The following is a 115343-nucleotide window of genomic DNA, read 5'->3' as shown; positions in this document are numbered from 1 at the left end:
GCACATCGCCGATCGCGCGATCGGCGGCCTTGCGGATGTCGTTCGCGCCGGCGGTGCTCAGCGCCTCGGCCGCCTGTTCCGGCGTGGCGCCGAGGTTGTCGACGCAGCGCCGGGCGAAGATCCGCGCCGCCTCGGCCGTCAGCGACCAGTCCGCCGGCGCGCTCTGCGCGATGCCGCGGTGGAACAGCCCGGCCGCGGCCGGGGTGGCGAGCAGGCTGACCACCGCATGCGCGCCGGCCGATTCGCCGAAGATGGTGACATTGTTCGGATCGCCGCCGAAGGCCGCGATATTGCGCTGCACCCACCGCAGCGCCGCCACCTGGTCGCGCAGACCCAGATTCGATTCGAACGGCCGTGTCTCCGTGGCGAATTCACCGAAGTCGACGTAGCCGAAGGCGCCCAGCCGATAGTTGAACGATACGACGATCACATCGCCGCGCAATGCCAGCCGGGCGCCGGAGTACAACCGCAGCGCCGAGGTGCCCAGCACGTAACCGCCACCGTGGATGAACACCATGACCGGCCGGGGTGTGGTGGCCGGTTCCGCGGGCGCGGTGACATTCAGGGTCAGGCAGTCTTCACTCGTCGGCTGCGGGTTGCGTGGTCCGATGCGGGCGCCGTCACGATGTTGCATCGCGGCGAATCCGTATTCGGTGGCCATGCGCACCCCGGACCAGCTCTCGACGGGCTGCGGCGCGCGGAAACGAAGATCGCCGACCGGCGGCGCGGCGAAGGGAATCGAACGCCACTGCACGATGCGACGACGCCTGAGACCGCGGACAACGCCGTCGGCGGTCGTGATTTCAACCATTACCCGATGCTAACCGTTACTGCAGATAACCTTCGACCTGCTTCACGGGGTTGGCCTGGGCCTCGTCCGGGTTGCCGCCCTGATCGATGCGGGCCCGCCGCTGCCGCAGCAGATCCCAGCACTGATCCAGCATCACCTCGAGATCGGCCAGCTTCGCCCGCTCGGTCTCGGGATCGAGTTCCCCGCTGGTGGCCTTGGACCGCAGCTGATGCTCCTGCTTCACCAGGTCCTGGATATGGGCAAGGATGTCCTGTTCGGTCATGAGGCCATGGTACGGCGCGGGTGCGGGGGGTAGTGCGGCCCTGCCTCAGGTTGTGGATCCCTGGTGCGGTGGCGCCACATTGATCACGTGTGCCTACTCGATGGGGCCGAGAGTACTGCTCGCTTCGGTCACGCCTGGCTTCCGGATTCCGGGCCGAATGCCTCGACCCAGGCCATGTGGGATTCCGCGTCATGACGCACGGATTGCGCGGCGGCCTCCACGTCGGCCAAACGGACTGCGAGACCATCCAGGTAGACCTCGGTCAGCGTTTGTCCGACGGTGTCGCTGTCCGGGTCGATGACCCAGTTGTCGTCGAGCGCATCGGGGGTGACCTGCCGCATCTGCGCGTGCAAGAGCAACTTGGTCAACTTGTCGAGGGTGTCGAGATCGCGAGCCGTCCGGTCGGCCGGGAAGCCCATTTCACGGAATCGGCGAAGGCTCTCGTACTTCGACGCGATCACCGTCCGCCAGTCGCTCGGAGTCAATTCGTCGTACGGGTGCGGAAGGTTGCGGGCGCCTGGAAGGTTGAGTCTTTCGGCCAGTACGTCCCGCAGGTTGGTGAGTGTCAACACCGCCTCGGCATTGTCGGCTGGTGTGTTGTACCAGGCGCTCGCTTCGATTCGGACGAGGTTGTCGATCACGTCCTGGTACCACTCGGCTCGGTCGCGCCGATCGTATGCCGCTTTCGACGTGAGTGTTCGTTCCCGGACCGCCTCGAGCTCCGCACGCGGAGTGTAGTGCTTCCGCCACTCGATCTTTCCGTTCACGACTGTGGCGTAGTGAAGGGTGAATCCCCCTGGCGGTAGTGCGTCCTGGTACGCGTTCCCGTTGTCGATCGGCCGAACGATGAAACCGAGCTGGAGTCGCCAGTTCTTGCTCCCGCGCTCGTGCCTGTCCCAGGGGTGGACAAGCGTATCGCCTCGACCGAGACGCTGCCCGGTCGGAGTGTGGAAGAAATCTCGCCAAGCGTCTTCGAAATCCCCGAATATGTCGCTCGCGTCGAATCCGGGCACATACTCGATGAGCAGCACCAGTTCGCTGCCGCCAGGCAGGATTTCATCCGCGCCCAGTACCTCGGCAGGCCGCGAGCCGGCGTCCGCGAGGGTGATGGCCGCCAGCTTCTCGGCGTCGCGCTGATCGATATCGCGTACCTTCTTCTCGATGTGACGAAATCCGTTGCGGTAGTGAACAATGCTTACTCCCGCGGACATCGTCGCATCTCCGGTATCGCCTTTCAGGTGCTCGCGAGCGATCTCACCCGAGACAAGGGCCTCTGCGCATTTCTCGGCGAACGTCCTTTCGTCGGCCAGGTCCTTACGCCACCAGACGTAGTCGCGGTCGCGGTAGTAGTACGCGGTGCGCTCCGGGTCTGGATGTGCTCCGGATGTCGTTTCCACGACGAGGCGTCCCTGGTCGTCGATACGAACGTGCCAGTACTCGATCGACACGCCGTTTTTCGGAGCCTGTCGGCGGAACCCAGGCACCTGCAGGTCCAGCAGCGCATGTTGATCGCGCAGTGGCGATGCGACGATCACTCGGCCGTCCGAGGTGTATCCGATCGCCTCCACAATCTGCCCGTCGTCATCGATGAGCGGGCTCACTCCGGCAGCTGCGAACAGCTCCGGTACGGCCATGATCGCGAGCGCTGTGCGAACCTCGTCCAGGTATGTTTCCGCGGCTTCGAGATGCCGGGGCAGCGAGCGGACGCGCTCATCCAGTTCGGAAATCGCGTCTTGATGGTCGAGCAGCTCGGTCAACGCGTCGTCGGCTACGAGCCGGCGTAGAACCGATTCGAATCGCCGGCGCTGTCGAATCCGCACCGCTTGGACCGTGCGCGCGATTGCCTCGGGGTCGCGCTGCTGCAGCTTCGTCGCATCCAGGCCGAGCGCCTCCGCCGGTTGCAGCGCATAGGTGACCACGTCCTCGGCGTCCGCCTCAGCAGCACGAAGCGCACGACCGAGAACGGGGGAAAGCTCGATGGCGTCCGGAGTCGAGTCGTCACGGCCGAAGCGATGCCACACACTCGGGACGTCACCTCGACGTCCCCGTCTGTTCCCCCGATCGACGCCCGGATCGACGAATTCGATCTCGCTCCGACCATCGAATACTCCATCGAGCGACGGCGGCCTGGCGCCACGGCCGCGACGTTGCCCCGGAGGCGTCAGTAGCGGATCAGGTTGCGGCACTACCGGATCCCATGGCATGCCGTCGTCCGGGCGGTGGTGATAAGCGTTCGGATCGGGGGCTCGTCTCCGGTTCTTTTTCCGCGGCAGGTCGAGCGCCTCTTCGGGGGACAGCGGGTTCCCCGAAGAGGCGGGTGCTGCAGCGGGTCGATCACGGCGCCACGGTGTTTCCGAAGCTGGACGAGCCGATTCCGTCGACAATCCAAGCCCGGCGCTCGCTTGTTCGCTTCCCTGTTCCGCGGCGTCCTGGCCGACATGCGTGTCCCGAGCGTGCGCGATTACCTTGTCCAGTAGAGCCATGGCTCCCATATGCCAGCCGAGGCAGTCGTAATCCTCGCACAGTGATTGCAGCGCCTGGATGTTGCGTTTATACCCTTCGAGTTCGGACTTGCTTCGTCCGTTGGCTACCCACTCATATGGGTCGGGCGCACGATGGTAATCCACGGCGGACACGTAGCTTTGGGAGAACGGACTCGAGCTCGGGTCGATGGGGCGTTGGAAGGCAAAAGCATGGTCGAGGCCGACCAAGTGATCACCGTCGCGCAAAACGTTTTCTATCCGGTCCCAGTTGCTGATCACCAGGTCGAGCAGACCCAGTTGCTCCGCGTCGGGGTGACCCCGCAATGCCTCCAATGCATGGATTCCGTTGGGATCGTCGGCGGTGCACTCGATCACTTCACCCGGCAGCCATGGCATTCGCACGGTCCGGTCGTCACCGTCTACCGGTATGACCGGTGGCACCGGCGCATCCATAGCGTAGGCGAACGCGGAAGCCACAATCTCGGCGGTGCGCTGTTTCCGTGACGACAAATTCTTTTCGACAACCCATAGGCCGTCCGGATACACGAGGAGCTCGGTGAAGCTGTTCTGGGTGAACCACTTGTCGGGGGTTATTCGCACAGGTGGCCCAAAGCGTTCGGCCTGGGCCAGTCGCGCGGCGAATTCCGCAGCGGACATCATTCGTCGCCGTGTCCTGGGCAGTGACGATTCACGGCCGTGATCGCTATGGTGCCCGGCCGCATGCTGAGCGTCGTCGGCGGTGCTCGATGTCGGCGCGGACCGAGTGGTCGCCGATTCCTGATTCGCGCTGCCCTCATCGAACGATTCGGAGATTGTCGAACCCGGCGTGGGCGTGGATTCGCCGGCCGAACGGTGCGAATTTCCAGGACTCGATGGCTGCATCGTGGGGTGACCGTCACCCGCCCGCTGGCGGCTGGTCCAGGGCAGCGTGCGCGGATCCACGGCCTTCGGAGACTCGGTGGGCGTCGGTGAACTCCACGGTGACGACGCCGCTGCGGACGGTAAGGATGCGGCCCGGTCCGGGCGGTCAACTCCGGCGATCAACACGACGGTGACGTTGTCGCGAGTGCCGGCCTCGACGGCGGCCTCGGCGAATCCCCGTGCCGCGCCGAGAAGATTCCCCGACGTCCGGGCCAGCTGGGCGCGGACCTGGTCCGCGATCGCATCCGGCGAGCCGATCTTCTTGATCGGACCGTCGGAAACGAGCGCGACAACGCCGCGGCCGGTCACGTGGTGGGCGGTCGGATTCGGTTCGCGCCATTCGTATTTCACGCCGAGGCCACGGGTGAGCGTGGACGCGTGCGGCATGCGCGCGGCCTGTTCCGCACTGACACCCATCAGGTCCATATAGCGCTGCAGGGCCGAGTCGTCGGTGGTCAGCTGGACTGCGGGACCGCCGTCCAGCGGAATCCAGTAGGCGCGAGAGTCGCCGACGCACTCGGTGAATACCTGGGCGGGGGTGACCAGTGACAGCACGATCGTGCTCACCGGTGGCAGATCGCAGCCGGGGAACTCCTGCGAGATCAGGTCAAGCACCGCGTCCTGGGCCGCCTGGGTCGCCTTTGCCAGCACGGCCGCCGGATCCCAGATCCCGCCCGCGGCGACGGCAGCGGCCTCCTGCTCGAGGATCGCGCACGCCGCGGCGGAGCCGACGGCAGCGGCACGGTCACTGCGGATCGCTTCTCCGGAGGTGCCGTCGCACACCGCGGCAAGAGTCACCTGTTCCCCATTGATTGTCGCGGTCGCGATGGCGAAGTCGTCCTGATTCGTATTCCGGCGGCCGACATCGGTGACACCGGCGGCGTGGCCGAGGTCTACTTCCTTGTGCGGCGCCGGAGGTGGCAGGTCGCGCCACGGCTCCCGACGCTCGGCCGATGCGGGTGCGGCAGGTGTCTGCGCTTCGGACGGTCCCGTCGGCGGCAGCTCATCCGGTCCAGGCGTCGCCGCCTCCGATGCGGCGACCGGCTGCGCCTCCAGCGTTCGCAGTAACTCGCGGATACGGTGATCCGCCTCCCGATAGTCGTTGACAGCGCGAGCAGTTCGCTGTTCTTGTGCCAACAGGTTCGCCCCGTTGTTCCGATCCAGCAGGGCGATCAGCCAGTGCCGTGTCGCATCGGCGTAGGAGATCAGTGCTTCGACGCGAGGGCCGGCGGCCGGTGATCGCGTATCTTGCGCGAGATTCCACAGCTCGTAGGCCGCGGTCCAGGCGTGCCGTATCTGCTGGAGCTCGGCGGCTCGCGCCGAATCAGCCTCCAGCCGAGCGGATTCCGCGGCGAGTCCCTCGATGGTCTGTGTCAGCTCGGTGATGTCGACGCCGTCCAGCAGTCCCACGTTCCGGCCCCACGGCGACGTATTCGCCGGTGCGGCATCGAGGTTCGCCGCATGGTAGGCGAGGGCCTCGGCGGCGGCACGGTACCTGTTCGTTGCTTCGGCGAGGTGGCTCTGTCGTGCCGAGACACTGTGGGCGACCTCTCCGGCGGACAGATCGACGCCGAGTTCGGTGTGCGCGATATGCAGCCAGCGGCCGACCGCCCGGGCCAATGTCTCCAACCTGGCGCGCTGGTCCGCCGTGACGGGCGGGGCGTCCGGCATCAGCTTGTTCAGGTGGGCCAGGATGCGGCCGAGGTGCGCGCGCCGGGATCCGTCGGCATCGAGCTGTTCCTCGGTGATCGCGGCGTGGACTCTCCGCAGCCATGCCGGGGAGAGCGCTTCTTCGACGTGACCGGCGGGTTGCCGCCCCGATGGCCGGCCCTCGCGTTGTGCGCGCACGGCACTGACATTGTCGCCGCCGCGCGGGTCGTCGGCGAAGAGGAGCCAGGGGTTGTCCAACTGTCCGGGAAGTACGGCGGGGGCGCGGTCGTCCGCAACGCCCCCGAACGGGTCGAAACTTTCCTCGCCCCGCGCAGTGGCGCCGCGTCGTTGCCGACGAGCACCGCCTTGCTTGCGACGGGGGGTCCGGTCGTTCGGTTGCACGCCTTCGCTCGCGGTCGATGCCGGTTTGCCTGCCGAACCTTCGGTTCGGCCGTCACCACGCCCGGGGGCCGGAATGTGCGTACGTACGGCGAGGCCCGGATTCAGCGCGACCGACAGTTCGAGCGTGGCGCGGCAGGACGAGCAGCCCCGCAAATGCGTATTCACCCGGTTTTCGGCTCGCTTGCGCAGCGGCCCGCGCAACCACGCTCCGAGTTGTTCCACTGTGTCGCGGCAGGATTCGTCGGGTTCATGCGGAATCTGCGCTTGAAGATATGCCGCGCGCAATTCCTCCACTGCTCGGTGTCGTGCCACGTTTGCGGCGTTGGCGGAGGGCGCATCGATGAAGCGTGCCAGCTCTGCCGCCGGCAGAGTGAAGTTGGTCAATATCAGACGAGCGCGTTCGGACAAGGTGCCCGCCGCCAGCGCCTGTGCGAGGAGAGCATGCTCGCGTCTTCCGAACTCCGTATCGACCGGCTCTTCGGGCACGTCGTAACGAGTCATGTCGTCGCTCAACGTGATTCGATCGGTGTAGCTGAGTTTCTGAGACAGGGCGTGGTTGCGCAAGACGGTCAGGACATAGGCCCGGAACGCGGATTCCGGTCCCGACCCCTTCCGCAGCGCGCCGAGTGTCGCGTGAAACGCGTGCGACACCAGATCGTCCGCGTCCGAGGGCCGGAAGCGAGCGCGCGCGTAACTCCGAACCGGGCCGATATGCCGTTCGAACAGCGTTCCGAACGCTTCTGTGTCCCCGCTGCGCACCGCGGCCATCAGCTCGACATCGTCGCGCGGGTCCGACTCCGTAGACATGGCGGCGCGCTGTCGCGGTCCCGGAATCAGGGTTCGGCCGATGGATGGTGAATCTGTCGGTTGTTGCGGCGGGCGCACGCCGGTCGAGCCCTCGGTGGCGGTGTCGTGATCGGTTTCCGCGGATTCCGATTCCTGTGACGGCTGGGACGGAATCAGCGGTTTCCCCTGAGCCGAGCCGGCGATGCCCGGCATATTCGCGTCGGAGTCGTCGCCCTGTTCCGCCCGCCCCAGGCGCGTGGCGGGCGCGGGCGCGCGATGCCAGTCCGTGGTGGCCCTGTGATCCTTCGAGTCGATGCGGTTTTCGGGTATGCCGTCGGCTTTGTAGGTGATCGCGTGGAAGGTGGCGCCCTGCAGCTGTTGTTGTAGAAGTTGTTCATGGCGTCGGCGTGCTTGCTCGCCGTGCAGGTCGTGTTCGGTAACCGTGCCGTCGGGGCCCGGGACGAGCTCGTGTAGCCGGAGTCCGCCGTCGCGGTCGGTGGTGAGCGAGACGACGTGCCCGTCGATGTGGTCGTCGCGGGCGCCGGGGTATTGGATGCTGATCAGTGCCAGATGGGCGGCATCGTCAGGGTCGGTGATGCGGGAGGTGATCTGGCCGAGCGTGGTCTCGGCCCACTGTCCGCCGGCGTATTGGGCGAGTTCGTGAGGGTGGAAGCCGGTGTATTCGATGATGACGGCGGTGTCGGCATCCGGAATCTCGGCCGGTGTGTTGTCGAAATAGTCGCGGATGAAGGTGAGCTCGGCGATCCCGCAGCGGCCCGGCGTGGAACCGTCTCGTACGGAACCGGATTCGAGTGCGGACCGGACTGCGGAATCCACCGCGGCATTCGCGTGTGCCTCCACCGGCGGCAATTCCGCAACGGGGCTCGCGCCCGACTCCGCCTCGATCTCGAAGAGCAGCCGATCGAGCTCCACGCGCATCCGCTCGTGCCGGTGGGCCAGGCCGGATGCGCGCAATGGGGGACCCAAGGCGGCGAGCCGTTCCCGCAGCTGCCGCAATGCCGGCACCGAGAGGTCCCGGAGCGGGGACTGTGCACGGGTTGTCGCGGTTAGTTCCTGCACTGCATGTGCCTGCCACGGTTCGAATTCCGACCGCAGGATGGTTCCGGTCTGTTCGGCTCGGTGACGCTCCAATTCCTCGACGGTCGGCAGTTCGGAGATATGGGCCACTGCCGCGGCTGTCGGCAATTCCGGTGCGGGGGCCGACGTGAGCACGATGGGGGCGGTGTACGCCATCAGCCCTGGCAGGCGTCCGGTTCCGGCCAAAGTCTTCTCGAGCATCCGTTTGAGTTGCGCGATGGACCGGAAAGTCGAGCGCAGTTTGCGTTCAGGCGGTCTGAACAGGGTGAAATCGCCGGCTATCACGTCGGCCATGTCGCTGCCGTGCGGCCGAGCGACTCGCCAGCCGGCCTTGGATTCCCACTCGCTCGCTTCCCGGTATTCAACGGGAACGACGACGGTCTCCAGCCAGCCGGCCCGGATCGGAATCAGCTGTTGGGTGCCCGGCGACTCGGCCGCTGGTCTCGCATCCTCCCAGCCGGGGATTCCTGCTCGCATCAACTCGACCGCAACCTGGATCGACATCGGTGAGGTGGTGGTGTTCCCATCGTCCGGCACGGTCGACAGGTCCGACTTCAGCGGCTTCAACCACGCGGTGAAACCTTCGGGCGATTCGGCCTTGCGTCGGTACTTCAGATAGGCGGCCATCAGGTGCTTCTCCAGTTCCCGACGGAACGATGCCCGGTATGCGCGTTCCACGTCGGCGGCATCCAGGGCGGTATCTTCGAGCCCGGACGGTCCGGCGGTGAGCTGGATGTATCGAATGCGCCAGCCACGCCACAGTGCGGGAGCCAGACTCGGATCGGCCTGGATGGCGGCTTCGAACGCCCGCATATGTCCGCCCTCGTTGGCCACGACCCACACTTCCTGCGGCTCACCGGGTTCAGGTGTGAAGCGCGCTACGTGCGGTGTGATGACCGTACCGGGGCGTCGTTCCAACTCTCGTGCGAACAATTCCTCGCAGGCCGGAACCAGCAGGCGCGCCGCTGCTCGGTCGTAGCGCACGGCCAGAGAATCCAGCTCGGCCAAATCGTCCAGCCGATCCGTCGCCACCCCACGCCGGATCAGCAGAGGTTCTGCCAATGCGGCCTGCGTGGCGGGCTCATCCGAATGCAATGCGGCGAGCGAGGCGTCGATCTCGGCGACTTCTACCTCGGCGACCTCGCGGTGCATCCGCACGAGTCGCCGCCACGCGGCGCGGGAGTCGTCGTCCGGAGAGTCGAGGCCGAGCCGTTCCCACAGCGCCGTGCGCCGCTGCCGCAGTTCGCGGACGTAGTCGGCGACCGGATGGAGCGGCTCGCCCGCGCTGTCGAAGGAAATCGCCTGCCAGCCGGACGTATTCGCGGATTCATAGTCCGAGAGTCGTTGTCTCGCGCCCGTCCGGGGGTCGACCAGCACGGGTAAACCCTCATCCTGATGGACCTCGTATTCGACCGGACCGTCGGCACGCTCCTCGACTACCCGAAACCAGGACCCGCGTGTTCGCCACAGCTCGGCATTCAATGCTTCGCCATCGGGATATCGGATCGTTCGGCCCGCGCGGGCATCGCCCGGTCCGATCGGACCGGCTGTCGGGTTCGCGAACTTCGCCGCGACGGCGGTCGCCAGGGCGAACTTCTCCCGGGCCGTGAATTCGTAGCTTCGTCCGGTCACGGCGTCGGTTGCCGTCAGGTGTACGACGCGAGAGCCCGGCGCGCCGGATGTGGTGGCGGTCAGATGCATCGAACGCGAGATGTAGGCGCTCGACGAGTCGGCCTGCGTGCGATGGCTGCCGGCGATCTCGACCAGCCAGGCGGCCGCCGTTTCGGCAGGCTTGTGCGGTCCCGTCCAGCTCCTCGTTCCTTCCCACAACAGACGGTCGACGAGATGGGAGACCCGATGCACATCCGTGCCGGTTCGAAGCGGGATATCGGTGCGGATCGTCGGATGGAGCGTGTCGCCATAACTCAGCTCCATGCCTGCCCGAAGCCCGGACCCCTCGACCATCGCCCGCACATACGGTCCGAACCGGCCGGATGTCACCTCCAAGACGACCGGTACGTCGGTGTGTATGTCGAACCGGACATCGGTCAGCGACCCGCGGCGGGCACGCTGTTGCGTCAACTCCGTATCGAATATCAAGGTGCCGAGGACGTCTGCCCCTGGTACCGGCTCGGAACTGCGGGTGAGATTGCGGAGAAGTTCTGCGAACGCGAAGCTGTGGTTGAGATTTCGTCCCCGGTCGCTTTCGCGCAGCACCATCGAGATCGTGATCCGGCGACCGGGGTGCAGTTCGACCTGAACGAGTCGGCCGGAATCGAGCGGTACGTGGAAAACCGGTTGCCCATCGCTCGTCGTCCGGCCCTCGACGCGGCCACCGCTGTCGCGAGCTGCGCGCCTGATTTCCGCCGCGAACCGACGCACCGCCTCGATCTGCTGGCGTGCCCACCACCGATCTTCCATCGGCCACGACTCGGTTTCGCGCGCAACCGAGTCGTCTCTGTGGGACCCGAACGAATCGGAGCCGGTGGCGTCGGCCCCCATTACCGCGTTCTTCCCGGCCGGCACCTCATGCTCGGCAGGCCGATCGGCCTCGAGCTTGTGTACGGCGCGTTTTCGGAGCGCCTGCACATCTGCCACCGGAAGTTCGGTGACGGTGGCGATGTCGTTGTCGGTCAGGCCTGCCTTGACCAACGCGACAATTTCGATCTCGAGGTCGGTCAGACGGCGTGGATTCGGTACCGCCGGAACATCGTCCGGACTTACGCCGCCCTGGGGCTCGTCGGGGAGATTGTGGAAGAAGACGCCGTCGTGTTGGAAGAGGGCGAAGCGCTGTCGCCTTCTGGGGGCGGGTTTGTTGTCCATGGCGTCATCGAGTTGTGCCATGGCGGTGCGGTGTTCGGCGAGGATGGTGTCGGCGATGTGGAGTAGGTGTTGTGTGGCGGTGTCGGGTTCGGTGGGTTGGTGTTCTCGCTCGGCGCGGGCGTGGGTTTTGGCGGCGAGGTCGCGCGCTATGCGTGGGTTGCCGAGTTGGGCCATGAGGTGGTGGTAGACCCGGCTGTCCTCGGCCGGGTGCGCGGATTCGTCCGAAGTCTCGGTGGGCCGAGCCGGATTCGCTGCGGCGCGCTCCTCGTCGGTGCCTTCCGTCGCAGCCGCAATTGCTTCGGCATTATCGGGTCCGGCTGAACCCGGAACCCCCGTTTCTCGAGCAGGTTCGGCGTGGGGCGCGCGGGACAACCGTCCGAGCCAGCCGCGACCTCGTGTGATGACCCGGAGGGAGACGCGGCCCCGCCTGACGAGAAGAAGGGCGCTGTAACCCGTGGCGGTGAGCGCGGTGGTGGCCGCGGCTACTCCGGCGATGGCGTCGCCGCCCTGCCCTCCGTGCGCGTTCGCCACGGCTGCAGCGCCCAAGAAACCGAGGGCCGGTCCGCTTTTGAGGAACAGCCGACGCGCCGACATCGCTCGACCTTGAAGTTCATCAGGGAAGGCGCCCTGCGCGTATTTCGTCACCCGGTTGCCCGCCGCCGCCATCACCATCGCATCCAAGAGCGATGCGGACGCGATCACAGCGGGATCGGTCGTCGATGCCATGAGCGTGAAGAAGCCGGCCATGCTCGTGAGTGCGGCCGGATAGAAAGTGGTGGCGTCGATCCGGTCGAGCGCTTTCGGCAGGAAGCCGCTGAGTATCCCGCCTACGGCAGGTGCGGTAACCACCGCGCTCTTTGCCCAACCCGGCAGGCCCGCGTCGGTCAGGACGGTGGCTGTGCGGAGGCCCATCATGGCCCACGCGGCATTGTTGATTGTGGCGAACGCGGTGTGTTGGGTGAGGAATTTCTCCTGCCACAGTGCCCGCACTCCTTCACCGACCTCCCGGAAAAGGTTGCGCGGATCTCTTCGAGCCCGAGGGGGGAATGCAAATCCCCGAATGTTCGCCAGGTTTCCCCAGTAGGTTAGGGCGTTCAGGCCCAACAGCGCTGCGGGGGCGACGTCAGCCAGTCCGGCGCCCAGTGCTGGGCCGGCGATCCCGGCAGCAGATCCGGTGCTGGTCATCAAGCGGTTTCCGGAATCGAGCTGCGGTTCGGTCAGAAGATTCCGCATTTCGTTGAGGAACGTGCTCGCATAGAAGGTGGCCGCGGTGGCTTCGACCAGTGTCGCCGCGGTCAAGGCGGTTCCGAGATGGGGCGCATCGGCCAGCAGCAATCCGGTGGCAGTGGTCGCGGCCGCCGAGCCGACCCACAGTGCGGAGGTCACTACCTTTTTCGGGTCCCAGAAGTCGGCGGCATAGCCGGCGAGCAGTTCGAATGCGCTCGGGACCCATAGAGCGGCAGACGCCATGGCGGTGGTAGTCGTCGATTCCCCTTGTCCGAGCAAGATATACGTGAGTCCCGAGGACGCTGCGTTGGTGCCGATTTGATTCACGAACTCACCCGGCAAGAACTTCTCACCGAACAACAACTTCGTGAATGGCTTGTTGACGACGAGCAGTTCGCGCTTCGAAACCGTCGCTTCCGTCCGGTCTTTTTGCGATGCCGGCTCGGTTGCCGTCCAGGGTCGGTCCCTGCGAATCCAGCGCAGGAAGTCTCGTCGCTTCGAAGCGGCAGCCTCGTCAGCGGTTGGAGCTGCCGTGGAAGTGTCGGCGCCCCGCGGGGCCGGAACCTCCGGTTCGTTCGGCTTGTCGGGGAGGTTGTGGAAGAAGGCGCCGCCGTGTTGGAGGGAGGTGAGGTGTTGCGTTGTGCGGGTGGGTTTGTTGTCCATGGCGTCATCGAGTTGTGCCATGGCGGTGCGGTGTTCGGCGAGGATGGTGTCGGCGATGTGGAGTAGGTGTTGTGTGGCGGTGTCGGGTTCGGTGGGTTGGTGTTCTCGCTCGGCGCGGGCGTGGGTTTTGGCGGCGAGGTCGCGCGCTATGCGTGGGTTGCCGAGTTGGGCCATGAGGTGGTGGTAGACCCGGCTGTCCTCGGCCGGGTGCGCGGATTCGTCCGACGTGTGGGCGCGAGTGTCGGAATCTGTTGCGGGATGTTCCTCGTCGGTGGCCGCCGCTGGAGCCGCGATTGCTTCGGCGGGGCCGGGCTTTCGGGCTGTCGTATCCGTGGACGCGGGGCCTGGGCGCTCGAGGTGAGCTGCTGCGACAGGGAGTTGCCCGGGCAGTTCCGGAATCGACTCTCGCGCTCCAGCGCTTTTCTCGAGTTGGTCGCCGGAGAGCCTATTTCGATGTTTCATCAACAGCGACGCGAGCACTCGCTGGCCATCTGTGAGTTCACGGTCGCCCGTATCTCCCAGGCCTGAGGTTATGGGGCCGCCGACGACCCTGAGAAATGATTCTGCGACGGCCGCCTTCTCATCGACCTGCAGTCGCTGCTCCGGCGACAGAGGCCCATAGGTTTTCGGACGAGCATGCATGGTGAACTGACGTCCCAGCCATCTTCCGAATTCCTCGTCGTACCGATACTCGCGGTTGGCCCTGCCACGGAGCCAGCGGGCGAGCAGAGCGGGGAAGACATCGTCCAGAAGGGCGGGGCCGGCCGCAGCCACCATGGCCAATGTGAAGCGGTATTGGGCCTCGTAGTAGTGGCTTGTGCCGCCGTACCTGAAATCGTTGACGTAGAACGTGGAATAATCACGCCCCGTGTAATGCGCGTTGAGTATTACTTCGGTTGCGCTATCGCCGCTGTTCTCGTCCGGAATAGCTTTTATCGATTCGTCCATCCGGCGCGCACCCGCCGCGCTGATCCGGACATCCGGAAACAGATTACACATGGCCTTGACGCCGCGAAGGAATGCGAGGACGTCGCGCTGCTCAATATCCGGGATATCGGCCCCTACTATGGGAATACCGTGCTGTCTCTCGAATGCTTCCGTCAGGCCTGGCAAATCATTCGGGATGCCATCGTTCCGGGGCCACGCATCCAGGTGGGTTTGCGGTTCGACGTAGTCGAGAACATCTCGCGACTCCGGATCGATGCGTACTTGGGCGAAGAGCAGCCGGTACAGCGTCCGCGCCGCCTCCGATGCGTTATCCCATCCGTTGACTTGCACGTCGGCTACCGCCGCGCGAGCTGCCCGCTCCGCGTCGAACCGCTTCGACAATTTCGTACGTCGAAATACCGTGCGCGGCCGGATCACTCCGTCGCCGAGTTGCTCGTCGATCCACCGTTCGAAGGCAGCCTCGGTATCGTCGACCGGTTCGGGTAGAGAGCCGAGGAAGTGTGCGAAGAGGTACTGGAATCCACGCGCCGCAACGATTCCGACGCCGACGTCGGCGGCGGCACCGATCGCGCCGGCCGTCGCCGCGTACAGGAGTTCGGGCGTGGTCGCGGCCGCGGCGGCGAGCAGCCGCCGGTCCACTGTGATGGATTCGATCAGAACACGCCCATGTTTGTCGCCACGTGCCACGACAGCGACGCCATTTCCGCCGGCCACCTTGCCGACGGTGATGGCGGCCCCATTCCGGATACCGATCGCGGGGTGCTCGATGAGCATGTCGTGCAGGGCGCGCGACACGTACCAAGCCGAGTCCGGGTCTGTGAAGCCGGCCATTTCGACATGCCACGTATGGTTCGTCCACCCCGTAACTTCCTCGACCGTGGAGCCGCGCAGCAGTTCCACCGGCCAGTCGTGAGATTCGTTCAGAACCTGCACCAGGGAAGCGGCGCGCGCATCGGACTCGGGCGTAGCGGCTGCCGGATCGATGGTGTATTCGAACCAAACCGTCTTGCCGCGCTGGTCCAGCGCCACGCCCCAGCGATCGGCGGTTCCGTAGATCGCGGCTAGCCCGTGGGTCGGAAACCGCGTGGCGTCGAGCGGCAGGAGGCGGCGGCTGCGGTCGGTGAGTTCGACCCGAAGGGTGCCCTCGTCCGATATCTCTGCGCGTACTCGTGCGTCCGCCTCGGTGGTCCGGAATATTGCGTCGAGCAGCCCCGAGAAGGCCAATTCCGGTAGCAGCGTCTGGCTCGGTCCTGCGCCCGCAAGCTGGACGATGGCAGCGCGGGTCGCCGCGATCAGCCCGGTTTGGCCTCGCCTGATGCGTACGCCGGTCGCCAGGTCTGCCGGTTCGTTCTCTTCGAAACCCTCGGTCTGGGGGACAACCCACATATCGGGCTTCGGCCGCGGCACCTCCTCGGCATCCCACAGCTTGAAACGGACTTCCCGGCTGGGTGGATTCTGATGCAATGTGAAGCTCCACGACACCGCCGCCCGGTTCACCTCCACGACCCAAGGATCCTGTGGCGCAGGCACACCCGGCAGCCGCCCTGCGGCGTCCGCGGCGGTGACCGTGCAGACCAGCGAGGCGAATTCCGACGACAGCGCGATCGTGGCCCGCGTGGCGCCACCGGTGTCGAATGCGTCGTCCAGCAATCCGGAAATCAACCGCAGTGCGAGCGGCTTACGTGCCGCGAGGGGCCAGTGTCCAGGCAGGAGGGCCTCGATATCGCACTGGCCGATGGCCCATTCTTCACGGGAGACCGTGGTCGACGGGCTTTCGTCCGGGTTCCAGCTCGGGGGCTGGTTTTCGTCGCGGCGCGCTGGTGTCGAACGATCCGGATCCGGAATGGCGGCGGGCAATCCACGGTCATGCGCCGGATCGGCAGGTTCGTTGTCGGGGCGGTTGTGGCCGAGGCGGGTTCGGGGGCTGTCCGCTTGTGCCCAATCGGCGTTGGTCCACTGGTTTTCGGGGCTGAGCGGGAGCTCCGGCCGGCCATGGATGTCGTAGGTGATGGCGTAGAACCTGGCGCCTTCGATCGTCTTCAGTGTGTCGAGGCGTTCTTGTGCATTGTGGCCGACGTGGTCGGGGTCTGTCCGTTCGCCGTCGGGTCCGTGGGCGAGTTCGTGGAGCCAGAGCTCGCCCTCGGGTGTTGTGGTCAGGCTGAAGACATGTCCGTGGATACCGTCGTCGGCGGCATCGCGATCTGCATGGGGGTATTCGATCGCGATGAAGGACAGTCCCGCCCCGTCGTCGGAGGTCTTTATGCGGTTCTCGAAGTGCTCGAGGGTGCCGGCGGTCCATTGCCCGTGGGCGTACTGCGCGAATTCGCGCGGGTCGAAGGCGGTGTATTCGAGGACCATGGCGGCGTCCTCGTCGGGTGTTCGGACCGGCGTGTCGGCGAAACGTTCTCGCGCGAAGGCGAGTTCGGAGAGGCCACAGCGTCCTCGAATCGTGGCGTCGCCGTGAGCGGATGCGAGTGCGGAGCGGATTTCGACGTCGACATCCGAGGTATCCCCGGGGCTACCGACGGTTTTCGACGAATCAGGGGCCGTCGATGCCGGATCAGGAACACCTGATTCATCGAGCCACGGCTGAACCACGCGGGCGTGGAAGGTCTCCATGGCGGCGGCGACCGATTCGGCATCCGCACCCAGATCACGCTGCGTGTATACCGCGGTACGCACACCGTTGCGGTGTTCGAGGAGGAGGGTGCAGCGCCCTTCCCCGCCGAGCACCCGGCCCACCGACATCGTGATCGCTACACCCGCATCGGTGACAACGATGTCGTCGACTTGCACCCAGAAGTCCTTGGTGGCACCACGGAACATCGACTCGGCGTTGGGGCCGGCCGTCGTGATCGGGGCGCCGTGGCTGTCCACCAACTGGTCGAAACTCGGTGTGCCGGGCGGCCGGTGCCTGCGCCAGAGTTCGCCCTGCATCCCGTCGTCGACATCGAGCTCCGGATCGTCGAGGTTGATGTGCCGCGCGAAATCGTGGAGAGTCTGGGCGAGGTGCCTTGCGCGCAGGTGTGTCCTGGCCAGATCGCTGCCGAAGATGATCGATTTCACATGCCCGCCGTGGACTACCCAGTGGCCGGCCGAATAGGCCCAGTGTCCGGGTTCGTCGAACGTGCTGTACAGCATGAAATGCTGGTGCGGATACGGCGTGGTTCGCCTGCTGTGCGGCGTGAACCAGAAATTGTCGCCTTGCGGGCCGGTCGTATATCCGACTCCAGACGGATCACAAACCAATCCTTCATGGTTGAACTGCACTTCCACCCAGTCGAGGACTTCGGCCATTCCGGGGACATACGGTGCATCCGGATTCATCGGCAAGAGTTCGTAATTCGCCTCCGGAGCCGATGGCGTCCGGTCCCCGGCCCGAGGGTCGACAGTCAGCATTGCCGCCGGTGCGGAACCGGTGAATTCCGGGAGTGTCGCGTCCGGCGGCGCGATCGACTCGCTGTCGATCGCGCCGTCCTTGTCGAACATGCCCCGTCGTTGTGCCGCCAGCGCCAGCCGAACCGGGTTGTCGACGCCGAATTTGCGATAGAGCCGGTTGATGAATCCCTGTACGTGATAGCGGTCCATCGCCAACTCGTCAGCGATGGCCTGGCGAGACATCCCCTCGACCAGGAGCAGGAGGACGTCCGCCTCCGAGTCGGCGCCCGACAGCACGACCGGGGCCGGCGGCTCCAGAGAACCGACCACAGTGTCGTCGAGCAGACCGGCGCGATCCGCCGCCAGCACTGTCGACATCGAGTCTGCGGTATGCAGCGCGCTCGCCGCGCGCTGGAGATCGGTTTCCACGAAGCCGACCGGGATCCGGAGTTCGGCAGCGATCTCCTCGGCCTGTAGTCCTCGTGTGAGCAGCGCGAGTATCCGGCGTTGTCGCGCGGTCAGCGTCGGCTGCTCCTGTCCGGAGGTAACCTCGCCGGACTCGTCCTCGCCGCCGAGGTCGATCGCCTTCGGGTCGACGGGATTGCGAGATCGGTCGTCAGCTTCGGTATTCGGTTCAGCGGGTCGATCGGTCCTGGAATCCTGTGGGCGGTCTTCGGAGGCACCTCCCGGGATGCCTGCTCGCAGTGGGCCGTCTGGATGGGCTGTCGACGGCCGGTACTCGGGGTTCGGCCGCCAGTACTGCGGCAATTGGTCGGCAAGGGCCGCGAAATCGCGCTGCCAGACTTCGGCGGGAATCTCGAAGCACCCTACGATGCGGTCGCTGCGCAAGCCCCCCGGCCAGTGCACGGAGACGACGTCGCCGTTTTCGTCCACCACTCCGAACCCACCGGGCGCATCGATGACGTAGATCAGATGGGCGACGCTCCACTGTGAGGTCCCCTCGTCCAGCACCACCGATTCGCCGTAATCGCCCGCTCGATTCACGCGCACCGTCGTGTAGACAACCTTGCCGTCGCGCTGCGACAACGGAACGAACCCGTCCGCCCACGGGACAGTGTGGGGACGCGTGTCGCCACGGAACACCAGCCCTCCGCCGTCGCGCCACCCCGATTCCGGATAGTCACGCTCGAGTGCTTCCCACCTCCGACGGATCTCATCGAGGTCGACATCCGTGTCGACGGCCGACGCGAGCAGGACATCATCCGGTAACTCCGCGGCCCGCCGCCATTGCACCGGCACCGATGGGCTGTCGAGGATCATGCGTACGACCTGAGCGGCGTCGAGCGGATCCAGAGGAGCGTGGGTAGGCGTGGAGGCCCGCCTGGTCGGCGACTGCCCTCCGTTTGCCTGCGCGCCGCGGTCCACGCGCGGATCATCGGCGAAGCTCACGCTCGGATCGTCCAGTTGGTCTGCGCGTGCCGCGTGCGGATCATGTTCGGCCGCTTCCGCTTTCCGGCCCGTCGGCAGATCCAGCGCCACGCTCGGGTCGGGAGGACCGGCGGTAGGTGTCCGATCGAGCGCTCGCACGGCCGCTGCATCATGTTCGCCGCTGAGTAAACGCCGGCCTTCCGGCGCCGGCCGATTGCCGGACTCGTCTTCGGAGTGAAGATCGTCGAGGGCCTGGATGACCATCGCCATGGTTTCGGCTTCGTTCTCAACACCGAGGGCGCTGAGAACCTGCGAGATCGTGGTGTCGATGGTCTTGCGAGTGACTCCCAACTCGCTCGCTACTTCATCCCGCGTCATGCCCAGCGACCGGAACCGTAACGTCGATATCTGTCTCGGGGTCAGGTGTCGAGCGAGATCGGTTATCCGGTTGTCCGGCGATGAAATCAGCCCTCGCCTGATGCCCTCGACCACCATGAGATAGCGCTCGACCCGGACTCCGAGTGCCTCGGCCAGGTTGGTCACCTGCGTGGAAACCTGGTCGCGGCTGACACTCCGCGCATGTTCGATCTCCGCATTCCGCTTCCCTTCGGCAAGCCAGCGGAGCAACTCGATCTGCTCGTCCGACAGCTGTTCAGCGAAATAGCCCGCGGTGAACCCACCATCGTGGAGGAAGCGCGGCGGATGGAACCGCTCGCGGGCGAATCGCGGGTCGATCGCGGCGGCAAGGGAATCCGGCAACGGGAAACCCAGCCATTGTGCGGCGGCGAGTACGCGTTGCGTGGCTTCGCTGTGGTGCGGTGAACGCTGGTCGAGGACCCTTGCCACGGTTGAACGCGGTACCCCGGCCAACCGAGCCACTGCCAGGCGGCTGGGCTGTCTACGGAGTTCGTCGGGGCTCAGCGCCAGAAATCGGTCGGCGAGCTCGAGGAATTCGCTTGTCGCGCCGGTCTGGGTCGCGCCGTGGATCCGGGCCCGTGCTGCCCGAACCAGTTCATGGTTCACCGAAACGGCATCGATCCCCAGGTGCTGGGCCAGCAACCACTGGAGGGCGTACAGATGCTCATACGGCAGTTGATAGGGGGTGACGTGCTGAGGGGCGTTCGTGAGGGGAGTTGCGGGTTGGGTGAAAAGCGCCCGGACCGACCCATCGTCGTGGTCGACTTCGACGGTGACCTCGGTGAAGCCGAGGCGGCGCGCCATCCTCCCGGTCCATGTGCCGAATGCGGCGTCCCGTGGCGAAAGGCCTTGTCCCAGTAGACGGTTGAAGGTGTCCAGGTTGTCTCGCAGGGCTTCCTTCGGCGCCCACTGGCCCGCGATCCGTCGCACATCGTGACCGATCGCCGCCCACATGTCGTCGAACATTCGGCTGCCGGAGGGTGTGTGTACCGAGGTTCGGACGGTGAGTCGCAGGGTGCCATCGGCTTCGACGACGCCACGAATGCCCACGGGCGGTCCGGGCAGTTGCTCGAACTCTGTCACTCGGGGCACGTCGTAGGAGTTGACGTACCGCGCCAGCGGCGCTTTCGCGAGCCTCTGTCGAATCCGCACGAGGGTTGCGGTGAACCACGCTTCTGCGCCCAGCTCTCTCAATTGTGGCTGCAGGGTGAGGAAGTGTCGGACGAAAGTCTCGAGTTCCGCCTGCACCATGCTGCCGCCCAGGAATTTGACCTGACCGTTCCTGCCGAAGCGGAAGTGCCTGGCGAGCGCGCCGAGCGCCGCGCGCACTTCAGCCGGGGCGACCAGAGCCGCATTCCGGAGAGGGCCGCTCTCTTCCGCGTTGCCTTCTGTGATCTCGAGGAGCTGGGCCAGCGCGCGCACCGCGCGGAACTGCAGCTGTTTGGTCGCCCCGACGCTGCGCGGCTCGTCCAGCGCTGTGGCGATCTCGGAAATTGTCTTGCCCTGCAGGAAACGAAATTTCAGGAACTGAAGGTGATGAGGATTGTCCATCCGGTCGACGATGGCGGTCAGGGTGGCGAGTGCGGTGTTGTCGCCGGCTTCCGCGCGGCTGCGGGCATGCTGGAACGCCGCGGTGACCTTCAACAAGGCCAGTGGGTCGGCGGTGCGGCTCCGCGGCCTCGCCGGTTCGTGTCCGGGTTCCTCGTCGGGAACGACTGATGCTCCTTCTGCCGGCACACCGGCAATCGCGAGCGCTGCACGGGATTCCAGCGCACGGGCGGCATCCACTCCGATCCCCATGGCCTGCGCGGTCGCTTTCATCGACATCCCTCGCAGATGTCGGAGTACCAGGCAGCGCCGCTGATCGGGTTCGGTTTGCGCGAGTCGGTCGAGCCGCTGCCCCAGCTCGGTCATGTCGAGCGTCACCACTTCCAGCCCACGCGGTCCGGATCGTGTCGCGCCGGGTAGAGCGGACCGTATGCCCTGCCGAAGGCGGGCAAACCGAAGATATTCGTTAATACTCCCGCTGCTGATCGCCGCGACCAGGTGCTCGTTCTCCCGCTGCTGGTCGGTGAGCACCCGTTCGAACACGGCCTGGGTGTGTTCGGTGATCTCGGTGATGAGCCGATGCTTCTCGTCGGCCGTGAGCGTCAGCTTCCCGAGGTTGACCTGCTTGTCGATTTCGGTGGTTATGCGACGTCGAATGCTGTCATCGCCGCGGTCCTGACCGATGCGGGTTCGTGGCCCAGGTGCCGTTTCCCAGTCGGCGTTTGCCCAGTTGTCGTCGGGGCCGAGGGGGTTTTCGGGCTCGCCGTCTTCGCGATAGGTGATGGCGAAGAACTTCGCACCTACTCGGTGCAGCTCTGCCAGGCGGTCGTGGGCCTGCTGACCGTGGAGAGTGTCTTCGATGGTGTTGCCCTCGGCGTCGAGGGCGAGGGTGTTGTCGGGGTTGCGGCGAAGTTCGTGTAGCCAGAGTTGGCCGGTGTCGTCGGCGCCGAGGGTGAGGACGTGGCCATCGATGCGGTCGCCGCTCGCGCCCGGGTACTCGACGGTGACGAGCGCGAGTGCTGTTGGGTGTCTGGGGTTTTCGATGTTGGAGGTGAGCGTTTCGAGGGGGGTGTTGCTGGTGGTCTCATCGCCGGGTGTGAGGTCGGTGTATTGCCCGTGGGCGTATTGGGCCAGTTCGCGGGGATGGATGCCGAAGTTCTCGATGATCGCGATGGTGTCCGCGTCGGGAACCTCGACGGGTGTGTTGTCGAAGTGGTCGTGGATGAAGGTGAGTTCGGCGACTGCGCAGCGGGGGTCGGTGATGGACCCGGCTCGCACGGGGGCTGTCCGGGCTGCGCGTCGTATTTCTGCATCGACTTGTGCATCCGGATCGGGCGCGTCGGCGCCGTCGGCCTCGGCGAGAAAGCGTTCGATCGTATCCAACAGCGCCCTGGCCTGTTCGGATCCGTGTGCCTCGGCCAGTCGGCGAAGTCCGTCGAAGCGGTCGCCGATATTCGGCGCGGCGGGCGCCGCGATCGGGGTGACATCGAAGAGCCGATCCAGCTGCCGAGCCAGCGCTTCGTTGCGTTCGGCGGTTACTCGGTGCAGGCGCCGTATGTCGTTCGTACCGGCAGCACGTCCGGTTTCCGTGGCGATGAACCGGTCCAGAACCAGCGAGGCCGTGATCCACTCGGTGAGGGCACGTGGATTCACCACGGCGAGTGCGTCGTCGGTGGTGGCGGCGACGTGTCGGCCGATGGCGGTGAGGGCAGCGTCGAGACTGAGTCGAACCGCGAAATCGGCTGGCGCCGAGAGCGTTTGCCTCAACGTGGTCAGTGCGTCATCCGTATCGGCTGTTGACTCCGAAGGGTGCGGTGTGGCTGCGGTGGTGGGACGGTCGTCGCCGGGATGAGCCGTCTGTTCCGGCGCGTCGGATCTGCGGCGCAGGCGCAGCAGGACTCGATGGCCCAGCGCCGCCGCTCCCATTCCGAGGAAGCCGGCCGCGGTGGCCCATGCCGTCTGCTGAGCCCCCATCGCGAGGATCATTGCTCCGCCGCCCGCCATACCGGCGGCAGCCGCCGCCCGGGAGGTCATGTCGTCGACCGAATTGATCCGGCTGAGCAGATCCTGGGGAGCTTTGGCGATTCTGTAGTGATTCAGGGGGGTCCGAGCGGCGCCGAGCATCCCCCACGATGCTGCGAGGGTCGCGCCCAGGACGGCGGGGTCGTTGGAAACAGCCTGGGCGACAGCGGCTCCCGTTACGGCTCCGACCCGGCCGATGAGCCACCCGCGGTAGTTGATCGGGGCTTTCCGTTCCACTCGCTTCAGCAACATGCGTCCGGAGATGGAGGAGCCGGCCATACTTCCCACCGATGCCGACACCACCATCGCTCCGGCCAGCCAGCCGTTGAGACCCGATTCCACGATGGTTGCGGACACGAACATCGACTGGATGCCGAGAAAGAGATTGCCGTAGCCGGACGTGGCTACATCGCCGCGCAGCACCGGGTCGGCAACCACGGCCCGAGCGGCCATGGCGTTGCCTTTGCGTATACGTTGCCACCGGGTAGCGGCGTCCGGCGGCGCAGGTGCGGTCCGGATATCTGCTGCGCGCAACTTCGACAGGGTCGCAAGATTCCAGGCATAGGTCGCGCTGTTGAGGGCAGTGGGAATGGCCCGCCCGAACTCAACCAGTGCGGGGGCGACGGAGTGACCCAGTACCCGCGGTGCCCGCGCCAGCAGCGTCGACAGTTGAGCGTGGGCCACCTTCTCTTCAGAAGTGATGATTTGGTTCATCGCACGACTGGCCGAAGCGCCGTAGATCGCCGCTGCCAAGGCTTCCAGCGCCGAGGTTGTCGCGAGTACGGGGCCCAGATGCTGTGCGCCACTGGCGATCCAGGCGGTCGCCGTTCCCGCGGCCACAAGACCGAGCGACTGGCTGAAGCCCTGCAAGCGCGCAGGATGAGCGGTGTCGGCCCAGTATCCGATGAAGGGCGATCCGATGATGCGGGGCAATTGGCTGGCGGGCCCGATAACGGGTGCCCAGCCGGGGTCGTAGGCCATCATCAATAGCGGCAAGGCCTGCGCCATGACCTCATCACCGAAATCGGTGGCGAAGGAGTTGATCGTCAGCATCCGGTAGAGCGAGTTCCCGCGCAGCAGATCTCGTCTCCGCTTGTTCTCGGGTGCGGGATTCGGCTCCGATTCACCCGGGCGGGCCGGTGCTTCGGGCCTGCGCAACCGCAGCCCGAGAAACCTGTCGGGCAGCCGCGGTCGGCGGTTGCGACCGGGCGGCCCGGTTACTTCTCGGTCGGCGTGCTCGGGGCGCACCTCCGAATCGTCCGGGGTGGTGCGGGCGACGAGCCTGCCGCCGACGTTCTCGAATTCGGCGACGTAGGCGTAGTCGACCTCCTGATATGTCGGTTCCCATGCGATCGCACCCCGGGACGTCACGGCCGGCCGGATGCGCGGGTGGTCGCCTTCGATCAGTGTGTCGCCGAGGAAGATGTCGCCACCGATCCTCGTCGCCAAGTACGCATGCGCCTTTTCACCTCGTCCGACGACAACGACGACGGTGTCGAGGGTGGGGTCTGCGGTGAGTTTGTCGATGGCCAGTCGCCTGGGGTCGACCGATCCGGTGGTGAGGTCGACATTGGTGAGACCAGCTGCGAGATTACGTTGCAGATCCGCCAATCGTCGGCGTTCGGGGTCCGCGCGGGCGTCGGCCTCGTCGGCGCCCAGCGCGTGCGTCATGCGTGAGATCCACGGAACGCAGTCGAGTACCGGCCGCGGCAGCTGCTCGGATTCCGCGGATCGATCCGCCGCAAGGGAACCCAGGTCCTCCTGGCGCAGATTCACTTCGATCGCATCGGCGGGTCCCTCGACCAGACCGTCGGTGCTCTGGGGCGCGGGGGCCGCATTGGGGTCGGGCAACTCGGTTCCGTGCACCGCGGCCAGTGCGAACTCGCTGAAAGCCGGTCCCGCCTCGTCGAATTCGAACCATGTCGTGGTGGTGCCGTCCGGGCGGCTATCCAGGCCGAACCGGTGGGCCAGGTGGTGGAGCAGCCACGTGGTCCTGCTTTCGGCATACGCGGTGACCGGGCTCGGTGTCACGGCGCCGACGTCGGACACTTCGAAGCGAAGTGTCCGAGCCCCCCGGGGGCCCGACTTAGTCGCCGAGATCTTTCCGCCGCGCCGCAGGTGCGTATAAATCGACGCCAGGTCCGAGCCGAGAATCGCGGCGGAACGCGCTTGGTCCGGGTTGGCCCAATCGGCGACGAAATGGCGGATATCCGCGCCAGCGGTGTCGATAGCGTGTTGCTTGCCGGTTCGGTCCTGATCGGCGGACGTGGTCAGTTGCAGCTGGTTCGTGGCGACCGGAGCGGTGCGGTCGGCGGGCGAGGACGGATCGTGCGGTTCCCGGTACCCGAGTTTCCGCAGCTGTGGCTGCCGACCGGGGTCGACTTGTTCCGAATAGGATTCCGGGGTGCCGAGGTGAAGCAGCACATCGGATTCCCACGAGCCGAATCCGCTGCCCGCGCGGTAAACCTCCTCCAGATCGGTGACGAAGGTCTCGTCCTCGAGGCCGAGGCGGCGCGCGACCTCGTCGACGACCTCCTGCTGACCCGGTTCGCCGCCCCATATCGCCACGGTCCTGGTGGCGAACCCGGCCTCGGTCAGTCGTTCCGTCAGTGAAATACCGTATGCGCCAGTGACATTCGACCACATCCGCTGTTGTCGCGTGAGGTGGGTCAGGCCGACCAGGATCGCCATTTTCGCGCCCGGCAGCCGCATGGCTTCGGTGACGACCCGCGCCATATGCGATTCGCGTACGTCACGCAGGGGCGACCCGCTGGGCGAGGAGGGTTTCTCCACATCGAACGGAACGATGGTGATCCCGGCGGCGGCCATGGCCTTGACGGTCTCGGCGTAGTCTTCGAAGCCCGGACCGCACAGGATCCCGGTCAGGTCGACCTGCTCTCCCGCATTCAGGGCGTCGAATGCCGGATGCGGGGGCGCTTCGATGCCGTAGTGGGTGACGCCGGCGGCGCGCAGGGCGGCCGCCTGTTGTTCGAGGAATGCCGGTCCCGCCGGGTTGGTATGGGTTTCGCCGAACAGCACGATCTGTGCGTCTTCGACCAACTGGGCGGCGTTCACCGGCTGCCGGTCGAGCATGGTGTGGGCCAGCAATCGGATGTGTGGGGGGTCCTCGGCGAACTGTTCGGCGAGCGTCGACTCTGCGGTGTCGGTGACTGTGGACCCGTGCGCATCCGTTGTGGCGGTGGCTTCTTCCACGTCGGCCGGTGCGGGTGGATCGGTGAAGACCAGCAGTCGGTCGAGATCACCGACTGCAGCCACGGCGGCTCGATGCCGTTGTTCGGCGGCTGCGGCCCGTGGTTCCAGCTCGGCCGATCTGTCGGCACTTCGAATCGCCTCCCGCACGAGCCAGGATTGCAGAGGTGACGGGTCCAGGGCGCGTGGGTCTGCGTCGTGGGGGATGCGGGCGATCAGCGATTCATATTGCTGGGCACGGTCTTTCGGTGAAGTGTGCTCCAACACGGTGATCAGCGAGTCGAGCCAGTCGGTCAGTTGCACCAGCGATTCGTACTGCCGGACCGCGCTTTCGAATTCGCTTTCGTCGGCTTCGTCCACATGCTGAGCCGCGTCACGCATGTGCTCGAACAACGCGGCGTACATCAGGTGTACCTGGGGGACGACCGCGGCGCCGAGACCGGCGAGCATCCGGACGGCATCATCGTGTCGTGCGGCGTCGCGGGCCGCGGCCTCCACCGTGGCCGCGATCGAGCTGACGGTGCCGAGGGCCGATTGCCGCTGGGCTTCGACGTCGGCCGCGGCGCGAGTGCGTGTGACCGCGGCGGCGGCATCCGACATCTCCTCGACCGCATTCGCGAATGCGATCAGTTGCCGCAACCGCTCGGTCGCGGGAGTATTCACTTGCTCGGCCGCCTGAAGTTCCGCGAAGCGAGCTCGGATACGGGCGCCCGGAACCGCGGCTGTCGGCGGGTCGTTCGCGGCCGATCGCGAAATGCCCGAACCGGCCGTCCCTTCCGGATCATGTGGTCTGCTGCCGATGCGGCCGTCGGCCCCGGGCTGATCCTTTGCGGCCGTTCCCGATTCCGCTCGGCCGGAAGGAAGATTCACCACCAGGTCCGGCGAGATCTCAGGCGGCCGCAGGGTGGTAACGAACTGATGGATCACCCATTGCGGGCTGCCGACGACGGGACCGTTGATCTCCACATCGACGAACCCGACCGCGATCGCCTCCACCGGCCTGAGCGTGCTTTTCGTTTCGTCTGTGAATGCCGCCTCCGGAAGGCGCTTCAGCCACTCTTCGTACGGTTCGACGATCAGGCCGGCGGTTCGCAGCGCCTCCCATGCGCGCCGCAGCACGGTCTCGACCTCCCGGCTGAGTCGATTGTCCGTGGCGTGGTCGATCGCGTGGCCGAATTCGTGGATGACATCGTCGCGGTAGGGCCGTCCGCTAGCCGGGTGAAATCCGATCGTGCGGTAATACACATCGTCGTCGAGCGCCTGAGCTCGATCGGCCACCCGGAACAGGTTCAGCTTCATCCACTCGGTCCGGGCGCTGCTGCGGCCCGGGTAGGAGGTCTCGGCGTTGACGCCCGGGTTCGCCAGGAAATCGATGCGAAGTTCGCGGATATTGGTCATGTGTGCAACCAGGTCCGGGGCGTACCGGTATCGGGCGAGCAGGTCGTCCAGCGTCTCGAGGATCTCCTGGACCGCGTCGACCGGAACATCCGGATGGTCGAAACCGGTGATGACGAAGTACGGATGGTGGAGATTGAACTCCTCGACCAACCGTGCCTTGGCCTGCGCCTCAGCGCTCAATCCGCCGACATGCGCGGTCTCTTCCGGCGTGTGTACCGCATGACGCTCGGCCTGGGCCAGCTCGGTCATCACCTGCAGGTGCATGTCGAACAGCATGTCCCTCTGCGCCCTCGGGACGTCCATCAACCGATCCTCGACGTAGGCCACCCGTTCCCGGATGTCGGTGATGTCGGAGCGGGGGAAGCGGTGGTCCTGCCACACCGGGCGGCCATCGGTATATCGGATGAACTTCGTGGCGAACGGGCTCGGCGCGGCGTCCTCGGAGTCGATTGCTGTCCGCCCGCCTGTTACCTTGCCGTCCGGGCCGATATTCCAATGCCATGTGCTGCGCCGGGTCCCGGTGACCGCATCCAGCAGACCGAGCAGCTCACTGGAAGCCGAATTCAGATACCGACGATCTCGCGGATCGAGCACCGCGAGTCCCTCGCTCGGCGGATCCTCGTCGATCAATCCCAGGTCGTATGCGCGGGACACGGCCTCTGTCAGAAGGGTATTCGCCTCCAGGCCGGGCATGATTTCCCGATACAGCACCCTATTGTCGTCGGGTGCGGGGTGGGTGGCGGCGACTGGTGCGCCCATGGCACCGCCGATCAGCGATACCAGCCATTGTTTCGCCGCATCGTCGGCATCGTCGTAGGTCTCCTGGCAGCTTTGGTACCCGTTACCGAAGGTGACTCGTTCGACCGTGACCCCCCGTGCTCCCGGCAGCGGTTCCCGGCGCACCACACCGGCGTCCAGGCCCTCGATGAGAAGCGCCGGGAACCCGGTCTCGCGCGGGCTGTGTGGTGCGCTCCCGATCAAGCCCTCCGGCCCGGAAGGTGGGTCCGGCGAGTCGTCGTCGAGGTCGGGGAACAGTTCGCTCAGAAGTTCCAGATCGTTGTCTTCAGAGCTGCCTCGATCGGACTCACCGCTGAGGCGCTCACCGCGGAGCTCGAACCACACGGTCTTGCCGTCGGCGTGCTCGACGACACCATGATCGGAGGCGAGCATGCTCAGCAGGGGGCCGCCCCGTCCCGACTCGGCATTACCGTCGGCGTTGCGCCAATCCGGAAGCGCGAGACTGTAGTCACGAACCCCGACACGGATGACCGGACCGCCAGGCCCTTCGGTCACCGTCGCAATAACGAACCCGCGAGTTCCGGCATGACGCGGAATATTGCCCGCCAACTCCGACACCAGCAGCTCGGCAGAGTCGACCTGATCGGCGTCGGGCCACCCCACCTCACCGGCGCCCGCCCAGTTCTCCATGATCCTGCGCACCAGCCGCCTGGTCCGCCAGCTATCCGAACCGTCCGGGGCGCTGACCCGCACCAAATAGTCACCGGCGTCGGGCGGTGCGGCCGGTGCAGCGCTCGGGATCGCACCCTGGAGCTGGATCTGAGTACACCGCGCCACCACCGCATCGATGGCCGCACGCGCAGCACCGAGATCGACAAGCATCGCTTCGAGATCGGCGGGATCCAAGCCGCGAACAGCCTCGATCACCGACGCTTCCACCCCCTCGCTCACCGCAGAGGCGACGAAGCCGGACGCCGCCCCGGCGACGTAGTCGAGGACCGCCAGCATGCCGCGCTCTAGCCGTGAGAAATCTTTCGCCGCAGGATCGGACGCCACGGCACCGGCGGATTCGATGGACGATCCCGGACCCCACAGCTTCGTCATCAGAGCAGTACGGAAACCTTCGGGCACGCTCTCGTCGGCAAGAACGGCATCACCCTCTGTCAGCGGCGTCTCGCCTTCTGCCGCAACGACGCCGTCTGCTCCGGTTGTCTCCGGGTCGTGCGGCCTGCTGCCGATCGGTCCCGCCGGATTCGAACCGCCCTCACCCGGTGCATCCGACAACGCCGGCAATTGCGGACTGCGCTCGTCGGCGACACCGGCGGCCGGAGCTTCGGTGTCGAGACGCACCTCGGCCGCTGGGAATTCCGAGCGTATGACGATCCAGTCTCCCGAGCCGACAAGGGCATTCGCTTCACGGCCGGGGTAAGTGGCGACGCTGACCCACCTGCCCTGGACTCGTTCCCAGTGTTGGACCCACGCTTGCAGTTGGGGCGCCACGCGACCGAGCAGGTACGGGCTGTACCAGTCACCTTTGGTGTATATGTCGACACCCTCGCGTCGGGCAAGGTCTTCGAAACGGTTTGCAAGAATATCGCTACAGAGCTGGAAGTCGTAGTCGCTCGGCCACTTATCCAGTCCGAGCTTGTATCGACTGTCGAAAAATGCCTTTTCCGGCTTGGGTTCATCATTGTCGTATCCAGCGTCTCGATAGCTTCGCACGGCGTTATCGACGTGTCGTCTTCGCGCTTCCGGGGTGAGATCGGACGCAAATTCGGCGGCCATCCGTTCCATCTCGTCGACGGTCTGGGGAAAAGTCTTTCCAGGAGTCGCCGAATAGAATTTCGAAGATGTTCCGAACAAGCGGACATCGGCATCCGTAATTCCGTCGATCCTCAATGCCCTACGCATGTGGTCGACGCATTCTTCCCACTGAGCGCGGCTGAAACCCAGCGGGATGCGTTGTTCGATCATGTCGCGGTATTGCACATGCGATACACCCGCGAAACGAAGTTCGCGTTCGGTGGGCCGACTACCGATGGAGCCCCCGTCGTCATGGTCTGAAGCCTGCTCGGACGATTGGCCCGCGCTGTCCTCGCCGGTACCGGACTCGCTGAGGGGGCCGAGCTCGTCGTGTCCCGGTGGCCGTGACCATGGTGTCGCTTCCAGCGCCGCCCGACCCGGCGTGCTGCCGATAGACCCCAGCGCCCGGTCCAGCCAGTCGGCAGTGCGGGCGAGTGCGTCGTGAGCGATCAACCCCTGGGCATACTCGCTACGCAAATATTCGTTCACCCGGCGCTTCGCTTCGGCTTCGGCGCTATTCGCGGACCAGCCTCGCCGACGAAGTTCAGCGGCTTTGTTTTCGGCGAACTCTTGTCCGAGGGCTTGTTCCCGCTCAGAGCACCGCTCTCGATACTCGTCGAGAACGTCCTGTTCGGCGCGCGCGGTGGTTTCGGGATCGGCGCCGATGTCGCCGATGCGGGCCAGTAGGCTGGAGGCGGGGTTCACAGATGGCCGGCGATCGGTCCAGGACTCCGCGATTCGGGAGTCGGACGCTGTCCGTGTTTCCTTCCGCGGCATGTACTTCGCATGCATGCGGATGGCATGTTTCTTGGTTTCGTTGTGGAACTCGACGGCAGTCAGATACTCGGGATGGTGTGGATCTTCGTGGAGCAGACGGGAGGCCGTCTTCCGAAGGAAGTCTGCGTGTTCGGCACGGAGGGCCGTGTTTTCGAGGGTCCAGGTGGGAGGGTATTGATATCCGTTTTCGGGATCCATGAAGTTCACGTTCCCGAGGAGTCGTTCGGCATATGCCCTTTTCACGGCCTCGGGATTGGCGTCGATAAACTCGAGAACTTCGATTATGGATTGGGGGCGTAGGCGATTGGTGTCGGGCCGGTTGGGATGCCAGCCCGGGTTTCGATCGAGACGCGCTGCGACGCTGGGGCCGAGGCCCTGGCTAATCAATTGCAGAACTTCATCTCGGATTCCCTCGCCGGTTTCCGCACCGAATCCGGCGATGACGTTGTTGATGCGTTCGATTTCCGAATTGATCGCTCTGGACAGAGTCAAACCCTTGGGGTATCGGGCCGACATGTTATCTTCGCAGGACAGGCGGCTGCTGTCGGTGAGAGCGTCGTACTCGGACAGCGTATTCAGATCGATGCCGGCAACCGCTTGGACAATAGGATCGGGGTCCAACCTGCCGACTTGTTTGCCGGTACGTTCATCGAAGGTTGTGCCGAGCACGATGCGGCCGAGACGTTCGATCCGCTGTGGCGGATATCCGACGTGGCGGGCGTGGGCTTTGACGAGTTCGGCCGAGCGGAGTTCGTCGTAGCCGCTCTCGTTGTCGCTCTTACGTCCGTTGCCATAAACGATGTCGCTGTAGACTTCGCCGACCATCGCATCGAGTCGGTCCTGGAGGTTTATCGGCACGCCGGCGACGACCAGGTTGTCGAGATGCTGCCGGAGCCTCGTTAGGCTGTGCAGAATGTCATCGCCGTTGTGGTAAGCCGCCAGCGTGCCGTGCTCGGGCTTTTCCAGGTCCCCGACGATCCGGTTGACCGCAGGCTCACCGTCCTGCGCCATATCGGGGTCGCCGCCGTACAGGGTGTACGCGGTGTGCAGGCCCGCGGCTGCCAGCCGCAGCGCGCGATGTATGTCCGCACGCTCGGCGGGAGTCGCCGTTTCGAGAAGTCCTTCTGGCAACCCCGCACGCAGGAGCTCGATCTCCCGGGCGAGCATATGTTCGGGCACAGGTGCTTGTCGCGGGTCCAGCAGCAGCGCACGAAGACGATCGCTCTCGGCGAGTTCATCCGGTGAACCGCGCTGCAACCGCGCGTACACCTGGGGCAGCGTCTCCGAATCACGCCGCAACCGTGCCCACGCCTGCGGCACATCCTCATGCGGCCTTCGACCGATAAGGTCCTGGGCGTCTCCGTCCGCCTCCCGATCGAGAGATAAACCTGGCTGGGCGCCGGGCAGCCCTCCCGTCAGGTCGATGCCTCGGCGCTCCGCCTCCACGACCGCAGCCGCTCGTCCGCTGGTGTGCAGTTTGAGTCCGATGCGAATCAGGTACGCACTGACGGTTGTGGGTGAGATGTTGTGCGTCGCCGCGATTTGTCTGTTTGTCTTACCCTGCTTGACCAGGCCAAGAATCTTGGCCTCGGTTTCGGACAACGCACCCACGCCGGCATACAGGCCGGTGTTGCCATTCGCGGGGGCTTGGGCGAGCGAGAGAATGCCGGCACGCATTGCCTTACCTACCAGGCCTGCACGATCGCGAACGCCGAGCTTGGCGCCGATCCTGTTCAGATGGCCCTTCACCTGGTCGGGGGATACCACGAGTAGGACTGCAATCTCCTTGTTGCTCAGGCCTTCTGCGACCAACCCGAGCACCTCGCGTTCCGCTTCGGACAGATCGAAGCTCGGGTGGTCATCGGTCGAGGAGAGGAGGCTGGCGTGGATGGCCCGTGCCACCATCCCGGCGCGATCGCTGATGCCGAGTTTGCCGCCGATGCGGGCAAGATGGGCCTTCACCGTCAGCGGTGACACGCCGAGTTGCGCAGCGATGGCCTTGTTCGACATACCGTCGGCAACCAATTCAAGGACCGATACTTCTCGCGAAGTCAGTGCTCGGTTCGACGGCTTCTCCAGCGGCAACGCGATATCGTTTTCCGAAAGCAGGCCCAGATCTCTTGCTGCCGAGACGATTCCGATCCGGCCGTGATCCCCCAGCTTGTCACCGATCTGCTTCAGGTAGAACTTGACTCGGCTCGCCGAGCGGTCCAGCCGACTTGCGATGTCGTCATTCGACAACCCGGCGGCAACCATCCGGATCAATTGGAGCTCGAGATCGGTCAGGCCGTGATCCGGGGCTTCAGTGGTCAATTCGATGTGTTCGTCGCCTGCCGACGCGACGTCGATCTGGAGTAGCGCCTCGATGGACTGGGCAAACGCGCCGAACGCCCCGCGCTGCGATGGCGTGCTGTCTTGTCGCGGTGAAGTGATTGCTTCGGTGATGATCCGACGCTGTGTGGGGGTCAGGCCGGTCCATGCCCGCACGGCGAGTTGCGCTACGCCGAGGATCCACGTTCCGGTGTCCTCCTCCGCAGCCACCGGCCAGCGCCGAGTCTCCGCAATTCGAAAGACGGTCCGATTGATGTATTGAGCCACGGTCCGCAGTCGGTCGAATTCAGGGCCGACCGAAGGTCTTGTGCCCGGGGCCAACATGACGAGCACGCGTCGGAACGTCTCCTCACCGTATCGTTCACGCAGTTCTCGGAACGCCGTGCCATCACCGCTCTGGGCGCGACGCAGCGTTGACGATGTCGGGTCGTTCGGCTGTCCCCGGACCGGTGCATTCGTGCCGGCGAGTACGGCGCCCGTCTCGTGCGGGAGAGGCGTGAGACGGCCTGCAGTCTTTTCGAAGTGGGCGAAGAAGGCTCGGTCCACCCGGGGGAACGACTGTCGGAAGAATTGCTGCCAGGTGTCGCGGTCGCGGATTCGGGCGATGGGTTTGCCGCCCAGGTCGGGGTCTGCGATGCGAGGGACGTTGGTGTCGTAGACGAAGAGGACGCCGTCGAGCTGGGTGACATAGAAGGCGTGAGCGATTCCGTCGCGCTCGGCGACGAAGACCGAACTGTACCGCGGGTTTTCGGGGTTGAGCAGACTGTCGATTTCGTGATCCAGGCGCTCCGCAAGAGCCCCTTCGGCATCGACGATTTCGGCGAGACCGGTGGTGAGGCCGGTGACGAGTTCGTCCCAGCTCTCCGCGTCCTGATGCGGAATGAGCGCATCGTCCAATCCGTCGGCCCACGCGGCCCGGATGGTCGCGCCGGCGCAGGCGACGACGTGATCGGGTACGGCATCGGCCGGCTCCTGGGTGGCGCGGCGCAGGAAACGGCCCGTCGTGGCGTACCGGGAGGTGGCGGGCTTGCGCGCTGTGCTGCGGCTGTGCGTTACCGCGACATCACCCGTAGGAGGTGCCGCGTGGTATTCCACCGAATGCTCAATCGTGTTCTTGCTGTCGGCGAAGGTGATGTGGCGGACCGCGACCGTACTCTCGGCGACCACGAGCTGTGTGCCGCGGCCGCCTTCCCGGTCCACAGCTTGTTCGTCGGCTGTCCACTTCGGCAGTTTCGCGGCGATGCCCGGGGCGATGTCATTGGTGACCGCGAGGTGCACTTGGCGGTCGCCCCTGGTACCCCGAATCGCCAGATCGAGGACTTCCTCCGGCGCCAGGCCTGCTGACGAGGCATTGCTGTGCAGGTGCTTCTTCGCGTTGGTGACCAGTTCGCTCACCGCTCGCATGATGCTGTCGACCAGGTCGCCGGAGATGTACGCATCGTCTTCCAGCAGCCGTTCCTCGACGGCATTGCGAATCCGGCGAACCTCCCGCTGGTACGGCGGTATCTCCTCGGGCTCGGATTCGCCGAACATCTCCATCAGACGGTCGAGATCGATTTCTTCCGAGGACCTTTCGACCGGCGGCTCGGCGGCCCGTTCCACCGGACCGGGCGTCCGTGCCAGCCGCCACTCGACCCGCACATAGCTGTTGTTCCCCGTGATATCGACGAGATCTACGTGCACCTGCTCGGCCCCGAGCTCGACTCCGAGAGATATCGGTCCCTGTCCCCATCGAATCGACGCGCCGACGGCCGCGGCGATCTCCCGCACGTAAGCCGGATCCGACCAGCCGTCCAACAACTCGACGATCTGTCGTTCCACCCGGTCGGCTTGCTCCTCGTCGCCGGCGGTAAGGCCGTCGAACCGCAACCCCGGTTCGTCGTCGAATTCCGCGACGTCGTTCTCGACGGGAGGGTGCTCGTATGGCGACGACCCCGGGACCGGTCCCCATTCGTCGGCCAGGACGAACCCGTACACATGAACCAATCCATGCTCGTCGGCGAATGATCGCGTGACGACGTACCGAGTTCCGTGCATGAGTAGGACTTCCGGTATGCCGGTGACCGATTCGGTGCCGAGCAGGGGAGTTCCGGCCGGTACCCGCAGATGGACGACATCGGAATCCCGCAAGCGGGCCGATGGTGTGCTGCCCATTTCGCCGCACAGATAGCCCTGGGCGTCGCACAGTTGGCCGCGCATGCCTGCAGGATCATGGTTGTCGGCCGGGTCCAGTACGGTCTCGGCGACTACCCAGGAGTCGACGGTTGTACGGTTGCTCAGGATGGCGGTATCGAGGTGTCGGACATGCGGCCGGGACGGATCGTCGACCGTCTTCTCCTCGTAGGGTGTCGCCACGTACCGGCTGACCGCCGAATATCCGAACAACGAGGCGCCGTTGGCGTCCTGCTTTGCCCACTGAATAGACTCGGCATGTTCGGCCGCGATGGTCCCGATGTGCGTCCGGGCGTACTCTGCACCCGCTGCGGGGTTGTCGAAATCCACTGTGCCCTCGGACAGTTCGGCCTTGGCTACGGCATGTTTGTCCGCATCGGAGAGCGCGTTGAATTCCTCGGCCGTCCCCTGCCAGGGACGGTAGAACGGCATCGCCTCTGCAGAGCCGGCGTCGTAGGTCCGGACGCCCGCGACCAGGAGGCTTTCGTCGGCGGATACGACCAGCGTGTCGAGCTCCTGGTACTGCTCGATCAGCTCGACGAGGCGCTGGTTGTCCGCCATCGGCCCCACACCTGCACGCAGCTCGTCGCGCAGCCTCAGATAGAGCAGTTCGACTGGCCTTCTGCCGAACGGCTCGACGGCCGCACCCCCGAGCCGGCGCAGCTGTCCTCGCAGCTCGTCACGGCGCGAACGTAGGCGGTTCAGCTGGTCACGGTCCTGGATCAGCTGGAGCGTTGACGGAAGGGGACGATCGGATGCGTTCGTGTGATCGTCGGCAGAGCCCTCGTGGGGTCTGCTGCCGACCGGCGAGAGTTCGTCCCGGTCTGTGTCCGCGGCGGCGAACGGTCGATCCGGTGCCGGCGTGCTCAGGCCGGGTTGCCCGGCGGGCACCGAATTGATCTCGTCCACCATGGCGGAGGGGACGGCGACGCGCTGCGACGGCGGCAGGCTCTCGGCCGTGGGGGCGCCTCGGCGAGGATCCGCGGTGAGGTTGCCGTCGCGGTCGAACTCGATGGTCTCGAACAGTCGCCGCTCCACCGGCAGCCGATCGATGAACTTCTGTTGCCGGCGGCGCCACTCATCGAATCCGACAGCCTTGTTCAGCAATGCGCGGCGGTTTCGGAGGTCCTTGGGGCCGTAGTCGTTCTCGGTGTTACCGTCCCGCGACGCGGCCAGGTCGACGACGACCAGGTTCGGGTCGTCGACCGAGGTGCTGTCGTTGACCAGCAGCACCATATGGTCGTCAGCGTCGACGCTGGTGCCGGCGGCTCGGGTGTCCTTCCACTTGTAGACCAGAACGGTAATTCCACCGGGCCGGGACTTCAACGATTCGGCTACCTGGTCCAGGGATCCGGCTTGCTCGAGCCCGGCGCCGAATATCTTGCGCACGGTGTCGCGGCCGTGGCCGCCCAACCTGGCGGCGGGCATCTGGAAGCGACCCGCGTTGTCGGGGCACAACACTCGCATACCGGTCACAGCATTGTTGACACAACTGTTGGGTGTGAGTCGATTGATCTGCACGACCGAGTCGAGCAGGGCCGCAATGGCCAAATACCGAGACGCGGCGGCAATGATGTCATCGGCCGCCCCGTCAGCGACATCCCGCGTATCCGCGTTCTGGACGTCTTCATCTCGGACGTTCGCCGCTTGGACGGCCAGATTCTGGGACTCCGCGTTCTGGGTGTCCGGATTGTGGGCGTCCCGGCTCACCGGTCCGGAAACTACCGCAGCCGAATTGATACCGTCTCCGGCGGCGAACTGCCCGGCGCTCGTGGCGGTCGAGTGATCGCCGACCGCTTCGCCCAGGATGTCGCGCGCGATGGCGGGGGTAACGGTGGCGGCGGGATATCCCAGCGCTGCCGCGAGGGTGTCCCTGGCCTCGGTCAGCGCGGGATCGAGAGTGCGCATACCTTCGGCGCCGTCGATAGCCGCGATCGGCATCCCGAGTTCGGCGGCGAGCCGGTTCCGCAACGGCGTCAGGTGATTCAACGCCTGTTCATCGGTGAACAGCGCGCGTTGCAGCGCCGTCGCGGGCGCGGTGGCCTCGACATGTTGACGCAGTGCCTCCGCCGCGGCGGGCGCGATGCCGGCCTGGTCCAGCAGCTCGCGAAGCGGGTCGATGGCGCCGTTGCGTTCGAGCGCGGCTATCTGGTTCGCGAGGGCCGGAGCCGGGATCCCCAGCAACCCGGCCAGGCGCGCCGTGCGGTCCGCCGGCTCATCCGGGCGGGTGAAGTCGGTGTCACTGCGGTACTGCCCGGTCTCGGCTTCGGCGAGGGTGAGGGTGGGCATGTAGGTCGAGAAGGCGTGGTGGCGGATGAAAGCCGCGGTGGACTGCCGCAGCGCACGCTGTTGCAATTCGGGTGCCAGCTCCCGGACTGCGTGGCTCGCCGCGACGACCGCATCGTGGGTCTGGGGGGTGGGATCGGCGGCATGGGAGGCCACAGCCTGTTCGTAGTGAACCACCGCCGCACGTACACCGCGCAGATGCATGGCATTGCGAATCAGAGCGTCTTGGGGCGACATCACCACTTGCGCGCTACCGCGCTGACCGTTCCGTGCGGTGCGGTTCTTGGCCTGCTCGTGGATGTACGACTGCTCCGGGGCCTCGGTCATCCACACGTGCATGCCGCCCTTGGCCCGCACCGCATCAGATACCGAGATATCGACGCCGCGCTGGCCCTGCCGGTTGATCACCAGGATCTTGCCCTGCTCACCGGCATTATCGAAAACCTTCTGCAACTGGGCTTCCCAGTCCGCGCCCCACCCGATGATCCGCTTGGCGTCGACCGCTTCGATAGCATCTCGCGGCACCCCGGCGCGCACCAGTGCGTCCACCTGCCGGGCGACGAGATCGTTGCGGTGACACAAGATTTGCTGAAACCGGCCTTCACCGTCGGCCCGCATCTCGTTCGCGTAGTCGGCGATCGTACGCAGTTTGGCGTGGGTGCTCTCGACCACGTCGGGGGCGCCCTCCACCAGCCGGTGCGACTGCGACCGCCCGACCTCGTGCGCCGGCTCCAGACCGTAGATCTTCTGCAGCACCGGGTTGAGGTCGGCGAGAGTGCCGGACGCACCGGTTACCTCATCGAAGAACGTGCCTCCGGCACGGTAGATTTCGACCGAATCGATGCGTTTGGCGGAATCCGCATCCGCGCGCACGACGATCCGATGCTCCTCGGCATTCACCCCGCGGGCCTCGGCCGCGCGGATCTCCTTCGCTTCGATGGCCTGTGCGAGACTCGCCTTACCGGGCTCCGCGCTCCACCGTGATTCGCTCGAAGTTTTCGGATTGCGTTGCAGGCCATGCTCGGCCTGGTCGATGATGACGATCTTGCCCGTGTCCATTTCGTAGTGGACACCCGCACGGACGAGGAATTCGGCATGGGCCGCGGTCTCCAGCCGGGAAGCTCCCATTCCGTTCAGCCAGTTCCCACCGCCGGGCAGCGCCTCGACCTTTGCCCGCCCCTCGGGCGTGAGCTCGGGCTGACCGTCGTACCAGAACATGACCTCCGGTGTGCCGTCGGGTTGTACCCCGACTTCCTCGGCGAGTCGCGTGAGGCCGAAATCCTCATGTGACAGCGTCCCGTTCCCCAGCGCATCGGCGAGGAAATCGTGTGCGTCGAACACCTGCCGGGCCGTTGTCTCCGGCGCGGCCTGCTCGGCACCTTCCGACCGGAGGAACTGCCGCTCACCGCGGTCGATGATCCCGTCGATTTCGTCGATCAGCACATGTCGTGGTGGTGCGTGCCCAGCGTTGCACAAATGTCCGACCGTCTCGCCGGTGGCAACCACGATCGCCGGCCGGCCCTTCGTGATCGGTCCGAAGCCACCCTGCTGATCGGCTCGGAACACGTCGATCCCGAAGTCGGTCAACAACTTCTGGTACTTGACGACTTCTCGATTGGCCAGCCCATCGGTGGTGGTCACAAGGAGAACCGACTCGTTGCGCACCGCACGTTGCATTGCGGCCGCCATGAATACCAGCGATTTGCCCTCGCCCGGTTTCATCTCCACCGGACGCGCGGCCAGCGCGTACACCGCTTCCGCCTGCTCGGCCCGCAGCACCATCCCCCCCGGCACCGCGTCACTGACCGTGCCGCGCCGGATGATCTCCATTGTGGCCAGCATCGAATGGTGCGGATCGCCGTCGAACAGTCCGGCCATCACCACCTCGTCCGGAAGGTTGTGCAGGCGTTGACCTTCCGGAACATGCTCGGCGGAGGCCTGGTGGAAGTCGATCAGCAGATCGACCGCCCGGTCGCGGTCGCTGCGTGGCAGACCGGCAGCGTCGGCGAGACTGTCGTGGTCGGTGGCCGGAACACTCTGCTCGTCATGCACCGATGACGAATGTCCGCTTGTGGCAGGCATTTCCGTGCCGTCCGCCTCGGTCCGTCCCGAGCTCTGGGGACTTTCCGGGCCGGACTGCTCGGCGGTCGCATCCCGTTGCGGGGCCGCATGCGCTTCGCTACCCGACGATCCGTGTTCGGCATGAGCGCCCGGCGATCCCGCTTCGCCCTCGGCCACGGGGTGAGGCCGTGCCGATGTCTCGTTGCCGGCACCGTCCGCGACCGCGGTGTGTTCTCCGGACGGGCCCGGACCGGCTTTCGCGTGTGCGCGGTTCTCGGTTGGGGTGCCGGCCTTTTCGTGAACTTCGCCGACTGGGCGTGGCGTGGCGCTCGCCCGGAGCTTCGGTGGCGGCGAGGTTTCGCCCACCGCCTCGACCGATCGGGGCGAGGTCGCCTTCCCGGCGGCGACCGGTTTATCGACCGGTGGCCGCTCGCCCGGAGCGGCCGTCTCGGAATGCGCGCCCGACCGTGCCGCGGCAGCGTCGGAGGCAGCAGGACGGGCAGTGATCTGCGGCCCGGGCGGGCGCCCGGCGGCGCTGTCGGCCGAGACCGATGCGCCCGGTACCTCGGGTGACCGGGCCTCCGCTGTCCCGGTTTTCGGGTTCGCGGTGACCTCGGCAGGCGCCGCGCCGCGCTCACCTCCGGATTTCGCGGCATCCGGCCCGGTCCCCCAGGCTTGCTTCGCGGCATCCCACGCACGTTTCGATTCCGGCGCCACCTCGACCGGTGGCCGAGCCGCCGGCGTGCTTTTTTCATGCCCCGCCGAGATGGGATCGGGCGGCATGAACGTCCCGGCGCCGTCGACCGCTGCGGGATGGGCTCCGCCTCGGGCGTGCACGCCCCCGGCGAAAGCGCCGTTGAGCAGCGGCGCCAGCACCTGGTCATAATGTTGCGGCCAACCGGCCACGAGTGACGCCGCACCCAAACCCGATATCGCACCGGCGGTGCCGTGCACCAGGCCCATGGCCAAGCGACTGCTCCCGATCCGGGGGAACACCATCGGCGCGAACCTGCCGGCGAGCATGCCGCCCGCCGCTCCACCCGCGCCGGCCAAGGCGGCGACTTCGATCGACTTCAGATCGATACCGGTCGGATTCGAACCGTCCGACCCGATGATGTCGGCGGTGCGATCACCGGTGGCAACCTGCAGCGCCTGCACACCCGCGTCGACAGCCACGGGCAGCGCGGCTGCCTTGCCCATCATGGTGACGAGCTGCAAGGGCCCCATACTGCTCAACCGGGCAGCCGTCTCCGCGCCGCCCGCCGCAATTGCCCGCTCCAGACCCGTGCGCATCGCGGCGACCTCGGTGCGTCCCTCGATCAACGCGGACTCCACGGCCGGCGCCGCCGCGACCTGTCCGGCCGGGCCCGCTGCGGCAGCGCCGGCCATCAATCCGTAGATCCGCCATGCCAAGTGGATTCCGAACGCGAACATCACGCACAGCCACTTCTCCGCATCGTTGGCTGCCTGCTGCGCCTGATCGGCCAGGGTGTTCACGTCATCGCCGAGCCGGGCCGCGCCCTTCCGGTACGACCGCAGTGCCTCGCGCAGCTTGTCGGCCAGCTCTCCGACCGAATCCTCCTGTGCCAAAAGGCTTTTGATATCAGACGAATGGTCTTCCAGCTCGCGGCCGCAGGCGCGCAACTCCGCGACCATCCGGCGCATCTCGGAAATGTCGGCGCGCGGGAGCTCTCCGCCGAACACCACCATTTCGATGGGAGTCCGCAGGAAGCCGGGCAGACTTTCGAAAGCGTTCCGCAGCTCCACGACCGGGCTGAACAGCGAACCGTCCATCGCCGTGACCTACCCCGGCCGGGATGCCGCGGCGACCAGCACCGCATGCAGCAGTCTCGCCTGGATACCCGCCGTCTCGCCGTGCTGGACCACCGTCGCGAACGCGATGCCGAGTGCCTCGTCCACATCGAATTCGCCTGGTGCCGTGGCATTCCCGGCCAATTCGGCACGCCAGTCCCGGTAGCCACGCACCACCGCGGCGAGCGTACTGTCGAGTGGCGCCTGTGTGTGCAGGTATTCCGCGATCAGGGCACGCTGCGCCTGTCTGCGTGCGACGCCACCGCCGGCGGCATCGAGAGCCCTGCCGAACGCTCGTAGCGTCGCCGGATAGATGTCCGGCGGTGTCGGCTCGTCGGATCCCGTGGTTCGGCCGGTAGCCGTCGACGTTTGGGCGGTGCGGCGGTCGAGCGTCATCGACGTGGTGCCGTCCCGGTCGTCGGGCGGTTCGCAACTCCACCGCACGATTCCGAATTCGTCGTCGAGTTCGGCCACCGCGACGATATCCAGCGCGATCATCGGATAGTCGGTGAGCACTCGGTCCACCGCGGTCACGAAATCCTGGACGGCCGCGAGCTGGAGGCCGGGGGAGTCGAACCCGGCCACCTGGACGCTGTGCCGCTCGGCCAATGCGCGTGCCAGCCGGACGATCGAGGGATCGGAGGCCGGCCGTTCACGGGTGCCACGCCGATCACGCTCACGGGCCTTGTCACCGGAGGGCGTGTTCGGCCGTGGCGGGGTGCGGTGCTGAGGATCCGTCCCGGTGTTACCGGGACTCCCGGAGTTGCCCGGCGCGCCCGGCATTCGAGGCGGAGCGGTTGTCCCGGGAGGCTGCCCGGTCCATGGGGTTTCGCGCTGCCCGACGGGGCCCGCTGCCCGACTTCCGGTCGGCCCACCCGGCGTCCGGCGCGCGTCCCGCCGACCGCGCGGCGGTGATACCGCAGCGGACGGGGGCGCCGAGGCGGGCCGGGACCGGTTGCCGGATTCGCCGGCCGCATCGCGACTGTCCGGACCTGTCTCGGGCCGAGAACGACTCCACGGCGCCCGCGACGGCCGATCATCATTCGGAACGGCCCGACCCTGGGATCCCTCCGGCGACCGGGCGCTACCGACCGACTGTTGCCCCCCGGGTAACTGTTGTCCGCCGGGCGGATGTTGTTCGGTGCGGCTCGCTCCGCGAGCAGGGTATCGCGCAGACGACTGCTCCGGGGACAGACCGGCCCGATCGGACGGCACCGGTGAACGCACATCGCCGGGCGAGGACGGGCCGGCCACATCATTCGGCCACGACCCGGTGAGGTTGTCTGCCCCCGGGCCCCGAGCGTCGGCCGCCCCGGCCACGCGCGCGGCGTTGTCGGCATCCTGTATGCCGAATTCGTTTGCGGTGCTGTTGATTCCGGCAGCGGTACTGCGCAGGTGTTCCTGCATTGCCTGCACGTTGGCCAGTACTTGATCGGCATGTGGCGTGAACTGATCGGCGAATGCTCGACCCATGTGGTCGTCGCCCCAGCTACCTTCGGCTCGGTTCAGGCAATCCTGTAGCCCGGCATGGGTCTGCTTCACCCGATCGGCGATGTCGGCCAGCCGTGCGGCGCGCTCGCGCAGGCCGGCCAAGTCCAATCGAAGTTCGCCGCTCATCGCCCGCCTCGGGCCGGTAATGTCCCGCCGCTGACCCGCAGCCGGAACCGCCGCTCGAAGTCGGTGATGAAGGCGGACAGCGGCACCGATGAGCTCGAACGCTCCACGACCCCATCGTCTGCGACATAGAAGACTGCCCGGTCGAGCGCTATCTCGTTGTCCGGCACCGGCGATCGCACCATCCAGCCCACGCTGATCCGCTCGGCCCGCAACGTCGAGAGGGGGTACCCGGTCGTGTCCTCGCCCCGCCCACGGATGTGCTCGCGGACCAGGTGCAACGCCTTCGTTTCGCGGATCCCGGCGACATCACCGGCAACCAGATCCGCGAGCAGGAACTGGAACAGTGCACCGTCGACATCGGCCTCGGTGTCGTCCCCGACGACCTGCATGATCGCCTCGCGCGTCACAGCCGCGGCCTGCGCGGCCGATACCAGCAGCGCCGCGGCATCGGCTGATGGGCTGTCCAACACACCGGCCACTACTTTCGCCACCATGTCGCCCGTCCACACGGCAGGCAACGCCGCCGCGCATTCCGAGATCGGAGCGGATTCACCGCGGTACCACTGCCCCTTCTCCCACCAATAGCAGAACGAGAGCATGCCGGTCATCACTCGGGGGTTGAGCACCGGGTCTACCACCCAGTCAGGCGCTCCCGCAAACAATTTCGGCATTGCGCCCTCACCGTTGTAGGCGGCATCCAAGATCGGCGCATCCCAAACGCCTCCCGATAGCACCGCCCGATCGCCGGGCAGCAGCGTCAACGTCGAACCACTGTGTCTTGCACTTTCGAAAACGCCGACAGATGGACCGATCCGCGGCCCTCGTTCCGATCCGACCGCGACGAAGGCCCCGGCCAGTACCGCCCACCGTGCCCACAACACCGCCAGGTCCGGCAACTCGCCGGTGACGGGCATCGCCTGCACACCCGCACTCCGGTCCGCGCGCACATCGTCCGCAGCCGCGCGTGGTGGCCTCGACTGGGGTGCACCGCGCCCGATATAGGCGGCCAGCCACACCGGCAGCCGACCGCGCGGATAACGTTCCAGATCGGCCAGATACGCCTGCGGCGCGAACAGTTGCTCACCGGGAAACGGCTCCGCGCCCTGATCGGTGACCACCTCGGCTCCGTCGGCATCGACGTACACCATCAGCCGCCACCATGGTCCGTCCGTTAGCGCCCCCGACAGTTGTCGGTGCCGGCGCACCAACTCCGACACTTCCTCGGACACCTGACACCGGACCGGGCTGTCGCCATCATGGGCGAGGAACAACGCCGATTCGGCGACAACGGTTATAGCGAACGAAGCCTCCAGGCGTTGCCATCCCGGCGGCGCGATACCGCGCAGTCCGGCGACGATCCGATCGGCCAACTCCGCGAGCTCCGCACCCCCGGAACCGATCACAGCACACTCCCACGTCAGCTGACCTTCTGCCCAGCAAGCGGCCCTGCGCACCTCGTCTGGAGAGCGTCGGATGCGATTCCCACGATCGCTTCGACCGGTTGGGCAGGACCACACTTGGATCGCAGATTCCGCGATCGGGGGGCCAAGTGCAAGCCGTCTCCCTTACCAGCCATGGAAAGCTCGACCGCCGGGCCGGTCTGATCGGGCATAGTCGCTGCGCCCGGACTTCATCAGCGGCGGCGCGAGCGCAGTGATGTGGTGGCTTGCGGCTCCGATTCGAAGCATTCGTGCGGATCTCATCTGTGGGGGTGTGCGAGGCATTCGGCGGCAATGGCAATCGCCGAGTTCAATTCGGATTGGGTAGGAGCCGCGTACCCGATCGGCGCGCCGAAGGTATGCGGGCTCCCGGCGTGATGGCGGGCGAGGCCGTCGAGCCGTACCCCGCGATCACGGGCGCGGGCGATCGCGGCTTCCTCGACCGCGGCGGATTCGAGCGGAACCAGCACATGTGATCCGGCATGGTCGCCGACGACATCGAGCCCGCGGGCGCGAAGTTCGGCAACCACGAGTGCCCGGCGCGGCGGCATCTCACGGCGCAGGCGGCGCAGATGACGGGCCAGGTCGCCGTGCCGGGCGAGTTCGGCGAACACCAGCTGACCGGCGGGGGCCGGGCAGGTGCCGGTGCTTTCCCGATGGGCCGTCACGGCGTCCGTGACAGCCCGGGAGGCGACGAGCCAGCCGACGCCGAGCGTGGTGGATAGAATTTTCGAGGTGGTGCCGAGATGGATCACCCGACTCGGGTCGAGGCTCGCCAGCAGTGGCAAAGGGGCGCTGTCGTAACGCAGTTCGCCGTCGTAGTCGTCCTCGATGATCAGCGCGCCGGTACGCCGGGCGAAGTCGATCAGTTCGACGCGGCGGGCGGCGGGCATCCGGGCACCGAGCGGGAACTGATGGGCCGGGGTGCAGTAGACGGCGCGCACATCGGCGGGAATCCTGTCCACTCGAATGCCCTTGTCGTCCAGAGGGATCGGCAGTACCTCGATTCCCGCGGCGCGGAAGGCGCCGACCGCGCGGAGGTAGCCGGGATCCTCGACGGCCACGGTGTCGCCGCGGCGCAGCATGGCGTGGGCGAGTTCGCCGACCGCCGAACTGGTACCGCAGGTGGCGAGGACGACACTGTCGGTGCCGGGAGCGAGGCCACGATGGCGGAGCAGATGTTCGGTGATCATGGCGAGGTAATCCGGTTCGCCGCCGCGGTCCTTGCGCGCCGACGGCAGCCGGTCACTCGCGGCGCGCCAGGCGCGACGCCAGGCCGCGCGGTCTATCGCCGCCACGCAGGGGGCGCCCGGGGCCAGGTCGAGCAGTTCGCCGACGGCATCCGAAAGAGCGTTCGCCGCAACGGGTTCCGGTACCGATGCCGGTGCGGTGGTGAGGTAGGTGCCCGAGCCGTGCCGTCCCGAGATCCAGCCCTCGGCATGTAGTTGGTCGTAGGCGGCGGTGACAACAGTGCGGCTGACGCCCAGGCGTTCGGCCAGAGCACGGGACGAAGGGAGTCGCTCGCCACCTTGCAGCCGGCCGGCCGTCGCCGCGGCGCGCAGTTCGTCGGCCACCTGAACCGACAGCGGGCGTGGTGCATCGCGATCGATCGACAGCGGGAGGTCCTCCACGATGCTCCCTTCGGCTCGGATGCCCGACAGCGCGGCGTCCGCACAAGTGGACTTCCGGAATAGCTCCTGATTGGCCATATGACGATGCCACCCGATCATAGAACCTGGTCATATGACAGGAACACCCACGCGTCCGAAGCTCTCGCCGACCCAGCGGAGCACCGTCACCCGCTACCGGGACCGCGCCGCCACCGACCGCGCGGCCCTGGACGAAGTGCTCGACGCCGGACTGATCTGCCATATCGGGGTGACCCTGCACGGCGCGCCCGTCGTGCTGCCGACGGTCTACGGTCGCAGCGCCGACACGCTGTATCTGCACGGGTCCACCGGCGCCGGCAACCTGCGCGCCGCCCTCACCGGTGACATCTGCGTCGCGGTGAGTCTGGTCGATGCGATCGTGTATGCCCGTGCGGCCATGCACTTTTCGATGAACTACCGCTCCGCCGTGATCCACGGGCGCCCGGTCGAAGTCACCGACCCCGAGGAGCGGCTACGCGCGTTGCGCGCCATCGTCGACCATTCCGCCCCCGGCGCCTGGGACACCGTGCGTCCGCCCGACAAGAAGGAGTTGGCGGCCACTCTGGTCCTGGCCCTCGACCTCGCCGAGGCCTCGGTGAAGACCCGCACCGGCGATCCCTCCGACGATCCCGCCGACCTGAACAGCGACGCCTGGGCGGGCCTGCTCCCGGTCCGTCAGGTTTTCGGCACTCCGATCCCGGCGCCCGACCTGGTACGCCCGGGCGCCGTCCCGGACCACGTGACGGCGCGGATCCTCACCACGCGGTGACCGGTACCTCGAATCGTTCGATCGCCTTCCGCGCGAAATCGACCAGCGCATCGGAGGATTCGATCCGCTCCTGGTCCAGGCCCACCAGAGCGAGGGTGTACGTGTGCCCGATCCGGCACAGGTAGGCCGCGAGGCGGGTGCGGGGGAGCGCCGTCGGTTGCAGTCCGGGATGGATGGCCCGGGCGGCGACGCCGGTGCAGCGATGCGGGCCCAGCTGTGCCAGCGAGGCCGGGAGGGTGCCGATGTTCGAGCACAGAATGTCACGTTCGCCCGCACCCCGGGAGAGCCGGTGCGCGACGCGCGCGGGCAGCACCTGCAGCAGTTCCGCGGGCATGCCCGGGGGACCGGACATCCGGTATTCGTATGCGGCACGGCACTTCTCACGCAGGGTCGCGGGAGTATCGGTGCGCTCGACCACCACTTCGGTCATGGCCATGTCGTTGTTGACGCGGCGATCGTCGCGGGTGTCGACGGGAACGGCGGCGGTTATCGGCGAATCGGGAAAACCGCTGTCCCACAGCATCTTCGCGACGACGTGGAGGAACAGGCTGTTCGCCGTTCCGCCCCGCCCCGCCGCGGCCAGCTCCCAGTCCGCCGCCGGAAATTGCAGGACCGCGTCGGTTGTCGTCGCCGTCTCGGCGCTGCGGCACGCTCCGTCACCGGGTTCCCGTGGCACCCCGTGTCGCAGGGCGCGCGCACTGCCGGACAACACGGTGGTCCACTGCTTGGCCGCATCGGCCCAATCCGACTGCGGCGCGGCATAATCCGTGAGCGGCGAGCCGGACAGCGCGTGGTCGACGGCCAGCGCCAGGCCGCGTCCATCGGCTAGGGCATGCGAACACGTCAGTGCCACCACCGAACCGCCCTCGCGCAGCGCCGCCGCGGACAGCCGCCACCCCGGCCCGAATTCCGGATCCAGATCGTAGCCCTGTTCGTCGGCCCAGCTCAGCAGGTCGGCGGTGGCGATGCCGCCGCCGGCGATGCGCAACGGATGGGCGCCGTTGTTGCGCCGCCAGTACGGCCGCGCGCCCGGCACTCGGGGGCGGACGACGCGGCGGCCGAGGGGGCCGACGCGCAGGGCGGCGTGGATCTGTTCCAGCAGCCGCCTGTCTATCGGGTCGGCGGTGCGCCACAATCCCTGCAGCGCACTGGGAGTGCCCAGACCGCGATGGGCGCGCAGGAAGATCTCGTCGACGACGCTGAGCCGGCCCATCGCCGTTCAGGCCGGCGATCCGTGCCGGCCCGCACCGCCGGCGAACCGCTGCGCGCCCTCGAGCGCACCGTCGGCCAGCGCGGTGAAGCCGTAGCGGAACTCGCGGGCCATCGCCTCCGATTCGTCCAGCCCCCACTGCTCCAGCGCCGACATCCGGTCCGAACGCAGGCAGGTCTGCGGCAGGGCGGCCAGCTCGGCGGCGAGTCGCTCTGCGGCGGAACGGGATTCACCGGGGCCGACGACCCGGTTGACCAGCCCGATCTGCAAAGCCTCGGGTGCGGCGACGGCTCGGCCGGTGAGAATCATGTCCATCGCCCGGCCCGCGCCGACGATGCGCGGTAAGCGCACCGTGCCACCGTCGATCAGCGGGACGCCCCAGCGGCGGCAGAACACACCGAATGTGCTGTCCTGCTCGGCGATCCGCATATCGCACCACAGCGCCAGTTCCAGTCCACCGGCTACGGCATAGCCGGAGACGGCGGCGATCACCGGCTTGGACAGCGTCATGCGGGTGGGGCCCATGGGTCCGTCGCCGTCCTCGGCCGCCCGGTTGGACTTCTCGGTGCCCAGCGATTTCAGATCCGCTCCGGCGCAGAAGGTACCGCCCGCGCCCCAGAGCACCGCGACCGCCGCGGTGTCGTCGGCATCGAATTCGCGGAACGCGGCGGCCAGCGCCTGTGCGGTCGGTCCGTCGACGGCATTGCGTGCCTCGGGGCGATCCAGGATCACCGTGAAGACCGGCCCGCTGCGCTCGATTCGTACGCTCACGAATTCGACCATACGGCCCGCCCCGGCCCTTGCGTCAAGAAATGAATTTGTGATTCACTTCTTGGGTGGCGTACCGCAGAACACCCGCCGTGCAGGCGCGACTGGACGCACAGTCGCGCGCGATCGTGCACGCGGCCATGAAGGTGCTCTCGGAGCAGGGCTTCGGCGGGCTGTCGATGGCCACTGTCGCGGCGGAGGCCGGAGTCGCCACGGGAACCGTCTACAAGAGTTTCAGCGGGAAGGCCGAGTTGGTCACCGCTGTGTTCCGGGACGTCGTGACGCGCGAGGTCGCCGCGGTCGCACAGGCCGGGGCGGAGGGCGGCGTCGTCGAGCGTGTCACCGCCGCGGTGGAGACCTTCGCCGGGCGCGCGCTGAAGAATCCCAAACTCGCCTACGTCCTGCTCGCCGAACCCGTGGACGCGAGCGTCGATACCGAACGCCTGCGCTTCCGCCGGGCCTTCGCCGAAACCTTCGAGTCCGCGATCGCCGACGGTGTCGGCGCCGGGCAACTGCCGCCCCAGGACCCGCGCACCACCGCCACCGCCCTGGTCGGCGCGATCGGTGAGGTGCTGGTCGGACCGTTGGCCGAGCAACTGCAGAGCGAATCCGTGGTGCCCGAACTCGTCGCCTTCGCGCTACGCGCGCTCGGCGCGCACGAATAGGAGAATTCATATGGCCACCCACGAAGTGTTCAACCAGGTCCCGCCGATCACTCCGTTCGACTTCTCCCGCAACCCGGCCCTGACCGAGGGCCTGCACCGTGAGGGTGCGGGCTGGGCCGAAGCCGAGGTGCGCGAATTGGGCGCGCTGGCAGGAAGTTTCGAGGCGCAGGAGTGGGGCCGGCTGGCCAACGAGTACCCGCCGGTGCTGCATACCCACGACCGCTACGGCAATCGGGTGGACGAGGTGGAGTTCCACCCGTACTGGCACAACCTGATGGACGTCGCCGTACAGCACGGCCTGCACGGCAGCCCCTGGCTCGACGATCGGCCCGGCGCGCACGTCGCCCGCGCCGCGAAGTTCTACACCTGGGGCGTCGCCGACGCCGGACACATGTGTCCCATCTCCATGACCTACGCCGCGGTTCCGGCACTGCGCCACAATCCCGAACTGGCCGCTCGCTTCGAGCCGCTACTCGGTTCGCGCACCTACGATTTCGGCCTGCGCGAGCCCTCGTCGAAGGCCGGGCTGATCGCCGGGATGTCCATGACGGAGAAGCAGGGCGGCTCCGACGTGCGGGCCAACACCACCACGGCCACACCGCAATCCGACGGTACCTATCGCATCGTCGGGCACAAGTGGTTCACCTCCGCGCCCATGTCGGATATGTTCCTGACGCTGGCGCAAGCGCCCGGCGGCCTGTCCTGCTTCCTGCTGCCGCGCGTGCTGCCCGACGGCAGCCGTAACGCGCTGCGGCTGCAGCGCCTGAAGGACAAGCTGGGCAACAAGTCCAACGCGTCCTCGGAAATCGAGTACGAGAACGCGACGGGCTGGCTGGTAGGCGCCGAGGGCGCGGGTGTGAAGACCATCATCGAGATGGTGAATATGACCCGTCTCGACTGTGTGATCGGTTCCGCGACCGGCATGCGCACCGGCGTGGTCTACGCCGCTCACCACGCCCGGCATCGGGAAGCGTTCGGCGCCAAGCTCGTCGACCAGCCGGCCATGCGCAATGTGCTGGCCGACCTGGTCATCGAATCCGATGCCGCGACGACGGTGATGATGCGGCTGGCCGGTGCCACCGACCGCGCCGCGACCGATCCCGCCGAGGCGGCGCTGCGTCGAATCGCATTGGCGGTGACCAAGTATTGGGTCTGCAAGCGTGCCCCCGCACACGCGGCCGAGGCGCTGGAATGCTTCGGCGGCAACGGCTATGTCGAGGAATCCGGTATGCCGCGGCTCTATCGGGAGGCGCCGCTGATGTCGATCTGGGAGGGCTCGGGCAATGTGGCGGCGTTGGACGCCCTGCGCGCCATGGGCCGGCAGCCGGAGACGGTCGAGGCCTACTTCAACGAGGTCTCGCTGGCCCGCGGCGCCAACCACCACCTCGACGACGCGATCGACCGAATCGGCAAGGAGCTCACCGACCTCAGCGATATCGAGTTCCGCGCCCGGCGGGTGGTCGAACTGATGGCGTTGGTGTTGCAGGGCGCGCAGTTGGTGCGCCACGGCCATGCCGCCGTGGCGGATGCCTTCTGCGCCAGCCGATTCGGTGGCGACTGGGGAATCGCCTTCGGCACCCTCCCGGTGGGAGTGGATACCGAGGCGATCCTGCAGCGCGCCTTCGTCTGATCCGAATTCGTCTGATCCGGATTCGCCCGATCCGGCTCAGCCGACCGGTTCGCTCGACATCTCCCACGGGGCCTGCGGCAGTACGTCGCCGGTCTCGAGCAGGGACTTGAGGTTGGCCAGCACGGCCGGCCAGCCGCTCGAAATGCCTTGCAGCATCTCCTGATTCGGCAGATTCTCGTGCGTGACGGTGAGCCGGACGATATCGCGGTGCGGTTCGACGAGGAAGGTGACCAGCGACGGCGAGCGGTCGGCGTCGGGCGTATCCTCGAAGGTCACCGCGAGGCGGTGCGGCGGATCCGATTCGATCACCTCGCCGACGACGTCGACGGCCCCCGAGCCGTCGACGCGGCGGTGCTCCCAGCTCGAACCCGGTTGCCAGTCCGACACATTCGCGTGTCCCCAGTACCGGGCGGTGAGATCGGCGTCGGTCAGTGCCTTCCACACCTCGTCGGCGCTGGCATGGATATAGGTGACGTAGACGTAGTTGGGCACGGTGGTGCTCATGGCGTACTCCTCAGCCTGGTTTTTGATGGCCCGGATCGCATCCAGTCGCGGCCTGTCGAAGACGGAGATCCATCGTTGTTCGATGTCGTGGATAGGTGCCGGATTGATGTAGTGCACCCGTTCCCGCCCGCGTCGCAGCACGGTGACCAGTCCCGCTCGCACCAGGATGTCGAGATGCTGCGTCAGTGACTGGCGCGCCATCTCGACCCGCTCGCACAATTCGCGCAGAGTCTGCCCGTTCTGCTCGCGAAGCCGATCCAGCACCAGCCGCCGCGTCGGGTCGGCCAATGCCTTGAAGACCACGTCCAAATCCGGTTCGGGTTGCACGGGAAAATTATGCAGGCATTTACCTGCATAAGTCAACGGGTCGGGTGAGCAAGCAGGCGAAGATACGGCGCCGTTGGTCGTCGCTGATGTCAGGGCGCGGCGGCGATGGCCAGGCCGATCAGCGCGACCACCTTCAGCAGCTCGAGCCCGATGTACCAGTAGTGCGCCGTCGAGCGCGGTCCGTCCTCACCGGCCAGGACCCGGTTCGAACGCCGGGTCAGCGGCGGCCGGACCGCCCCCACCTGTATCGCCAGTACGACCGCCGCGCCGATCAGCCATCCCCAGGTCGCCCCGCTCGGGCCTACCACGGCCGCCGAAATCAGCAACAGCACCGCCAAGACGGCCTCGGTGATGTTCAGCGCCTTGAACACCAGCCGACCTATACCCAGCCCGAGGGCGAGCGTCACTCCCGGCGCGCGGAACTTCAGCGGCGCCTCCAGGAAGGAGATGGCCAGCACCATGCCGAGCCACAGCATCGGCAGGAACCACAGCAGATGTTGTGCAACCGAGGTCATATTCCGGACGTTACAACGGGGCATCGGGCCATGGCAGTGCCCTGCTCACATTCCCGGCATGAGATCAATTACGCATCCGGGCGGGGTATTTTCCGTGGTCGCGGGTCAGCGGTGGCCGCGATACCACCGAATCAGCGCATCGGTCGACGAATCCGATTGCGGTGCCGGATCTTCCGCGGAGGTGAGCAGCGGCTCCAGGGCGAGCGCCTGCTGTTTGCCCAGCTCCACGCCCCACTGGTCGAAACTGTCGATTCCCCAGATGGTGCCCTCGACGAAGACCTGATGTTCGTAGAGCGCGATCAACTGCCCGACCACCGACGGGGTGAGCTGCGGGGCCAGGATCGTGGTGGAGGGCCGGTTACCGGGCATCACGCGATGCGGCACCAGGGCCGGATCGAACCCCGGAGTTCCGCCGTCCTCGGCCTCGATCTCCTCCGCCGTGCGCCCGAAGGCCAGCACCTTCGTCTGCGCGAACAGATTGCTCATCAGAATGTCGTGCATGCTGCCGGACCCATCGCGCGTCGCGAGATCGTCGGTGGGACGGGCGAATCCGATGAAATCGGCCGGCACCAGCCGGGTGCCCTGATGCAGCAGCTGGTAGAAGGCGTGCTGCCCGTTCGTTCCGGGCTCGCCCCAGAAGATCTCGCCGGTCGAGGTCGTCACCGGACTGCCGTCCAGCCGTACCGATTTGCCGTTCGACTCCATGGTCAGCTGCTGCAGATAGGCCGGGAAGCGCGCCAGATCGTTGGAGTACGGCAGCACCGCGCGCGACTGCGCACCGAAGAAATTCGAGTACCAGACCCCGAGCAGGCCGAGCAGGATCGGCGCATTGCGCTCCGGCGGCGCGGAGACGAAATGTTCGTCCACACTGTGCATTCCGGCGAGGAATTCGGCGAACCGCTCCTTCCCGATCACCGCCATCATCGACAGCCCGATCGCGGAATCCACCGAATAACGGCCGCCGACCCAATCCCAGAACTCGAACATATTCGCGGTATCGATACCGAAATCCGCCACCCGCTGCGCGTGGGTGGACACCGCCACGAAATGTTTGGCGACCGCGTCCTCGCCGAGCGCCGCGACCAGCCAGCGCCGCGCCGCGGTGGCGTTGGTGAGCGTCTCCAGCGTCGAAAACGTCTTGGAGGCAACGACGAACAGAGTGCGCGCCGGATCGAGGCCGTCGAGTTTCGCGGTCAGATCCGCCGGATCGATATTGGAGACGAATCGTGCCGATATCCCGGCATCCGCGTAGTGCCGCAACGCTTGATACAGCATGGCGGGACCCAGATCCGAGCCGCCGATGCCGATGTTCACCACCGTGGAGATGCGTTCACCGCCCGCGCCGCGCCACTGTCCCGACCGCACCGCATCGGTGAAATCGCCCATCCGGCGCAGGACTTCGTGCACCTGCGCACCCGCGTCGGCGCCGTCGATCATCATCGACGCGCCGGCCGGCAGGCGCAGTGCCACATGCCCCACCGCGCGGTCCTCGGAGGTGTTGATGTGCTCGCCCGCGAACATCGCGTCGCGGCGCCGCGCCACACCCGCCGTCTCCGCCAGATCGAGCAGTAGATCCAGGGTTTCGCGCGTGATGCGGTGCTTGCTGTAGTCGATGTGGAGATCGCCGACCTCGACGGTCAGCTCGCGTCCCCGGTCCGGATCCTCGGCGAAGAATTCGCGCAGATGCCGGTCGGCCACGGCCGAATAGTGATCGTGCAGTTTCCGCCAGGCCGCCGTCGCGGTGATGTCGCTGCTCACTCCCGCGAGATTACAGACCGGTTCCCGTACGCGCAGGGAGTGATGTCGCTGGCTCTGCCGTCGCAGACAGTCACCGCCCACCCTGCAGTTGCCCGCGCCTGTGTCCATCGCGGCCTACCCTGAGCACATGGTGTCGCAAACCGAGTTACTCGAATCCGTCCCCACTCAACTCTGGATCGGCGGGCCGGTGGATGCCACCGGTGGCGCCACCTTCGCGGTCGAGAATCCGGCGACCGGAGAGCCCCTCGCACACGTTGCCGACGCCACCCCCGAGGACGCCGTGCGGGCCCTCGACGCGGCCGTGGCCGCTCAGGACAGCTGGGCGGCGACCCCGGCCCGCGAACGCGGTGAGATCCTGCGCGCGGTCTACGAGCGGATCGTCGAGCGCACCGAGGACTTCGCACTGCTGATGACCCTGGAAATGGGTAAGGCGCTGCCGGAGAGCCGCAACGAGGTGCGCTACGGCGCCGAATTCTTCCGCTGGTTCAGCGAGGAAGCGGTCCGGGTGCACGGCCGCTACCAGACCGCGCCCACCGGCACCGGCCGCATCGTGGTCCACAAGCAGCCGGTCGGACCGTGCCTGGCCATCACACCCTGGAATTTCCCGCTCGCGATGGGTACCCGCAAGATCGGCCCGGCCCTGGCCGCAGGCTGCACGATGATCGTCAAGCCCGCGTCGGCCACGCCGCTGACCATGCTGCTGCTGGCGAAGCTGTGCAGTGAGGCCGGGCTGCCGGACGGCGTGTTGTCGGTGATCACCTCCAGCCACTCAGGCGCGGTGACCGAGCCGCTGATCAACGATCCGCGGCTGCGCAAACTCACCTTCACCGGCTCGACCGGGGTGGGCAAGAAACTGGTCGAGAAGTCCGCCAACGGCCTGCTGCGCACCTCGATGGAGCTGGGCGGCAACGCCCCGTTCGTGGTCTTCGACGACGCCGACATCGATGCCGCGGTGCAGGGCGCGATGCTGGCGAAGCTGCGCAACGGCGGCGAGGCCTGTACCGCCGCCAACCGGTTCCACGTGCACAACTCGGTCCGCGCGGAGTTCACCGACAAACTCGTCGCCGCCATGCAGGAGGTCAAGCTCGGCCCGGGTGACGACCCGTCGACCACCCTCGGCCCGCTGATCAACCAGGACCAGCTCGACACCGTCAGCGAACTGGTCGAGGACGCGGTCGAACGCGGCGCCGAGGTGCGCATCGGCGGTAAGGCGCCCGGCGGGACCGGGTACTACTACCCGGCGACCGTGCTGTGCGAGGTGCCCGAGCAGGCCCGCATTCTCAGCGAGGAGGTGTTCGGCCCGGTCGCGCCGATCGTCGGATTCGATACCGAGGAGGAGGGCCTCGCCGCCGCCAACGACACCGAATTCGGTCTGGTCGCTTACGTGTACACCCGCGATCTGGATCGTGCGCTGCGCATCGCGGAGGGGCTGGAGAGCGGAATGGTCGGCATCAACCGCGGCGTCATCTCCGATCCGGCGGCGCCGTTCGGCGGGGTCAAGGCCTCCGGATTCGGCCGGGAGGGCGGCTTCGAGGGAATCGAGGAGTATCTGTCGACGAAGTACATCGCCCTGCCCTGATCCGGCAGTTCCCGGATACGAAACGGCCGCCCCGGGGGATCGGCACCCGGGGCGGCCTGGGGTCGCGGAGTTCGTCGAGACGATCGCCGCGTGGTCTCGAGGGGCTGCCTATGCGGCAGTCCGGTAAGTGGCCGATGCGGCCGTTGATCAGTGGCCGAGGCGGCTGTAGATCAGTGGCCGAGGCGGCTGTAGATCAGTGGCCGAGGCGGCCGCGGCCCAAGCGGAGCAGCAGCATGGCCAGCGTGTGACCTTCCTGACCCAGTTCGCTGAAGCGCTCCAGCACCTTCATCTCGCGAGAGTGCACCAGGCGCGGGCCACCGTTGGCCATACGGGTGCGGCCGATGATGCGCGAGACCTCGGTGCGTCGCTTGATGGCCGCGAGAATCTCGGCGTCGAGGCGATCGATCTCCTTGCGGAGCTTCTCGATCTCCGCCTCGCTACTCGGCAACGTCGCATCGGAACCGGTCGCGGGCTGATCAATCGGCTCAGTAGAGGTGCTCATACTTTCTTCTCCTCGTGTCAGAACTTCGATCGGCGTGCGGCCCTGCCCCGTTACCGATCTAGTTCCTCCACCGTGAAACAGACCTGTTCGGCCTTGAATTGTCCCCCGTCGAGTGTGCGCTCACGTGCGAAATCGGCGACCACGAATACCTTCGTACGCCTGAACAGCAGAGGTCGTGAGCGCGCTGGTCATGTGGCCAGTCTGCCACGTGGGGCAAGTGAGGCAAAGTTCTCGTCGTTGAGAATGCGCTGAAATCGCGGTCGAGAATGCGCTGAGATCGCGCCGGACTACAGCATGTCGGTGGCCGCCGGTAGCGTGGATGGACGATGGAGACGACGGTGGCGGCAACAGCGGCGGGGACGGCAACGGTGAGTACGGCGGCAACGCGAGGCGCGGTCGGATCCGCGCGGGCCGAGGGGCAGGCGCAGCGCCTGCTCGAGGGCTTGAATCCGCAGCAGCGGGCGGCGGTCGTGCACGCGGGTTCGCCACTGCTGATCGTGGCCGGCGCCGGCTCCGGGAAGACCGCGGTCCTCACCCGGCGCATCGCCTATCTGCTGGCCGAACGCGGAGTCACGCCCGGGCAGATCCTCGCCATCACGTTCACCAACAAGGCCGCCGCGGAGATGCGCGAGCGCGTGACCGACCTGGTCGGTCCGCGTGCCGCCGCCATGTGGGTGTCCACCTTCCACTCCTCCTGCGTGCGCATCCTGCGCATGCAGGCGAACCTGCTGCCCGGCGCGTTGAACTCGAACTTCTCCATCTACGACGCCGACGACTCGCGCCGCCTGCTGGCGATGATCATTCGCGACCAGAATCTGGATCCGAAGAAGTATTCGCCGCGACTGCTCGCGACCGCGATCTCCAATCTCAAGAACGAGCTCATCGACCCCGAAACGGCCACGGCGGACGCGGAATCCGACGAGACCGAACTGCCCGGCATCGTCGCCCGGGTCTACACCGAATACCAGCGGCGGCTGCGCGCGGCCAATGCCTTCGACTTCGACGATCTGATCGGCGAGACGGTCGCGCTCCTGCAGAGCCACCCGCAGGTCGCCGAGTACTACCGCCGTCGCTTCCGGCATGTGCTGGTCGACGAGTACCAGGACACCAACCACGCCCAGTACGTACTGGTGCGTGAGCTGGTCGGCCATCATGTGCGACCGCCGGCCGGCGAACTCGACGACGCCGACGCGGGTGCCGAGGCCGCAGATCCGGAATTCACACCGGCGCGCCGCGACGATGTGGTGCCGCCCAGCGAACTGTGCGTGGTCGGTGACGCCGACCAGTCCATCTACGCGTTCCGCGGGGCGACCATCCGCAATATCGAGGAATTCGAGCGCGATTTCCCGGACGCGGAAACGATTCTGCTGGAACAGAACTACCGGTCCACCCAGCACATTCTCTCGGCGGCAAATGCGCTCATCTCCCGCAACGAGAATCGGCGCGACAAGAAGTTGTGGACCGATTCCGGCGAGGGTGATCTGATCGTCGGCTACGTCGCCGACAACGAACACGACGAGGCGTCGTTCGTCGCGCGCGAGATCGACCGGCTGGTCGAACAGGGCGACTACAACTACGGCGATGTCGCGGTGTTCTATCGCACCAACAACAATTCGCGCGCGCTGGAAGAAATCTTCATCCGCATGGGCCTGCCCTACAAGGTGGTCGGCGGAGTCCGGTTCTACGAGCGCAAGGAGGTCCGCGATGTGGTCGCCTACCTGCGTGTGCTGGAGAACCCCGACGATGCGGTGAGCCTGCGTCGCATCCTCAACACGCCGCGCCGGGGGATCGGTGACCGCGCCGAGGCCTGTGTGGCGGTGCACGCCGAACAGCGCGATATCGGCTTCGCGGCCGCGCTGCGTGACGCCGCCGACGGCAAGGTGGCCCTGCTGAACACCCGCGCGCAGCGTGCGATCGCCGGCTTCCTCGATCTGCTCGACGAGATCCGCGCGGCGGGTGTTACCGGGAACACCGAATTCCCGGATGTGGGCAATGTCGTCGAGGCGGTGCTGGACAAGACCGGCTACCGCGCCGAACTGGAGGCCTCCGACGATCCGCAGGACGGCGCCCGGCTGGACAACCTGAACGAATTGGTCAGCGTGGCAAGGGAATTCAGTTCCGAGGCGCGCAACAATGTGGAGGCCGCCCGCGAGGAGGGCCTGCTGCCCGAGGCGGCCGACGGCGAGCCGGACCCCGGTTCCCTGGCGGCGTTCCTGGAACGGGTCTCGCTGGTGGCCGATACCGATCAGATCCCGGACGAGGGCTCCGGCGTGGTCACCTTGATGACCCTGCACACCGCGAAGGGGCTGGAGTTCCCGGTGGTGTTCGTGACGGGCTGGGAGGACGGCCAGTTCCCGCATATGCGCGCGCTGGGCGATCCGGCCGAACTGGCCGAGGAACGCCGCCTGGCCTACGTCGGCATCACCCGCGCCCGGAAACGGCTCTACCTGACCCGTGCGGTGGTGCGGTCCGGGTGGGGACAGGCGGTGTCGAATCCGGAGTCCCGCTTCCTGCAGGAGATTCCGGGTCATCTGATGGATTGGCAGCGTCTGGAGCCGACTCCTCCCTCGGGCGGACGTGGCTTCCGCCGCCGCGGCGAGGACGACGGCCTGGAACGCGATTGGACCCGCGGCGACGGCTGGTCCCAGCAGCGCCCCGGCCTGCGCGACCGCGGTCCCGCCCGGCCCGCGGCCAAACACAACAACTCCGGCCTCGTCCTCGCGGTGGGTGACCGCGTCAGCGACGACAAGTACGGCCTCGGCCGAGTGGTCGCCGCCGAGGGCTTCGGCGCCCTCGCCACGGTCACCATCGACTTCGGCACCGCCGGCAAGATCCGCCTCATCCCGCAGTACAGCCGGACCCTGGTCAAGCTCTGAGCGGTTGTTCCGGCGGGCTCGCGCTCAGCGGCGCGCCGGAACCACGGCCTTGACCATGACGAGTTCCACGCGGTCGTCCGAGTCGAGATCGGTGCGCCGGAACCGTTCGGCGTCTTCGCCGGGCCCGGTCTCGAATTCGAATCCGTTGCGGCGGTACAGCGCGATGGCGGGCTCGTTGTCGGCGAAGACACCGAGCCGGAGCGTGGTGTAGCCGCGTTCGGCAGCCCAGAGCTCGACAGTCCTCAGCAGCAGATCGCCGACGCCCAAACCCCGCGCGGACGGGTCGACCCACATCGAAATCACCCTGGCCGCAGTATCTTCCGGCCCCGGCACTCCGCTGGCTATTCCCACCGGTTCGCCGTGGTGCAACGCCAGCAGATCGCGGGCTCCCGGGATATCCAACCGCGCGCGCCAGCGGTGCTCGCGATCGCCGTCGCCCTGCCATTCCGCCAGCCGGGTCCGGTACGCCCGCGGTGCCCCCGCCAGTGCTGCCAGCCGAACTCGGCGCCAGATCCGCCAGTCCTCGGCGCCGACCACCCTGATTTCGATCATGACGCCGGAGTGACCGCCGCGCGGACCTAGTCGCGTTCGGGGCCGAGGGAGATGCCGCGGGAGGCGAGCCAGGGGAGAGGGTCGATCTTGTCCTGGCCGTTGAGCCACACCTCGAAATGGCAGTGCGGGCCGGTGGAGAAGCCGCGGTTGCCGACGGTGGCGATCTGGTCGCCGGCCAGCACGTGTTGGCCTTCCGAGACGGTGGCGGTGTCGACGTGGCCGTAGACCGTGATGGTGCCATCGGCGTGCCGCAGGCGGACCCACATGCCGAAACCGGAGGCCGGGCCGGCGCTGATCACCTCGCCGTCCTCGACCGCGTAGATCGGGGTCCCGATCGGGGCGGCGATGTCGACACCCAGGTGCTGCACACCCCAGCGGCTACCGAAACCGGAGGTGAAGGTGCCGTTGGCGAATTTGGAGAACAGGGGGCGCAGTTTCGCCGATTCCTGGGCCGCGAGTCCGGCGGCGAATTCCTGACCGTGCTGCAGGATGTCCTGGAACTGACTGAGATCCGCGACCGGCGCGACATTGAGAACCTGCGGCGATTGCGGATTACCCGCCTGGGTGCTGACCGCCTGGGCCGCGATTTCGTGAACCTGACCGGCGGCGTCGTAGTCGGCGGTCGCATTGTGGTGCTGGCTGCCGGACTCCATTCCGGCCTGTCCGGCGGCGACCACCGCGCCGGCGGCGACCGCCACCACGGCGGCACGGCCCTTGAGCGCGGCCGGTGGGGTCGGCACCCGGTGTGCGCCGCTGAACCGCTTCGGGCCCTCCGCGGTGGCGTCGGCCTCTTCGGCCTCGGCGCCGTCACGCTTCCAGGGGCTGCGCAGCCGGGCCAGGTTGAAGGGCACGTTGCCGGCGGGCTCGTCATAGCCGTCGGCGGCCTCATAGTCGGCCTCGTCCTCGGGGTAGTGCACGCCCCGGCTGTCGTCGTAACCGGGATCGGCGGCGGCCCATTCATCGGTCCGCGGCCACTGCGGGTCGGCGGTCCAGTCACCGTCGGGCCGGGCCTGGGCGCCCCACGGCTGCCACTGCCCGGAATCGTCCGAACCGGTTGCGCCCCAGGTGTTCTCGGCCGAGTGTGCGGTGGTCGCGGTGAGACCGACGACGGCCGCGCCACCGGACGGCATCCAGCTGTCGGCACGCCCCGGCATACTGCGGACGGGCGTGGCCGCGGGCTCCTCGGAACGGGAACCGGTGTAACCGCCGAAGGATTGGTTACCACCGAAGTATGGATGCTGGTCGAGGGATTCACCGTCGGCGCGGTAACGGCGAGCGGACTGCGGCCGATGCCCGGGTTGTAGGCGACCGTGACTCATCGGCGGACTCCGAGACCGGATAACGCGGGGGAGCCGGATGACGCGGGACGCGCTGCGCCGGTACAACGGCTCGCTACCTGCGGAGCACTGTGCTGCAACAAGCCTGCCGTCCTCCTGATCGGTGCGGTGTACGCGGCCTCATCCGGGTGGGTTCGCCGACGTCTTGTACCAGGTGTTCTACCAGCTGGGTCTTTCGACCGAGTGACGAGTATTCCCGTCACGCCTGTGATCTGGCTGTGACATCGACCGCATCGACGGTAACGAAACGATTGCAGGTGGGCAAGCGCTCCGCTCGATAAGGGGGTACTTGTGAGATTGATCACGTCTGGCTCTCGGAATATCTCACATCCCGCTGGGCACGCGAGTGAGAATAGACAACTACACTATGTAGTAGCCAATGTGGCAATTCGGACCATCGTCCGCCCTACCTGGCGCCGTGTCGGCAAGCTACTCGCCAGTAGCCTTGGCCAGCGGTTTTGCCCGGGCGGATGCCCGCTCGTGACCTGCGCCACTTAGGCTGTATGCGGCTGATTTCGGCGACATCGAACTGATTAGAGTCCGACTCGACCCGCTTCCGACGACGGGCCGCCAACAAAGTCGTTGTCACAACAACGCAGACGAGACGGTGAGTACATGGATCTCTTCGAATATCAGGCGAAGGAACTCTTCGTGAAGCACGGAGTGCCTTCGTCGGAGGGCCGCGTCACGGACTCGGCCGAGGACGCCCGTGCCATCGCGACCGAAATCGGCAAGCCTGTGATGATCAAGTCGCAGGTCAAGGTCGGTGGCCGCGGTAAGGCCGGTGGTGTGAAGTACGCCGCCACCCCGGACGACGCCTTCACCCACGCCTCCAACATCCTGGGCCTGGACATCAAGGGCCACGTCACCAAGAAGATCCTGGTCGCCGAGGCCAAGGACATCGCGGAGGAGTACTACATCTCCTTCCTGCTCGATCGCGCCAACCGCACCTACCTGGCCATGTGCTCGGTCGAGGGCGGTATGGAGATCGAAGAGGTCGCCGCCACCAAGCCCGACCGCCTGGCCAAGGTGCCGGTCGACGCCGTCAAGGGTGTGGACCTGGCCTTCGCGCGCTCCATCGCCGAGCAGGGCCACCTGCCCGCCGACGTGCTGGACGCCGCTGCGGTGACCATTCAAAAGCTGTGGGAGGTCTTCGTCGCCGAAGACGCGACCCTGGTCGAGGTGAACCCGCTGGTCCGCACGCCGGAGAACGAGATCCTGGCGCTGGACGGCAAGGTCACCCTGGACGAGAACGCCGACTTCCGCCACCCCGACCACGCCGAGTTCGCCGATCGTGACGCCACCGATCCGCTGGAGCTCAAGGCCAAGGAGAACGACCTCAACTACGTCAAGCTCGACGGTGAGGTCGGCATCATCGGCAACGGCGCCGGCCTGGTCATGTCGACCCTGGACGTCGTCGCCTACGCCGGTGAGAAGCACAACGGCGTGAAGCCGGCCAACTTCCTCGACATCGGTGGTGGCGCCTCGGCCGAGGTGATGGCCAACGGTCTCGACGTGATCCTCAACGACGCGCAGGTCAAGAGCGTGTTCGTGAACGTGTTCGGCGGCATCACCGCGTGTGACGCGGTGGCCAACGGCATCGTCAAGGCCCTGGAGATCCTGGGGTCGGAGGCGAACAAGCCGCTGGTCGTCCGCCTCGACGGCAACAAGGTCGAGGAGGGTCGCAAGATCCTCGTCGATGCCAACCACCCGCTGGTCACCCTCGCCCAGACCATGGACGAAGGCGCCGACAAGGCCGCCGAACTGGCTGCGGCCAAGTAAGGACAAGAGAACATGTCTATCTTCCTGAACAAGGACTCCAAGGTCATCGTCCAGGGCATCACCGGCGGTGAGGGCACCAAGCACACCGCCCTGATGCTGAAGGCGGGCACCCAGGTCGTCGGCGGCGTCAACGCCCGCAAGGCCGGCACCACCGTGTCGCACACCGCCAAGGACGGCTCGGCCGTCGAGCTGCCGGTGTTCGGCACCGTCGCCGAGGCCATCAAGGAGACCGGCGCCGACGTGTCGATCGCCTTCGTGCCGCCGAAGTTCGCCAAGGACGCCATCATCGAGGCCATCGACGCGGAGATCCCGCTGCTCGTGGTCATCACCGAGGGCATCCCGGTGCAGGACACCGCCTACGCGTGGGCCTACAACGGGGAGAAGGGCAACAAGACCCGGATCATCGGCCCCAACTGCCCCGGCATCATCACCCCGGGCGAGTCGCTGGTGGGCATCACCCCGGCCAACATCACCGGCAAGGGTCCGATCGGCCTGGTGTCGAAGTCGGGCACCCTGACCTACCAGATGATGTACGAGCTGCGTGACTTCGGCTTCTCGACCTCCATCGGCATCGGCGGCGACCCGGTCATCGGCACCACCCACATCGACGCCATCGAGGCGTTCGAGAAGGACCCGGAGACCAAGCTCATCGTCATGATCGGCGAGATCGGCGGCGACGCGGAGGAGCGGGCCGCGGCCTACATCAAGGAGAACGTGACCAAGCCGGTCGTCGGCTACGTCGCGGGCTTCACCGCGCCGGAGGGCAAGACCATGGGCCACGCCGGCGCCATCGTGTCCGGTTCCTCGGGTACCGCGGCCGCGAAGAAGGAGGCCCTCGAGGCCGCGGGCGTGAAGGTCGGCAAGACCCCGTCCGAGACCGCCGCCCTGGCGCGCGAGATCCTGGAGAAGGCCTCGATCACCGCTTGATCGCAGGTACTGCGAAGGCCGCCTTGTTGCGACAAGGCGGCCTTCTTTCATCTCGGCAGGTGAACGACGTGCTGCCGGGCAGGTGGCAGCGGTTGTCGTGGGCAGGGAACAACCGTCGTTCAGGGTGCCGGGAGCAGGTGGCACAGGCCCAGCGTCCGCACCACCGTGCAGAACATTTCCGAAACGTCCATCCGATACCTCCGATCGTCTTCGGTGACAACACGATCGAGACGGGTATGCGGTTCATAGTGAATTCCCGAGCTTGCCGCCAGTGGCGTCGTGGCCGTGACCGGCGCGCTCGAGTGCAGTAGCGTCAAGGGCATTCAGCCTGAAAGCCGATGAAGGACTCGATAGGAGACGACCACATGTCCTACCCGACCGGGGGATCCGGGTACAACGCGCCCAATCAGACGCCCGGGCCCACACCCTCGTCCGCCCCGAGCTTCGGCCAGCAGCCGACAGGTAGTACCGGCGGCGGCTCGGGGCTTTCGGCGTTGAGCGGCAAGGGTCTGACGTTCTACCTGACCGTCGGAATCGCCGCGCTGGGCGTAATCAACTTCTTCCTGGGCTTCCTCGATTTCTCGACCTTCGACGAGGGCGCGATGAACAGCTCCAAGGAGCCCGACAAGGGCATGAGCCTGTTCCAGGAGGGCGGCACGGCCCCGCTGTTGTTGCTGCTGTTCGCGGGTCTCGTGGCCGGTATCGCCCTGCTGCCCAAGCAGGAAGCCAAGAACGGGGTGGTCGCGGCGGCTTCGGCGGCCGGCTTCCTCGGCGTCCTGTTCCAGGCGTTCGTGACGCCGACGCTGTACAAGACCGCGGGCACCGCATGGGTCCTGGTCTTTCTGGCGCTCGTGCAGCTCGCCGCCGCCGTGGTCGCGCTGCTGTTCGAGACCGGAATCCTCTCCGCGCCCGAGGCCAAGCCCGCGACCGCCGCTCCCGGCGCCGGCGGATCGAGTGCCTACGGCCAGCAGTCCTCCTACGGCCAGAGCCAGCCGGCCCAGCAGCAGTCCTACGGTCAGGCCCAGGCCGGCCAGCAGGCCGCTTACGGCCAGTACGGCCAGCAGTACGGCCAGGCGCAGAGTCAGGCCCAGCAGCAGGCAGGTCAGCAGCAGGCCGGCTACGGGCAGTACGGCCAGCAGTACGCCCAGGGGCAGTACGGCCAGCAGCCCTCGCCGTACGGCCAGCCCGGCCAGCAGCCCTACGGTCAGCCGGGGCAGCAGGGTTACGGCCAGCAGGGTGCCCAGTCGCCCTACGGTCAGCGCCCGCAGACCGGTGGTGACGAGGCCGCGACCCAGCACTTCGGCGCCGCGGGCCAGCAGCCCGGCCAGCCCGGCCAGCAGTACGGTTCGCTGAACTTCGGTCAGCAGGGCCAGCAGGGCCAGGCGGGGCAGACCGGTCAGCCCGGCGCCCAGCCGTTCGGTGGCGAGCAGACCGGCAACCCGGCCGCCGACGCCACCAAGGCCTTCCGTCCCGAGGACGACCAGAAGTAGATCCGCTCCGACGCGACGATCGGCGAGTCAGGCGCTCTTCACGGCGCGCCTGACTCGCCGATCCGTTTCCAGCTGACACCCTGACATGTCGGTGGTCGTGTCGTGCTTCGGCGAGTCAACCGGACGAGTCAACCAGGATCCCGCGAGGTAGTTCTATGAAGTCCGCACTGGTCCGATGGGCCGACCTTCGCGAACAGCGGGCCGGCGCGAGACCGGCGCAGGCTCACTCGCATGGCGTTGCGCCGCAGCAGCGGAGCGGTCGCGGCCCGGGCGCGGACGGACCCGAGGATCCGGTATTCCTCTCACTGAGTCCCGAGCGGGCCAAGGTGCTGCTCATCATCGCGGCTCGCGCGTCGAGTTTCACCGTGGTCGCCATCGTGGCGATCGTGCTGGTCACGCTGATGGCTGCGGGCAGCGGTATGACCGGCGCGTCCGGCGCGATCGCGGCCGGATGGCTGGCCGTGCACCAGGTGCCGGTCGTGGTCGGCAAGACCTCGCTCGGCCTGCTGCCGCTGCTGCCGACCGCGGTGGTGTTGTGGCTGACCATGCGCGACTGCGCGCATGCCGTCTCGCCGCGCTCCTCGCGGGCCGATCTGGGCTGGATCGTCGGCGCCGCGCTCGCGGGCCCGCTGCTGGTCACCGCCGTCTGCCTGGCCGTGGCCGAGGACGCCGCCACGGCCGTGCCCCTGCAGTCGCCCGATACGCTCACCGCCTTCTGCTGTGTGGGGGGTTTACATCTGCTCGCGGCGGCCACCGGGATCGCGACCCGGCCCAACGCGCTGCGCGACCGGATCGCCTCTTATCTGCCGGACTGGGTTTTCGCCGGGGCGCGGGCGGCGGCGCGGGCGCTGTGGCGGCTGCTGCTCGGCGGGGCGATCCTCACGCTGGTGTCGTTCGTGCTGCACTGGTCGGTGATCGGTGATACCTATGCGGCCGCAGGGAATTTCGCGGGTGTCGTCGGTTTGACCGTGCTGTCGCTGGCCTATCTGCCGAACGTCGTGATCGCGGCGACCAGCGTGCTGATCGGTGCGGACGTGCACATCGGCGCCGGGGCGCTGAGCGTCTTCTCGGTCGCCGGGGCGCCGGTGCCCGCGCTGCCGGTACTCGCGGCGGTGCCGAGCGGGCCCGCGGCCGGCTGGTGGCCGGTGTTGCTGCTGGTTCCGGCGGCGGTCGGGGTGCGTGGCGGGCTGGACTGCGCGCGCGACTCCGCCGACGAGATGCGCAGTCCGTGGGCGACGGTGTTCTCGGCGGCGCTCGCGGCGCTCGCCATGGTGCTGCTGGGACTGCCGGCGGGCGGCGCGGTCGGGTCGTTCGGGGAGATCGGCCCCGGCGTGCTGGTCACCGCGGGATTGACCTTCGCCTGGCTGACCGTGGCCGGATATCTCGGATTGCTGTGTGGGAGAAGGTTTCTCGGAATTCCGCCCGCGGTGGTCGAGCCGGGGTTCGGCGGGCGTTCCGGCCACCGCGGCCGGTACCTGCCCACCGACTACTCGCGCGACGAGTACGACAGTGACGAGAACGACCGGGACGAGTACGACAGGGATGGGTACGACAGGGACGGGTACGACCACGAGCACCGGGATCACGGCTACGACCCGGATTTCGACCGCGACGACGACTACGACGACCGCGCCGAACCGGGCTACATCGACCAGCTGTACGACGACCCGCGCTATGTCGAATACGAATTCGAGGACGATGTCGACAATGCCGCCGTCGAGGACGACTATCCACGACCGGCTTACCGCCGCACCGGCTCTGTCGAGGTGGTGGAGGTCGACGGCGAACTGCTCGACGACGACCTCGCGCCCGCGCACGCCGATCCGGACGACGAATTCGACGCCGGAAACTCCGACATCGTCGACGCCGAAGTGGTAGAGGGTGACCTGCCGGAGAGTCCCGGCAGGGGCGGTCGTTAGGCTCTAACCCGGCGGACCTCGGGTTCGCCGCCCTCCGGCAGCCCCGACGCACAGGGAGTAGAGCGCTGACCACCCCGCCCGCCCAGCTGGTCCCTCCGACCGCGCCTGCGACCCTCGTCGTACTCGCCTCGGGCACGGGATCGCTGCTGCAATCGCTGATCGCGGCCACCGAGCGCCCGGACTATCCGGCGCGCATCGCCGCCGTGGGCGTGGACCGGATCTGCGCGGCGACCGACCATGCGGTGCGGGCCGGCATCCCGGATTTCCGCGTCGCCCCCGCCGACCATCCCGATCGGTCCGCCTGGGATATCGCGCTCACCGACGCGGTCGCCGCCTACGCCCCCGACCTGGTGGTGTCGGCGGGATTCATGCGCCTGTTCGGTCCGAAATTCCTCGAGCGATTCGAGGGCCGGATCATCAACACCCATCCCGCGCTGCTGCCGGCCTTCCCGGGCGCGCACGGGGTGCGCGACGCGTTGGCATACGGAGTGCGGGTGACGGGTTCGACCGTGCATCTGGTCGACGCGGGCGTCGACACCGGACCGATCCTCGCTCAGGAGCCGGTCGCGGTGCTGCCCGGCGACGACGAGGCGAGTCTGCACGAGCGCATCAAAGTTGTGGAGCGTCGGCTGCTGGCGGAGACCGTCGCCGCCGTCGCCACGCGAGGCATTGTCTGCGACGGACGAAAGGCAGTAATTCCAGATGAGTGAGGCCCCGGTTAGTGCACGCAGGGCGATCCGCAGGGCGTTGGTGAGCGTCTATGACAAAACCGGGCTCATCGAGCTGGCCACCGGACTGAACGAGGCCGGTGTCGAGCTGGTGTCGACCGGTTCGACCGCCGCCCGCATCGCCGACGCCGGAATTCCGGTGACCAAGGTCGAAGACCTCACCGGTTTCCCCGAAACCCTCGACGGCCGGGTGAAGACGCTGCATCCCCGCGTGCACGCCGGCATCCTCGCCGACACCCGCAAGCAGGAACACCTCGATCAGCTGGTGGAGCTGGACGTCGAGGCATTCCAGCTGGTGGTGGTGAACCTGTATCCGTTCACCCGGACCGTCGCCAGTGGCGCCACACCCGACGAATGCGTCGAGCAGATCGATATCGGCGGCCCGTCGATGGTGCGCGCGGCCGCGAAGAACCACCCCTCGGTCGCGGTCGTGGTCGACACCGGTGACTACGACGACGTGCTGACGGCGGTGCGCGGTGGCGGCTTCACCCTTGCCGAGCGAACCACGCTGGCGGCCAAGGCTTTCCAGCACACCGCGAGTTACGACGTCGCGGTCGCGAGCTGGATGACCAACGTGCTGACCGCCGGCGATTCCGCGGACTCCGACGCGGACAGCCGGTTCCCGTCCTGGATGGGTGGTGTGTGGACCCGCGACGCGGTGCTGCGCTACGGCGAGAATCCGCATCAGGCGGCGGCGCTGTATCGCAACGACTCCGGCCCGGCCGGGCTGGCGCAGGCGAAGCAGGTGCACGGCAAGGAGATGTCGTACAACAACTACACCGATGCCGATGCCGCCTGGCGGGCCGCCTGGGACCACGCCGAACCCGCGGTGGCCATCGTGAAGCACGCCAATCCGTGCGGCATCGCGGTCGGTGCCGATATCGCCGAGGCGCACCGCAAGGCGCACGCCTGCGATCCGGTGAGTGCGTTCGGCGGCGTGATCGCGGCCAACCGCCAGGTCACCGTCGAGATGGCCGAACAGGTGGCCGAGATCTTCACCGAGGTCATCGTGGCTCCGGGCTACGCCGACGGCGCGGTGGAGGTGCTGCAGCGCAAGAAGAACGTGCGCATCCTGATCGCCGACGAACCCCGGCGCGGTGGCGTCGAACTGCGGCCGATCAGCGGCGGCGCGCTGCTGCAGCAGACCGATATCGTCGACGCGGACGGTGACGACCCCGCCAACTGGACGCTCGCCACCGGCGAAGCGGCCGATGCCGAAACTCTCGCCGACCTCGAATTCGCCTGGCGCGCATGCCGGGCCGTGAAATCGAATGCGATTCTGCTGGCCCACGACGGCGCCTCGGTCGGGGTCGGCATGGGGCAGGTCAACCGGGTCGACGCCGTCCATCTGGCGGTGCTGCGCGCCGGTGACCGCGCCAAGGGGTCGGTGGCGGCCTCCGACGCCTACTTCCCGTTCCCCGACGGTCCGCAGCAGCTGATCGCCGCGGGCGTGAAAGCCATTGTGCAGCCGGGTGGTTCGGTGCGCGATCAGCTGACCATCGATGCCTGCCGGGAGGCCGGAGTCACGATGTACCTCACCGGGGCGCGCCACTTCGCGCACTGATCGGTGAACACGAACGTCGCCGCCCGCCGGAGTCTCCGGCGGGCGGCGACGTCGTTCGACGGGGCCGTTCGCTGATCCGGGCGAATCAGTTCGCGCTCAACACTTTCCGGTCGCCCAGCGGCTTCTTCAGCGGAATCTCCAGGGTGCCGAAGACGGCGATCATCGTGCACATGCGCCCGGCCGCCTCGGGCAGCGTGCCGGCCTTCAGGGCGACGGTGACGGTGCTGTCGGTTTCGGTGGTGGTCGCGTCCACGCCGTAACACTCCGGTGAGCCGATCTGGAAATTCACCGCGATCCGGTCCGGTGCCACGCGGCTCCAACTGTCGAACGGCAGCGGGTGCGGATTGGTGATCGTGGAGTTGGCGGTGAACATCCGGCCGGGTTGCGGCGGATTCTGCTCGGTGGGGGTGCTCACCGCGGCTGTCGTCGTATTCGCTTGTGCCCCACCGTTGTCGGAGTTCCCGCAGGCGGTGACCAGGAGGGCCGGTAGTGCGAGGAGCGCGAATGCCGCCGCTGCGATGCGGCGTCGTCCGGGGATGGAGTCCATGGAGTCACCCTATCGGCGGGCGCGAGGTGGCTGTGAGCCACGTCCCAGTGAACATTCTGCGAACGTCGGCGCGTAACTGCTGCGAAATCCGGGGCGTGCCAAGTAGTGTTCGCAAACGATGAGCGAATGCGGTTCTGCGCCATCGAATCACCGATCGACACGACCTCTTCTCGAAAGGATCCACCGCGTGGGCGACACGTTGCAGGTAGGCGAGGAACTCGGCCTGGGTCAGGCCATTCAGGGTGGCGCGTACACGCTGACTCTCCAAAATGACGGCAACTTGGTGCTTTCCGAGCCCGACGGCACCGTGGTGTGGGCGACCATGACCCATGAGCGGGGCGTCGAGCGCGCCGTCCTGCAGGAGGACGGCAACTTCGTGCTGTACTCCGGCAGCGGGCCCGTCTGGGCCACCGACACCAACGGGCAGGCCGCCGATCACCTGGTCCTGCAATCGGACCGCAACCTCGTCCTGTACGGCCGGGACGGCGCCTCGCTGTGGGCGTCGGGCACCAACACCGACAGCCCGATCGTGGTCGAGGAGCCGGTCGCCGCTCCCGCTGCCGAGCAGGTGCCTCCGCCGCCGGCGGCGCCGGAACCCCGCACCTACACCGTGGAGTCCGGTGACACGCTGTGGGCCATCGCGGAACGGTTCTACGGCGACGGCAACCGCTACCTGGAGATCGCCGGGGCGAGCGGCATCGAGAATCCGGATGTCATCAACGAGGGTCAGCTGCTGACCATTCCCTGACCGGGAAACTGCCGAGCGCCCCCGATGCCGCGGCATCGGGGGCGCTCGTTTGTCCGTTCGCTACCTGCTGGTGAACGGCAGCAGTGCCATCTCGCGCGCGTTCTTCACCGCGACCGCCACCTGCCGCTGCTGCTGCGGGGTGAGGCCGGTGACGCGGCGGCTGCGGATCTTGCCGCGGTCGGAGATGAATGTGCGCAGCAGGTTCACATCCTTGTAGTCGACGGTTTCGACGCCGGCCGCGATCAGCGGGTTCTTCTTGGGCCGCCGGGCCTGTTCGGCGCGGATCCGCTTCGACGGTGCTCGCTTGACTGCCATGTGGGCCATCCTTTCTCGGCGTGAGCTCTGGTCCTACGCTGTCGCGCGGGCGCCCCGACCGCTCCTGCCGGTTCCATCCGACGAGATCTGCGATGGTCTACCAACTCGATTTGTGTACACCGGGCAGCTCCCCCCGGTGGGCCAGCTCGCGCACACGTACCCGGGATAGTCCGAACTTGCGGAGATGACCGCGGGGGCGGCCATCGGTGGCGTCCCGATTGCGCAATCGTACCGGACTGGCGTCGCGCGGCAGCCGCTGCAGCGCGAGCTGCGCTGCGGCCCGGCGATCGTCGTCGGTGGCCGGATCGCGGATCAGCTCCTTGAGCTCGGCGCGGCGTTCGGCGTAGCGGGCCACGATGTCGCGGCGTTGCTCGTTGCGCGCGATCTTGGATTTCTTCGCCATCACCGCTCCTCGCGGAATTCGACGTGCCGGCGCAGCAGCGGATCGTATTTGCGCAGCACCATACGGTCGGGGTCGTTGCGGCGGTTCTTGCGGGTGACGTAGGTGTAGCCGGTACCGGCCGTCGACCGCAGTTTCACGAGGGGACGGATCTCGTTGCTGCGCGCCATCAGACCTTCTCGCTGTGCTTGCGTCGGCGTCCGCGGGTCCCTCCGTGGTTACGCGGGCTGCCGCCACCGGTCCCGTCGCTCCCGCCGTGACCCCGGATCCGGGCCACGACCGCTTCGATCCCGTCGCGGTCGATGGTCTTGATGCCCTTGGCCGAGACCCGCAACGTGATGCGGCGGCCCTCGCTGGGCAGGAAGTAGGTCTTGCGCTGGATGTTCGGATCCCAGCGCCGGTTGGTCCGAACGTGGGAGTGCGAAACGGACTTACCGAAGCCCGGCTTGCGGCCGGTGACCTGGCAGTGGGCCGACATGGGGCTCCTTTCTGAAAATGATTTTCGACAACGGTCGCCGCAGACTGTACCGTGAGGCTGTAGCAAATGAAAATCGTTATCGAAAGGGGTTCCGGTGCTGTCACATCCCGACCGCCGCACGCCCGTCGTGCTGCTGGCGGGCTTTCAGGGGCCGGTCGCGGACGGCATGGACCACATCGCGCGACTGCTGGGCGCGGCGCCCGGCACGGTCGTCGTGCGACACGATCTGAGTTCGCTGCGGGAAGGTGTGGTGCGTCGCCGGGTGCGCCTCGACGGCCGGGAGACCGCGAGCGTGCACGAACTCGCGCACGGCTGCGTCTCCTGCACCCTGCGCGCCGATCTGCTGCCGCTGCTGTGCCGGTTGGCGGCCCGGGATTCGGTGCGCCGCATCGTGATCGCGCTCGACCCGGCCTTCGAGGCGGAAGCCGTGTGTCACGCGATCGATTCCGTGCCCGTGGTCGACCTGGTGGGCCGCGTGGACGGTCCTGCCGGTCGCGATGTGCGGATCGAGGCGGTGGTCACGGGCCTCGATGCGCGCAGCTGGCCGGCGGACGCGCTGAGTGACGAGACCGTCGACGAACGGGCGGGAGGGCCTGGTGACGACGATCGGACCGTGGCGCAGCTCGCCGTCGGACAGGTCGAATTCGCCGATGCGCTGGTGGTTTTCGCGGCCGATCAGGTGAGCGACGCGGAGCGAGACGTGGTGCGGGCGGTCGTGGATCGGCTGGTGCCCCGGGCTCCGTCGATCTGGGCCGGTGACGGGCGCGACATCGCCGCGGCGCGCATCGAGATGCTGCTCGACCGCATTCCCGCCGATTCCCGGCGCGGCCGCGTCTTCGACGCGCACGCGCCGCTGTTGCGTGGCCGGCCGCCGCTGGTGGCGGAACACGGTGTGGCGCTGATCGAATTCGCCGCCGCTCGCCCATTTCATCCGACCCGCCTGCACGAAGCGCTGGATGTGCTCTTCGAGGGTGTGATCACCGCGCGCGGGCGGATATGGCTGGCGACTCAGCCCGAGCGTGTGGTGTGGCTGGAATCCGCCGGTGGCGGATTGCGAGTCGGCGACGCGGGACGGTGGCTCGCGGCGATGAGTCCCGCGGAACTGGCGTGCGCCGACCCTGATCGGCGCGCGCTGGCGGCACTGCGCTGGGACGAGGATTTCGGGGACCGCGACATCTCGCTGGTGATCCTCACCTGCGGCGCCGATGCGGACGAGATCCGTACCGCGCTGCACTGGGCGCTGCTCGACGAGGCCGAGATGATCCTGCTGCGCAATGCGCCGGATCTGGTCGCGCACTGGGCCGATCCGTTCGGCGAATTCCACGAGGACCCTTGCGAGACAACACAATCCGACAACTCGGGCGGCCGCGGTGTCGATTCCCGACCGAATGAAAGGTAGGACGATGAAATCAGGGATTCACCCGGAGTACCACCCGGTGGTCTTCGAGGATGTGAGCACCGGCACACGCTTCCTCACTCGTTCGACGGCGACGAGCATCCGCACCGTCGAATGGTCCGACGGCAACAGCTATCCGCTGATCACCGTCGATGTCACCGCGGATTCCCACCCGTTCTGGACCGGCGCGCACCGCGTCCTCGACACCCAGGGCCGGGTGGAGAAATTCGAACGCAAATACGGCAGGCGTACACCGCGTCCCGGCTCGGTGCGCGGGGAGAACTGATATGGCGGTCCCGAAGCGACGCCTGTCGCGCGCCAATACCCACAGCCGGCGTTCGAACTGGAAGGCGACTCCTCCCGACCTGGTGCCGGTGAGTGTCGGGGGCGTCGTCCACAAGGTTCCGCGCCGATTGGTCGCCGCTGTCCGGCGTGGGCTGGTCGACCCGAACCGGCTGTAGGACACACGTTCCGATCAGTCGATGGTTTGTGTCGTTTGCCTGAATCGAGCGATCATTTGGTTATCGAACAAACCGGAGTCAGCTGGGATATCGCCGCCACTGTGCTTGCGATGTGGTAGCTGGAACGTGAATCGGCAACTGCTGGTTGGTTTTTGGCACGGAAAAAGTCCGGTGGAAACGCTGCTTTCCGAGGCCGATGCCGGTACCCTCGTCGCTGAGGGCGGGTTCTCCTGGTGACAGGAGAACCCGCTCATCGCCACTTTCGGGGCCTTTCACCCCTGTCGTTCGGAAGAGGGCGGCGCTTCCAGGGCTCGTTGCCCCGGCTGCGGCGCCTCGTCCGGCTTCGGTCGCAGCGCGTCGAGCAGTGACTCCCAGCGTGCGATCTGCTCGCCGATCACCGCCGCCGGATTCTCCAGCAGGGCGGCCACCAGCGACAGCGGCCACGGCAATTCGGCCGGCGGCGGTGTCTGTCCGGTCAGTTCCAGCACCGTCGTCTCCAGGTCGGCGATCTCGGTGCGCAGCTCGCCGATTTGCCGCAGCGCGGCTCCCAGCGCCTCGACGACCGTCCGCTCCGAAATGGCGCTGCCGTCCGTGCCATCGTCGTCGCCCAGCTGGGGCCAGCCCGCCAAACCGGGGCCACGCAGCTGAACCTGTACATCGCGCAACATCGCTTCCTGCTCCGGAGTCACATCCGGTACCTCTCTCATCGCTCCCGCGGCGGGCCGAAATGCCTGCTCCACACTGTAATTCGCGGAGCCCCTCCCGTGCATCGAGACCGGGGCGCCCATACCGTGGGGCGACGGGTTCCGGCGTGGCCGTGAGGGGTGCGGACGCCGCCGCGATGCGGGAGTGGAAGAGGCCGGTTCGCGGTCGGCTGCACATTTGCCGAGTCGTGCTCACCGGCCCGAAAATGTCCGAATTTTCAGCTTCTTAACATTCCTGGCATCTTCTTGGCGCCTTATTAACGGCCTTTGTTACGTGTTCGTAATGGGGTCAAGACAGCCTGTCTAAGGGTTTCGATTTCGAGCTCAGGCGCCGGGGTATCGGCGCCGCAAACTGCTGAAGAAAGTGTATGAGGGAATGAAGCTCAGGAAGTTCGCCGCAACATCGGCTCTGGTCATCGCTGCTCTTGGGATCTCCACAGGCACCGCATTCGCAGCTCCCGCTCCGGCCGCCAACCCCGATATTCATTACACGGCAAACGTTGTCGACAAATCCGTCGTGGTGAAGACCGACGCCGGATCGCTGACGACCGAAGGCAACGAGTTCCAGGTTCGCGACAACCAGGGCAAGGTAGTAGCCGGATTTCCGCTGAGCTATCAGCACGACGGTCTGGAGTACCCGATCGCCGCGCAGATCGACGGCAATCAGGCCACGCTGGTCCCGAGCACCGACCGCGCTGCCGCCCACCCGGCGCAGATGCTGCACGACGTGGCCAGCCGTTCGGATCTCGATGCGGCCAACCAGAGCGCGATCAACGAGCTCGGTATCGCCACCAGCATCGGCACCCTCGTCGGCACCGCGATCGGCCTGGCCGGCGGCTGCGTGCTCGGCGCTGCCCTCGGCACCCCGTTCCTGGTCGTTCCGGGCTGGATCGGCGGCTGCCTGACCGGTGCCGCCCTGGGCGCCCCGCTGGGTGCCGCGGCCGGTCTGGTCGGCGTCGGCGGTATCTCCGGCGTGCTGGTCGCGATCGAGTACTTCAACCGGATCAACGCGCCCGCCGAATCGTAATCTCGCCACAGCGCAACGCAATCGGGGCGGGCCGTACGGCCCGCCCCGATTCTCGTCTGTGTGCGGCTCGGCCCCGTCCGGCCGGCGCCAAGGGGTTCAGCCCACCGGTTGCGGCGCCCGTCCCGCGGGCCGCGCCTTGGCGGCCGGCGACGCGGTCTGCCCGGCAGTGGAATTCGCCGCCTGAGCCAGCTGCCGCGAGCGGGTGGTGCCGGTGCGGTCGGGTGCGACCAGGACCGCGGTGATCGGTACCGCGAGCGACAGCGTGCCCACCACGAAGACCGGGACGAAGAGGGTGAACAGATCGTCGCCGTCGGGCTGGCCGACCGCGTTGTCGAGATGGACGTGCACCCCGGCCTGACCGAGGTAGTGCACAGCGGTGACCGCCACCGCGTACAGCACGGCCGCACCGGCCAGGGGCAGCATCGTGCCGAAACGCGTGGTGGCCCAGAGCAAACCGATCGAGGCCGCGATGCCCAGCGCTCCCGCCGCCAGCGACATCCAGATGTTCACATCGACCGATCCCTGCACTCGGATCGCGCCCATGGCGAGCAGATGCATGATCCCGATGCCGAGGCCCATCACCACGCCGCCGGTGACCACTCGCACGATCGTGCTCACCTTGCCCGTGATCACCAGTCCCGCCAGGACCCCCGCCACCGCGACGACCGTCGCGACGACCATCCGGGCGATGTCGTAACGGATCTCACCGGTCGACACCCCGATGCCGAGCATGGTGACGTAGACCGCCAGCCAGGTGCCGACGCCGCCGATGGATACTGCCGCCGCGGTGAGCCACACCATCCGGAACCGCGCGGTGACCGAGAGCGTCGACTGGCGAACACACGCCAGTCCTACGACCGCGCCGGCCGCGGAAACCCCGAGTGCCAGGCCCAGCACCCAGTACCCCATGGTGAAGTAGTTCATCGCTTCCCCTCCGCTCGCACCGCTCAGCTCTGTCCCACCGTCGCGTGGGTGGCGGTCAATCGCTGAATCGCGTATTCGGTGACCGCGGCGAGCGCCCGCCGCACCTCCCCGGCGTCCCGGGCGTCGATGTCGACCACCGGCACACCCTCGCGGATCGACAGCGCCTCCCGCAGTTCGGCGACCGGGAAACGCGGCGCGCTCGGAAACCTGTTGACGGCCACCAGGAACGGGAGCCCGCGCGCCTCGAAGAAGTCGACCGCGGCGAAGCTGTCCTCGATCCGGCGCGTGTCGACCAGCACGACGGCGCCGATCGCACCGCGGATCAGGTCGTCCCACATGAACCAGAATCGGCGCTGTCCGGGCGTGCCGAACAGATACAGCGTCAGATTGCCGGGCAGGATGATGCGGCCGAAATCCATGGCCACCGTGGTGGTTTCCTTGCCCGGGGTGGCGGACAGGTCGTCGATACCGTCGGATACGCCGGTCACCATGGCCTCGGTGCGCAGCGGCACGATCTCCGAGACCGCACCGACGAAGGTGGTCTTCCCGGCGCCGAACCCGCCCGCGACCACGATCTTGGTCGAGGCGGTGCGGCTGTCGAGCTCCGGGTGGGGCGGCGTCGGAGCCGTCGAGTTCTGAAAGTGCATGGGGGGATTCTGGTATGGAAGCGGCGGTTGTGGGTGTGAGCCGGGGGAATTGGCTCCGGGCTGAGCGATCTGCGAAGAATTCGTCTGCGGTAGCGGCGGATAACGCTCGGCAGTCGAGGGCGCCGCGGCATTCTGGGGCGGTGCCGCGGTGTCAAAGGGCACGGAGTCCACGCAGGGTCCTCTCCATCAGGGATCGCCGCTCGTCGAAACTGGCGTCCTCGCTGAGCGTGGTGTGCACCCGGAGGGTTCCGGCCACCACGAGGTCGCCGATCACCACCCGGATCATGCCCAGGGGACGTTGTAGATGGGCGGCGATTTCGGCGACCGAGAGCCGACCCGCGCCCAGACGCAGAATATCTGTTCGAATATCGCCTGCGGGCCAATCGAATTGATTGGCGTAGGGCAGTGTTTCCACGACCGCCTCGAGGGGCAGTTCGACCGCGGGCTCGGTGCGCCCAGCGGTCAGCGCATAAGGACGGACGCGTGTGGTTGGCCGGCCGGACCCGGCTCCGAACGAGCTGGACATCGCAATCGTCAGACCGCCGAACGGGCCGTGGCTTGCACGACCGATCCGACTCGATCGACGAGCAAGGCCATCTCGTAACCGATGCGGCCGATGTCGTGCTGCTTGTTGGCCAGTACCGCCAGGTGCGAGCCGTTGCCGACGCTCATCACCAGCAGGTAGCCGCGCTGCATGTCGACGATCGACTGCATCACCTTGCCGCCGTTGAACAATTGCGCCGCCCCCGCCGACAGACTCGCCAGACCGGCGGTCACCGCGGAGAGCTGTTCGGCGCGATCGGACGGGAGATGCGGGCTGGTCGCCTGGAGCAGGCCGTCGGCCGACACGAGCACCGCGTGCGAGACTCCAGGCACTTCTCTGGTGAAGCGGGTGACGAGCCAGTTCAAATTCTCGTCTGTGGTGTTCTGCGCAGTGTCGGTCATGCAAAGCCTCCGTCGTTCTGCTGAGCGTTGTTCCGCCCGGCCGGGTCGTAGCCGGCCGTATCGGCCGGGTCGTACTGGGCCGTGTTGTCTCGGACGCTGACGCGGCCGCTGCGGACGCCGCTCAGATGCCTGGACAAGTTGTTGCGGATTTCCTCCGGATCCCGAGCCTCGACGACATCCTCCTGCGTCAGTCCGCCGGGCACCAGCTGCGCACCGGGACGGCGGATGGGCAGGCCACCCGAGGTACGGGTGGTCGCGGTCGGGCTGCTGGCGTCCGCTGCCGCCGCCCAGCCCTCGTCGGCGGGAGACGACCAGGCGCCGGTCGGCGCGTTCGAGGACGGTTCGACCAGCCATTCCGACACCATGCGCTGATAGATCGGCGTGGGGGATTCCGGTTTGGCCGGCGCCTGAGCATCCTGCTGGTGGGCATCGTGCTGGTAGGCGTCGGGCCGGGGTGGCGCGAGGGTCGCGCCGTGGCGGGACAGCGGCGCCGGTTCGCGGTCCGGAGCGCGCTGCGCCGGGGCCATGATCGCCGTTTCGGCCCAGATATCGATGGGCTGCGGCTGGGGTTGCGGCCGCGGATCGGCCGGGGCGGGACGCCGGGGCGGCGCGATCTGTTCCAGGTCGCGGTCGGTCACCGGGTTCCACGGATCGGAGACCGGCGCGAAACTTTCGCCGCGGCCCGCGGTTTCGGGCTCCTCGGCCTCGGCGCGCTCGTCGCGCGGAGTCTCCTCGGCGTGGTCGTCGTGGAAAACGTCCTCACGTCCGGTCTCGGCACCGCGCAGTACGCCGTCGTCCACGGGTTCCGCCGCCCGGTTGTCGGTCTCCGCGACGTCGGGCAGCGGGGTGAGCCGGGTGACCGGGGCCGCGGGTTCGGAGTCCGACTGGCCGGCCGGGCGTCGCTGCGGCAGTCCGGCGCTGGTGAATCGGGCCGGCTCCGAGCTGTCCCCGAACCGCTCCGGCGGATTCGGCACCGCGGTGAGAGTGCGGCCCGGAGCGGGGAACTCGGTGACCGGGGAGGGGAAGTCCGCGATCGGCGTGGTGAAGGTCGAGATGGCCGGCGGGACCACGGCCTCCGCGGGCGAGACCAGCGCACCCGGTAGATGCACGCTGGCCGTGATGCCCGGCTGCTGCGCCATCGTGGAGGTGCGGCGCAGGCTGACCGTGATGGTGTGCCGTGCCGCCAGCCGGCCGACCACGAAAAGACCCATGCGGCGCGCGGTTTCGATGGTGACCTCACCACCGGAGGCCAGGCGTTCGTTGATCGCGCGCATATCCTCGGCGGACATGCCGAGGCCGCGGTCGGTGATCTCGATCAGATATCCGCCGTCCACCGCGCGCGACACCGAGACCGCCACCGGCGTGTTCGGCGGCGAGTAGCGCAGCGAGTTGTCGATCAGCTCGGCCAGCAGATGTTCGATGTCGACGGCGGGCTCACCGGCGACGATACCGTCGGGCACCGAACCGATTTCGACGCGCTGATAGTCCTCGACCTGGGAGACCGCACTCCACAGCATGTCCGACAGCGGTACCGGCGGCAGATGGCCGCGGCGCAACGCGGTACCGGCGAGCACCAGCAGGTTGTCGCCGTTTCGGCGCATGCGGGTGGCGAGGTGGTCGAGGCGGAACAGGCTCTGCAGCCGATCGGAGTCGTCCTCGTCGCGTTCCAGATCCTCGATCAGCGACAGCTGCTGTTCGACCAGCGATTGGCTACGCCGCGAGAGTGTTTCGAACATATTGCTGATCTGCAGGCGCAGGCGGGCCTGTTCGGCGGCTAGGAACAGCGCCTGGCGGTGCATGTCGTCGACCGCTCGGGCCAGCTGACCGATTTCCTCGGTGGTCTGCACGTCGACCGGGACGATCTCCGGAGTCGCGCCGCCACCGCGCACGACCGCGAGCTCGGCGGGCAGGTCGGTGTGCGCGACCTGCAGCGAGTCGCGGCGCAGGCGGCGAATCGGGACGACCAGCGAGCGGGCGACCGCCAGCGCCAGGGCCAGACCGGCCAGCAGGGTCACGACCACCAGCGCCACATCGCGCAGGACCGTGCCGCGCGCGTCGACCGAGCGGTCCGACAGTCCGGAGTCGATCAGGTCGACCAGATGGTTGGTGGCCTCGTTGTAGGTGTCGGTACTGGTCTGCATCGACTGCACGACACCGGGCACGTTGATCGGCTCGACCGCGTTCTGACTCATCGCCGCGATACGCGTCTGCAGCGCGCCCAGCAGCACATCCGGCTTCAGCGCCGATTCCGGCTGCACGACCGCGTACTGGTTGATCATGGTGAGTTCGGCGCCGGTGGCGGTCAGGACCTGGGCCAGCACGGCCGGGTTGTTGCCGATCTCACCGCTCTCGAGGGCCAGCTGCTGCTGCGTGAACATCTGGCGGGCGATGGCGATGACACCCATCTGCACGTAATAGCGCTCGAGGGTCGTCTCCTTCGGCGTCGCCAGGGACGAGACGGCGTTGCTGACGTGGCCGTTCACCTCGCTCGCCTGTTTGACGACCTCCTGCGGCGCGCCGCCGTGCAGGCTGTTGCGCAACGTGCGCCCGGCCGCCAGCGCCTCGGTGAGTTCGGTGGCGACCCGCTTGTCGGTCGCCGAATTCTGCAGCGCTGTCTGCAGATCCGCCGCGGCCTGGTCGAACCGGGCCGCGGCCTGGTCCAGCGCCGACTGCGGAACGTGTTCGCCGTTGCCGAGGGTCACGGCGAGATTGTTGGCCGCCGAACCGAAGTCGAGGGTCGGCCGAATGATCCGCGCCTGCTCACTGGCCGTGTTCAGCTGTGAGATGGTGCCGAGTTCGTCCTTGATTCGAAGAACGGCGAATGCCGATGCCAGCACGACCGGCAGCAGTAGCACGATGCCGACCTTGCTAGTCACGGACAGATTGGACAGACTCCTCTGCCATGGCCGCGGTGCAGTGCCCATCCCGCTTCCGTCGCCTCCGCTCGCGCACGTGCCCCGGGTTCCGGCCGCCGCCCGCGTCTGGCCGTTCGGGTCCAACGGGTTGAGAACCAACTAGAGGTTTACTTTTACCGCAGGCAACATACCGCGAGAACACGTTCGCGGCAATTTGGAGGGGTCCGGCGACAACGGTCTAAAACGGCTCGGCGCAACAACTTTCGTGTGCAACAGATACTTCTCGGAACTATTTTCGATGATTCCGCAGGTCACCTGTTGTGGATGCGCGGCGTGTCGAATGGTCGGTTCTCAGTCGGCTCTCAGTCGATCCGGTCAAACTGGAGGCCATGCGCATTCTGGTAGTCGACGATGATCGCGCGGTGCGCGAGTCGCTGCGCCGGTCGCTCACCTTCAATGGATATTCCGTCGAGCTGGCGGTCGACGGCGTCGACGCCTTGGAGAAGGTCAGCGCGTCCCGGCCCGACGCATTGGTGCTCGATGTGATGATGCCGCGGCTGGACGGCCTGGAGGTATGCCGCCGCCTGCGCAGCACCGGTGACGATCTGCCGATTCTCGTGCTCACCGCCCGGGATTCGGTATCGGAGCGAGTGGCCGGTCTCGACGCCGGCGCCGACGACTATCTGCCCAAACCGTTCGCGCTCGAGGAATTGCTGGCGCGTTTGCGCGCGCTGTTGCGCCGCACCGCCCCCGACGCGGCCACCGATTCCTCGGAGGCGATGCGTTTCGCGGATCTGTCCCTGGATCCGGTGACGCGCGAGGTATCGCGCGGGGAGCGTGCCATCAGCCTGACCCGCACCGAATTCTCGCTGCTGGAAATGCTGATGGCGAATCCGCGCCGGGTGCTGACGCGCAGCCGCATTCTGGAAGAGGTCTGGGGCTACGACTTTCCGACCTCCGGTAATGCGCTCGAGGTCTATATCGGCTATCTGCGCCGCAAAACCGAGGCCGAGGGGGAGCCGCGATTGATCCACACCGTGCGCGGGGTGGGTTACGTGCTGCGCGAGACTCCTCCGTAGGCCGGGTCGTCGTGGCAAGAGCTCATCCTGGGCACGGCGGCCGCCCCGATCGTGTGGCTCGGCTGGGGCCGCGCCCCGATCCGCACGAGATGCGCCCGCCGATGCCGCTGACCCGCTCGGTGTCGCTGCGCTGGCGGGTGACCCTGCTGGCCGCCTCGGTGGTGGCGATCGCCGTCGCGGTGACCTCGATCGCCGCCTACGCACTGGTCGCCCGCGCCCTGTACGCCGATGTGGACAGTCAGTTGCGCAGCCGCTCGGAGGTGATGGTCAAGAACAACATCGACCTGCAGGGCTTCCAGGCGATCATCATGTTCAGCAGCCTGTACTCCAACGATATCGGCATCGCGCTGATCTATCCCGACGTCGATGTGCCCTATGCCCCGCCGCAACCGATGGATCCGCCGATCGGCCCGGCCGAGATGGCGGTGGCGCACGGTAAGGCCGACGTCTCGCTCCGGACCGCGAACAATCAGCGCGTACTCGCCCGGCGCACGAAATCCGGTGCGACACTGGTTATTTCACGGTCGTTGGAACCCACCCGTGAAGTGCTCGACCGGCTCGCGTGGCTGCTGTTCACGATCGGCGGCTGTGGCGTGCTGGTCGCCGGGGCCGCCGGTGCGACGGTCGGGCGGACCGGGCTGCGGCCCATCGCGCGATTGACCGCGGCCACCGAACGCGTCGCGCGCACCGACGATCTGGCGCCGATTCCGGTCACCGGTGACGACGAACTGGCGCGGCTCACCGAGAGTTTCAATCTGATGTTGCGGGCGCTCGCCGAATCTCGCGACCGGCAACGGCGGCTGGTCGCTGACGCCGGACACGAACTGCGCACGCCGCTGACCTCGCTGCGCACCAATATGGAACTGCTCATCGCCTCCTCACGCCCGGACGCACCGCCGATTCCCGAGGAGGATATGGCCGGGCTGCGCGCGGATGTGATCGCCCAGATCGAGGAGTTGTCCACGCTGGTCGGTGACCTGGTGGACCTGGCTCGCGAGGACGCGCCCGAAACCGTCTACGAGCGGGTCGATCTCGGTGAAGTGGCCGAGCGCGCGCTGGAACGGGTGCGGCGGCGGCGCGTGGACGTCGAATTCTCGGCGCAGCTGCGGCCGTGGTTCGTCTACGGCCACGACGCCGGACTCGAGCGGGCCATCCTCAACGTGCTCGACAACGCGGCGAAGTGGAGTCCGCCGGAGGCGCAGGTCGTCCTGACCATGCGCGAAACCGGGCCGGGACTCATGGAGATCGCGATCGACGATGCCGGGCCGGGCATTCCGCCGGAGGAACGGGAACTGGTCTTCGAACGCTTCTACCGCACCACGGCGTCGCGATCGATGCCTGGATCCGGACTGGGGCTGGCCATCGTGAAGCAGGTGGTGTCCAAGCACGGCGGCACGATCACCGTGGACACCTCCGAACGCGGTGGCACGCTGGTGCGGATCGTCCTTCCCGGCGAACCGCCGACCGCCGCCGATCGCCGGGAGTGATCAGCGGCGATCCGGAATCGATGGGCGCGCGTGGGGCCGCCCCATAAACTGGCACGCATGCGTACCGTCCCGCGGAAACCCGGCTGCGGCGGCCGGATACGGCAGGGAGTCACGGAGAACTGAAAGCACGGTCTCAGTCCGCTCTCAGTCGCTGTCACCAGGCTGGGCGACAGACTCGAGGAGAAACGAGAAATATGACCGAGGATTCGAGGGACAGGCGCGACGAGCCGACCGGTTCGACTCCCCAGTCGGGAGGGCCCGAGCCGACGTCGCCGTCGAGTGGGGCTCAGCCCGCTTCGCCGGAGGGGGATGCCGGAAACGCGTCGCGCGGGTGGGGGCAACCGTCGCAGTGGGCAGGGCCGTCGTCGCAGGCAGGTGCCGAAGCCGGTGCGCAGTCGCCGGGACCGGCCGGTCCGAGTGGGGGACCGCAGGAACAGCCCGGCGCGCACACCGCGCCGATGCCGCCGTACAACCCGTACGCCGCGACGGGCCACACGTCGGGTCAGGGCTATCAGCAGCCCGGCTCGTACCCCTCCGGTACGCCCTACGCCGCCACCGGCGAACATCGCGCGGGCGAACCGTATCCCCCCGGCGCCGATCCCACCGGTGTCCACGCCGGGACACCTCGCCGCCGCGGCCGGGCGGGGCTGCTCGCCGGCGCCGTCGTGCTGGCGCTCGTCGCGGGTGGTATCGGCGGTGCGGTCGGCACCCTCGTCACGCGCTCGGACAACAACAACGCGCCGGTCAACAATGCCCTGAACGCGCCCGCTCCGGTCGATCCGGCCTCGGCGAGCGCGCCGCCCGGATCCGTCCCCGCGGTCGCGCAGAAGGTCCTCCCCAGCGTGGTGATGATCCGCGTCGCGGGCGCCCGCGCGGAGGGCGAGGGCTCGGGTGTGGTGCTGTCCTCGGACGGGCTGATCCTCACCAACAACCATGTCGCCAGCGGTGCCGGTCCCAACGCGAAGATGGAGGTCGCCTTCCAGGACGGCAGTACCGCCAATGCCTCGGTCGTCGGTGTCGACCCGGTGTCGGATCTGGCCGTCATCAAGGCGGCCGGCAAGACCAACCTGACGCCGATCGAACTGGGCACCTCGCGCAACCTCATGGTCGGCCAGCCCGTGGTGGCGGTCGGCTCGCCGCTGGGCCTGGCCGGAACCGTCACCACCGGTATCGTGTCGGCGCTCAGCCGCCCGGTGTCGACCAGTGGTGAGGCCGGCTCACAGGGCACGGTCATCTCCGCGATCCAGACCGATGCCGCGATCAACCCCGGTAATTCCGGTGGCGCGCTGGTCGATACGAACGGCAAGCTGATCGGCATCAACACCGCGATCGCCACACTCGGGGCCTCCGAGATGCCCGGTTCGCAGAGCGGATCGATCGGTCTGGGCTTCGCGATTCCGGTCGATCAGGCCCGTCGCGTGGCCGACGAACTGACCAAGTCCGGTCACGCCACCTATGCTCAGATCGGGATCTCGGTGCGCGCGCAGGACGACGTCAACGGCGCCCGGGTTCTGGACGTGACACCCGACGGTCCGGCCGCCAAGGCGGGCATCCCGTCGGGCGCGATCGTCACCCGCGTCGATGATCAGGTCATCGACTCGGGCAATTCGCTGATCGCCGCCGTGCGGTCGCACCAACCAGGTGACAAGGTGAAGGTCACCTACACCGATCCACAGGGACAGAATCCGAAAACCGTCGAGGTGACCCTCGGCGCCGCACCGGCGGAGGGTGGCCGATGATCCGTGAACCGCGTCCTTTGACAGTGCTCCCGACACCCGACGCCGACGAGCCCGGGGGACCGGAGTGGTTGTCGCCCACGGACGCTACGGTGAGCAACATGGAAATCGATGCTCCCGTGGCGGGCCGGGCACTTGTTGTGGTCGTCGACGATCGAACCGCGCATGGCGGGGTGGACTCGCTGGGCCCGCTGGTGACCGAATTGCTCACCGAATTCGGCTTCCTCGTGGATGCCACGGTGTCGGTGGCCGGTGACGAGATCGAGATTCGCAATGCCCTCAACACCGCCGTCATCGGCGGGGTCGACCTGGTGATCTCCGTGGGCGGCACCGGTATGTCGCCGCGGGATGTCACCCCGGAGGCGACCCTGGAGGTGCTCGATCGCGAACTGCCCGGAATCAGCGAGGCTCTGCGCGCCTCCGGACTCGCGGCCGGTTCGCTCGACGCCGGTCTGTCTCGTGGTCTGGCCGGCGTCTCGGGCAGCACCCTGGTCGTCAACCTGCCCGGCACGCGCGACGCCGTCCGCGACGGCATGGCCACGCTCGGTCCGCTGGTGAGCCGGGTCGTCGACGAACTGTCCGGATTGGCGGAATAATCGCGGTATGACCGACCGGCCGGCGGGGGCGCAGCGCCCGGACGATTCGCACTCCGCGGAACGCCCGGCGAAGGGGCGCACCCGTTCGGCCGCCGAGTCCGCGCGCCTGGCGCGGATCTTCGGCGAGACGCTGCCGCGCACCAGCAGCGACGAGCGCGCCCCCGACGGTGAGTTGCCCCGCTCCGGGGACGACTGGCTGCGCGCGCAGGTCCCGCCACATCACGGATAATCGGACTCTGTGGTGTCTCGGATGCCGAGGCATGTCACCGTCTCCTGTCGGCAGCTGTGAATCTCGACGTTCATCGCGGCCGACCGCAAGAACCTGATGAGAGAAATATGAATACGAACGGTCGGGTCTGGGGTGCGCGCATCGCCGGCATCGGTGCCGTGGCGACCGCCGCGCTCGGCCTGTTCTCCACCGGCGCCGCCAATGCCGGCACCTTCGTCCCGCTGCCCGGCGGCGACCTGTCCAAGACGCTGTCCGACGGCACCGTCGTGCATGTCCGGCTGGACGGCGAATCCGCGACCATCGATCCGGCGATCGTTGTCCCGGCGGTGCACCGTACTGCCCGGGTCTCGGGTAGCGCCCATGTCGAACTGTCCGGCGCCACCACCGTCGTGGGCGGCAGCATCTACCCCGGGTACACCGTGGGCTGCCAGGTCGACATTTCCGGTGTAGGCGTCGACGGTGGTCCCGGCGCGAGCATGGATTGGAGCGACGGCGAGAACGCCAAGCCGGATGCCGGCGGAAATGTCGGCGGCAACCTGATTCTCGCGCCTGGCCAGGCGAAGTCGTTCTATGTCCTAGACATCGAGGAGAAGGACGACGTCGGCCAGGATGTGCACAAGCCCCGCAACAAGTTCCGGGGTGACAGCGGTTCGGTGGCCTGGACCGACGAAACCATCGGCCTGACCGGATGTGGCGGTGACGCGCAGGCGCGCGCATTCGTCAGCGTCGAGGTCGAGACCGACAACGTCATCTCATGGGTGACGCTGTGGGGCGATCCGTTCAGCCTGGGCTGAGCCCGAGCCGGATCCACCTGGCGGCCTGCGGATTCGATCTCAGAACTCGTGCCGGCCGCCGGCGCTCTTGCTGCTCTCCGAGAGCAGATCGCGGATCTCGGCGAGCAATGCGACCTCGGTCATCACCGCTTCCTTCTCGGTGCCGAATCGCTTCATCAGGCGGCCCGCCGGCAGGATCAGGATGAAGTACAAAATCGCCGCGATGAGAATGAAGTTGACCACGGCGGTGACGATCGGGCCGAGTGCGATGAACGTGGACGGCTTACTGGAATCCAGATAGAAGCCCCAGCCGTGTTCGTTCGCGCCGCCGAACAATTCCAAGAGGGGATTGACGATTCCGTTCACGATGGCGGTGACGACCGCGGTGAACGCGGTACCGATGACCACCGCAACCGCCAGATCGATCACGTTCCCGCGGAGCAGGAAATCCCTGAAACCCTTCAGCATTGCGGCTCCTGTCTCATCCGGCGTGCCCCCGCCTCGCCGTTCGGTCTGGTCGTGGCATCCGATGCGATCGCTTTCCGCTATCGAATGAGGTACTCGGGATGCTAACGGACAGTTACGGCAAATGCTTGGCGAACACAGCGAACATCAGTGAAACACCACGGTCAGCGCCGTCTGCAACGAGGCGGCCGCGACGGTGGTCGCATGGCCCGGATCGAGTGCCAGCAGCACGATTCGTTCGGGGGCGGCGCGGGTCCGGGAGCCCGCGTCGGCGGCGCCGGAGATCAAGACCACCGCGGCATCGGTGGCGAGGGTGTGCGCGGACGGTGAACGCCCCCGTGGCGCAACCGTATCCGGATCGCCGTGGCCGCCGGTCTCTTCCGCGGCGACCACGTCCACCCGGTCGCCGGACCGAAGAATATCGGCAATTGCGTTGTCCGCCAATCGCATCGGCACGATCCGGGCATTCGGCACACCGGTCGCCGCGGCTGCCAGCCGCGGGCCGACGATCCGGAGATCGGTCAGTATTTCCCCGGCGTGCACGGCGCCGGTGGAGGTCGCGCCGAGCAGTTTCGCGGGATCGGTGACGGCACCGTCCGGTATCGCGTCGGGTGGCAGGTCCGCGCGCCGCAGATCCGCGGGGGACAGCACCTGCCCGGGCGCCACATCCCGCGCCGCGACGACGACCGCCGTGCGGTGTCCGGCGGGGTCGCCGCGTAGGGCGACGACGGCCGCGGCGGCGGCCAGTCCGACCGCCGACAGTCGCCGTATCAGAGTCAGGTCGAGCCAGGGCGGCCGCATCCGCGACAGGAATTCGGTGCCGCGAGCACGGCCGAGATCGGTATCGAGGGGGCGTAGACGATCGAATCGCAAGGTCCGCATGCCTGCCACCGTAGGGGCCGCAGCCGCTCGGTCATCCCGGAAAAGAGCAGGTCAGAACTTCTCTGTGGATAACGAAGAGGTTGTGGACAACCGGAGACCGGCGCGGACAGAAGACAATGGCCGCACCGGGCGGTCGGTGGCCGCCGGTGCGGGCCGGGTCAGGCGACGGCGGTGCTGGTCGACGAGGAGCTCGACGACGAACCCGAGCTGCTCGACGAGCCGGCCGAGCTGCTCGAGGCGGACGAATCGCTCGACTTGGATTCGCTCGACTTCGCGGCGGGCTCACTGGCCGACGAGGAGCCGTTGCGGCTGTCGGTGCGGTAGAAGCCGCTGCCCTTGAAGACGATGCCGACCGAGTTGAACAGCTTGCGCAGCTTGCCGTTGCACTTCTCGCAGGTGGTCAGGGCGTCATCGGAGAACGACTGCACGATGTCGAACTTGTCGCCACACTGCGTGCACTGATACGAGTAAGTAGGCACCTGCGAACCTCCACGGTTTTCGTCTTTTAGCACTCTACAGCCGACAGTGCCAACAGTGCCAATCCGGTATTGATTCCCATGGTGCCGGTGCGGCCGGGCGTCGGCGCGGTGGTCTCGCTCTCACCGTGGCACGGGGCGGACGTCGATCCGGCGATCGTCCGCGTCGAGCGTGCACAGCCCGTCCTCCGGCAGCAAGGCCCACCCCATCCGCCGATCGTGGGGTTCCTCCGGCAACACATCCAGCAGTTCCGAGTCCCGGACGACGGCCACCAGGCGTGCGTCCGGTCGCGCCCCGGGCAGTGTCCGGTCGTAGTAGCCGGCACCTCGTCCCAGCCGCACGCCGCGCCGATCGACGGCGAGCGCCGGTATCACGATCACCTCCGGCCACTCGATCGCCGCCACGCCCAGCGGCGGTCCCTCGGGCTCGAGCAGGCCGTAGCGGGCGCGCCGCAGCCCCTCGATTCCGGTGTACTCCGCCCAGTCCAGTGGTCCGGGCGGTCCGGTCACGGGGACCATCACCCGAGCCCCCGCGGCCCGCAGCGCGTCGAGCATCGCCACCGAACCGGGTTCACCCGCGACCGGGAGATACCCGGCCACCCACTCCGAGCGCGGAGCACCCGAGCCGGATCCGCTCGCCGGGCGGCACCGCTCGCCACCGGACCCATCGATACGCGACCGGTCGATGTCCAGTACCCGCGTCACGGAACGGGCCAGGGCGTCGGCCTCCGCGGCCCTGACCTCCGGCGGCACCGCCGCCCGGGCGGCCAGCAATTCCGCTCGCCACCGCCCCTTGTCCCGCTGACCGGCGATCTCCACAGGCTCACCCTAGGTGGGCGAACGGTGAGTTTGCCCGCTCCCGTGTTTCCAGGTGCCCTCGGCGGGGAATCGCTGACCCGACGCGGTATCGCGAACATGCTGGTAACGCAGTGAAACCATGGTTGCGGCCGGTTCCCCGACGGGTAGTCGCGGGGGCCGGCGGCGGACCTCGGCGGGGTTGCTGCCGCACCGTTTCGGTGCGACGGCGCCGCCGCGGCCGCCTAGGCTTCCCAGATGCCGGGCCGGTGTTGAGCCGGTCCGACGACAAGAGCGATGGATAGGGTGTGCACTTATGACAGCTGACGCCGGATCGGACGCGACGCAGGCCGTGCGTTCCTGCTTCCGTACCGCGGTGGTCCCCGCGGCCGGACTCGGGACACGGTTCCTGCCCGCGACCAAGACCGTGCCGAAAGAGCTGCTGCCGGTGGTGGACACGCCCGGTATCGAATTGGTGGCCGCCGAGGCCGCCGGATCGGGCGCCGAGCGGCTGGTCATCGTGACCTCGCCCGGTAAGGACGGGGTCGTCGCCCACTTCGTCGAGGACCTGGTGCTGGAGAGCACGCTCGCCGAGCGCGGGAAGTTCCAGCTGCTGGAAAAGGTGCGCAAGGCCCCGGGCCTGCTCGATGTGACCTCGGTCGTGCAGGACGAGCCGCTCGGGCTGGGCCACGCCGTCGCCCAGGCCGAGCAGGCGCTCGACCCCGACGAGGACGCCATCGCGGTGCTGCTGCCCGACGATCTGGTGCTGCCCTGCGGCGTCCTCGACGTGATGAGCCGCGTGCGCCGCAAACGCGGCGGCACGGTGCTGTGCGCGATCGACGTCCCGAAGCAGGAGGTCAGCGCCTACGGCGTCTTCGACGTGGAGCCGGTGACCGACAGTACGAACCCCGACGTGCTGCGCGTGGTCGGCATGGTGGAGAAGCCGGCGCTCGAGGAGGCGCCGTCGACCTTCACCGCCGCGGGCCGGTATCTGCTCGATCGCGCGATCTTCGACGCGCTGCGCCGCATCGAGCCGGGTGCGGGCGGTGAGCTGCAGCTCACCGACGCCGTATCGCTGCTGATCGCGGAGGGACATCCGGTACATGTCGTTGTCCACCGTGGGTCGCGCCACGACCTCGGCAACCCTGGCGGTTATCTTCGTGCTGCGGTCGATTTCGCTTTGGAGCGAGACGAATACGGCCCCGCCTTGCGCGAGTGGTTGCAGCGTCGGCTTGCTCCGGATTGGAACCCGCAGCTGATCTCGTCGTGACGACGGGGTCGGCCGGGTCCCGTCACCGCGGGACCGGGTGATCAGTCGGAGTAAAGGGGAAGGGCGGCATGCGCTCGGTTGAGGACCAGCAGATCAAGGTGACCGCGGCGGCCGTGGCCCCGCGGCCGGTCCGGGTCGCGATCTCCGAGGCTCAGGGTCTGCTGTGTGCCGAGGATGTGGTCACCGAGCGTCCGCTGCCCGGATTCGATCAGGCCGCCATCGACGGTTATGCCGTGCGCAGCGTGGACGTGCAGGGCGCCGGCGCCGACATCCGCACCGAGGACGGCGATCCCATCGAGCTGACGTTGCCGGTGGTCGGCGAGGTCGCGGCCGGTTCGCGCCAGCCGATCCGATTGCAGCCGCGGCAGTCGGTGCGCATCGATACCGGCGCGCCGCTGCCGACCCTCGCCGACGCCGTGCTGCCGCTGGATTTCACCGACGGTGGCCGGGCCCGGATCAAGATCTACGAGCCGGTTCGCTCCGGCGATTATGTGCGGCGCATCGGTGACGACGTGCAACCCGGCGATATCGCGGTCCGGGCGGGCACCATCATCGGCGCGGCGCAGGTCGGCCTGCTGGCGGCGGTCGGCCGGGACAAGGTGCTGGTGCATCCCCGGCCGCGGCTGTCGGTGATCTCGATCGGTGGCGAGCTGGTCGACATCGATCGCACGCCCGGTCCGGGACAGGTCTACGACGTGAACTCCTACGCGCTCGCCGCCGCCGCCCGCGACGCCGGCGCCGATGTGAATCGGGTCGGCATCGTCAGCGCCGATCCCAAGCGCCTGCGTGATGTGGTCGAGGGACAGCTCGTGCGTTCGGAGGTCGTCGTGATCGCGGGTGCGGTCGGCGGCTGGGCCTCCGAGCAGATCCGTGAGGCCCTGGAGGGGCTGGGTGAGCTGACCATCGACCGGGTGGCCATGCATCCGGGCTCGGTACAGGGCTTCGGCCGGCTCGGCCGCGACGAGGTGCCGACCTTCCTCCTCCCGTCGAATCCCGTTGGCGCCCTGGTCGTTTTCGAGATCATGGTGCGGCCGCTGATCCGGATCGCGCTGGGCCGCCGGCATCCGATGCGCCGCGTGGTGCGGGCCCGCACGATCATGCCGATCACCTCGATGGAGGGCCGCCGCGGATATCTGCGCGCCCAACTGATGCGCGACGAGCAGACCGGTGAATACCTGGTGCAGCCGCTGGGTGTGAACGGCTCGTCGCATCTGCTCTCGACCCTGGCCGAGGCCAACAGCCTGATCGTCATCGACCCGGAGGTCACCGATATTCGCACCGGTGACGAGGTCCAGGTCGCATTTCTCGCACAGCGCGGGTGATCTGTGGACATGAACGTATTCCGGGCCGCCCAGCATCCGGGCTGGCCCGCACATCTCGGTCCGGTTCGAGTCGCGGGTGGGCGGGTGACCCTGCGCCCGATCCGGCTGCGAGACGCGGCCGCCTGGTCGCGAATCCGCCTGCGCGACCGCGAACATCTGGAGCCGTGGGAGCCGACCGGCCGGGGTAGCTGGGAGGCGCGCAATCACGCCTCCAACTGGCCCTCGCTGTGGTCGAGTCTGAAGGCCGAGGCGCGCCGGGGGGCGATGGTGCCGTTGGTGATCGAGGTGGACGGATCCTTCGGCGGCCAGCTGACCATCGGCAACATCGTGCGGGGTGCGTTGCGTTCGGCCTGGATCGGCTACTGGGTCGCCAAGGACGTCGGCGGCCAGGGTGTCGCCACCGCCGCGCTGGCGATGGGACTGGACCACTGCTTCGGGCCCGTGGGCCTGCACCGGGTGGAGGCGACGGTGCGGCCGGAGAATCTGGCCAGCCAGGCGGTACTGCGCAATGTGGGCTTCCGCGAGGAGGGCACCTTGCGGCGCTATCTGGACGTCGACGGCGCGTGGCGCGACCATCTGCTGGTCGCGATGACCGTCGAGGAGGTGTCCGGCACGGTCGTCGATCGCCTCATCCGCTCGGGTCGTGCCACGCCGCCGTGAGCGGCCCGGTCGCGCGGCGTTTTTCGGCGGCGACGCGCCCGGGCCTGGTGATGACCGCCTTGTGACGGGTGGGGCAGGTGTGGGCGGCGCGCCTGCGGGATATTCCTGTGACGCCGCATTAACCTACGGACGTCGGTGGTGCGTCCGGTGCCAGGACGAAACAGGTGGCGAGAACCTGCCCAGCGGTCGAGAAGGGACAGTGGTCAGGCGGGGACGGAGGTGGGAGCGCGATGCCGAATTCGATCTTGTGGATCGCGCTCGTCGTGCTCTGGGTCTTCGTGCTGTTCCCGATGCTGGCCGATCGGCATCCGCGGATCCGCCGCACCACGGACGTGGCCCTGGCAACCCGGGTGCTGCATCGAGGTGGCACCAGACGACGTGCGAAGAAAGGGCCGGCCACCGGGCATGAGACCGATCCGGACTGGGTGCCGACCCCTCGGCAGAAAAGGCTTTCCCACGGCGATGATGCGGAGGACCGGATGACGACATCGGCCGATGAGCCCGTCATCGAGGACGACCGGAACGCACCCGAGCGCGCCGAATCGGAGGTGACACGGGCCCACCGGAGCGCCGGTGATCCGCCCGGTCGCGCCGACGGGGGCGTGGAGCACGCCCGTGAAACCCCCGGCGACGCCGTCGATGCCGAGCCGGGCGACGAACGCGACGACTTCGGCGAAGTCGACGGCGACGGCGATCCCGCCGGAGACGCCCACGCCGACGATCCGGACGATGCCGAGGATGGTGAAGAGGCCGACGACGTCCCGGCCGCCGCCGAGACCGAGGATCGCCCGCAGGCGAGCATGGCCCGCATCCCACCCGCTCCGAACGCGGCTGTTCCGGCCCGGCGCGGCGATCTGGATCCGGACGACGAGCTCGATGATCTCGGCGACGGCGACGGCGCCGACGGCGAATCCGAATCGGCCGCACGCGATTTCGTCCCCTCCCGGCGTGGCCGCGGCGGGTTCGATCCGGAGGCCGACGCCATCGCGCGCGCGGCCCGGTATCGCTTCCGGCAGCGCACCGCACTCGGATTGATCCTGAGCACACTGCTTTTCGGTGCCTTCGCGATCGCCGTGAGCGCGACCCTGTGGTGGGGGTGTGCGCTTTCGGTGGTGGCCTTCGGGGGCTATCTGGCCTACCTGCGGCGGCAGGTGCGCTTCGAGGAGGACATCCGCCGCCGCCGCGCCGCACGGCTGTCCGGAGCGCGGCAGCGCCCCGCCGAGAACGCCGAAGCCGTTGCGCAGGAAAGGGTCCGGGCCGAGCGTCGTCCGGGGATGGATCGCGATGCCGCCCGCGCCCTGCGCCGGCGCGCGGTGGTGCTCGACGTCGATGACGAGGACCCGCTGTTCGACCATCTGGAACACTTCGACGCCGCCGCTGCCCGGGCCACCCGGAACCGGGCCGCGGGTGGTGAAATCCGCCGCGCCGCAGGCGAATAGGAGCCGGGTAGCCGGTCGCCGACGGCCGCCGCATCGTAGCCAGGAGCTGCGAGCGGCGGCCGTTTCGGTGTGTCCTGGCGTTTTTTCGCGGCTGGGGGCGGACGAATCGGCGCTCGTAGCTAACTCTCCGCATCTCATAGGGGAGGTGGGGTGTGGTGGGCTGTCAGCCGGAATGTGAAACGTCCGTGTCCACTCACCGGGAGTGCCGAGAAGGCGGCAAATTCATAGGTAACCTTTTGTCGCTGTGATCTCCCCGTTACGAGTGGCTCGCGAGCTATTTCCGGAGTAAGCTCGGGCACCGTGCAGAATCGCTGTCCACAAGATCGAAGGATTTAATCCTTCCGGTACGGATGCGTGGTCACGGGTATTGACACGCCGCAGCAGGTGAGGACGCTGCGCGTGGGGTAGCTGGGCGGTTGGAAGGGTTGATCGACGTGTATGAAAGCACTCTGCTATCGATTTTCACCGGCCTGCTCGCCTAACAGATCGAGAAATCGCGATGAACAATTCAACGGTCATCGACGAGATCGAGATCGATCTTGCCGAACGGGTAACCGCACTCGATCTCTATCGCCGCTGGGAAATGCAGCAATGGCAGGCGCAGAGCCTCGAATACGAGCGTGATGCCGAGGGTTGGACCCGGCTGCCGGCCTTCGCGCGGTTGCCGCTGCTGGCCACCCTGGCCCGCTTCCTCGTCGGCGAGACGACCGTGACCGAGACCCTGGCGCCGCTGGCCTACGCCGCGCCCGAGGTCGACTACAAGATGTATCTGGCCACCCAGCTGGCCGACGAGGCGCGCCACACCGTCTTCTTCCGGCGCTACCTCGCCTTTCTCTCCGAGACCCTCGGCAACGAGGAGTTATCGCAGGTCAGTGGCGTCGATCGGGTGGGTGACCTGTTCGAGAAGGCGCTCGTGGACGCGGTCGAGCGGGTGCGGGCAGACCCGGGCGACACCGCTGCCTGGTACGAGGGCGTGGTGGTCTACCACCTACTGGTCGAGGGTGCGGTGGCGATGACCGGCCTGCACACCGTGCTGGGAACCGTGCGGGCGCTGCCGCGCTTCGACATTCTGCGGACCGGCATCACGAATGTCGCCCGCGACGAATCGCGGCATATTTCCTTCGGTGTGCTGGCATTGCGCAACGGAGTACGCGGCGGACAGCGCGACCATATCGTCGCGATGATTCGCAAACATATTCCGGCGGCCGCCCGGACATTGGTCGATCCGGAAACGCGTGATCCATTTCCGCGATTGGTGCCGGTGTTGCGGAAACGCGCCGAAATACTTCAGGAGCAATGGGAATTCGCGGAGAGTTCTCTCGGCCGCAGAATGACGTCGATCGGAATTCCTTCGGACACAATTTCGGAACTCGCGGAGAATTGGCGGGAATCCTGTGCGGCAGCCGCGGGAGAATATGCCGATCTGCACGGGGAATCACATCCCATCACGTACCTCGTTCGATGAACACAAACAATTCGGGAGCATTTCGTGGACGAAAATGAAGTGCGCGACCAGGTACGGGAACTGGTCCGTCGGCACGCCCCCCAGCCTTCGCCGGAATTGGCCTCCGATGATGTGCTGGCCGAACAGCTGGGCTACGACTCGCTGGCCCTGATCGAACTCGCGCTCGGCCTGCAGGTGCGTTTCGGCATCGACGCCGGCGGCGATTCCGGTGCGACGAATGTGGTGACCGTCGGCGATATCGAGCAGATGGTGTGTGACGCGCTGCGAGCGAAACAGCCATGACCGGATTGCTCGACTGGCTGGCCTACGACGGCGAGGAACGAGGCTGGACCATCGCCGACAACGGCGACTGGCGCCGCGTCGCCTATCCCCGGTTGAGTGAACAGGTGCGGCGGGTGGCCGCGGCCTGTATCGAGGCCGGCGTACGTCCGGGTGCGGTGGTTTCCATCGTGGAATCGGCCCCGGAACGATTCATGACGAATTTCTTCGGCGTGCTGGCCGCGGGAGCCACTCCCAATCCGCTGGCGCCGCCGCTACCACTGCAGAACGAGTCGGCGTATCGGCAGCAACTGTCCGCATTGCTGGCCGCGGCCGCTCCCTCGGCGATCATCGTGGCGGAGGAACTCGCCGGAGTGGTTCATCCGGTGCTCGAATCCGTGGGCGGGGTCACGATTGTCGGCACGTCGAATGCGACTCCCGCCGTGACCGAACTGCCGGGGTGTGCGCCGGACCGCATCGGTTTGCTCCAATTCACCTCCGGCAGTAGCGGTTCGCCCAAAGCGGTCCGGGTATCGGTGGCGAATCTGGAGGCCAATTGCGCCGCGATCGACCGGTGGCTGGAGTTTCGCCCGACGGACCGGATCGCCACCTGGCTGCCGCCGTATCACGATATGGGCTTGATCGGCTGCATCATCACGCCGACCATTCTGAATCTGGACATTCAGGCCATGACGCCGATCGATTTCATTCGGGATCCGTTGTCGTGGCTGTCCTGTTTCGGCCGCGACGGCGCGACGATCACCGCGACGCCGAACTTCGCGCTGGCGTATCTGCTGCGAAAGATGACCGATGAGGCTTTGGCCGGAATGGATTTCGATCCCTGGCGAGTGATGATCGTGGGCGCCGAACGGATCGATCCGGCGATTCTGCGCGGATTCGCCGAGCGATTGGCGCCCTACGGATTCGATTCGCGCACACCGTGTCCCGCCTACGGGCTCGCCGAGGGCACGCTCGCGGTCTCCGGCCTACGGCCGTCGGAGCCGGTGCAGGCCGCCGCGGTGACACCCGAAACCGGCGCCGTGGACGGTCCGTTCGAGCTGATGTCGGCGCCGCTCGAGGACGGCCGGCGGTGGCTGGTCGGGTGTGGCGCACCGCTGGACGGAGTGACGGTGCGGACCGCAGCGACCGACGAATATGCCGGAGCGCCGGGCGAATTGATCGTCGGTGGCCCGAGTGTCGCTCGGGAATACCAGACGGCGGAGGGCACCCGCGATCTGTCGCGTGCCGAGGACGGTGCTCTGGCGACCGGTGATGCGGGGCTGCTGGTGGGTGGGCAGCTGTATCCGATCGGCCGGGTCGGCGACGCGGTGAAGGTGCGGGGCCGCACGATCTATGCCGAGGACATCGAGGCGGCCGTGGTGGAGGCCTTCGGTGTGCCCGCCAACCGAGTGGTCGCGCTGGCCGGCAACGCCTTCGGCGCCGCACGCGTCGCCGTGCTGGTCGAGGACAAGCCGGTCGAGGCCGTGCGGCTGCGGCAGGTCCTGGCCGGGCAGCTGGGAACGGATACGTCGCTGCGGTTGTTCATCGGCGACCGGGGACTCATCGCGCGCACCACCAGCGGTAAGCCGCGGCGGCGGGTGATGTGGAACCAGTTGCTGCAGGGCGAATTCGACGCCCTGGAGAGGAGTTGACGATGGCGCCGGTACCGCTGTCGACCGTCGACCACATGTGGACGGCGAATATGGCCGGTCCGCTGCAGTTCGTGGTGGAGTTCGGCGAGGTGCTCGACGCCGATCGGATCGTCGAGGCCTATGTCGAGACGGCCCGTGAATTCGTCGGCGCCGACGCGGCGCTGGTGCAACTCGACGAGCGCACCTTGGCGATGGATGTCGACGACCCGCGCCCCGCGATCCGGGCCACGGTCGCCGAATCCACCGTGCCGCTGAGCGAATGCCTCGATCCGGTCGAGATCGGGGTGGGGCATGTGCTCGCCCGCGGGCGGGTGGTGACCCGCGGCGACCGCACGGCCGTCGGGCTGTCGATGTCGCACGGCCTGGCCGACGGCTACGGCATGTTCTTCTTCCTGGCGGCCTGGGCGGCCCGGGCCCGCGGTGCTCGCTTCCTGTCGCCGCGCTGCGACCGCGAGGTGCTCACCCGGCCGCAGGCACGCGACCGCGACAGCGTCGATCCGGACGCGTTGCGCCGGGCGGGATTCGTGACGGTCGAGCCGGATCTCGAATTGCCCGAGCTCGACCTCCACACCGGCCGGCTGGATCTCGCCGAATGCGAGGCGCAAGCGGAGGTTTCGGGGTTGTCGACCGCGGATCTGGTGGCGGCGGGCCTGTTTCGCGACTACGCCGCGACCAAGGACACCGACCTGGTGACCCTGGCCTGCCCGGTCGACATCCGCCGCTTCGTCCGCGAACTCGGCCCGACCTATTTCGGCAACGCCTTCGTGCAGGTGCTGATCGATGTCGAGACCGAGCGCGTCCGCAACGCCGCGGTGCCGGAGATCGCCGGCTGGGTGCGTGACGCGGTCGCCACCGCGCCCGGACGCATCGACGACGCGATCGCCGAACTCGAGGCGTTCCTTCAGGTGCACGGCATCGCGGGACTCGACCGGGTCTGGGGATATCCGCCGCAGTCGGGCTTCCTGGTCAGCAATCTGTCCCGAATCCCCGCCTCCTGGCTGGATTTCGGCGCCGGGCCGCCGGTCGGTCTGGTGACGCCGGGCCGCCGGCCGCGTCAGGACGGGTGCTATCTGCTGCCCGATCCCGAGCGGGCGCACAGCCTGCAGTGGGCCTCCACGCTCGAGCACGAACCGGCCGCGCGTTCGTAGAGAGACGAATCCGATATGGCTGCAGCGATGACCTACAGCATGGCCGTCGGCGATCGCGACGCGGCGCGCCTGGCCCTGCTCGATCAGCATTACAACCCGAGTTCGCGTGCCTTCCTCGAATCGGTCGGGCTCTGTGCCGGCGCGACGGTGGCCGATATCGGCTGCGGGCACGGCGCGATGACGGCCTGGCTGGCCGAGCGGGTCGGACCCGACGGCGTCGTCTACGCCGTCGACGCCTCTGCCGAACAGCTCGAGATCGCGCGCCGCCTGGTGGGCGATCTGCCGCAGGTGCGCTACGTGCACGCGCGCATCGAGGACGCACCGCTCGAACCCGGTTCGGTCGATTGGGTGTACAGCCGCTTCCTGCTGATGCACGTGGCCGACGCCGCTGCCGCGCTCACCGCGATGGAGCGCATGCTCGCCGACGACGGCGCGCTGCTGCTGGAGATGTCCGATGTCGGGGCGCTGCGATTCGTGCCCGCCGACGATCCCGCCGCGGATCTGTGGCGGGAGTGGTGGTTCGCCCTCGGCCGGGCGCGCGGCGCCGCCCACGACATCTACGAGCGCACCCCACAGCTGCTCACCGAGGCCGGCTTCATCATCGCGCGCCGCGACCGCTTCCAGCCGGTTTCGGCGATGCCCGAGGCGAAGATGTTGCACGCCTTGGGCTTCGAACAGTGCGTGCCGGCCTACCTCGAGCACGCCGGCGCCGATCCGGCGGCCATCGATGCCCATCGCGCCTTCCTGCAGCGCGTCGTCCCGGATACCGACATCGCCGTCGAACTGTATGCGACCAGCCAGTATTTCGCCCGCAAACGTCCGCGGGCACGAAGATTGTGAGCCTCCGCCATGGTGAGAACACCAGCCGCGCAACCGAAGTCGATCATGGGGATCAGCGGTCTGCACAACAGTGTGCCGTTCAAGCAGGCCCGCTTCCCGGGGCTGGAGTGGCGGGACTATCGCATCACCCAGGGCTTCGATTCCGCGGCGGCACTGCTGCACGACGGCGAGCTGATCAGCGCGGTGGCCGAGGAGCGGTTCACCGGCGAGAAGGCGACCGGCGCCTTTCCCGAACACGCCATCCGATTCGGCTGTGAACGAGCCGGAATCTCGGTCGATTCGCTCGACGTGCTCGCCCACGGTTTCTCCTACGAGCCGCTGCGAGCCGCATTCGAACACAGCGACCTCGGACGCGCGCGGTTCCGCGAGGTCTTCGCCCGGCAGGTGCTGCTGGACAAACTCACCGAGACCTTCGGCGGCGACTGGGACGACCGGCTGGTGCAGGTACCGCATCACCTGGCCCATGCGGCCAGCACGTTCTATCCCAGCGGATTCGATTCGGCGCTGATCCTCGTCGCCGACGGCATGGGGGAGCAGCACAGCGCGACCGTCGCGCTCGGAACGGATGCGGGCATCGAACCGATCGCGACGGTCTCGGAACTGAATTCCCTCGGAATTCTCTACGGCGTCTTCACCTACTATCTGGGCTTCGCGTTCGGCCTCGACGAATACAAGATCATGGGGCTGGCGCCCTACGGTGACCACCGCAAACACTTCGCGGCGATGATGGATCTCATACATCTGCGGCCCGACGGTACTTTCACGATTCCCATCCTGTACCGCAACGAAACCGATCTGGACCGGGAAACCTACCGCGGCACACTGAAATCGATCGAGGAGATCTTCGGCCCCGCCCGCGGCCCCGACGACGAGTTGACCGACCACCACCGCGATATCGCCGCCGCCCTGCAGGCGGCGCTCGAGGCGACCCTGCTGCACACGCTGCGGTACTTCCGCAAACAGACCGGTGCGAAGAATCTGTGCATGGCCGGCGGAGTCGCGCTCAACTGCACGGCCAACGGCGTGATTCTGCGCAGCCGCCAGTTCAAGCGCATGTTCATCCAGTCCGCGGCCGGTGACGACGGCACCGCGCTGGGTGCGGCGCTGTACGTGCACCACCAGCGCGAGGGGGCCGCCCCGATCGCGGGTATCGCGACACCGCTGAACGGCCCGGAATACTCCGACGAGCAGATCGCGGCGGCACTCGCCGACCGGACCGATTGCACCGCAACTCGATTCGACGATTTCGCGGCGCTGGCCGCCGAACTGGGGCGCCGGCTGGCCGCCGGGCAGATCGGGGCGCTGTTTCAGGGACGCCTGGAATACGGTCCGCGCGCCCTGGGCAATCGCAGCATTCTCGGAGACCCGCGCCATCCGCGCATGCGCGACATCATCAACGCGAAGGTGAAGAAGCGGGAGGGCTTCCGCCCCTTCGCTCCCGCCGTCCTCGACGAGTACGCGACCACGTATTTCGACATCAAGGATGCCGAGGTCGACACCTATGCCTGGATGCTGTTCATCACCTCGGTGCGGCCGGAATTCCGCGAGGGGCTGCCGGCGGTCACCCATGTCGACGGATCCGCTCGGGTGCAGACGGTGTCGCGCGAGCGCAACGAGCGGTTCTGGACGGTGATCGACGCCTTCCGGCAGGAGACCGGAACGCCGATCCTGCTGAACACCTCGTTCAACGTGAAGGGCCAGCCGATCGTGTGCACGCCGGCCGAGGGCCTGGACACCTTCGTCACCGCCGGACTGGACGTGCTGGCCATCGGCAATTACCTGGTAGAGCCGGTTCGCGCCGGATAAGTGGGATCGAGTTACTGTGCAAGCCGACTTTCTTCCCGGCGTCATCGCCATCGCCACCGATTTCCGCCGCGCACCGGTGCAGCGATACCTGCGTGCCCGGGAAGAGCATCGTCCCCGCTCGTCGGGTCCGGCAGTGGCGGCGTTGATCGCCCTGATCCACCGGTATTCCGAACACGCCGAGGTCACACTCGGAGTGATTGCGCCGGAAGATGATTCACCGATTCCGTTGCGGGTGGCCGTCGAGCCGGATCGCACGGCGCAGGCGCTGGCCGCAGAGGTCGATGCGGCCCGCTCGCGAGCGGCGGCCGCACGCGCCGGCTTCGACATCGACGAATTGATCGCGACGCTCTGTCCCACACCGGTATTCGACCGTCATCCGCTTTTCCAGATCGCTTACTGCGAACTCACCGGCGAGCACGACCCGGACGCGGCGGAGGACGCGCTCGAGGCCGTCGTCGGCTGCGATCTGGTCTTCGTCGAGGATCGCGGGGCGGGTGAACTGCGCTGCGAATACGATGCGGAGCTGTTCGAACCGCAGACGGTGCGGCGGTTGCTGGCGCAGTGGGCGATGCTGATCGACGCGTTCACCGCGCATCCGGATTCCGCGCTCGCGGCCTTGCCGATGCTGCCGGAGGGGGACCGAGCGGCCCTCGACGAGTGGTCGACCGGGCCACAGGTGGCCCGTCCCGCGACGACGCTGCACGCACTGATCGCCGAACGAGCGGCGAGCCGGCCCGACAGTCCCGCCGTCGTGTCCGAGGCGGGCACGCTGAGTTACGGCGAACTCGACGACCGCGCCGCGCGGGTCGCCGGATATCTGAGCGCCGCGGGGGTGCGGCCCCGGCAGATCGTCGCGCTGTGCCTGCGGCGTTCGCCGCGGGTGCCGGTGCTGGCGCTCGGTGTCATGAAGGCCGGTGCGGCCTATCTGCCGCTGGATCCCGCGGATCCGGATGCGCGGCTGGCGACGATCCTGGCGGATTCCGGGGCGTCTGTGGTGCTGTGTGACGACGCCGAGATCGCCGAACGCTTATCCGCCGAGGGCGTCACGGCGATCGATCTGGACGCCGTATGGGACGAACTGGACCGGACCGAGCCCGCACCCGCCCGCGTCGGCGCGCCGACGGATCTCGCCTACGTCATCTACACCTCCGGTTCGACCGGCCGGCCCAAGGGTGTGCTGATCGAACATGCCGCGATCTGTAATCGCCTGCTGCACGACGCGATTCGCATCGACGAGTCGGACCGGGTGTTGCAGAAGACGCCGCTGACGTTCGACGTGTCGGTGTGGGATCTGTTCTACCCGCTGGTGCACGGGGCGCAGTCGGTCCTGTGTGATGCCGAGGGGCATCGGGATTCGCGCTATCTCCTGGACGTCATTCGCGCGCGGGAGATCACCGTCGCGCACTTCGTGCCCTCGATGCTGCGCACGTGGCTGGCCGAGCCCGGCGCCGGGGCGTGCACCTCGCTGCGGTACGTGACCACCAGCGGTGAGGCGCTACCCGCGGATGTGGCCGCCGAATTCCACCGGCTGCTGCCGGATACCGCGCTCTACAACTACTACGGACCGACCGAAGCGGCCGTCGACGTCACCTGCGAACAGGTGCTTGCGGGCGCCGCGGTCACCCTCGGTCGGCCGATCGAGAATGTGCGCGCCGTCGTCCTGGACACCGCGGGACAGCTCGTGCCGGTGGGCGTTCCGGGGCAGCTGCATCTGGCCGGGGTCTGTCTGGCGCGTGGCTATGTCGACCCCGCCGACGAGATCGGCCGCTTCGTGGCCGACCGGCGGACCGGAGAACGGCTGTACGCCACCGGTGATCGTGTGCGGCGGCTGCCCGACGGACGCCTGGAGTATCTCGGCCGGGCCGACCATCAGCTCAAATTGCGTGGCCTGCGGATCGAAGCCGGTGAGGTGGAGGCCGCGTTACGCTCCGCCGAGGGAGTGCGCGAGGCCGTGGTCACGGTCTTCGGCGATGATCCACAGCGGAGCGAACTGGTCGGCTACGTGAGCGCCGCCGCCGACGCGGGGGTCGACACCGACGCGGTGCGCGACCATGTCCGTGGTCTGCTGCCGACGTATATGGTTCCGGCGAAAATCGTTGTGCTCGAGGAGTTTCCCCGCAACTCGGCCGGGAAGATCGATCGCAGGAGTTTGCCCGCGCCGGTCGTCACGGTGCCCGGCACGACCGCCGCGTCACCGAGCGATCTCTCCGACGCGATAGCGGCGGTCTGGGCGCACGTGCTCGAGTGCGATTCGGTGCCCGCCACCGCGAATTTCTTCGATCTGGGCGGCAACTCACTGCTCGTCGCCCGGGTGCACCTGGCACTGGAAGAGGCGCTCGGGATCTCGATCGCGCGCACGGACCTGTTCCGCTATCCGACCGTGGCCGCACTGGCCGCGGCGCTCGCCGGCTCGGTCGCCGCCCGCGAGTCGGCCGACGATGCCGGCGACCACAGCGGTCCGTTCGCGGTGATCGGCATGGCCGTGCGGGTTCCGGGCGCTGCCGATCTCGACGAATTCTGGGATGTCATCGCGGATGCGCGCACGACGATGACCGAACTCGACGACGAGCAGTTGCGGGCCGCGGGCGAATCGGAGGAGCGCATCGCCGCGCCGAATTACGTGCGCACCGCGGCCGTCCTGGACGATATCGCCGGATTCGACGCCGAGTACTTCGGTTTCACCGCCCGCGAGGCGCAGGTCACCGATCCGCAGCATCGGCTGCTGCTGGAATGCGCGGTCGAGGCGCTCGAACACGCGGGCTACGGTGGTGCGCCGCAGCGTCCGCGCACCGGGGTGTTCGTGGGCGGGCTGCCCAGCAGCTACTTCCACCGCTATTTCGCCGACGACTTCACGCAGCTGCCCTCTACCCAGCACTATCAGATCAAGGTCGGCAACGAACCCGACTTCCTGCCCACCTCGATCGCCTACCGCCTCGACCTGCACGGACCGGCCGTCACCGTGCAGAGCGCGTGTTCGACCTCGCTGGTCGCGGTCCATCTGGCCTGCCAATCCATCGGCCGGGGCGAATGCGAGATCGCCCTGGCCGGCGGGGTCGCGGTGCGAGTACCGGATCGGGTCGGCTACCTGTATCAGGAGGGGATGGTCGCCTCGCCGGACGGGCACTGTCGCGCCTTCGACGAGCAGGCCGGCGGCACCGTCTTCGGCAACGGGGCGGGCGTGGTCGTGCTCAAACGGCTCGACGCCGCGGTGCGCGACGGTGACCGGATCTTCGCCGTGGTGCGCGGCACCGCGATCAACAACGACGGCTCCGCGAAGGTCGGGTTCACCGCGCCGAGTGTCGACGGCCAGGTCGAGGTCATCCGCCGGGCGCATCGCGTGGCCGGGGTGGCGCCGGCCGAGATCGGATACGCCGAGGCGCACGGTACCGCCACCCCGATGGGGGATCCGATGGAGATCGCCGCCCTCACCGAGGCGTTCGGCGGTCCGCGCGCGGATCGGTGCGAGGTCGGATCGGTGAAGGCGAATATCGGCCACCTCGATACCGCCGCCGGTGTGGCGGGATTCGTCAAAGCCGTTCTGGCGTTGGATCACGCGGTCCTGCCGGGACTCGCGGATCTGCACCAGCCCAGTAGCCGGATTCCCTGGTCCGAGACGCCTTTCCGGGTGTCGCCGCGCTCGCGCGCATGGCCGTCGGATCGGCCGCGGATCGCCACGGTATCGGCCTTCGGCATCGGCGGCACCAACGCGCATGCGGTGCTGGAGGCCGCGCCGCCGCGCATCGCGAGCGCCGCACCCGCGGGCTGGACCGGACTGTTCCGGTTGTCGGCGCGTTCCGATGCGGCACTGCGTGACCTCGCGCAGCGTTACCTCGATCGGCTGGATGCCGATGTTGCCGTCGAAGACGTCTGCTACACAACGGGTTTCGGCCGAGAGCATCATGGGCAGCGGCTGGCCGCGGTGATCTCCACCCTGCCGGAGTTGCGGGCGGCGCTGGCGGCCTACCTGCGCGGTGAACCCGCGGCGGCATTGTTCACCGAGGCGGAGCAGCATGCGGATCACCGCCTGTGCCTGGTCCTGGGCGACGCTCCCGAAGCGGGTGTCGACGAATTCCTCGACCGGTACGCCGACGATGCGGTGCTGCGGAAGGCGCGGGCGGAGGTGTCGGCGGCACTCGGCGGCGCCGAACCCGCCGGAGTGCAGGCGGAGCTGGCCCGTCAGTACGTCCTGGTGCAGATGTGGCGAGCGTGCGGCCTGCACTGGGATGCGGTGATCGGTTACGGCACGGGCGAATACGTGGCCGCGACGATCTCCGGCGTCCTCGATCTGGCGACCGCCATGCGGGCCGCCGCGGAGGGGACGCCGGCGTGGGCGGGCGGCGATCGCCGGGACCTGCGGTTGGCATCGCACGCACCGAATGCGGACGCACCGCTCGATTCGTGCGTGGCGGCCGTGGGCTGTGATCGGATGCTGGTGCTGGGCCGTCGCAGCGACGAACGAGCCCGGCTGCGGCTGGCCGCCGATCGGTACGGCGTTCACACGGTACCGGCAGCCGACGGGCCGCACGATTTCTCGCGCGGCCTGCTGGTCGCGGCGGCGAAACTCTATGCGAGCGGTGTGGACATCTGTCCCACGCCGTGGGGCCCGTTCGCCCAGGGGCGTCGAATCCCGCTGCCCACCTACGCATTCCAGCGCAGCACCTTCTGGGTCGAACCGAAACGTGCGAGCCGCCGTGCCGAGAACGCCGCCGAGGAGACCGGGCTGCCCGGCCGTCCGGTGGATCTGCCGCTGTCGGACGAGATTCGCTACGAACGCGGTTTCGCCTGTGACTCACCGTCGTATGTGACCGATCACCGGTTGTTCGGTACCGCGGTGGTGCCCGGCGCCTCGCATATCGCGATGGTGCTGGCCGCGGCCGCGCACCACATCGACGGGCCCTACGTGCTGCGGGATACGCTGTTCCTGCATCCGTTCGCCGTGTCGGACGGCGGCAGCCGCCGCGCCCAACTGGTGCTGCGGCCGAGCGGTCCGGGCTGGGACGTGACCCTCGTCGCGGAGGAGGAATCCGGTGCGGGCGCGGCCTGGCCGGCGCTGTTCCGCACCGCGCTGGAAAGCGCTCCCGCCGAATCGGATTCGAGATTCGGCGAGACCGAGCGCGGCGATATTCTCGCCCGCTGTCCGCGGGAGCTGTCCGGACTCGAGTTCTATCGTGATGTGTGGGTGCCGGGGCTCGACACCGGCAACTCCTTCCACTGGATCGAGAGCATCCAGCGCGGCGACAACGAGGCACTGTGCCTGACGACCCGTCCCGAGGGGGTGGAGATCGGGCCGGAACCGCTGCACGCGGGGTTGGTCGAGGCCGCGTTCCAGGTGCTCAACAGCTGCTGGAAGTACGACAACGATCTGCTGCGGGCGCAGGAGAACATCTACGTTCCGTTCAGTATCGACCGCTACTACTTCTCCGGTCGCCGCACCGAGGGCCCGTTGTGGATCCATGCCCGATTGGCGGGCGGGCACGGCGCGGGTGACGAGGCGTTCACCGCGCATATCCGGATGTACAGCGCCACCGGCGAATTGGTGGTCGCCGTGGACGGATTCGAGTCGCGGCGCATCAGCCGGGCGCAGGTGGAGCGGGCGCTCGCGCACAAGACGGCCGATATCACCCACGAGCAACACTGGCAGCGCACCGAGGCGGCCGACACGGGCACCGAGCCGGTCTCGCTGCTGGTGGTCGACGATGAACCCGACCGGTTGAGCCGTTTCGCGCGGGTGCTGCGCGAGCGGGCGATTCCGGCCGAGACGGTACTGATCGGTGCGGATGCCCCGCCGGGATCGGGCATCACGCGCAGCGCGGCCACCGACGCCGAAATACGCGCGTGGCCGGTCGAAATCGCCACAGCGGACCGTCGCGGCTACGTCGACCTGCGCGGCCTGACGACAGCCGACGGCGAGAGCGCGCGGTTCGTCGGCGAGGCCGCCCGGCGGTGTGCCGCGGCGGTGCGACCACTACCGGCGCTGGCATCCGAACGCGTCCGCGTGTGGTGGCCCACGCGCGGTGCCCAACCGGTGACCGGCGACGCCGACGTCACCGATCCGGCGGCCACCATGCTGTGGGGTATCGCCACGGTCGTCCGTCGCGAGTATCCGGAACTGCGGTGCAGCACAGTCGATCTGGATGGCGACGACGATTCGTCGCTGATGCGGCTGGCGGCCGAGATCCACCGCTGGTCGCCGGAGATGCGGATCGCCCATCGCGGCGGGAATCGCTACGTCGCGCGGCTCCGCCGTGCGCAGCCGGGGACGGATGTGCGGATACGGCGCGATCGCAGCTATCTCGTCACGGGCGGGCTGCGGGGGATCGGCCCGCGCGTAGCGCACATGCTCGCCGAGCAGGGCGCGGGACACCTCGTACTCGTCGGCCGCACCGCACCCGATCCGGAGACCGCGCGGCTGCTGGACGAGATCCGCGGCGGCGGCTGCTCGGTCACCGTGCACACCGCCGATATCGGCGCCGAATCGCTCGCCGGCGTGGTGGCGGCAGCGCCGCATCCGCTCGGCGGCATCGTGCACGCGGCGGGTGCGCTCGACGATGCGACGATCGCCGGGCTGGACGCCGACCGATTCGAGAAGGTCCTGGCGCCCAAGGTCGGCGGTATTCACCGGCTGCGCGAAATAGTCGGTGCGGATACGGAATTCGTGGTGTGCTTCTCGTCGCTGACCGCGACCGTCGGTGCGGGCGGACAGGCTAATTACGCGGCGGCCAATGCGTATCTGGACGGGTACGCGTCGCTGTTGCGGGCCCAGGGGATCCGCGCGACCAGCATCGCGTGGGGCCCGTGGGGCGAGATCGGGATGGCGGCCCGGCTCGACGCCGAAGAGCGCGAGCGTGCCCGGCTGCGCGGCTACCGGCCGCTCTCGCCGGAGCAGGGGCTGCGTCTGCTGGCCGGCAACCTGGTCGCTGCCGGTCCGACCGTCGTCGCCGCGGATCTGGACTGGCCGAAGCTGGCCGCGGCCGCGGGTGGTGACCCGTGGTACGGAAGTATCGCCGCCACCCCGGCCGCTGCCGGACTGGCCGCCTCGCTGCGTGAACGGGTTCTGGCGGCCGCCCGGACCGACCGGGCGGCCCTCGTGCGCGAGCTCACGGCCACCGAGGTGAAGGCGGTGCTGGGCCTCGACGCCGGGCATCTGATCGACCCGGAGGAGGGATTCACCCAGCTCGGGATGGACTCCCTCGCGGTCGTCGAACTGCGCTCACGCCTGCAGGACGGTTTCGGACTCGCGCTGCCCGCGACCTTCGGATTCGACCATCCGACCGTCGAGAAGGCGGCCGAATATCTCATGGCCGCAATCGGTTCCGGGGAGGCAGACGCGCCGGACCCGGCCACTGCCGCCGTTCATGCTCGGCCGCACCACGCGACGACACAGGACGGACCACCGCACGTCACCGACGTACCGCCCGAAGGTTCGGCTCCGGCCGGGCCATATTCGGACACCTCGACTCAGGCCCCGGCCCCGGCCCCGGCCGCGCCGGATTCGCCGGTTGCGGTTCCAGCTGCGGATTCACTCGCGCCGACCGCCGCTGTAGCGAGTCCGGCCGGTCCGCCTCCGGCCGAGTCGCAACCGGCGGCTTCGGAATTGGCCCCGCCGGCGCCGCCCCAGTCGGAGGATCCGATCGCCGCCGAGCTGGCTCTGCTGGAGGCGGCATTACACAGCGACGCACAGTGGTGAGGGATATGTCCGCAGCAAGTTCCGAATCCGTCTCCGCCACCGGTGTGACACCCGACCGCGAGCAGCGCATCGCCGCGGCCCTGCGCGCGGCGCGGGAGCGGCTGGCCGAACCTCGCCCGGCGGAACCGATCGCGATCGTCGGCATCGGCTGCCGGTTCCCCGGCGGCATCACCGGGCCGGACACCCTGTGGGACGTCGTGGCCGGGGGGGTCGACGCCACCGGCGAACAGCCCGGCGATCGGTGGGATGTGCAGCGGTTCTACGATCCGGACCCGGACAAGCCCGGCACCATCTACACCACCCGCGGCGGATTTCTCGACGCGGTGGACATGTTCGACGCCGACTTCTTCGGCATCTCGCCGCGCGAAGCGCACGCGATGGACCCGCAGCAACGGCTCCTGCTGGAGATCGCGTGGGAGGCGGTGGAGAACGCGGGTATCGCGCCCCAGCGGCTGCGCGGATCCGATACCGGCCTGTTCGTCGGATTCAGCTGGCGCGACTACGACCGCATCGCCGTCGCGAATATCCCCGAGGCCATGAACGCCTATGCGGGACTGGGGAATACACCGAGTATCGCGGTGGGCCGGGTGGCGTACACGCTGGATCTGCACGGACCGGTGTCACTGGTGGACACCGCGTGCTCGTCGTCGCTGGTGGCGGTCCATCAGGCGGTGCAGAGTCTGCGCAACGGCGACTGCTCGACGGCGCTGGCCGGTGGTGTGAATCTGATCCTCTCGCCGTTCTCGACGATGTTCTGCTGCCGCATCCGGGCGTTGTCGCCGGACGGCCGCTGCAAGACCTTCGATGCCTCCGCCGACGGATACGGTCGCGCCGAGGGCGCCGGTCTGGTGGTGCTCAAGCGGCTCTCGCAGGCACAGCGCGACGGCGACCGGATCTACGCGGTGATCCGCGGCTCCGCGGTCAACCACGACGGCCGGACCGGCGGGCTCACCGTGCCGAGCGCCCGCGCCCAGGAGGCGGTGGTGCGGGCAGCGCTGCGGGCGGCGAATCTCGAACCGGCGCGGGTCAACTACATCGAGGCGCACGGCACGGGCACCGCGCTGGGCGACCCGATCGAAATCGGTGCGCTGAACTCCGTCTTCGGCGCCGCGCGTGCGCCGCTGTGGGTCGGGTCGATCAAATCGAATTTCGGGCACGCCGAGACGGCGGCGGGGATCGCCGGTCTGATCAAGGTGGCCCTGGCCGTCGAGCGCGGTGTGCTGCCGCCGACGCTGCATGTGCGGGAACCGAATCCACGCATCGATTGGGCGTCCGGTTCGGCGCGGGTGGTCACCGAGACCACACCGTGGCCGGCCGGATCGCGGATCGCGGGTGTCAGTTCGTTCGGCTTCAGCGGGACCAATGCGCACGTGCTGGTCGAACAACCGCCGGCGGCAGCCGAATCCGGCAGCGCCGTGCCCTCGGGCCTGCTGACGCTGTCCGCCCGCAGCGACGAGGCGTTGCGGGCGCAGGCGCGGCGGTTCGCGCTCGCGCTGCGGACCGTGGAACCGTCGAGGCTCGAATCGGTGTGCGCGACAGCGAATCTCGGACGGAGCGCGTTCGAACATCGACTCGCCGTGGTGGCCGGGAGTACGACCGCGATGGCGGCCGCCCTGGACGCACATACCGCCGGGCAGCGGCAGCCGGCGATCGTGACCGGCCACGTGCCGCGGGGTCGTGCCGTGCGTACCGCACTGTTGATCGGGCACCGCGGACCCGGTGTGGAACCGCTCGATCGCGAAAGCTACACCGGCTCCGACGTCTTTCGCGCCGCCGTCGACGAATGCCTGGAGGCGACCGCCTCGCGGGAGGGTTTCCGGACCGCTCTGTTCGCCGGGCTGGCACCGCATCAGGCGCAGCGCGTCCCCGGTCTGGCGGATGCGCTGGCCTTCGTGCACCGGTACGCCACCACTCGCCAGTTGCTGGCATTCGGTTTGCGCCCGGCTGCCGTGCTGGGCGTCGGCGTGGGCGAGTACGTGACCGCCGCGATCACCGGGATCCTGGGACCGGCTGTGGCACTGCGTGCTTCGGTCTCGACCGCGGCGCTACTCGGCGAACGCGTGGTGGCACGCACCGACGACCGTGCGCTGCTCGACGCGTTACTGCGCGAAACCGGTGCGCGCCTGTGCGGTCACGCCGGCGACCGTTATCTGCTGGAGGCGGGCCCCGGCGGCCGCGAGCCGCTCCTGCACCGCCTGCGCGCCGCCGGTGTCGCCGCGACGACGCACGCCGAACTGCGCGATCACCTGGGAACGGCCGTCCCCGATCCGGGACAGCCGGGCGAGCCCGAACTCACCGTCGTCTCCGCGCACACCGGGATGCGCCTAGGCCACGAAGCGGCCGATCCCGCCTACTGGTCGAGCCGCCCGCTGTGGCCCGGGCACCTGGACCGGGCCTTCGCCACGCTGGGAGAACTCGACTGCACCGTATTCGCCGAGGTCGCGGGAGCGACGCTGACCGAGCTGGGAAGCCGCCGCACCGCCCCGGAGCGCCGCTGGTTCACCACAGGTACCACTCGCGGCGAACTGATCCGGTGCACGGCCGGGCTGTTCGTGGCCGGAGCCGTCGACGACCTGCGCGACCTGCACGGCACCCACTATCCCCGGATCACCCTCCCCACCTATCCCTTTCAGCGTCGCCGCTACTGGGTGGAAGCGTCCGGCGCCACGCATGTGACCGGCGAGCCGAGCGCACCCGCTGCGGCGGCTCGGCCTCCGCAGGTCGAAGCCCTCGGTGTGGACAGCCTCGATGCCGCTCCACCGGCCACGACAGCTTCGGGCGATGGTCAGGGAAGTGTCCAGGGGTCCGCAGTTCCCGGACCGCCTGTGCGCACCGATGCGACCGGGTCGGACGTGCCCGCGGGAGCCGTCGAATCCGCGCGGCCCGCGATGTCCGAGGCGGAGCTGTACCTGCTGCGCCGACGCGTGAGCTCGGTGGTGGTCGAGAGTATCCGGCAGGTCTTCCAGATGCCGGATTCCGATCCCGTCGATCTGCGGACACCGCTGCAGGAACTCGGCTTCGACTCGCTCATGGCCATCGAATTGCGGACCGTATTGGGCCGTGCGCTCGCGCTGCCGATCGAAGCGGCATTCGCCTTCGAATTCCCCACGGCCACAGCGCAAATCGCCGAGCTCACCGCGCGGTTGGCCGCCGCACCGACGATCCCGCCCGAGCCGGCCGCCGAACCGGCGATGTCGGCACCGGCAACCGCGGCGGAACCGACCACGATCGAGTCGCGGCCGGAGCACCACGACCCGGCCGACCCGCACCCCGGGTCGTTCGACATCCCCGTCAGCACGACCCGCACCCCGCTCGACGGCCTGAGCGAAACCGATCTCATCGCGCTGGCTCGCGCGGAAGTGGCTGCCCTGGAAGAGGTGCTGCGTTGACCCCGACCGCGACGAATCCGAGTGTGCTGCCCGAGGGCGGCGACAGCAGCGAGGCCTTACGCGGCGCCATCGCCGCCCTGCGCACGGCTCGCGGGGCCTTGGCACAGCGCAGTGAGCCGGTCGCCGTGATCGGTGCGGGCTGTCGCCTGCCCGGCGGGGTGGGTTCGCTGGAGGAATTCGCAGAATTCCTGCGCGCGGGCGGCGACGGCGTGGTCGATATTCCGCCGGACCGCTGGGATGTCGAGCACTACTACGATCCGGACGCCGACGCACCCGGCAGATCCTTCATCGCGAAGATGGGCGCCCTCACCGATATCGGCGATTTCGATGCCGCCTTCTTCGGCATCTCGCCGCGCGAGGCCGAGGCCATGGACCCGCAGCAGCGGCTGTTGCTCGAGGTCGCGTGGGAGGCGCTCGAGCATGCCGCGATTCCACCGGACTCCCTGCGCGAGAGCCGAACGGGCGTCTTCGTCGGCATGTGCCCCAACGATTACGGCGCCGCGGCGACGGACCCGGCAGCGATCGACATCTATTCCGCCACCGGTCTGGCGCCGTCGGTGGCGGCCGGGCGGATCGCCTATCACCTCGGACTGCAGGGGCCCGCCCTGGTCGTCGACACCGCATGCTCGTCCGCACTGGTCGCGCTGCATCTGGCGGTGCAGAGCCTGCGATCGGGGGAGTGCGAGCTGGCATTGGTGGCCGGGGTCAATCTGATCGTGTCCCCGCAGTCGATGATCTCGATGTCGAAACTCCGGGCGCCCTCGCCGAGCAATCGCTGCGCGCCCTTCTCCGCCGCCGCCGACGGACTGGTGCGCGGCGAGGGGTGCGGCGTCGTCGTGCTGAAGCGCGAGTCCGCCGCCCACGCCGCTGGTGATCGAGTGCTGGCCTCGATCGTGGCCACGGCCGTCGATCAGGACGGCCGCAGCAACGGCCTCACCGCGCCCAACGGCCGCGCCCAGGAACAGGTGCTGCGGGATGCGCTGCGCGAGGCCAAGCTCGAGACCGGCCGCATCGACTACATCGAGGCGCACGGCACCGGCACACCGCTGGGCGACCCCATCGAATTGCGCGCGTTGTCTGCGGTTTTCGGCGCCGATCGGGACCGTCCGCTCCTCGTCGGATCGGCCAAGGGCAACCTGGGCCATCTGGAACCGGCCGCCGGAATCGCCGGACTGCTCAAGGCCATCACGGTCGTCCGCGACCGGATCGTCCCGCCCACACTGCATTTCGACGAGCCGAATCCGCTGATCGACTGGGACGCCACGCCGATCGTGATCCCGGCCGAGGCGCGGGAGATCTCCGGCGCCGAGCCGGTGTACGCGGGGGTCAGCGCATTCGGATTCAGCGGGACCAACGCGCATACGATCATCACCGCGGCCCCGGGGATCGAACCGGCGGCCGAAGATGCCGGGGATGCCGCCGAACCGGCTCGGGAACTGCTGGTCCTGCCGCTGTCGGCGGCCACCGAACAAGCGTTGCGGGATACGGCACTTCGCTGGCGTGACCGGCTGACGGCCGGCGCGCCCGCGCGTGATCTGTGCTTCACCGCGTCGCGTCGCGCCGCACTCGACCATCGTGCCGTGGTGATCGGGGAAACCGCCGCCGCACTGCAACGCGGACTCACCGCCATCGCCGAGGATCGTGATCGCGCGGGCGTGATTCGCGGCCGCCGCGGCGAACCGGGCGCCCTGGTCTTCGTCTTCGCCGGATTCGGCGGGCACTGGACCGGAATGGGTGCCCAGCTCATGGCCGACTATCCGGTATTCGCCGAGGCGGTGCGGCGGTGTGCGGCGGCGTTCGAACCTCATCTGGGCACCGACATCGCCGAACTGCTGGCCACCGGCGAATCCGACGGCGGCCGTATCGATCTCGCTCAGCCCATGTCCTTCGCCGTGCAGATCGGATTGGCGGAATTGCTGGCGGCGACCGGGTTCCGGCCCGATGCCGTGATCGGTCACAGCGTCGGTGAGATCGCGGCCGCCCGGGTCGCGGGGGCACTGAGCCTCGCCGACGCCGCCGCGGTCATCGTCCACCGCAATCGGGTGCTGCGCGCGATCGAAGGGACCGGCGGCATGTTGTCGGTGCCGATGAGCGCCGGTGAGCTCGCCGGATGGCTGGAGCAGATCGAAGGCGAATTCGACCTCGCCGCCGTGAACGGACCCGCGCAGGTTGTCGTCTCCGGGACGGTCGCCGATCTGGACCGGCTCGAAAAGGCGCTGGCCGCAGCCGGTTACGATCCTCGGCGGGTGAAGATCGAGTCGGCCGCGCACAGCCGCCAGCTGGATCCGCACCTGGACGCCTTCGTCGAGCGGATCGCCGGCATCACCGCGATCCCGGGTGGCCGGGCCGCCTTCCTGTCCACCGTGGAGTCCGACTACCTCCCCACCGATGCGCTGACCGCCGACTACTGGGGTCGTAATCTGCGCAGCACGGTCCGCCTCGACGAGACCGTCGAGCGGGTGCTCGCGGAGGGTCCGGCGACCTTCGTCGAGATCGGGCCCAATCCCGTTCTGGTGGACGGTATCCGCGCCCGCATCGACGCCTCGAACGATCGCGGTGCGGTGGCCGGATCCCTGAAACGCAACGGCTACGCGCGCCGCGACATCCTGGAACTGATCGCCCGGTTGTATGTGCACGGAGTCCCCGTGGACTGGTCGGCCGCCGGGGTGCGCGGCCGGATCGTCGAACTGCCGGCGTATCCGTGGCAGCACAAGCGGTTCTGGGCTCGCTCCGACTGGGATGTGGCCGCCGAACAGCACAATGGTCAGGCGGTGGTCGAATCGTCCGTCAGCGGCGAACGCCTGCTCCAGCGCGTGGTGGATCCCGCTCGCTCGTCCTGGTTGCTCGACCACGCGGTCGGGGATACGCCGGTCGCCGCGGGCGCCTGGCTGGTCAACCTCGCCGCCGCGGCCCGCCTGC

Annotated in this window: 63 protein-coding genes and 1 pseudogene (2 of these 64 cut by a window edge); 35 read left to right on the top strand and 29 right to left on the bottom strand. The window is 67.7% G+C overall.

What is annotated here, in order from left to right; translation table 11 throughout:
* From NE2_RS03470 to pdxR, 6 genes are all read right to left on the bottom strand, one after another.
* Positions 1–811, bottom strand: partial view of a carboxylesterase/lipase family protein gene (locus tag NE2_RS03470; protein ID WP_063023762.1) — the 5' portion only. It extends 695 nt beyond the left edge of the window; the window shows 811 of its 1506 coding nt (coding positions 1–811); the start codon lies at positions 809–811; the stop codon falls past the left edge of the window.
* Between the two features lie 16 nt (positions 812–827).
* Positions 828–1073, bottom strand: a complete 246-nt coding sequence (locus NE2_RS03465; RefSeq protein ID WP_030517178.1) for a DUF2630 family protein — start codon at positions 1071–1073, stop codon at positions 828–830.
* Between the two features lie 128 nt (positions 1074–1201).
* The gene (locus NE2_RS03460) at positions 1202–41398 is read right to left on the bottom strand and encodes a LuxR C-terminal-related transcriptional regulator (protein ID WP_063023760.1); all 40197 of its coding nucleotides are present in this window, start codon (positions 41396–41398) and stop codon (positions 1202–1204) included.
* Positions 41399–41407: 9 nt separating this feature from the next.
* Complete coding sequence (locus NE2_RS03455; protein ID WP_146165268.1) at positions 41408–42001, bottom strand: hypothetical protein; 594 nt, start codon at positions 41999–42001, stop codon at positions 41408–41410.
* Positions 42002–43029: 1028 nt separating this feature from the next.
* On the bottom strand, positions 43030–44436 hold the full coding sequence (locus tag NE2_RS03450; protein ID WP_063909252.1) for a hypothetical protein: 1407 nt from the start codon (positions 44434–44436) through the stop codon (positions 43030–43032).
* A 296-nt stretch (positions 44437–44732) separates the two neighbouring features.
* A complete protein-coding gene (gene pdxR / locus NE2_RS03445; RefSeq protein ID WP_084493749.1) occupies positions 44733–46181 on the bottom strand; it encodes a MocR-like pyridoxine biosynthesis transcription factor PdxR in 1449 nt (482 codons plus the stop codon).
* Between the two features lie 34 nt (positions 46182–46215).
* Between pdxR and NE2_RS03440 the strand changes: the two genes are divergently transcribed.
* A complete protein-coding gene (locus NE2_RS03440) occupies positions 46216–46890 on the top strand; it encodes a pyridoxamine 5'-phosphate oxidase family protein (RefSeq protein ID WP_063023756.1) in 675 nt (224 codons plus the stop codon).
* On the opposite strand, the gene NE2_RS03435 is transcribed toward NE2_RS03440, so the two are convergent.
* Positions 46877–48103, bottom strand: a complete 1227-nt coding sequence (locus tag NE2_RS03435; RefSeq protein WP_063023754.1) for a hypothetical protein — start codon at positions 48101–48103, stop codon at positions 46877–46879. The genes NE2_RS03440 and NE2_RS03435 overlap by 14 nt on opposite strands.
* Positions 48104–48109: 6 nt before the next feature.
* The gene (locus NE2_RS03430; protein ID WP_063023752.1) at positions 48110–48883 is read right to left on the bottom strand and encodes a crotonase/enoyl-CoA hydratase family protein; all 774 of its coding nucleotides are present in this window, start codon (positions 48881–48883) and stop codon (positions 48110–48112) included.
* A gap of 53 nt (positions 48884–48936) precedes the next feature.
* On the opposite strand from NE2_RS03430, the gene NE2_RS03425 reads away from it, so the two are divergent.
* Positions 48937–49533 (top strand): TetR/AcrR family transcriptional regulator, encoded by a 597-nt coding sequence (locus NE2_RS03425; RefSeq protein WP_063014230.1) that lies wholly within the window; start codon positions 48937–48939, stop codon positions 49531–49533.
* Positions 49534–49543: 10 nt separating this feature from the next.
* Positions 49544–51163, top strand: a complete 1620-nt coding sequence (locus tag NE2_RS03420) for an acyl-CoA dehydrogenase family protein (RefSeq protein ID WP_063023750.1) — start codon at positions 49544–49546, stop codon at positions 51161–51163.
* A 36-nt stretch (positions 51164–51199) separates the two neighbouring features.
* On the opposite strand, the gene NE2_RS03415 is transcribed toward NE2_RS03420, so the two are convergent.
* The 3 genes from NE2_RS03415 to pgi all read right to left on the bottom strand — a co-directional run bounded on the left by NE2_RS03415 (position 51200) and on the right by pgi (position 54267).
* Complete coding sequence (locus NE2_RS03415) at positions 51200–51970, bottom strand: ArsR/SmtB family transcription factor (RefSeq protein ID WP_218018550.1); 771 nt, start codon at positions 51968–51970, stop codon at positions 51200–51202.
* Between the two features lie 113 nt (positions 51971–52083).
* A complete protein-coding gene (locus NE2_RS03410) occupies positions 52084–52509 on the bottom strand; it encodes a hypothetical protein (protein ID WP_063023748.1) in 426 nt (141 codons plus the stop codon).
* A gap of 105 nt (positions 52510–52614) precedes the next feature.
* A complete protein-coding gene (gene pgi, locus NE2_RS03405; RefSeq protein ID WP_063023746.1) occupies positions 52615–54267 on the bottom strand; it encodes a glucose-6-phosphate isomerase in 1653 nt (550 codons plus the stop codon).
* Positions 54268–54394: 127 nt separating this feature from the next.
* On the opposite strand from pgi, the gene NE2_RS03400 reads away from it, so the two are divergent.
* Positions 54395–55846, top strand: coding sequence for an NAD-dependent succinate-semialdehyde dehydrogenase (locus NE2_RS03400; protein ID WP_030515072.1), 1452 nt, complete (start codon positions 54395–54397; stop codon positions 55844–55846).
* 193 nt (positions 55847–56039) lie between these two features.
* Here NE2_RS03400 and NE2_RS03395 read toward each other — a convergent pair whose 3' ends face one another.
* Entirely contained in the window at positions 56040–56348 is a 309-nt protein-coding gene (locus NE2_RS03395; RefSeq protein WP_036505489.1) for a chorismate mutase, read from the bottom strand.
* Between the two features lie 326 nt (positions 56349–56674).
* Between NE2_RS03395 and pcrA the strand changes: the two genes are divergently transcribed.
* Positions 56675–59224: a DNA helicase PcrA gene (gene pcrA / locus NE2_RS03390; RefSeq protein ID WP_084493733.1), complete on the top strand. Its 2550-nt coding sequence runs from the start codon at positions 56675–56677 to the stop codon at positions 59222–59224.
* Positions 59225–59248: 24 nt separating this feature from the next.
* Here the strand turns inward: pcrA and NE2_RS03385 are convergent, their stop codons facing one another.
* Positions 59249–59776 (bottom strand): GNAT family N-acetyltransferase, encoded by a 528-nt coding sequence (locus NE2_RS03385; RefSeq protein WP_063023742.1) that lies wholly within the window; start codon positions 59774–59776, stop codon positions 59249–59251.
* A 26-nt stretch (positions 59777–59802) separates the two neighbouring features.
* Positions 59803–61095, bottom strand: coding sequence for a M23 family metallopeptidase (locus NE2_RS36890; RefSeq protein ID WP_063023740.1), 1293 nt, complete (start codon positions 61093–61095; stop codon positions 59803–59805).
* A 633-nt stretch (positions 61096–61728) separates the two neighbouring features.
* Here NE2_RS36890 and sucC point away from each other — a divergent pair.
* From sucC to purH, 6 genes are all read left to right on the top strand, one after another.
* A complete protein-coding gene (gene sucC / locus NE2_RS03375) occupies positions 61729–62895 on the top strand; it encodes an ADP-forming succinate--CoA ligase subunit beta (RefSeq protein ID WP_030515077.1) in 1167 nt (388 codons plus the stop codon).
* Positions 62896–62907: 12 nt separating this feature from the next.
* Positions 62908–63822 (top strand): succinate--CoA ligase subunit alpha, encoded by a 915-nt coding sequence (sucD, locus tag NE2_RS03370; RefSeq protein WP_063023738.1) that lies wholly within the window; start codon positions 62908–62910, stop codon positions 63820–63822.
* A 365-nt stretch (positions 63823–64187) separates the two neighbouring features.
* Positions 64188–65312: a DUF5336 domain-containing protein gene (locus NE2_RS37410; protein ID WP_063023736.1), complete on the top strand. Its 1125-nt coding sequence runs from the start codon at positions 64188–64190 to the stop codon at positions 65310–65312.
* Between the two features lie 155 nt (positions 65313–65467).
* Positions 65468–67231 (top strand): cell division protein PerM, encoded by a 1764-nt coding sequence (locus tag NE2_RS03360; RefSeq protein WP_063023734.1) that lies wholly within the window; start codon positions 65468–65470, stop codon positions 67229–67231.
* A 65-nt stretch (positions 67232–67296) separates the two neighbouring features.
* Entirely contained in the window at positions 67297–67941 is a 645-nt protein-coding gene (gene purN / locus NE2_RS03355) for a phosphoribosylglycinamide formyltransferase (protein WP_174553906.1), read from the top strand.
* A complete protein-coding gene (gene purH, locus NE2_RS03350; RefSeq protein WP_063023730.1) occupies positions 67934–69523 on the top strand; it encodes a bifunctional phosphoribosylaminoimidazolecarboxamide formyltransferase/IMP cyclohydrolase in 1590 nt (529 codons plus the stop codon). Before purN ends, purH begins: the two co-directional genes overlap by 8 nt.
* A gap of 85 nt (positions 69524–69608) precedes the next feature.
* Here purH and NE2_RS03345 read toward each other — a convergent pair whose 3' ends face one another.
* Positions 69609–70070, bottom strand: a complete 462-nt coding sequence (locus tag NE2_RS03345) for a hypothetical protein (RefSeq protein ID WP_063023728.1) — start codon at positions 70068–70070, stop codon at positions 69609–69611.
* 187 nt (positions 70071–70257) lie between these two features.
* Here NE2_RS03345 and NE2_RS03340 point away from each other — a divergent pair, with 187 nt between their 5' ends.
* Complete coding sequence (locus NE2_RS03340) at positions 70258–70818, top strand: LysM peptidoglycan-binding domain-containing protein (RefSeq protein ID WP_063023726.1); 561 nt, start codon at positions 70258–70260, stop codon at positions 70816–70818.
* A gap of 60 nt (positions 70819–70878) precedes the next feature.
* On the opposite strand, the gene rpsR is transcribed toward NE2_RS03340, so the two are convergent.
* The 4 genes and pseudogenes from rpsR to rpmB form a co-directional block, all read right to left on the bottom strand.
* The gene (gene rpsR, locus NE2_RS03335; protein WP_040722001.1) at positions 70879–71133 is read right to left on the bottom strand and encodes a 30S ribosomal protein S18; all 255 of its coding nucleotides are present in this window, start codon (positions 71131–71133) and stop codon (positions 70879–70881) included.
* 97 nt (positions 71134–71230) lie between these two features.
* Entirely contained in the window at positions 71231–71536 is a 306-nt protein-coding gene (gene rpsN / locus NE2_RS03330; RefSeq protein ID WP_030515086.1) for a 30S ribosomal protein S14, read from the bottom strand.
* Positions 71536–71703 (bottom strand): 50S ribosomal protein L33, encoded by a 168-nt coding sequence (gene rpmG, locus NE2_RS03325; protein ID WP_063023724.1) that lies wholly within the window; start codon positions 71701–71703, stop codon positions 71536–71538. Before rpmG ends, rpsN begins: the two co-directional genes overlap by 1 nt.
* 83 nt (positions 71704–71786) lie before the next feature.
* Positions 71787–72011: pseudogene (gene rpmB, locus NE2_RS03320) on the bottom strand (50S ribosomal protein L28); the annotation flags it as partial.
* Between the two features lie 94 nt (positions 72012–72105).
* Between rpmB and mrf the strand changes: the two are divergent.
* The 3 genes from mrf to rpmF are packed head-to-tail and all read left to right on the top strand — an operon-like array spanning position 72106 to position 73868.
* Positions 72106–73410: a ribosome hibernation factor-recruiting GTPase MRF gene (gene mrf, locus NE2_RS03315; RefSeq protein ID WP_233429636.1), complete on the top strand. Its 1305-nt coding sequence runs from the start codon at positions 72106–72108 to the stop codon at positions 73408–73410.
* A gap of 4 nt (positions 73411–73414) precedes the next feature.
* Positions 73415–73693, top strand: a complete 279-nt coding sequence (locus tag NE2_RS03310) for a type B 50S ribosomal protein L31 (RefSeq protein WP_063023722.1) — start codon at positions 73415–73417, stop codon at positions 73691–73693.
* Between the two features lies 1 nt (position 73694).
* Positions 73695–73868 carry a 50S ribosomal protein L32 gene (gene rpmF / locus NE2_RS03305; protein ID WP_063023720.1) on the top strand — a complete coding sequence of 58 codons (174 nt, stop codon included), beginning with the start codon at positions 73695–73697 and terminating at the stop codon, positions 73866–73868.
* Between the two features lie 272 nt (positions 73869–74140).
* Here the strand turns inward: rpmF and NE2_RS03300 are convergent, their stop codons facing one another.
* Positions 74141–74575, bottom strand: coding sequence for a hypothetical protein (locus NE2_RS03300; RefSeq protein WP_146165269.1), 435 nt, complete (start codon positions 74573–74575; stop codon positions 74141–74143).
* A gap of 373 nt (positions 74576–74948) precedes the next feature.
* On the opposite strand from NE2_RS03300, the gene NE2_RS03295 reads away from it, so the two are divergent.
* Positions 74949–75599 (top strand): DUF8020 domain-containing protein, encoded by a 651-nt coding sequence (locus NE2_RS03295; protein ID WP_062964843.1) that lies wholly within the window; start codon positions 74949–74951, stop codon positions 75597–75599.
* A gap of 96 nt (positions 75600–75695) precedes the next feature.
* Here NE2_RS03295 and NE2_RS03290 read toward each other — a convergent pair whose 3' ends face one another.
* From NE2_RS03290 to NE2_RS03270, 5 genes are all read right to left on the bottom strand, one after another.
* Positions 75696–76523 carry an MHYT domain-containing protein gene (locus NE2_RS03290; RefSeq protein ID WP_063023716.1) on the bottom strand — a complete coding sequence of 276 codons (828 nt, stop codon included), beginning with the start codon at positions 76521–76523 and terminating at the stop codon, positions 75696–75698.
* A 23-nt stretch (positions 76524–76546) separates the two neighbouring features.
* Positions 76547–77170 (bottom strand): GTP-binding protein, encoded by a 624-nt coding sequence (locus NE2_RS03285; RefSeq protein ID WP_051755848.1) that lies wholly within the window; start codon positions 77168–77170, stop codon positions 76547–76549.
* A 151-nt stretch (positions 77171–77321) separates the two neighbouring features.
* Entirely contained in the window at positions 77322–77696 is a 375-nt protein-coding gene (locus NE2_RS03280) for a DUF742 domain-containing protein (protein WP_030515096.1), read from the bottom strand.
* Positions 77697–77704: 8 nt separating this feature from the next.
* Positions 77705–78115 carry a roadblock/LC7 domain-containing protein gene (locus tag NE2_RS03275; RefSeq protein WP_062964841.1) on the bottom strand — a complete coding sequence of 137 codons (411 nt, stop codon included), beginning with the start codon at positions 78113–78115 and terminating at the stop codon, positions 77705–77707.
* Entirely contained in the window at positions 78112–80991 is a 2880-nt protein-coding gene (locus NE2_RS03270; protein ID WP_233429635.1) for an ATP-binding protein, read from the bottom strand. Before NE2_RS03270 ends, NE2_RS03275 begins: the two co-directional genes overlap by 4 nt.
* 368 nt (positions 80992–81359) lie before the next feature.
* Here NE2_RS03270 and NE2_RS03265 point away from each other — a divergent pair, with 368 nt between their 5' ends.
* The 6 genes from NE2_RS03265 (at position 81360) to NE2_RS03240 (ending at position 86891) form a co-directional block, all read left to right on the top strand.
* Complete coding sequence (locus NE2_RS03265) at positions 81360–82049, top strand: response regulator transcription factor (RefSeq protein WP_063023837.1); 690 nt, start codon at positions 81360–81362, stop codon at positions 82047–82049.
* 89 nt (positions 82050–82138) lie between these two features.
* The gene (locus NE2_RS03260) at positions 82139–83536 is read left to right on the top strand and encodes a sensor histidine kinase (RefSeq protein ID WP_082857009.1); all 1398 of its coding nucleotides are present in this window, start codon (positions 82139–82141) and stop codon (positions 83534–83536) included.
* Positions 83537–83730: 194 nt separating this feature from the next.
* The gene (locus NE2_RS03255) at positions 83731–85275 is read left to right on the top strand and encodes a trypsin-like peptidase domain-containing protein (RefSeq protein ID WP_084493730.1); all 1545 of its coding nucleotides are present in this window, start codon (positions 83731–83733) and stop codon (positions 85273–85275) included.
* Between the two features lie 98 nt (positions 85276–85373).
* Positions 85374–85868: a MogA/MoaB family molybdenum cofactor biosynthesis protein gene (locus NE2_RS03250; RefSeq protein WP_081879443.1), complete on the top strand. Its 495-nt coding sequence runs from the start codon at positions 85374–85376 to the stop codon at positions 85866–85868.
* A gap of 7 nt (positions 85869–85875) precedes the next feature.
* Positions 85876–86097 (top strand): hypothetical protein, encoded by a 222-nt coding sequence (locus NE2_RS03245; RefSeq protein WP_063023714.1) that lies wholly within the window; start codon positions 85876–85878, stop codon positions 86095–86097.
* Positions 86098–86204: 107 nt separating this feature from the next.
* The gene (locus NE2_RS03240; protein WP_063023712.1) at positions 86205–86891 is read left to right on the top strand and encodes an MspA family porin; all 687 of its coding nucleotides are present in this window, start codon (positions 86205–86207) and stop codon (positions 86889–86891) included.
* Between the two features lie 39 nt (positions 86892–86930).
* Here NE2_RS03240 and mscL read toward each other — a convergent pair whose 3' ends face one another.
* The 4 genes from mscL to NE2_RS03225 all read right to left on the bottom strand — a co-directional run bounded on the left by mscL (position 86931) and on the right by NE2_RS03225 (position 89512).
* On the bottom strand, positions 86931–87338 hold the full coding sequence (gene mscL / locus NE2_RS03235; RefSeq protein WP_063023710.1) for a large conductance mechanosensitive channel protein MscL: 408 nt from the start codon (positions 87336–87338) through the stop codon (positions 86931–86933).
* Between the two features lie 144 nt (positions 87339–87482).
* Positions 87483–88217, bottom strand: a complete 735-nt coding sequence (locus NE2_RS03230) for an SAF domain-containing protein (protein ID WP_084493728.1) — start codon at positions 88215–88217, stop codon at positions 87483–87485.
* Positions 88218–88375: 158 nt separating this feature from the next.
* Positions 88376–88696 carry an FmdB family zinc ribbon protein gene (locus NE2_RS34695; protein WP_081879444.1) on the bottom strand — a complete coding sequence of 107 codons (321 nt, stop codon included), beginning with the start codon at positions 88694–88696 and terminating at the stop codon, positions 88376–88378.
* Between the two features lie 120 nt (positions 88697–88816).
* Complete coding sequence (locus NE2_RS03225; protein ID WP_063023708.1) at positions 88817–89512, bottom strand: 5-formyltetrahydrofolate cyclo-ligase; 696 nt, start codon at positions 89510–89512, stop codon at positions 88817–88819.
* A gap of 292 nt (positions 89513–89804) precedes the next feature.
* On the opposite strand from NE2_RS03225, the gene NE2_RS03220 reads away from it, so the two are divergent.
* The 13 genes from NE2_RS03220 to NE2_RS37480 all read left to right on the top strand — a co-directional run.
* Positions 89805–90758, top strand: coding sequence for a UTP--glucose-1-phosphate uridylyltransferase (locus NE2_RS03220; protein ID WP_063023706.1), 954 nt, complete (start codon positions 89805–89807; stop codon positions 90756–90758).
* 68 nt (positions 90759–90826) lie between these two features.
* The gene (gene glp / locus NE2_RS03215; RefSeq protein ID WP_030515109.1) at positions 90827–92080 is read left to right on the top strand and encodes a molybdotransferase-like divisome protein Glp; all 1254 of its coding nucleotides are present in this window, start codon (positions 90827–90829) and stop codon (positions 92078–92080) included.
* 9 nt (positions 92081–92089) lie between these two features.
* Positions 92090–92740, top strand: coding sequence for a GNAT family N-acetyltransferase (locus tag NE2_RS03210; protein WP_030515110.1), 651 nt, complete (start codon positions 92090–92092; stop codon positions 92738–92740).
* Between the two features lie 230 nt (positions 92741–92970).
* A complete protein-coding gene (gene sepX, locus NE2_RS03205) occupies positions 92971–94179 on the top strand; it encodes a divisome protein SepX/GlpR (protein WP_063023704.1) in 1209 nt (402 codons plus the stop codon).
* Positions 94180–94678: 499 nt separating this feature from the next.
* Entirely contained in the window at positions 94679–95644 is a 966-nt protein-coding gene (locus tag NE2_RS03200) for a ferritin family protein (protein WP_063023702.1), read from the top strand.
* 24 nt (positions 95645–95668) lie between these two features.
* On the top strand, positions 95669–95926 hold the full coding sequence (locus tag NE2_RS03195) for an acyl carrier protein (RefSeq protein ID WP_063023700.1): 258 nt from the start codon (positions 95669–95671) through the stop codon (positions 95924–95926).
* Entirely contained in the window at positions 95923–97554 is a 1632-nt protein-coding gene (locus NE2_RS03190; protein ID WP_063023698.1) for an AMP-binding protein, read from the top strand. The genes NE2_RS03195 and NE2_RS03190 overlap by 4 nt, the downstream gene beginning before the upstream one ends.
* 2 nt (positions 97555–97556) lie before the next feature.
* A complete protein-coding gene (locus NE2_RS03185) occupies positions 97557–98702 on the top strand; it encodes an acyltransferase (RefSeq protein ID WP_063023696.1) in 1146 nt (381 codons plus the stop codon).
* 15 nt (positions 98703–98717) lie between these two features.
* Entirely contained in the window at positions 98718–99542 is an 825-nt protein-coding gene (locus NE2_RS03180) for a class I SAM-dependent methyltransferase (protein ID WP_081879446.1), read from the top strand.
* Between the two features lie 9 nt (positions 99543–99551).
* Positions 99552–101348 (top strand): carbamoyltransferase family protein, encoded by a 1797-nt coding sequence (locus tag NE2_RS03175; protein ID WP_063023694.1) that lies wholly within the window; start codon positions 99552–99554, stop codon positions 101346–101348.
* A 16-nt stretch (positions 101349–101364) separates the two neighbouring features.
* Positions 101365–109035: a non-ribosomal peptide synthetase gene (locus NE2_RS03170; protein ID WP_063023692.1), complete on the top strand. Its 7671-nt coding sequence runs from the start codon at positions 101365–101367 to the stop codon at positions 109033–109035.
* Between the two features lie 5 nt (positions 109036–109040).
* The gene (locus tag NE2_RS03165; RefSeq protein ID WP_063023691.1) at positions 109041–112424 is read left to right on the top strand and encodes a type I polyketide synthase; all 3384 of its coding nucleotides are present in this window, start codon (positions 109041–109043) and stop codon (positions 112422–112424) included.
* On the top strand, positions 112421–115343 hold the beginning of the coding sequence (locus NE2_RS37480; protein WP_167356695.1) for a type I polyketide synthase. The gene runs 3368 nt beyond the window's last position; 2923 of the gene's 6291 nt are visible here — the first part of the coding sequence; its start codon is at positions 112421–112423; its stop codon lies off the right edge, out of view. The genes NE2_RS03165 and NE2_RS37480 overlap by 4 nt, the downstream gene beginning before the upstream one ends.

Origin of the sequence: Nocardia elegans NBRC 108235 (assembly GCF_001612845.1) — a bacterium.
Classification (GTDB): domain Bacteria; phylum Actinomycetota; class Actinomycetes; order Mycobacteriales; family Mycobacteriaceae; genus Nocardia; species Nocardia nova.
Note: the sequence above shows the minus strand (reverse complement) of the source record. Positions and strands in the feature narration are given on the sequence as shown.

What these genes read in the sequence shown, in the direction of transcription:
- NE2_RS03465 (WP_030517178.1), bottom strand. Translation starts at nt 1,073, where the DNA reads ATGACCGAACAGGACATCCTTGCCCATATCCAGGACCTGGTGAAGCAG.
- NE2_RS03460 (WP_063023760.1), bottom strand. Translation starts at nt 41,398, where the DNA reads ATGGACGGTTCGCTGTTCAGCCCGGTCGTGGAGCTGCGGAACGCTTTC.
- pdxR (WP_084493749.1), bottom strand. Translation starts at nt 46,181, where the DNA reads ATGGCCAATCAGGAGCTATTCCGGAAGTCCACTTGTGCGGACGCCGCG.
- NE2_RS03440 (WP_063023756.1), top strand. Translation starts at nt 46,216, where the DNA reads ATGACAGGAACACCCACGCGTCCGAAGCTCTCGCCGACCCAGCGGAGC.
- NE2_RS03435 (WP_063023754.1), bottom strand. Translation starts at nt 48,103, where the DNA reads ATGGGCCGGCTCAGCGTCGTCGACGAGATCTTCCTGCGCGCCCATCGC.
- NE2_RS03430 (WP_063023752.1), bottom strand. Translation starts at nt 48,883, where the DNA reads ATGGTCGAATTCGTGAGCGTACGAATCGAGCGCAGCGGGCCGGTCTTC.
- NE2_RS03420 (WP_063023750.1), top strand. Translation starts at nt 49,544, where the DNA reads ATGGCCACCCACGAAGTGTTCAACCAGGTCCCGCCGATCACTCCGTTC.
- NE2_RS03410 (WP_063023748.1), bottom strand. Translation starts at nt 52,509, where the DNA reads ATGACCTCGGTTGCACAACATCTGCTGTGGTTCCTGCCGATGCTGTGG.
- NE2_RS03400 (WP_030515072.1), top strand. Translation starts at nt 54,395, where the DNA reads ATGGTGTCGCAAACCGAGTTACTCGAATCCGTCCCCACTCAACTCTGG.
- NE2_RS03395 (WP_036505489.1), bottom strand. Translation starts at nt 56,348, where the DNA reads ATGAGCACCTCTACTGAGCCGATTGATCAGCCCGCGACCGGTTCCGAT.
- pcrA (WP_084493733.1), top strand. Translation starts at nt 56,675, where the DNA reads ATGGAGACGACGGTGGCGGCAACAGCGGCGGGGACGGCAACGGTGAGT.
- NE2_RS03385 (WP_063023742.1), bottom strand. Translation starts at nt 59,776, where the DNA reads ATGATCGAAATCAGGGTGGTCGGCGCCGAGGACTGGCGGATCTGGCGC.
- NE2_RS36890 (WP_063023740.1), bottom strand. Translation starts at nt 61,095, where the DNA reads ATGAGTCACGGTCGCCTACAACCCGGGCATCGGCCGCAGTCCGCTCGC.
- sucC (WP_030515077.1), top strand. Translation starts at nt 61,729, where the DNA reads ATGGATCTCTTCGAATATCAGGCGAAGGAACTCTTCGTGAAGCACGGA.
- sucD (WP_063023738.1), top strand. Translation starts at nt 62,908, where the DNA reads ATGTCTATCTTCCTGAACAAGGACTCCAAGGTCATCGTCCAGGGCATC.
- NE2_RS37410 (WP_063023736.1), top strand. Translation starts at nt 64,188, where the DNA reads ATGTCCTACCCGACCGGGGGATCCGGGTACAACGCGCCCAATCAGACG.
- NE2_RS03360 (WP_063023734.1), top strand. Translation starts at nt 65,468, where the DNA reads ATGAAGTCCGCACTGGTCCGATGGGCCGACCTTCGCGAACAGCGGGCC.
- purH (WP_063023730.1), top strand. Translation starts at nt 67,934, where the DNA reads ATGAGTGAGGCCCCGGTTAGTGCACGCAGGGCGATCCGCAGGGCGTTG.
- NE2_RS03345 (WP_063023728.1), bottom strand. Translation starts at nt 70,070, where the DNA reads ATGGACTCCATCCCCGGACGACGCCGCATCGCAGCGGCGGCATTCGCG.
- rpsR (WP_040722001.1), bottom strand. Translation starts at nt 71,133, where the DNA reads ATGGCAGTCAAGCGAGCACCGTCGAAGCGGATCCGCGCCGAACAGGCC.
- rpsN (WP_030515086.1), bottom strand. Translation starts at nt 71,536, where the DNA reads ATGGCGAAGAAATCCAAGATCGCGCGCAACGAGCAACGCCGCGACATC.
- rpmG (WP_063023724.1), bottom strand. Translation starts at nt 71,703, where the DNA reads ATGGCGCGCAGCAACGAGATCCGTCCCCTCGTGAAACTGCGGTCGACG.
- NE2_RS03310 (WP_063023722.1), top strand. Translation starts at nt 73,415, where the DNA reads ATGAAATCAGGGATTCACCCGGAGTACCACCCGGTGGTCTTCGAGGAT.
- rpmF (WP_063023720.1), top strand. Translation starts at nt 73,695, where the DNA reads ATGGCGGTCCCGAAGCGACGCCTGTCGCGCGCCAATACCCACAGCCGG.
- NE2_RS03300 (WP_146165269.1), bottom strand. Translation starts at nt 74,575, where the DNA reads ATGAGAGAGGTACCGGATGTGACTCCGGAGCAGGAAGCGATGTTGCGC.
- NE2_RS03295 (WP_062964843.1), top strand. Translation starts at nt 74,949, where the DNA reads ATGAAGCTCAGGAAGTTCGCCGCAACATCGGCTCTGGTCATCGCTGCT.
- NE2_RS03290 (WP_063023716.1), bottom strand. Translation starts at nt 76,523, where the DNA reads ATGAACTACTTCACCATGGGGTACTGGGTGCTGGGCCTGGCACTCGGG.
- NE2_RS03285 (WP_051755848.1), bottom strand. Translation starts at nt 77,170, where the DNA reads ATGCACTTTCAGAACTCGACGGCTCCGACGCCGCCCCACCCGGAGCTC.
- NE2_RS03280 (WP_030515096.1), bottom strand. Translation starts at nt 77,696, where the DNA reads ATGTCCAGCTCGTTCGGAGCCGGGTCCGGCCGGCCAACCACACGCGTC.
- NE2_RS03275 (WP_062964841.1), bottom strand. Translation starts at nt 78,115, where the DNA reads ATGACCGACACTGCGCAGAACACCACAGACGAGAATTTGAACTGGCTC.
- NE2_RS03265 (WP_063023837.1), top strand. Translation starts at nt 81,360, where the DNA reads ATGCGCATTCTGGTAGTCGACGATGATCGCGCGGTGCGCGAGTCGCTG.
- NE2_RS03260 (WP_082857009.1), top strand. Translation starts at nt 82,139, where the DNA reads ATGCGCCCGCCGATGCCGCTGACCCGCTCGGTGTCGCTGCGCTGGCGG.
- NE2_RS03255 (WP_084493730.1), top strand. Translation starts at nt 83,731, where the DNA reads ATGACCGAGGATTCGAGGGACAGGCGCGACGAGCCGACCGGTTCGACT.
- NE2_RS03250 (WP_081879443.1), top strand. Translation starts at nt 85,374, where the DNA reads ATGGAAATCGATGCTCCCGTGGCGGGCCGGGCACTTGTTGTGGTCGTC.
- NE2_RS03245 (WP_063023714.1), top strand. Translation starts at nt 85,876, where the DNA reads ATGACCGACCGGCCGGCGGGGGCGCAGCGCCCGGACGATTCGCACTCC.
- NE2_RS03240 (WP_063023712.1), top strand. Translation starts at nt 86,205, where the DNA reads ATGAATACGAACGGTCGGGTCTGGGGTGCGCGCATCGCCGGCATCGGT.
- mscL (WP_063023710.1), bottom strand. Translation starts at nt 87,338, where the DNA reads ATGCTGAAGGGTTTCAGGGATTTCCTGCTCCGCGGGAACGTGATCGAT.
- NE2_RS03230 (WP_084493728.1), bottom strand. Translation starts at nt 88,217, where the DNA reads ATGCGGACCTTGCGATTCGATCGTCTACGCCCCCTCGATACCGATCTC.
- NE2_RS03220 (WP_063023706.1), top strand. Translation starts at nt 89,805, where the DNA reads ATGACAGCTGACGCCGGATCGGACGCGACGCAGGCCGTGCGTTCCTGC.
- glp (WP_030515109.1), top strand. Translation starts at nt 90,827, where the DNA reads ATGCGCTCGGTTGAGGACCAGCAGATCAAGGTGACCGCGGCGGCCGTG.
- NE2_RS03210 (WP_030515110.1), top strand. Translation starts at nt 92,090, where the DNA reads ATGAACGTATTCCGGGCCGCCCAGCATCCGGGCTGGCCCGCACATCTC.
- sepX (WP_063023704.1), top strand. Translation starts at nt 92,971, where the DNA reads ATGCCGAATTCGATCTTGTGGATCGCGCTCGTCGTGCTCTGGGTCTTC.
- NE2_RS03200 (WP_063023702.1), top strand. Translation starts at nt 94,679, where the DNA reads ATGAACAATTCAACGGTCATCGACGAGATCGAGATCGATCTTGCCGAA.
- NE2_RS03190 (WP_063023698.1), top strand. Translation starts at nt 95,923, where the DNA reads ATGACCGGATTGCTCGACTGGCTGGCCTACGACGGCGAGGAACGAGGC.
- NE2_RS03185 (WP_063023696.1), top strand. Translation starts at nt 97,557, where the DNA reads ATGGCGCCGGTACCGCTGTCGACCGTCGACCACATGTGGACGGCGAAT.
- NE2_RS03180 (WP_081879446.1), top strand. Translation starts at nt 98,718, where the DNA reads ATGGCTGCAGCGATGACCTACAGCATGGCCGTCGGCGATCGCGACGCG.
- NE2_RS03175 (WP_063023694.1), top strand. Translation starts at nt 99,552, where the DNA reads ATGGTGAGAACACCAGCCGCGCAACCGAAGTCGATCATGGGGATCAGC.
- NE2_RS03165 (WP_063023691.1), top strand. Translation starts at nt 109,041, where the DNA reads ATGTCCGCAGCAAGTTCCGAATCCGTCTCCGCCACCGGTGTGACACCC.